This window comes from Actinomadura sp. RB99, assembly GCF_014706005.1.
In the GTDB taxonomy this organism is placed as follows: Bacteria; Actinomycetota; Actinomycetes; order Streptosporangiales; family Streptosporangiaceae; genus Spirillospora.
This window is the reverse complement of record NZ_JABMCA010000011.1, coordinates 1-115,343: the sequence shown is the minus strand read 5'-3', so window position 1 is coordinate 115,343 and position 115,343 is coordinate 1. Positions and strand designations below refer to the sequence as shown.

Sequence of the window (115,343 nt, the reverse complement as noted above, 5' to 3'; positions counted from 1 at the left end):
GTCATGCGGATGGGCGAGGAGGCGCGGGCACCCGTCGAGGTGATCCCGACCGGCGCGATCTCCCTCGACATCGCGCTCGGCATCGGCGGCCTGCCCCGCGGCCGGGTCGTCGAGGTGTACGGCCCCGAGGGCTCCGGCAAGACCTCCATCGCCCTGCACGCGGTGGCCAGCGTGCAGAAGAAGGGCGGCATCGCCGCGTTCGTCGACGCCGAGCACGCCCTCGACCCCGAGTACGCCGCCAAGCTCGGCGTCGACATCGACGCCCTGCTCGTCTCCCAGCCCGACACCGGCGAGCAGGCCCTGGAGATCACCGACATGCTGATCCGCTCCGGCGCGATCGACATCGTCGTCATCGACTCCGTCGCCGCGCTCGTCCCGCGCGCCGAGATCGAGGGCGAGATGGGCGACAGCCACGTCGGCCTCCAGGCCCGCCTCATGTCGCAGGCGCTGCGCAAGCTCACCGGCGCGATCAACCAGACCAAGACCACCGCCATCTTCATCAACCAGCTGCGCGAGAAGGTCGGCGTCATGTTCGGCTCGCCGGAGACCACCACCGGCGGCCGCGCGCTGAAGTTCTACGCCTCCGTCCGGCTCGACGTGCGCCGCATCGAGACCCTCAAGGACGGCACCGAGGCCGTCGGCAACCGGGTCCGCGTCAAGGTCGTCAAGAACAAGATGGCCCCGCCGTTCCGGGTCGCCGACTTCGACCTGCTCTACGGCCAGGGCATCAGCCGCGAGGGCGGCCTCATCGACCTCGGCGTGGAGCACGGCTTCGTCCGCAAGTCCGGCGCCTGGTACACCTACGACGGCGACCAGCTCGGCCAGGGCAAGGAGAACGCGCGCAACTTCCTCAAGGCCAACCCGGACATGGCCGACGGGATCGAGAAGAAGATCAAGGAGAAGCTCGGCATCGGGCCGAAGGTCGACAAGGAGGCCGAGCCGGCCGCCGTGCCGGTGGACGGCGCTCCCGCGCCCGCCGCCGCGCCCGCCGCGCCCGTCACGGCCGCCGCCACCGGCCGCGCCGCCGCCGGGAAGAAGGCCAAGGCGGGCAAGGCCGCGGGCGATTCCTGACGGCGAATCCCCCGTTCCGGGTGACTCTTGACGAAGAGTGAGCGATGATCTCGTATGCAGGGCGGCGGCGCCCCACCGCGCACCGGCGCGCCGATGCGCGGACCTTCCCCAACGGCGCCGTCGCTCTATTCATTGCCTTGCCCTTGGCGTCAGGCCGCTAGACGGCCTTCCTTCGGCGGGCAATGCGTGCGATCGCTGCATCGCTCCGACTCGCCCTGGGGGCTCGCTGCGCGATCGGATTCTCGCTTCGCTTGAATCCGGCTTCGCTCGCGATCGCGACGGCCGAGGTCGCCGCGTGGCCGGGCACAAACCCTGTCGCCGGTTGCGGCGGGCGGTCCCGGCCCGGGCGTGGGCGCGACGGTCGAGGTGGTCGAGGTGGTCGAGGCGGCCCAGGTCGCCGCGTGACCGGGCACAAAGCCTGGGCGGTTGCGGTCGGCGGTCCTCGTTCGGCAGTGCGGCGGTCGGAGTCGGCTCGTGGCCGGGCGAAAACCTTCGTCGGTTGCGGCGGGTGGTCCTGGTCCGATCATGGGCGCGACGGTCGAGGCGGTCGGTCGTCGCGTGGCCGAGCAGAAAGCCTGTCGCCGGTTGCGGTGGGCGAGCCTTCACTCGTCAGCGCGACGGGCGGGGGCGTTGCGGGGCGGGCATGCTCTGACAATGGTCGTGAACGATTCTTGGCGCTCGTGAGCGCGACGGGCGGGACGCCGCGTGAAGCGGCGCGCCGCCGGCGTCGAGCGCTTCCAGCCGGTCTTGATCGGGGCGGTCGAGGCGCGGGGCTGGGTGATGGGCCCGGCGGTGGTGCGACGGGGGTGGACGCGGCAGGTGAGCGGTCTGGAGGGGCAGGGCATGGACGGGCGTGGTGGGCGGCGCCGGGGCGGGGCGCGTGAGAAGGCGGAGTCCGCCCGGCGGGCGCCCGCGGACCCCGAGGCCGCGGCACGGGAGGTGTGCCTGCGGCTGCTGACGTCCTCGCCGCGCACCCGCGCGCAGCTCGCGGACGCCCTGCGGCGCAAGGACGTCCCCGACGACGTGGCCGAGAAGGTCCTCGGCCGGTTCACCGACGTCGGCCTCATCGACGACGAGGCGTTCGCCCGCGCCTGGGTGCAGTCCCGGCACGCCGGGCGCGGCCTGGCCAAGCGCGCGCTCGCCGCGGAGCTGCGCCGGCGCGGCGTCGCGGACGAGACCGTCAGCGACGCGGTCGAGGCCCTCGACCCGGGCCAGGAGGAGACGACCGCGCGGGCCCTGGTCGACCGCAAGCTGCCCGGCACCCGCGGCGTCGACCCCGCCAAGCGCATGCGCCGCCTCGTCGGGATGCTCGCCCGCAAGGGCTACCCGCCGGGCCTGTCCTACCGGGTCGTCAAGGAGGCCCTCGCCGACGAGGGCACCGACCCGGACGCCTTCCCCGACGAGCCGCCACCGCTCGACTGACTCTGCCCGATCTGTTCCGGTCGGTGGGCGACACGCCGGAGATGACGGAAGGGCTGACCGCGCGCCGCCCCCTCCCTGACTCCGGGGCCGGAAGATCGGGCAGGTGGCGCGGGGTGCGGGCGGTCGGATGGACCGGTAAGGGAGGACTCACGCCGACGTTCGGTTAGTCCGGAATGCCCGGCGTTTGCTTGCTCATTACCTCCATGCCGCTTACCGTTACGGCAGTGAGGAGTTACTCCGCGTCTCGCGGATTGCCATACGACCGAGCACGTTCCAGCAGCTGAGAGGCATACAGGACACGTTCGTCGACCGGAACCGGCCGTAACGCCCGGGCGCACCGCGCGGCCCGGCGGTGCCGTGTACCCGGCCGTCGGCCTGGCGCGAGTAAATCCTCGCTAGTCAGGGCCCCGATCCCGGGCGGGCCCGCGGCGAGGAAGGATCTGCCTCATGGAGAGCGTCCTGCTGGGTGCAGCGTTGCTGGTGACCCTGGTCGCTCTCGTCATCGTCATCCTGTGGCGTCCCGGCGTGCCCGGTAAGGCCGCCGCGGAGATGGCGCGCGCGCGGGGCGAGGCGGACGAGATCCGGGGACGGGCCAAGCAGGAGGCCCGCGAGGCGCGCGAGCGGGCCGAGGCGCAGGCGGAGCGGATCGCCGCGTCGGCGCGCGCGGACGCCGAGGAGGAGGCCCGGGCCCTCCGCGACGACCTGCGGACCGCCAGGGAGGACCTGGAGCGCCGGGAGACCCGGCTCGCGGAGCGGGAGCAGCGCCTGGACGGCGAGATGCGCCGGCTCCAGGAGTGGGCGGACCGGCTCGCCGAGACCAAGCGGACCCTGGAGGCGCGCAAGAAGGAGCTCGCCGAGGTCGAGGACGAGCGCCGCAAGGTGCTGGAGCGCGCGGCCGGACTGACCGCCGAGCAGGCCAAGGGCGAGCTGGTGGCGGCGATCGAGAACCAGGCCAAGCGGGAGGCCATCCCGATCACCCGGGAGATCGAGAACGCGGCGCGGGCGGAGGGCGACAAGCGCGCCCGCAAGATCGTGACGCTGGCGATCCAGCGGGTGGCCAGCGAGCAGACCGCCGAGTCGGTCGTGTCGGTCCTGCACCTGCCGAGCGACGAGATGAAGGGCCGGATCATCGGGCGCGAGGGCCGCAACATCCGCGCGTTCGAGACCACCACCGGGGTGAACCTCATCATCGACGACACGCCCGAGGCGGTGCTGCTGAGCTGCTTCGACCCGGTGCGCAGGGAGGTCGGCCGGCTGACCCTGGAGAAGCTCGTGCTGGACGGGCGGATCCACCCGCAGCGGATCGAGGAGGTCTACGAGCGCAGCCGCAGCGACGTCGAGCAGCGGTGCGTGCGGGCCGGCGAGGACGCGCTCGTGGAGGTCGGCATCGCCGACATGCACCCGGAGCTGATCGCGCTGCTCGGCCGGCTGCGGTACCGGACGTCCTACGGGCAGAACGTGCTGAAGCACCTCATCGAGTCCGCGCACATCGCCGGGATCATGGCGAGCGAGCTGCGGCTGCCGGCGGACGTCGCCAAGCGGTGCACGCTGCTGCACGACATCGGCAAGGCGCTCACGCACGAGGTGGAGGGCAGCCACGCGCTCATCGGGGCGGAGATAGCGCGCCGGTACGGCGAGGACGAGGACGTGGTGCACGCGATCGAGGCGCACCACAACGAGGTCGAGGTCCGCACGGTGGAGGCGGTGCTGACGCAGGCGGCGGACGCGGTGAGCGGCAGCCGCCCGGGGGCGCGCCGGGAGTCGCTGGAGGCCTACGTCAAGCGGCTCGAGCGGCTGGAGCAGATCGCCCGGGAGAAGCACGAGGGCGTGGAGAAGGTCTTCGCGATGCAGGCGGGCCGGGAGATCCGGGTGATGGTGAAGCCGGACTCGGTGGACGACATCCAGGCGCAGGTCATCGCGCGCGACATCGCCAAGCAGGTGGAGGACGAGCTCACCTATCCCGGGCAGATCCGGGTGACCGTGGTGCGCGAGTCCCGGGCGATCGAGTTCGCGCGCTGACCGGTGTGATCGTTCCCGTTGTGCGGGGGCGGGGAGATCGGTAGTTTTGCGCGATGCGCAATCGGTGGATGCGGTGGACGGCCGCGGGCGGCGCCTGCGCCGGCATCGTCGCGGCGGGCGCCGTCACGGTCTGGTACTCGGCGGGCGACGCCCAAGGGCGCACGGTGGCCGACACGTCCGCGAGCATGCGGATCAGCGCGGCCGACGCCGGTGACGCGTCCCGCTACTGGACGGCGAACCGGATGGCCGCGGCGACGCCCATCGACCGCCCGAACGGCGGCGCGTCCGGGCGGTCGCTGTCGGCGCAGTCGATCGTGCAGTCCAAGGCGTTCGCCGGGGTGCCGACGATCGGCGCGCTGTTCTTCAACAACGGCCAGGGCGACCACTTCTGCACCGCGAGCGTCGTGCAGAGCTCGTCGCAGCGGCTGCTGATCACGGCGGCGCACTGCCTGCACGGCGGCAAGGGCAAGCAGTACGCCACGAAGGTGGCGTTCGTTCCGAAGTACGACCGGGGGAAGCGGCCCTACGGCACGTGGACGGCCAAGATGCTGCTGGTCGACCAGCGCTGGATCACCAGCACCGACCCCGACCTGGACTTCGGGTTCATCGCGCTGAACGACCGGAGCGGCAAGACGATCCAGAAGGCGGTCGGCTACAACAAGCTCGCGATCAACCAGGGCGCCGGTAAGACGGTGAACGTGGCCGGCTACCCGAAGATCGCCTTCGACCCGCGCGACCGGCCCATCTACTGCCGGACGAAGACGGCGCAGCAGGCCAAGTTCCAGATCCGGATGGACTGCACGGGCTTCTACGGCGGCACGAGCGGCAGCCCGTGGCTGCTGAACTACAGCTACACGACGCAGAAGGGCGACATCAACGGCGTCATCGGCGGCTACCAGGGCGGCGGCTACACGGCGTCCCGGTCGTACTCGGCGTACTTCGACAGTGACGTCTACAACCTGCGCGCCGCCGCCGACAAGCGCGCCGTCTGACCCGCCCCCCGACGGTCCTGCCCCGTCCGCCGCGACCTGCCGGCGGACGGGACGGTGAAGGGGCTCAGGCCACCGTCAGGTCGATGGGGGCGACACCCCGCGGCTCGAACCCGAGGGTCTGGCCGTAGAACGCGAGCTCGGCCTCCAGGCACGCGATGACGGTGTCGGCGCGGCGGAAGCCGTGCGACTCGCCCTCGAACGTCAGGTAGGCGTACGGCATCTTCTTGTTGGCGAGCGCGACCGCGAACCGCTCGGACTGGTCCGGCGGCACCACCGGGTCGTTCAGGCCCTGCAGGAGCAGCACCGGGCAGGCCGTCCGGTCGGCCCGGTTGAGCGGCGAGCGCTCCTCGTAGGCCCGCTCGAAGCCGGGCAGCGGGCCGATCAGCCCGAACAGGTAGTGCGACTCGAAGTCGTGCGTGGCCGCGGCGAAGCTCTGCAGGTCGCTGATCCCGAAGTAGGACGTGGCGGCCTTGAACAGGTCGGTCTGGGTGGCGGCGGCGAGCGTCGTCCAGCCGCCCGCGGAGCCGCCCCGGATGGCCAGCCGCGCCGGGTCCGCTATGCCGCCGTCGACGAGCGCCTGAGCGGCGGCTATGGCGTCCTCGACGTCCACCACGCCCCATTGGCGGCGCAGCCGCTCGCGGTAGGCGCGCCCGTACCCGGTCGAACCGCCGTAGTTGACGTCGATGACGCCGATGCCGCGGCTGGTGAAGTAGCACCGTTCCAGGTCGAGGTCCTTGGAGACCCGGCCGGTCGGGCCGCCGTGCACGAACACCACGTAGGGCGGCAGCTCGCCCTCGGGCGCGGCGGCCTCCGGGTTGGTCGGCGGGAACACGTAGGCGTGGACGGGGCGCCCGAACGGGCCTTCGAGGCGCTCGGTGCGCGGCTTCGACAGGTACGCCACGTCGGGCAGCTCGGCGAGCTCCCGGCGGAGCCCCTCGACGCGGCCCGTGGTGGTGTCGACGCGCACCACCGACGTCGGCAGGTCGGGGCCGCCCGCGATGCCGACGATCGTGGTGCCGTCGGCCGACAGCTGCGGGTGCCAGTCCTCGTACGGCACCTCGACGTCGACCAGGTCGAGCGTCTCGGGGTCGTAGATGCCCAGCCGCATGTCGCCCTCGCCGTGCAGGACGGCGAGGCGCCCGTCGTCCAGCAGCGCGTACGGCATGCCGCCGAGCTGCCAGAGCGCCCCGGTGAACTCCTCCTCGGCCGGGTACAGCGCCTGCGGGGACTCGCCGTGCAGGCCGACCTGGTAGATGTTCCACCAGCCGGGCCAGTCGGAGATGACGTAGAGGGACTCGTCGTCGCGCCACAGCGGCGCGACGACCGACTCGGTGAGGCCGCCCTTGACGGTGCGCGGCGCGACCGTGGTGCCGTCCTCGATGGCCGCCACGCGCAGCTCGGTGCCGTCCCAGGGCATGCGGGGGTGGTTCCACTGCACCCAGGCGAGGTGCCCGCCGCTCGGGGACGGGGCCGGCGACGCGTAGAAGTGCGCGCCGGTCACCAGCTCGCGAATGGCCCCGGCGTCGTCGGCGGCGCTCCCGTCCAGGGGGACGGCGACGATCGCGCGGCGGATCCCAGCGGCGGTGCCCCCGCCCTCGGGCGGCTCGGCGATGTGCCCCTCGCACACGCACCAGATCTCGGTGCCGTCGGGGGAGAGCACGTAGTCGGCGTAGCGCAGCCCCGCCTGGACGGCGGGCTCCGGGGTGAGCGGGTACGGCTTGGGGTCGCCCTCGTCCAGCCGGTGGAGGCGCTGGTCCTCGTAGTTGGAGAACACCAGCGACACGCCCTCGGCGGTACGGACCGGCAGGTATGACCGCCCGCCGTACTCGTGGACGCGCGTGCGGGCGTCCCATGGAGCCTGGAGCACCTCGGTGCGATGCCCGCCCTTGAGATGGATGACCGTCGTCCGCCCGCCCTCCTCGGGTCGGGTCTCCTGCCACCACACGTCATCACCCGCGACGGTGGGGAAACTGAGGCGCAGCCGGGCGCGGGCCACATCGGCCGCGGAGATGGGGGAAGGCCAGGAGCCGTAGGGGAGGGTCACACGAGCGGTCATACCAGGAATCGTCCCGCATACGGGGATCGGTTGGGGCCATGACGGGCGCTTTGACTTCGGAAAGATATGTGCCGGTCACGGGTGATCGGCGCCCCTTCGCCGCGCGGGCGGTCCGGGGCCGGGAAAGCGGAGGGCGCCACCGGAGACCGGTGGCGCCCCGCGAGGCGGCCGGGAGCGGTCGGGCCCGCTCCCGGCGCAGGTCAGATCGCCGCGGACCCCATCTCGCCCGCGGTCACGTCCTTGACCGACATGCCGGGCGCCGGTGGTGTGCCGCCCCCCGCGCCGAGCGTCGTTCCGCCGGTCTTGCGGTTGCGGCGGCCGCGGCCCTCCAGCCACGTCGCGAACCGGCTCACCGCCATGTTGATCGCGATGTAGATGACCGCGATGACGATCCCGGCCTGGATCTTGTTGTTGTGGTAGTTCGCCGGGATCAGGTTGAAGCCCGCGTTGAGCAGCTCGCTGTAGGCGATGATGAACCCGAGCGCGGTGTCCTTGAGCAGGACGACGATCTGGCTCACGATCGCCGGCATCATCACCCGGATGGCCTGCGGCAGCAGCACCAGCCGCATGACGCCGTTCTTGCGCAGGCCGATGGAGTAGGCGGCCTCCGCCTGCCCCTTCGGGATGGACAGCACGCCCGCCCGCACGACCTCCGCGAGCACCGAGCCGTTGTACAGCACGAGGCCGAACACGACCGCGGCGAAGGCCGGCACGACGATGACGCCGGCGTTGATCTTCACGCCGAAGAGCGAGAAGAAGTCGTCCACCAGGAGCCGCTGGAGCGTGCCGAACTGCGAGTCGGCGATCGACGGGCTGATCTTGTTCGGCACGAAGAACGCCAGGAAGATCAGGATCAGCAGCGGGATCGCGCGGAAGAACTCGACCACCGCTCCCGCCGGGATCCGGATCCACCAGTGGTCCGACAGCCGGCCGAGGCCGAACACGATCCCGAACAGCATCGCCAGCACGGCGGCGACCGCGGCGGCCTTCAGCGTGTTGCCGAGGCCCGGCAGGATCAGCTCTTTCCACACCGTCCACTTCAGGAACGGGCTCCACAGCTCGCCCGCGAACTGGCCCTTCTCCTTGAAGCGCCAGACGAGGGCGGCGAAGATCGCCAGCAGGACGACCGCCGAGACGACGGTCATCACCCGGTTGCGCGCCTGCGCCCGCGGGCCGGGGGCGTCGAAGAGGACCGTCGCTTCCTTGCTCATCGCGCCACCGCCATCCGCTTGGCCAGCCAGCCGAAGAAGAACCCGGTCGGCAGGATCAGGATCATGAAGCCGACGGCCACCCCGATGAACAGCGGGATCGCGCCGCCGGTGAAGGTCGGCGCGTCCAGCAGCGTCTTGCTGACCAGCGCCGCCTCGGCGTAGCTGGCCGCGGCCGCCACCGTCGTGTTCTTGATCATCGCGATGAGGATGCTGCCCATCGGCGCGATCACCGAGCGGAACGCCTGCGGGAGGATGATCATCCGCAGCGACTGGGTGAAGGTCAGCCCGATCGACCGCGCCGCCTCGGCCTGGCCGAGCGGCACCGTGTTGATGCCCGAGCGCAGCGTCTCGCAGACGAACGCGCCGGTGTAGCCCGACAGGCCCAGGACCGCCCACCAGTAGTACGTCGTCGAGGAGTTCGACGAGAACGTCAGGTGCAGCGTGTCGTTGAGCCCCTGGGCGCACAGCAGCAGCACCAGGGTCAGGGGGGTGTTGCGGACGATGTTGACGTAGCCCGCGCCGAAGGACCGCAGCACCGGCACCGGGGAGACCCGGAAGCTCGCGAGGAGCGTGCCGATGATGAGGGACAGGACCGCCGACGCCGCGGCCAGGCGGATCGTCGCCCAGAACCCCTGGAGGATCTCGTCGAAGTGGTCGAAGAAGGCGCTGAAGTCAAACATTGCTTAGCTGTTCCATAGCGTTCCAGCCGGTCGAGTCCACGCCGGTGCCTCCCCGGGAGCGCGTCTCCGGGGAGGCACCGGCCGAGGGGGAGCCTCAGCCTGGGATCAGGCGCAGCCTTCCATCTGCGGGACGGTCGTGGCGAGCTTCAGGCCCGTGCCCGTGAAGTTCTTCTCCAGGTACGTCTTCGCGCTGCCGTCGGTGTACATCTTCTGGATGGCGGCGTTGACGGCCTCGCAGGTCTCCTTGTCGCCCTTCTTGATGCCGACGCCGTACTTCTCGTCGGTGAAGGGGTCGTTGATGACCTTGAACTGGCCGGGCTGCTGCGCGGCGAAGCCGGCGAGGATCAGGTCGTCGGTGCTGACCGCGTCCAGGGCGCCGGCCTTCAGCTTGCTCACGCAGTCGGAGTAGCTGTTGGCGTCGACCAGCGTGACGCCCTTGATGTTGAGCTTGCCGTCCGGCGGCGGCTCGGTGACGCGGCGGAACGAGTTCGACCCGGCGGCGCGGCACAGCTTCTTGCCCTTGAGGTCCTGGGCCTTCTTGATGCTGGTGTTGCTCGCCTTGACCATCGTGTCCTGGTGCGCGACGTAGTACGGACCACCGAAGGTGATCTGCTGCTTGCGCGCGTCGGTGATGGAGTAGGTCGCCACCACCAGGTCGACCTGGCCGCCGCCGAGGAACGACTCGCGGTTCGCGGAGGTCGTCTCCTTGAAGGTGATGCCGCTCTCGGGGACGCCGAGCTGCTTGGCGATGTACCGGGCGACGTCGACGTCGAAGCCGGCGAACGTGCCGTCCGGCTTCTTCAGCCCGAGCGAGGGCTGGTCGAACTTGATGCCGATCGTCAGCTTCTTGTCCTCTTTGGCCTTCTGGACGACCGTCTTGGCCTCGGTCTTCTCCTTGTCACTGCCGCAGGCCGACACGGCCAGCGACAGGGCCAGGCCCGCGCCGATCAGAGCGCCGAAACGCTTGAATCGCATTGCTCGTCACACCTCTGCTTCTCTGCCGGAGCCCCGCGGCTCAGTGCGTGAGGATCTTGGAAAGGAAGTCCTTCGCGCGGTCGGTGCGCGCGTTGGTGAAGAACTCGTCGGGAGTGTTCTCCTCCACGATCTGCCCGTCCGCCATGAACACGACCTTCTGCGCGGCCCGGCGGGCGAAGCCCATCTCGTGGGTCACCACGATCATCGTCATGCCCTCCCGGGCCAGGCCGGTCATGACGTCGAGCACCTCGTTGACCATCTCGGGGTCGAGCGCCGAGGTCGGCTCGTCGAAGAGCATCACCTTGGGCCGCATCGCGAGGGAGCGGGCGATCGCGGCGCGCTGCTGCTGCCCGCCCGAGAGCTGGGCGGGGTACTTGGCCGCCTGGTTCGCGATGCCGACGCGCTCCAGGAGCTCCATCGCGTGCTTCTCGGACTCCTGCTTGCCCTGCTTGCGGACCTTCACCGGGCCGAGCGTGACGTTCTCGAGGATCGTCTTGTGGGCGAACAGGTTGAACGACTGGAACACCATGCCCACGTCGGCGCGGAGCCGCGCCAGCTCCTTGCCCTCCTTGGGCAGTTCCTTGCCGTCGACGAGGATCCGGCCGCCGTCGATGGGCTCCAGCCGGTTGATCGACCGGCAGAGGGTCGACTTGCCGCCGCCCGAGGGGCCGATGACGACGACGACCTCGCCGCGGTCCACGGTGAGGTTGATGTCCTTGAGCACGTGCAGCTCGCCGAAGTGCTTGTGGACGTGCTCGACCACGACGAGCGGTCCCGTGCCGGTTGCGGCGGCCTGCGTGATGGCGTCCTCCGGCCCTTGCCCCTTGGTCAGGTCGGGCCCGCCTTCGCTGTCCGTCATGCGGTCGGACTCTACGTCATCCCATTGCGCCCGTTGGTTCCGTAGCGGTACCGATCCGATCACGACTGCGCAGTTCGGCGGGTAGATGACGCGTCGCAGAGTGATCATCCGTGCCCGGCGCGCACCCTCCGGCGCGTACGCTTGGGGACTGTCATGAGTGCGCCTATGGAGACGAGCCCCCGCACGTACGAGATCCGTACCTACGGGTGCCAGATGAACGTCCACGACTCCGAGCGGCTGTCCGGGCTGCTGGAGGCGGCCGGCTACGTGCGCGCGGGCGAGGCGGAGCCCGACGTGGTGGTGTTCAACACCTGCGCGGTGCGGGAGAACGCCGACAACCGGCTCTACGGGAACCTGGGCCATCTCCGGCCCGTCAAGGACGGTCACCCGGGCATGCAGATCGCCGTGGGCGGCTGCCTGGCGCAGAAGGACCGCGACACGATCGTCAAGCGCGCCCCCTGGGTGGACGTGGTGTTCGGGACCCACAACATCGGGTCGCTGCCCGCGCTGCTGGAGCGGTCGCGCGTGCAGAGCGAGGCGCAGGTCGAGATCGAAGAGTCGCTGGTGACCTTCCCCTCGACGCTGCCGACGCGCCGCGAGTCCCCCTACGCCGCGTGGGTGTCGATCTCGGTCGGCTGCAACAACACCTGCACGTTCTGCATCGTCCCGTCGCTGCGCGGCAAGGAGAGGGACCGCCGGCCCGGCGAGATCCTCGCCGAGGTCGAGGCGCTGGTGGGCGAGGGCGTGCTGGAGATCACGCTGCTGGGGCAGAACGTCAACGCCTACGGCTCGGGGTTCGGCGCCCTGGCGGCGGCGCCGGACGAGGTGCGCGCCATGACGGAGGGCGGCCAGTCCGCCTTCGCGGGCCTGCTGCGCGCATGCGGGAACGTCGACGGCCTGGAGCGGGTCCGGTTCACCTCGCCGCACCCCAAGGACTTCACCGACGACGTGATCGCGGCGATGGCCGAGACCCCCAACGTCATGCCGTCGCTGCACATGCCGCTGCAGTCCGGATCGGACGCGGTGCTGCGTGCGATGCGCCGGTCCTACCGGCAGGAGCGCTACCTGGGCATCATCGAGAAGGTGCGCGCCGCCATCCCGGACGCCGCGATCACGACGGACATCATCGTGGGCTTCCCGGGCGAGACCGAGGCGGACTTCGAGCAGACCCTGCACGTGGTGCGCGAGGCGCGGTTCTCCTCGGCGTTCACGTTCCAGTACTCCAAGCGGCCGGGGACGCCGGCGGCCACCATGGACGGGCAGCTGCCCAAGGAGGTCGTCCAGGAGCGGTACGAGCGGCTGGTCGCCCTCCAGGAGGAGATCTCCTGGGCGGAGAACAAGAAGCAGCTCGGCCGCACTCTCGAGGTCCTCGTGGCCGAGGGGGAGGGCCGCAAGGACGAGGAGACCCGCCGCCTGTCGGGCCGCGCGCCCGACAACCGCCTGGTCCATTTCCGGGCGCCGGACGAGCCCGTCCGTCCCGGCGACATGGTCACCGTGGAGGTGACCTACGCGGCGTCCCACCATCTGGTGGCCGACAAGCCGGTCCAGGGCGTCCGACGTACGCGGGCGGGCGACGCGTGGGAGGCGCGCCAGGGCGAGGGCCCGAAGGGCGTCTCGCTGGGCATGCCGACGATCGGCCGTCCGGCGCAGAGCCAGGCCGCCGCACCCGGCTGCGCCGCCCCGACGCCCGCATGACCGCTCGGGACCCGGAGCGCCGAGCCGCCGGGCGAGGCCGCTGGTCCGAGGGCGCGGGAACGCGGTGCTGATCTCGGCGGCGGTGTGCCCGCACCCGCCCATCCTGGTGCCCGACCTGGCGGCGGGGGCCGCGCCGGAACTGGACGATGTGCGCGCGGCCTGTGACGAGGCGGTCATCCGGCTCGGGGCGCAGGACGCGGACGCGCTGATCGTCGTGGGCGGTGCTCAGGACACGCGGACCTACGGCGCCGGCGCCTACGCCACGCTCCGCCCGTACGGGCTGGACTGGACGAGCCCGGTCGATCCGGCGGTCGGGTACGGCGGTGAGGCGCTGCCGCTGTCCCTCACCATCGGGTGCTGGCTGCTCCAGCGGCACGGCCTCGCGGCGGATGCGCGCTACGAGTCGGTCGCGTTCGACGCCGATCCGGACGCCTGCCTGCGCCTGGGCGCCGAACTCGCCGGTTCGGCGGAACGCGTCGCGCTCCTCGTGATGGGCGACGGGTCCGCGTGCAGGACCGAGAAGGCGCCCGGATACCTCGACGAGCGCGCTCAGGGCTATGACGAGGGCGTCGCGCATGCCCTCGGCAAGGCCGACGCCGCCGCGCTCGCCGCCCTGGATCCCGTCGTCTCCAGCGAACTCCAGGTGGCCGGGCGCGCGGCATGGCAGGTGCTCGCGGGCGCCGCCACGTCTAGCACCTCCACCAGCACGGCCGCCGGCCCGGCGAGCGCCCCGTCCGCCGGGGCCGCGTCGGCGGCGGCTCTGCTGGCGGACGAGGCGCCCTACGGAGTCGGCTACTTCGTGGCGAGCTGGTCCATGGAGAGCGGTAGGACGCGCTAGCGGGGCTCGTTCGGGCCCTGCTGGCCGCCGGTGCCGCCCTCGTCGCCGCGGTCGATGTAGTCGTCCGCCTTGTCCTGGACCTTGTCGACCTTGTCGGCGTACTTGCCGCCGGTCTTCTGGTCGAACATGTCGCCGCCCTTGTCCACGCCCTTCTTGGCCTGGTCGGAGTGCTGGCCCAGCATTTCCTTGACCTTGTCGACGAAGGACATCGCGATTCCCCCCGGATCCCTCGGCTCGGCGGCCCCCGGAGGCCTGGTAGCGGCCTCGCGCGGAGCCCGTACAAGCAGGGCCATACCCAATCTGTTGCCACAATTGCAGGCGTGACCTCTCCAGATGTGATCGCGGTCGTGGGGGCGACGGCCGCGGGAAAGTCCGATCTCGCCGTGGAACTGGCGCTCCGCCTCGGCGGGGAGGCCGTCAACGCCGACTCGATGCAGCTCTACCGCGGCATGGACATCGGCACGGCGAAGCTGACGCCGGCCGAGATGCGCGGGGTCCCGCACCACCTGCTGGACGTCTGGGACGTCACGGAGACGGCGAGCGTCGCCGAGTACCAGCGGCTCAGCGCCGACGCCATCGCCGAGATCCGCGGGCGCGGGCGCCTTCCCGTCCTGGTCGGCGGATCCGGCCTCTACGTGCGGGCCGCGCTGGACCGCCTGGAGTTCCCCGGGACCGACCCGGCCGTCAGGGCGCGCCTCGAAGGGGAGCTGGAACGCGAGGGGAGCGCCGCGCTGCACGCCCGCCTCCGCGAACGGGATCCCGCGGCGGCGGAGGCGATCCTGCCGAGCAACGGCCGCCGGATCGTCCGCGCCCTGGAGGTCATCGAGATCTCCGGCCGCCCGTTCACCGCCACCCTGCCCGAGCACGTCTACCGCTACGGCTCCGTCGTCCAGATCGGGCTGGGCGTCCCCCGCGAGACGCTGGACGAGCGGATCGCGCTGCGCGTGCGGCGGATGTGGGACGCGGGCCTGGTGGACGAGGTCCGGGCCCTGGAGAAGCGGGGGCTGCGCGACGGCCTGACCGCCGGCCGCGCCCTCGGCTACGCGCAGGTCCTGCGGTTCCTCGCCGGGGAGTGGACGGAGGAGCAGGCGATGGAGGAGACCGTCCGGACGACGCGCCGCTTCGCCCGCCGCCAGGAGTCGTGGTTCCGCCGCGACCCCCGCGTCCACTGGCTTCCCCACGACGCCCCCGACCTGGTCGAGCGGGCCCTCGGCCTGGTCGGATGAGCGGTCCGGGTTAGGCCATACGATCGAGAAATGCGGTTTGTTAAGGGGCACGGCACCGAGAACGACTTCGTGATCCTGCCCGACCCGGACGGCGCGCTGGATCTCACGCCGGAGGCGGTGGCGCGGCTGTGCGACCGGCGCGCCGGCATCGGGGCGGACGGCGTGCTGCGGGTCGTCCGGACGAAGGCGATGGACCTCGGCGGCGCCAGGGGGCTCGGCGGCGCTGAGGGGCTCGACGGCGCGGAGTGGTTCATGGACTACCGCAACGCCGACGGCAGCGTCGCCGAGATGTGCGGCAACGGCACCCGCGTGTTCGCCCGCTACCTCGTCGACGCCGGCCTGGCCGCCCCGGGCGAGTGGGACATCGCCACGCGGGCCGGGCTCAAGCGGGTGACGCTCGGGGCGTCCGGGGACGTCAGCGTCGACATGGGCGCCCCCGTCGCGCTCGGCTCCGGGGAGGCGTCCCTCGCGGGCGCCGTGTTCCGCGGCGAGCGCGTCTCCATGGGCAACCCGCACCTCGCGTGCCGCGTCGACCGGCCCGTCGCCGCGCTGGACCTGACGCGCGCCCCGGACTTCGATCCCGAGGTCTTCCCGGAGGGCGTGAACGTCGAGTTCTACCGTCCCGTCGGGGACCGGCACCTGGAGATGCGGGTGTACGAGCGCGGCTCGGGCGAGACCCGCTCCTGCGGCACCGGGACCGTGGCGGTGGCCGCGGCGGCCGCGGCCGGCACGGACGGGCCCAGCGAGTGGACCGTGGACGTGCCCGGCGGGCGGCTGACCGTCGTCCTCGACGGCGCGACCAGCCATCTGCGCGGCCCGGCCGTCTTGGTCGCCGAGGGGGAGACCCGGCCGGGCTGGATCTGACGAAGTCAGGTCTGACCAGGGCAGACGGTATTTCCGGCGCGGTCCCGGATCGATCGGGACAAGTGTCCCTCCGCAACGGGACCGTGCACCGCGTAATTTCTTTCTTGCACACCCTCTGGTGAATGGCCCGTATGGACCGGGATGGGAGCCCCGGCGCCGTACGGAGCCCGAGGGCCGGTGGCGACCTTCTTGGCGGGGGGCGGTCACCGGCCCTCCCACCAGGAGAGGTCCGGCGGGAACCGCGGACTCCGGTGCGAGGACTCAGGATCGGGCGCCGTTGACGGGCAGCCGGGCGCGGACCAGCGTCCCGCCCTTGGGCCCCGGCCCCACCGTGCAGGAACCGCCGAGTTCGGCCGCGCGCTCGCGCATGGACGACATCCCGATCCCCGAGCGCATCTGCGCGGGCAGCCCCACGCCGTCGTCGCCGACGGTCACGTGCAGATCGCCGTTCAGGTACAGCCGCACCACCGCCGAGTCCGCTCTGGCGTGCCGGTGCACGTTCGTCAGCGCCTCCTGGACGATCCGGTACGCGGCGACCTCGGCGGCGGCGGGGAGCCGCTCCAGGTCGCCCTCGACGTGGACGTCCACCCGCGGGCCGTCGCCCGTCGCGACGACGCCGCCGAGCGCCTGGATCGCGCCCGCGAGCCCGAGGTCGTCCAGCGCGGGCGGGCGCAGCCCGTAGACCAGCTCGCGGATGTCGCCGATGGTGCGGCCCATCATCGTCCGCAGGTTCTCCAGCAGCGCGTCGGCGGCCTCGGGGTCGGTCTTCAGGGTGATGCGCGCCGCGTCCACCGTCATGGCGAGGCTGGCGAGCGTCGGGCCGAGCCCGTCGTGCAGGTCGCGGCGCAGGCGGCGGCGCTCCTCCTCCCGGGTGCGCAGGATGCGCTCGCGGGAGCGCGCCACGTCCGCCGTGAGCCGGGCGGCGTTCGCCAGCTCGGCGAGGTTGCGGGCGAGGATGCCCGACATCCGGGCGTCCGGCGGCCGGGAGACGCCGAACAGCAGCCGGCCCACCGGCTCGCCGTGCCAGACCAGCGGGATCAGCTGCGGGCGGTCGCCGAGCACGCCGTCCTCCGCCGAGACCGTCCGGCCGTCGCGGTCCAGCACCTCGATCACGACGCCGGTGGCGTGCAGCGCCGAGCGGGCGACCTCCGCGGCGACGGCGAGCGCCGCGGCGGGGTCGACGGCCGTCTGCAGCCGGCGGTTCAGCCGGTCCGCGATCCGGTACGGGTCGCGCTCGCCGTGGATCAGCCCGTCCACGGCGCGCTGGAGCCGCCGCCGGACCGGCTCGAACACCGCGCCGGCCACGATCGCGCCCGCGAGGCCGGCCAGCGTCCCGTAGCCGTGCGCGAGCAGGCCCGCCGCGCCGACCAGCGCGAAGTACACGCCGGTGATCACCACGACCAGCCCGGCGTACACCAGCGTCCGGCTGACCACCAGGTCGATGTCGTACAGCCGGTAGCGGCGGATCGCGATCCCGATGCAGATCGGCACGGCCGCGATGCTGAGATCGCGCAGCGGGTCGCCGATCCGGCTGTTCTCCCCGACGAAGATGACGGCCTGCGCGATCACGCCGGGGTAGACGACCCACGCGATCTGCCGCCGCACGTCCGGCGACGACCGCGCGAACCGGACCACCAGCGACAGCAGGCCCCCGGCGAGCGTGCCGAGGATCAGGGCGCTGATCGGGACCGGGATCTTCTCGAACGGGTAGACGGACACGCCGTTGTGGAACCGCCGGGCGCCCGGGTCGAGCGTCAGGTGCGCGCACACGACCACCGGGACCAGCCAGGCCAGCCACAGCACGGGCCGGAACCAGCGGGTCACCACCCGGCCGTCCGGGAAGATCAGCGGCAGGACCAGGGTGAGCGCGTAGGTGTCGACGGCCCACAGCCACGTGGCGAGCCAGCGGAGGAACGCGGCCCCGGCCCAGCCGTGCAGCGTGAACCACGGCGCGAGGTTGAGGACCAGGACGTACACCGCCGCGCTGAACCCGGCCCCGAGCATCAGCCAGCCGACCCGGAGCCCGGACCGCTTGCGCAGCAGCGCGGCGGCCACCGGCGTCCAGAAGATCGCGATGACGATCTCCGGATGCCACCAGACGAGCCGCTCGCCGGCGGGCAGGAAGGTGCCGAGCAGGAGCGACGCGGTGACGGCCAGGACCGCCGCCAGGGCGAGCGGGACCGCCGCGCGTGCCGCGAGCCCGCGGCCGTGCTCGGCGGTCTCCATGGATGCCCCCCGAATCAAAAGTAATGGAATGTTAAAACGTCCGGCCCGTCCTGCTGCACTACCGGCGGCGTCCGCCTCAGGACAGCGGGTCCGCGAGGGCGGCCGGCGGCGTCGCGCGTGCCGTGATGGTAGCCGCGGAACCCGGCATACGGAACAGATGTCCCAGCTCAGGGCACTCTGGGCGAAGGCGGGTGGGAACGAGGGGGTACCGCCGGGAGCGGCGCGGCCGTCGGGCCACGGAAACGGGAACCGTCGGCGTTTCCCCCGCGCATCGCGTGATCGATCCATGACATTCTGTGATCGGCGCATGCGGCGGGAGGAGGGACATGGCGGCGTTCCTGCTGCGGCGGCTCGCGAACTACGCGGTGCTGGTCGTGGCGGCCACGAGCCTTGCCTACCTGCTCGCCGCCGCCGCGCTCGACCCCCGGTCGAACTTCGACGACCGCGCTCCCCGCCCGCCGGAGTCGGTCGTGGACGCGCGGCTCACCCGGCTCAACCTGAACGACCGCACGTCCCTGGCCGTGCGGTACGGCACCTGGGCCGCGGGCGTCCTGCACGGCGACTTCGGGCGCACGTGGGAGGGGCGGCCCGTCAACGCGGAACTGTGGCGGCGGCTCGGAGTGAGCCTGCGCCTGCTGTCCCCGGGCGCGTTCCTGGGGTCCGCCCTGGGCGTCCTGCTGGGCGCCTACGCGGCGATACGGCAGGGACGCGCGGCGGACCGCTTCATCACGTTCGGCTCGTACCTGCTGCTAGCCGTGCCGGTGTTCGTGCTGGCGGTGCTGCTGCAGATCGTCGCGGCCGAGGCCAACGACGCGCTGGGGATGCACCTGTTCGCCTGGGTGGGGGAGACCACGCCGGGAGCGGCCTACGGGACGTTCGGTGCGCTCGGCGGCCTGGCGGACCATGTACGGCACCTGCTCCTTCCCACCGTCACCATCGCCACCACGCAGGTCGCGTTCTACAGCCGCTACCAGCGCGGCCTCATGCTGGACGTCCTGCACGCCGACTTCGTGCGCACCGCCCGGGCGAAGGGGCTGCGCCGCCGCACGGCCCTGCTGAGGCACGGCCTGCGGACCGCGCTGATACCGATGACCACCTACTTCGCCTACTCGTTCGGGTTCCTCGTGCTGGGCGGCATGTTCTGCGAGCAGGCGTTCGGCTGGCACGGCATGGGCGAATGGCTGGTCGAGGCGATCTCGCGAGGCGACGTCAACGTGGTCGCGGCGATCAGCTGCCTCGCGGCGTGCGGGGTCCTGTCCGCCGGGCTGGCGTCGGACGTCCTGCACGGGGCCCTCGACCCCCGCGTCCGGACCGGGGCGGCCGCATGACCACCGGACTCGCCGCCCGCACCGCGCCCGAGCGGCCGGCCGCCGCCGCGCCGCCGCCTCCCGCCGGCCCGCCCTCGCTGCCGCGCCGGCTCGCCCGCAGCAGGCGGGCCGTCGCGGGGCTGGTCCTGCTCGCGGCCCTGTTCGCGGTCGCGTTCGGCGCGCCGCTGCTGTCCCGCTGGGGCTGGGACGACACCGACTTCACCGCGTTCCGGCAGGGACCGTCCGCGCGGCACTGGCTCGGCACCACGCAGAGCGGCCGGGACGTCCTCGCCCTCACCCTGCGCGGGACCCGGCGGTCGCTGGTCATCGGCCTGTCCGCGGCCGTGCTGTCGACCGGGCTGGCGGGGCTGGTCGGCGCCGTCGCCGGGTTCGCCGGCGGGCGGCTCGACCGGATCCTGATGTGGGGCACCGACCTGCTGCTGGTCCTGCCGTCGTTCCTGCTCGTCGCCGTGCTGGCGCCGGCGCTCGGCGGCGGCGCGCTGGTGCCGCTGCTCGCGGCGGTCCTGTGGATGGTCACCGCGCGGGCCGTGCGGGGCATGACGGCCTCGCTGCGCGAGCGCGAGTACGTGCTCGCCGCCCGGTTCCTCGGCGCGGGCCCGGTGCGGGTGATCGTCCGGCACGTGCTGCCGCACCTGGCGTCGCTGCTGGTGGTGGACGCGAGCGTGAACGTCAGCGTCGCGGTCATCGCCGAGAGCGGGCTGTCCTGCCTCGGGCTCGGCGTGCGCCCGCCGGACGTCTCGCTGGGCACGCTGGTCGCCGAGGGGCAGGGCGCCGCGACCGCCTACCCGTGGCCGTTCGCGGCGGCCGCGGCGATGCTCGTGCTGATCGTCCTCGCGGTGAACCTGCTCGGGGACGGGCTGCGCGACGTCCTGGACCCGGAGGCCGGGCCGCGGCGGGGCGGCCGATGACGGTCCTCGCGGTGCGGGACCTGACGGTCCGGTACTCCTCGGGCGTGCACGCGGTCCGCGGTGTGGGCTTCGACGTCGGCGCGGGCGAGGTCCTCGGCGTCGTCGGCGAGTCCGGCTCGGGCAAGACCGCGCTGGCGCTGGCGATGGTGGGGCTGCTGCCGCCGGACGCGCGCGTGACGGGCTCGGTCCGGCTGCGCGGCGAGGAGCTGGTCGGACGGTCCGACGCCGAGCTGTCCCGGGTCCGCGGCAAGGACCTCGCGATGGTGTTCCAGGATCCGCTGTCGGCGCTGACGCCCGTCCATCCGGTCGGCGACCAGATCGCCGAGGCCGTGCGCGTCCACTCGGGCGCCACGCGCGCGGCGGCGCGGGCGCGGGCCGTCGAACTGCTCGACCTCGTCGGCATCCCCGGGGCGGCGCGGCGGGCGCGCGCCCACCCGCACGAGTTCTCCGGCGGCATGCGGCAGCGCGTGATGATCGCGATGGCGATCGCCAACGACCCGGTCGCGATCGTCGCGGACGAGCCGACGACGGCGCTGGACGTGACCGTGCAGGCGCAGGTCCTGGACGTGCTGAAGGCGGCGAAGGAGGCCACCGGCGCCGCGATCGTGCTGATCACCCACGATCTCGGGGTCGTCGCCGGGTTCGCCGACCGGATCATGGTGATGTACGCGGGCCGGGCGGTGGAGTCCGGGCCGGTGGAGGAGGTCTACCGGCGCCCGCGGATGCCCTACACGATCGGGCTGCTGCAGTCGCTGCCTCGCATGGGGACCGGCGGCGCCCGTGCCGCGGCGATCGACGGGGCGCCGGCCCCGGCGGCGGCGGGCGGCGCGTGCGCGTTCCTTCCGCGGTGCCCCGTCGCGGTGGACGCGTGCCGCGACCGCGATCCGGAGCCGGTCCTGGTCGGGCCGTCGGGGCACACGGCCGCGTGCGTCAACACCGAGGCGACCGCCGATGCCGACGCGGTGTTCCCGCTGCCCGACGCGGTGCCGCGGCCCACCCGTCCGCCCCGGCGCGAGCGTCCCGTCGTCCTGGAGGTGGACGGCCTGGTCCGCCACCACCCGCTGTACCGGGGGACGCTGTTCAGGCGGCGCGCGGGCACCGTGCACGCGGTGGACGGCATCGGGTTCGACGTCCGGGAGGCCGAGACGCTCGCGCTCGTGGGGGAGTCGGGCTGCGGGAAGACGACGGCGCTGATGGAGATCCTGCGGCTGGCGCGCCCGCAGGGCGGCCGCGTCGCCGTGCTCGGCCAGGACACCGCCGCGCTGCGCCCGTCCCGCCGCAAGGCGCTGCGGCGCGACGTCCAGGTCGTCTTCCAGGACCCGTTCACGTCCCTCGATCCCCGGATGCGCGTCGCCGACATCATCGCGGAGCCGCTCGCCGTGCACGGCGAGCGCGCGCCGGACGGGCGCGTCCGGGAGCTGCTCGAACTGGTGGGGCTGGAACCGGTCCACGCCGGGCGGTACCCGCACGGGCTGTCGGGCGGGCAGCGGCAGCGCGTCGGCATCGCGCGGGCGCTGGCGCTGGAGCCGCGGCTCCTGCTGCTGGACGAGCCCGTGGCGGCGCTGGACGTGTCGGTGCAGGCGGGCGTCATGGACCTGCTCGAAGGGCTGCGCGCCCGGCTCGGCATCGCGTACCTGTTCGTGGCGCACGATCTGGCGGTCGTGCACCGCATCGCCGACCGCGTCGCCGTCATGTACATGGGGCGCATCGTGGAGATCGGCTCCGTGGACGAGGTGTACGGAAGGCCCGCCCACCCGTACACGCGCGCGCTGCTGGACGCGGTGCCGCTGCCCGATCCGCGCCTGGAACGCCGCCGGCGGCGCGTCCCCCTGCGCGGGGACCTGCCCGACCCCACGGCCCCGCCGACGGGATGCCGTTTCCGCTCGCGCTGCCCCCGGTACACGGCGCTGGGCGAGGCGGACGCCCGCCGGTGCGAAGAGCACGACCCCCTGCCCCGTCCCATGAGCACCGACCGAGAGAGCGACCAATGGGCCGCCTGCCATCATCCCCTCGTCGAGGCCGGAGCCGGCCTGTGAGGCGCCTGCTGGGCGCCCTGCTCCTCCTCGCCGCGACCACGGCCGCCGGCGGCTGCGGCGGTCCGGGGCCGGGGGAGGCGACGACCCGCGCGGCCGGGCGGCTGCCCGCGTCGGACGTCAACCCGACGCCGCGCGACCACGTCCGCAACGGCGGCACGCTCCGCTGGCCGCTCCCCGAGTTCCCCTCGCAGTGGAACTTCAACGACGTCAACGGGACGAAGGGGTCGGTCGAGCAGGTGATCCAGGGCGCGCTGCCGCACCTCATGCGCGCCGACGAGAAGGCCGTCCCGCATCCGGTGCCCGAGTACCTCCGCTCGGCCGAGCTGCGGCGCAGCGGACGCGGGCAGGTCGTCACCTACCGGCTCAACCCCGACGCGCACTGGTCCGACGGCCGGCCACTCAGTTATCGCGACTTCGAGGCGCAGGCGCGCGCGCTGTCGGGCCGCGACCCGCGCTACGAGGTCTCCACCGTCACCGGCTACAAGCAGATCGAGCGCGTCGAGCAAGGCGCGGACCCTCACACCGTCGAGGTGACCTTCGCGGGGACGTACGCGGACTGGCGCAGCCTGTTCAGCCCCCTCTATCCGGCGGTGGCCTACTCGACGCCCGCCGCGTTCAACACGGGCTGGATGGACCGCATGCCCGTCACGGCGGGCCCGTTCAAGCTCGGGAGGATCGACCAGACGGCCAAGACGGTCACGATGGTGCGCGACCCCGGATGGTGGGGCCCGCCCGCCAAGCTCGACCGGATCGTCTACCGGGCGATGGACACCAGCGCGATGCCGGGCGCGTTCGCCGCCAACGAGATCGACCTGATGGACGTCGGCCTGGACGCGGGCGCCCTGCACCGCGCCGAGGCCGTCCCGGGGGCCGCCGTGCGGAGGGCGGGCGGCCCCGACTGGCGGCACTTCACGTTCAACGCGGCCGGGCCGATCCTGTCCGACCTGCGGGTGCGTCGCGCCGTCATGCTCGGCATCGACCGCCGCGCCATCGCCCGCTCCGACCTGTCCGGGCTGGGCGTGCCGATCCAGACGCTCGGCAACCACTTCTACGTCAACACGCAGGACGGCTACCAGGACGACTCCGCGGACCTCGGCGGCTACGACCCGGTGGCCGCGCGGCGCATCCTGGACCATGCGGGCTGGACCCCCCACGGCCGGTACCGGAAGAAGGACGGCAGGACGCTCGCGCTGCGGTTCGTCATCCCGTCCGGCGTCCCGATCAGCGAGCAGGAGGGGGAGCTCACGCGCGCGCTACTGCGGCGCATCGGCGCCCGGGTCGACATCGACGCCGTCCCCGCCGACGACGTGTTCGACCACTACGTCACCCCCGGGAACTTCGACATCGTCCCGTTCTCCTGGCTGGGCACCTCGTTCCCGGTGTCGCCCATGAAGGCCGTGTTCGCGCGGCCACGCGGGGACCGCATCCAGCAGAACTATTCGCGCACGGGAACGGCCGCCATCGACGCGGCCATGGACCGCGCGATCGCGGAGGTCGATCCCGCGAGGATTCACGTCCTTGTGAACGAGGCGGACCGGCTCGTCTGGCAGCAGGCCGTCGTCCTGCCCCTGTACCAGCGTCCCCAGCTCGTCGCGGTCCGCGCCGACCTGGCCAACATCGGCGCCCGCGGCTTCTACGAGCCGGGCTACCAGGACATCGGCTTCACGAGCCCGGGCTGACCCTGGGCGCCCGGCTACGGGAAGGCGATCTCGACGCCCTTGCGGTCGCTGGTGTAGCGGGCGTTCCACACGTACATCTTCAGGTCGCCGGCGGACAGGCCGTCCTTCACCGGCAGATCGGTCGCGATCCGCACCAGGTACGTCGCGCCCGCGGGCATCATCTGGTCGCCGTTGTCGTCGACCGGCGCCTTCGACCCGCCGAGCCGGGCGGTGATCTCGCTGTGGTTGGGGAGGGTGCACAGGTCGTCGGGGATGCCCGGCTGCGGCATGCAGCGGTCCTGCGCGTCGGAGGGGACCTGCGACTTCGGCATGAACAGGTCCGCGGGGAAGTCCAGCAGGACGGGCCTGCGCTGGCTGTTGGTGAGGACGTAGTCGGCGTAGGCGTACGTCGTGCCGGACGGCGGCGCCTCGGTCGCGCCCAGCGGCTGCCGGTCCGTCCCGGCCTTCACCGCGGCGAGGCTGTAGCCGTAGCCCTCGGGGGTGGTGAAGTTGACGGGCGGCCCGGTCTTCGGCAGCGGCGCGGTGCTCTGCGCCCCGGTCTCGCCCTGGCTGGCGAGCGACGGCCGGCCGCCGCCGCCCGCGGTGCCGTCCGGGCGGAAGTAGACGATCCCGGCGGCGACGGCGGCGATGCCGACGATGCCCGTGAGGGCGCCGGCGAGGCCGAGCCGGCCCGCGCCGCTCTTCCTTCTTCGGCGGTGTGAGTGGTAGCTGTTCGACACGTTTCTCGTGCTCCCTCGGGCCCGTTTCGTGCCCAGTAAGCGGGTCCTGCCTGCAGGGGCCAGACACGATACAGGACGGCCGGAACGACGGCGGCCGGGCCTCCCTCACCGGGGAAGCGGCGGAACCACCTGGTCAGGGCCTTACGAAGTGCGTCCGACAAGGGCGTCGCGGCCGAGCCCGCGCAGCGAGGCGTCCAGCACCTGCGCGGTGTGCGCGACCGCGATGGGGGCGCCGCGGCGTTGCAGCGCGGTGGCGATCTGCATGGAGCAGCCGGGGTTGGCGGCGACGAGTAGTTCGGCTCCGGTGGCGTCCACGTTCACCGCCTTGCGGTCGCCCAATGCGGAGGCGGCCTCCGGCTGAAGCAGATTGTAGGTGCCGGCGGAGCCGCAGCAGAGGTCGGGTTCGGCTATCTCCCTGACGGTCAGCTCCGGGATCCCGGCCAGCAGGGCCCGCGGCTGGGCGCGGACGCCCTGCGCGTGGGACAGGTGGCACGCGTCGTGGTAGGCGAGGGTGACCGGAAGTGGCCGCCGTTCCGCGCGGGGCCCGAGTTCCACGAGGAACTCGGCGAGGTCCCTGGTCTTCGCCGACAGCGCCTCGGCGCGCGCCGCCCAGGCCGGGTCGCCTGCGAGCAGCGCCCGGTACTCCTTCATCGCCGAGCCGCAGCCCGCCGAGTTCACGACGATGACGTCGGCGGACTCGAAGGTCTCGACGGTCCGGCGGGCGAAGGCGCGGGCCTCGTCCTCGCGGCCGGAGTGCAGCGACAGCGCCCCGCAGCAGCCCTGGTTCGCGGGGATGACCACGTCGCAGCCCTCCAGAGCCAGCACGCGCGCGGTGGCCGCGTTGACGCCGGGGAAGAACTCGCCTTGGACGCAGCCCGTCAGCATTCCGACCGTCGCGCGGCGCTTCCCGCGCGCGGCGACGAACTCGGGAAGGCGCGGCGCCTTGCCCAGGGGCGGTGCGAGGCGCTCCATCGCCGCGATGGACGGCGAGATGCGTTCCAGCACGCCGCTGCGCCGCACTAGGCGGTCCAGACCCGACTTCTGGTAGGCGCGCAGCGGGCCGCGCAGCGCGCGGAGCCGACGCTTGTAGGGGAACAGGCGGAAGATGGCCTCGCGTATGGCCCGCTCCTTCAGCGAACGGGGATGCTCGCGTTCCACTTCCGCCCGGGTGGTCTCGATGAGCCGGTCGTACTGCACGCCCGACGGGCATGCCGTCACGCACGCCATGCATCCGAGGCACTGGTCGAAGTGCTGCACCATCGGCGCGTTGAGGGGTGCGCCCTCGAGGTGCTGCTGCATGAGGTGGATGCGGCCGCGCGGGGAGTCCATCTCCTCGCCCCACAGCACATAGGTGGGGCACGTCGGCAGGCAGAAACCGCAGTGCACGCAGTCGCCGAGAAGCTTCGGGAGGTCGTCCTGGGCGCTCATCTAGATTCCTCCCACGAAGCGGCCGGGGGACAGCCGGTGATCCGGATCGAACTGGTCCTTCACCCGGCGCATAAGGGAGAGAGCCGGCACGGGCCCCCACAGGTCGATCTCACCGCGCACTTCCTGCGGCGCATAGCGGACGACGGCGGCGCCCTTGTATCGGCCCAGGACGTCGCGCAGCGCGCCGAGCGCCGCGGCCACCTCCTCGGACGTGGTGCCGGAGGGGAGGCCGATCTGCCCGTGTCCGCTGCCGCTCCATGTCATCGCCACGCCGGGCCGTAGGCCGTCGACGAGGCCGACGAGTTCGCGGAGGGACGGCGGTGGTGCGGTGACGTCGATGAGGGTGGTGCCGTCCGGGTACAGGCCCCAGCCGTCCGGCGCGTTCTCGGTGATCTGGGCGTCGCCGCCGAGGAGCTTCACGAGCTGCCCAGCGCGCGCGGCGACACCGTCCGGGACGCCTTCCAGCAGCGCCGCGACCGTCCCGGGGCCGATGAATTCGAGGGCGCTCGGAGCCGTGGGGGAGTGCAGGACGGTCTGGAGGGCCTCGTGCGCCTCGTCCGGGCCGCCGACCCTGCGCGCGACCCACGCCGTGGCGGCCGGCACCGGATGCAGGCGGAACGTCGCCTCCACGATGAGCCCGAGGGTGCCGTACGAGCCGGAGAACAGCCGCCCCAGGTCGTATCCCGCGACGTTCTTGACGACCTTCCCGCCGGAACGCGCGATCTTCCCGTCCGCCCGGACGACCGTGAGCCCGATGACGAGGTCGCGCGGCGTGCCGAACAGCGTCCGGAGCGGGCCGGCGGCCGCGGTGGCGATCGTCCCGCCGACCGTGGAGCCGGGCAGCGGGACGTCCAGGGACAGCCGCTGCCCCTCCTCCGCGAGCCGCTCGGCCAGCGCCTCCAGCGGCAGCCCGGCCTCTGCGGTCGCGACGAGGTCGCCCGCAGCGTGCTCGACGAGCCTGTTCAGCCGGTGCGTGTCCACGAGCAGATCGCAGCGCTCCGGGGGCGTCCCCCAGTCCAGCCGCGTCTCGGCGCCGCGCGGGACCACGGACAGGCCCTGCTCGGCGGCGACGCGCATCACCTCCGCGGCCTCCGCGACGGACGCCGGCGCCGCCACCAGCGCGGGCTGCACGCCCAGCACGCCCTCCTCGGGCTCACCGGCGCGGACGTCGCCGCAGACCTTCGCCAGAGCCTCCAACGGCCGCATCAGAAGATGTCCGCCTTTCCCTCGTACGGGTGCGGGCCCTTGCGCACGCCCGGGACCTCGCCGCACAGCCGCGGCGTGGGGAACACCTTCCCCGGGTTGCACAGTCCAGCGGGATCGAACCCGCAGCGGACCATCTGCATCGTGTCCAGATCGGTGTCGGTGAACATCCGCGGCATGTAGCGGGACTTGTCGACACCGACGCCGTGCTCGCCGGTGATGGACCCGCCGTGCTCGATGCACAGGTCGAGGATCGCGCCCGACACCTCCTCGGCGCGCTCCGCGGCGCCCGGCTCGGCGTCGTCGAACAGCACCAGCGGATGCAGGTTGCCGTCCCCGGCGTGGAACACGTTCGCCACCCGCACGCCCGACTCGGCCGACAGCGCGTCGATCCGCGCCAGCACCCGCGGCAGCGCCGTGCGCGGGATCACGCCGTCCTGGACGAGGTAGGCGGGGCTGATCCGGCCGACGGCGGCGAACGCCGACTTGCGGCCCGTCCAGATCAGCGCGCGCTCCGCGTCGTCCGCGGCGATCCGGATCTCGAACGCGCCCGCGTCCCGGCACAGCCGCTCCACCTCGGCGAACTGCGCGGCGACCTCCGCGTCCGGGCCGTCCAGCTCCACGATCAGCACCGCGCCCGCGCCCGGCGGGTACTCGCAGCGCACCGCCGCCTCGGCCGCCTCGATCGACAGGGCGTCCATCATCTCGATCGCCGCCGGCACCATCCCGGCGCCGATGATCGCCGACACCGCCGTCCCGCCCGCCTCGATCGAGTCGAACGCCGCCAGCAGCGTCTGCACGGTCTCCGGCACCCGGGTCAGCCGCACCGTGATCCTGGTGGCGATGCCGAGCGTGCCCTCCGCCCCGACGAACACGCCGAGCAGGTCGTAGCCGGGGCCGTCCGCCGCCAGCTCCACCAGCTCGCCGTCCGGCGTCACGACCTCGCACGCGAGCACGTGGTGCGCGGTGAAGCCGTACTTCAGGCAGTGCGCGCCGCCGGAGTTCTCCGCCACGTTCCCGCCGACCGAGCAGATCTGCTGGCTCGACGGGTCGGGCGCGAAGTAGTACCCGTACGGGCGCACCGCGCGGGTCACGTCCAGGTTGATCACGCCGGGCTCCACCACGGCGCGCTGCCCCGGGATGTCGATCTCCAGGATCCGCCGCATCCGGGACGTGACGATCAGCACCCCGTCCGCGCGGGGGAGCGCGCCGCCCGACAGGCCCGTCCCGGACCCGCGCGCCACGTAGGGGACGCCCGCCTCCGCGCACGCGCGCACGATCGCCGCGATCTCCTCCGCGCTGTCGGGCAGCACGACGATCCCGGGCGTCGAACGGTGGTTGGTGAGGCCGTCGCATTCGTACGTGCGCAGCCGCACCGGGTCGGTGATCACCCGGTCGGGTCCGAGCAGCGCGTCCAGCTTCAGGGCCAGCGACGTGAGTACCGGTTCCATCCCCTCCACCATCCTCCGGGTCCCGTGCGGACGGCAAGATCGGACCGCCCCGCCGACGGCGGGACCGGGCCGACCCGCGCGGGGCGGCCCGGTCCCGTCATCACATCACGGGAACTGCTGGTAGGCGGGGGTGGTGAGGAACTCGGAGTACTCGTCGGCGAGCGTGACCTCCTTGAAGAGGGTCACGGCCTGCTCGTAGCGCGGCTCGTTGTAGGCGTCGCCGAGCTCGGCGCGGATCTTGGCCAGCTCCTCGTCCAGGAGCCGCTCCACCCACTCCTTGGTGATCTTCTGGCCCTCGGCGGTGGAGACGCCGTTGTAGATCCACTGCCACACCTGCGAGCGGGAGATCTCCGCGGTGGCGGCGTCCTCCATGAGGTTGTGGATGGCGACGGCGCCGGAGCCGTTGAGCCAGGTGGCCAGGTAGCGCAGGGCGACGTCGATGTTGTTGCGCAGGCCGGCCTCGGTGATGTCGCCCGGGGTGGCCTTGACGTTGAGCAGGTCGGCGGCGGTGACGCTGACGTCCACGCGGAGCCGGTCGCGCTGGTTGGGCTTGTCGCCCAGCACGCCGTCGAAGACCTCGCGGCAGACCGGGACGAGGTCGGGGTGGGCGACCCAGGAGCCGTCGAAGCCGTCGCCGGACTCGCGGGTCTTGTCGGCCCGGACCTTCTCCAGCGCGACCTTGTTGACCTCCTCGTCCTTGCGGGACGGGATGAACGCGGCCATGCCGCCGATGGCGTGCGCGCCGCGCTTGTGGCAGGTGCGGACCAGCAGCTCGGTGTAGGCGCGCATGAACGGCGCGGTCATCGTGATCGCGTTGCGCTCGGGCAGCACGAAGTCGGCGCCGCGGTCCCGGAACTTCTTGATCACCGAGAACAGGTAGTCCCAGCGGCCGGCGTTCAGGCCCGCGGAGTGGTCGCGCAGCTCGTAGAGGATCTCCTCCATCTCGAACGCGGCCGGGATCGTCTCGATCAGCACGGTGGCGCGGATGGTGCCGCGCGGGATCCCCAGGCGGTCCTGGGCGAGGTTGAAGGCGTCGTTCCACAGCCGCGCCTCGAGGTGGCCCTCCATCTTCGGCAGGTAGAAGTACGGGCCCTTGCCCTTGTCCAGCTGCCGGCGCGCGCTGTGGAAGAAGTAGAGGCCGAAGTCGAACAGCGAGCCCGACATCGGCTCGCCGTCGACGAGGAGGTGCTTCTCCTCCATGTGCCAGCCGCGCGGGCGGACCACGATGGTGGCGAGCTCCGCGTCGTCCTTGAGCGCGTAGGACTTGCCGGACTTGGCGTCGGTGAAGTCGATGGTGCGGTCGAGGGCGTCGCGCAGGTTCAGCTGCCCCTCGATCATGTTGTTCCACAGCGGGGTGTTGGCGTCCTCGAAGTCGGCCAGCCACACCTTCGCGCCCGAGTTGAGCGCGTTGATGGTCATCTTCCGGTCCGTCGGGCCGGTGATCTCGACGCGGCGGTCCTCCAGGCCCGGCGCCGGGTCGGCGACCCGCCAGGTCGCGTCCTCGCGGACGGACGCGGTCTCGGGCAGGAAGTCCAGCGTGCCGCCCTCGGACAGCCGGCGCTGCCGCTCCGCGCGGGCCGCCAGCAGCTCCTTGCGGCGGCCGCCCAGCTCACGCTGCAGTGCGGCGAGCAGGCCGAGCGCCTCGGGCGTCAGGATCTCCTCGTACCGCTCCCCGAGAGGCCCGTTGACCTCGACACCTTCCAGTTCGGCCATCTGCTCGCCCTTTCGTATCGTGAAATTCCACTTCTGTCTTACGGAGTAACGCTACTCGGCGGTACGGAGCCCGGTCAAAGCGGGGGCGCCCCGCCGGCCGTGCCGTTGACCTCCCCGCGCGCGCGGCGGGTACGCACCTGATAACCACGTGACCCCCGAGGACGGCCCGTGAGACGATCCCGGGGAAGACACAGCCGCGCCGCGGCGTTCTACCGAGGACATATGACTCTTCCTTTCTCTGCAGACCAGACCCACGAAGACCGGACCTACGACGAGTTCGAAGCCGAGCCCATGACCGGCGAGCTCGACCTCGAGGACCGGCGGGCACTGCGCCGCGTCGCGGGACTGTCCACCGAGCTCACCGACGTCACCGAGGTCGAGTACCGCGCCCTGCGGCTGGAGCGGGTCGTCCTCGTCGGCGTGTGGACGGAGGGCACCGCGGCCGACGCCGAGAACTCGCTGCGCGAACTGGCGCTGCTCGCCGAGACCGCGGGCTCCCAGGTGCTCGAGGGGCTCGTCCAGCGCCGGTCCCGGCCCGACCCGGCCACCTACATCGGCTCCGGCAAGGCCGCCGAGCTGCGCGACGTCGTCATCTCGACGGGCGCCGACACCGTCATCTGCGACGGCGAGCTGGCGCCCAGCCAGCTGCGGCACCTGGAGGAGACCGTCCAGGTCAAGGTCATCGACCGGACCGCGCTGATCCTCGACATCTTCGCCCAGCACGCCAAGAGCCGCGAGGGCAAGGCGCAGGTCGAGCTCGCGCAGCTCAACTACCTGCTGCCGCGCCTGCGCGGCTGGGGCGGCAACCTGTCCCGGCAGGTCGGCGGGCGCGCGGCCGGCGGCGTCGGCATCGGCGGCCGCGGCCCCGGCGAGACCAAGATCGAGCTGGACCGGCGGCGGATCCGCACCCGGATGGCCAAGCTGCGCCGGCAGATCGCCGAGATGTCCAAGGCCCGCGACACCAAGCGCGGCGAGCGGCGCCGCAACGAGGTGCCCGCCGTCGCCATCGCCGGGTACACCAACGCAGGCAAGTCGTCCCTGCTCAACCGGCTCACCGGCGCCGGGGTGCTGGTGGAGAACGCGCTGTTCGCCACCCTCGACCCCACCGTCCGGCGGGCCGAGACGCCGGGCGGCCGCGCCTACACCCTCGCCGACACCGTCGGGTTCGTCCGGCACCTGCCCCACCAGCTCGTCGAGGCGTTCCGCTCGACGCTGGAGGAGGTCACCGACGCCGGGCTGATCCTGCACGTCGTGGACGGCTCCGACGCCGACCCGGAGGCGCAGATCGACGCCGTCCGGGAGGTGCTCCGCGAGATCGGCGCCGACGCGATCCCCGAGATCATCGTCATCAACAAGGCGGACGCCGCCGACGACCTGGCCATCGCCCGCCTCCAGCGGCGCGAACCGCACAGCGTCGTCGTCTCCGCCCGCACCGGGTTCGGCATGGAGGACCTGCGGGAGGCCATCGAGGCCGACCTGCCGGGCCTGGAGGCCGAGCTGCGCGCGCTGGTGCCGTACGAGCGCGGCGACCTGGTCGCGCGGGTGCACGACCGCGGCGAGGTGCTCAAGCAGGAGCACGTCGCCGAGGGCACGCTGCTGCACGCGCGCGTCCCCGAGGACGTCGCGGGCGAGCTGTCCCGGTACGAGATCGCGGCGCAGATCGTCTGACCGCGCCGGCCTCCCGGCCGCGCACGCGTTCGCACGGGCCCGGGCCGTCCGAAAGGGCGGTCCGGGCCCGTCCGAATATCGTCCCCGGGCGGATCCTGGTCGCCGAACGGTGACAGCTTCCCCAATCGGCTTGACGGTTCAGTTGAAATCCGTACGGTCGAAGGGCTAGGGGGCGGGTGATGGCTGTCGATGGGCTGCGAACGCACACAACGAGGTGCACGGACGGGCGTGCGGGCCGTGTCCGGTCGACCGGCCGGGCCCGCTCAGAGCTTGTCGGGCGGGCCTTCAGTGCACTACCGTGACGAAACCGATATCTCCGGTCTCGTTGCCAGTGGTGGTCGCCCGATCACCCGACCCTCCAACGGTGAATCGCCGGCACCCAGTCGGCGTTTCGGATCGAGAGCAGGTGGCCCCATCGATGGCAGGTGCGAACACCGGACGGCGAGCAGGCGGCCCGTTCCGTCCCTCCCTGCTCCTTGCACACGGAGCGTCCGGTACCGCGCCCGGCGGCGCGTCGTCCCAAGCAGGTCGGTGACCCTATGACGGTACGGCTGTTGACGAACATCGGCAGGCTCTGGACGGGCACCGACGTCTGCAGCAACGCCGCCGTGCTGATCCACGACGACCGGATCGTCTGGGCCGGTCCCGCCTCGGACCTCCCGCAGAGCGTCCCGGGGATCATCGACGACATCGTCGACGTCGACCACGTGGAGAACCTCGGCGGCGGCCTGGTCACCCCCGGCCTCATCGACGCCCACTCCCACCCCGTCTACGCGGGCAACCGGTGGGCCGAGCTCGCGATGCGCACCAGCGGCTCCTCGCACTCGGCCATCGCGGCGGCGGGCGGCGGCGTCAACTCCACCGTCACCGTGACCCGCGGCACCGACCCGTGGACGCTGTGCAACGGCGTCCGGGAACGGCTGCGCCAGTGGATCCTCGCCGGGACCACCACCGTCGAGGCCAAGACCGGCTACCACCTCACCCGCGACGGGGAGCTCGCCGACATCCGGATGCTGCGGTCGCTGGAGGGCGAGCCGTCCATGCCGCGCATCCACGCGACGTTCCTGGCCGCCCACATCCTCCCGCCGGAGTTCTTCGGCCGCCGCCGCGACTACATCGAGGCCGTCCGCCTGTGGGCCGGCGACGCCGCCGTGGCCGGCGCCGACTCGATCGACGTCTACTGCGACGAGGGCCACTTCACCGCCGAGGAGGCCCGCGCCCTCCTGCTCACCGGCAAGCGCGCCGGGCTGAAGGCCCGCATGCACGCCTGCGCCAACGAGCGCATCGGCGCCGCGCAGGTCGCCGCCGAGGTCGGCTGCGCGTCCGCCGACCTGCTCACCCAGGCCAACGACGACGACATCAAGGCCCTCGCGCACGCCGGCGTCACCGCCACCGTCTGCCCCGGCAGCGCCCTCAACAGCAGCCGCGCCCCCGCGCCCGTCCGGCAGATGCTCGACCGCGGCGTCACCGTCGCGCTCGGCACCGACCACAACCCGGGCCAGTGCGGCATCACCTCGATGCCGCTCGTCATCGGCCTGTCCGTCGCGATGTTCGGGCTGAGCGTCACCGAGGCGCTGCGCGCCGCCACCCTCGGCGGAGCCGCCGCCCTGCGCGTCGGCGACCGCGGCTCCCTCGCCCCGGGCATGCTCGCCGACATCGTGCTGTGGGACGCCGACCACGAGGGCGCGTTCGCGTGGGCGTTCGGCCTGCGCGCCCTGCGGGTGTGGCGCGGCGGCGTCCCGGTCCAGCCCTGACGGCCGGGGGGTAATGTCCCGTTCATGGGCAGCGCCGTCGCGGTCGTCACGGATTCCACCGCCTACCTTCCGCCGGGGCTCGCCGAACGGCACGGGCTGACCGTCGTCCCCATGCAGATCTCCTTGGGCGGCCCCATGCGCGACGAAGGCGACATCGGCGGCGACGAGGCGGTCCGTGCGCTCCGTGACCGGCGGCCCGTCACCACGTCCCGCCCCTCACCCGGACGGTTCGCCCAGGCCTATGAGAGCGCGGCGGAGGCCGGTGCGGGAGCGGTGGTGTCCGTACACCTTTCCGCCGCCATGTCCGGGACGCTCGCGGCCGCCCGCCTCGCCGCCGCGGACGCGCCCGTTCCCGTCCACGTCGTCGACAGCGGCACCATCGGCATGGGACTCGGGCTCGCCGCCCTCTCCGCGGCCGCCGCCGCGATGGCGGGCGCGGACGCCGAGACGGCCGCGCGCGTCGCGTCGCGCCGTGCCGGGATGTCCCGGTCCCTGCTCTACGTCGACACGCTCGAGCACCTGCGCCGCGGCGGCCGGATCGGCGCCGCCGGGGCGCTGCTCGGCTCCGCGCTCATGGTCAAGCCCCTCCTGGACATCGCGGGCGGGCGGATCGTGCCGCTGGAGAAGGTCCGCACGTCCGCGCGGGCCCTGGCCCGGCTGGAGGAGATCGCCGTCGAGCAGGCGGGCTCCCGCCGGGTCGACCTCGGCGTCCAGCACCTCGCCGCCGCCGCCCGCGCCGACGCCCTCGCCGCCCGGCTGCGCGACCGCATCCCGCACGTCGAGGACGTCTACGTCGGCGAGGTCGGCCCCGTCATCGGCGCCCACGTCGGCCCCGGGATGCTCGGCGTGGTGATCGCCCCGCACCTCTGACCTGTTCGCCATAACCCCTGGTCAGGCGGGGTGCGTCGCGGGTTATCCACATTTTCCGCAGGCCCTGCTCGCGGGCGGGCGCCGCGCCTAGCGTCGGCGTCATGACAGCCAACGACCGCCTCCAGAGCCTCGCCGACCGGCTCAGACCGTCCGCGCAGCCGCCGTCCGCCCGCCTGCGCTCCGGACCCGAGAGGGCGAACGTCCGCGTCCTGGCCGTCATCGCGGTGATCGCCGCGCTCGTCGCCGGCGGCTACCTCTGGCTGGCCCGCCCCCGCCCCGACCCGGCCCCCTCCACCGCGGACGCCGCCGCGACCGAGGTCTCCGCCGCGGCCCCGTCCCCGGGACCGTCACCCGGCGCCGTCCCCGCCGGTGCCACGAACCCGGCGTCCGTGGTCGTCCACGTCCTCGGCAAGGTCAAGCACCCCGGGGTGGTCACCCTCCCGTCCGGGTCCCGCGTCGAAGAGGCCATCAAGGCCGCGGGCGGCGTGCGTCCCGGCGCCGGTACCGGCACCCTCAACCTCGCCCGCAAGCTCGTCGACGGCGAGCAGATCCCGGTCGGCGTCCGCCTTCCCTCGCCCGCGCCCGGCACCCCGCCACCGGGCCAGCCGCCACCCGGCTCCGCCGCGCCGGGCACGCCCGTCGACCTCAACACCGCCACCGCCGAACAGCTCGACCAGCTCCCCGGCGTCGGCCCCGTCCTCGCCCAGCGCATCGTCGACTACCGCACCCAGCACGGCGGCTTCCGCTCCGTCGACCAGCTCCAGGATGTCGACGGCATCGGCGCTCGCCGCTTCGCCGACCTGAAACCGATGGTGCGCGTATGACCCGCGACCTTCGCCTGGCCGCTCCCGCCCTCGCCACCTGGATCACCGCCGCCCTGACGATCGGCTTTCCACCCGCCCTCACCTGGACCGTGGCCGCCACCACGACCGCCACCGCCATCTACCTCCTCGCCACCCACCGCCCACCCCCGACCGCCCCTCCGGCACGACCTCCCCAGCCCGAGACCGGCCAGCACTCCGACAGCTTCCAACCGCGGACGTCACCGGAGACGGTGCGCAGAAGCGGGCTTCCGGCCGCTGAGGACTGGCCCTTGCCGTCGGACGCGGTGGTGCGATCGCGGCAGGCTGGGGGCAGCGTCGAGCTCTCCCGCGACATTGGCCACCAGCCGGAGAGCCGTGTGCGCGGGACAGCGCCAGTGTCGGCATTCAGGACTGAACGTTCGGCCGTCGAGAACCGGCCCTTGTCGTCGGACGCGGCGGGGAGAGGGGCGCCTTGGTCGGAGGAGGCCAATCGGTTCTCGTCTGGGAGCGGACAGGGGCGGAGCGGACAAGGGCAGGGTGGCGGAGAGCAGTGGACGCCGCCGGAACGAGGGTTCAGGCGCGGAGGGGCGGCCGCCGCCCGCGATCAGCCCTTGCTGGCGGATAGGGCGGTCGAGGGAGCGCGGCACACGGCTGCGGGACCTGCGGTCGAGCAGCGGGCGTTAGGGCGGTCGGCGGCCGATGAAGAGCGCTTGGGCCCAGCGCTCTTCCAGAGGGTCCGGAACTGGGCTGGCGCAGGCGGGGTTTCACACGTCCTCAACCGGCGGCTGCTGGGAATGGTGCTGGTCTGTATCGCCGCGTCCGCGACGGGTGTGGCGTTCCGTGCGACGGCTGTCGGTACCGGGCCGGTGCGGGCGCTCGCGCAGGTCGGAGGGGCAGCAGCGGCCGAGGCGGTGCTGACAGGGGACCCGCAGGCCAGGAAGGCCGGCGGGCGGCCCATGGTGATCGTCCGGGCGCGGGTCGAAGCGGTGGCGCGGGACCGGGTGCGCGTGCCGGTGCTGCTGATCGCGCACGACCCGCGGTGGCTCGGGCTGCTGCCGAGCCAGCGGGTGCGGCTGCGCGGCCGGTTCGAGAAGCCGCGCGGCGCCGAGCTGCTCGCCGCCGTGGTGATCGTGCGGGGCCCGCCCGCGCCGCTCGGCGGCCCGTCCGCCGTCCAGCGGGCCGCCGAATCCGTCCGGGCGCGGTTGCGCGCGGCGGTTGCCCGGCTCCCGCCCGACCAGCGGGGCGTCCTGCCCGGCATGGTCGACGGCGACACCTCCCGGCTCGATCCGGCCCTCGCCGAGGACTTCCGCACCGCGGGCCTGAGCCACCTGCTGGTCGTCTCCGGCGCCAACCTCGCGATCGTCATCGGCGCGGTGCTCTGGCTGTGCCGCGTCGCCGGGCTCGGGCGGAGGCGAGCCCCGCCGGTCGCGGCCGTCGCGGTGGCCGCGTTCGTACTGGTCGCGCGCCCGGACCCGAGTGTCCTGCGGGCCACGGTCATGGGCCTGGTGGCGCTCCTCGCGCTGTTCACCGGCCGGTCACGGCAGGGCGTGCCCGCGCTCTGCGCGGCGGTGCTCCTCCTCGTCCTGATCGACCCGGAGCTGGCGCGGTCGTACGGCTTCGCGCTGTCCGTGCTGGCGACAGCGGGCCTGCTCGTCCTGGCGCCGCCGTGGCGGGAGCGGCTCGCGCGCCGCCTGCCCGGCCCGCTCGCGGACGCCCTCGCCGTCGCGGCGGCCGCCGAGATCGCCGTCGCGCCCGTCCTGGTGATGCTCTCCGGAGAGGTCGGTGTGGTGTCCCTGTTCGCGAACCTGCTCGCCGCGCCGGCCGTGGCGCCCGCGACGCTGCTCGGCGCGCTCGGGACCGCGATCGCGCCCGTGTCCCTGCCGCTCGCCCGCCTGGCGGTCCGGCCCGCCGGCCTGGCCGTGGGCTGGATCAATTGGATCGCACGGACCGCCGCCGCGCTCCCGTACGCCACCATCCCGTGGACGGGCGGCGGCCTCGGCGCGGTGACGCTGCTGCTGGCCGGCGGGGTCGCCGTCCTGATCCTGCGTCACCCGGGGCTCCGCACGGCCGCCGTCGCGGCGATGGCCGGGGTTCTGATCGCCGTCGTCGTGCTGCGAATCACGGCCCCGGGCTGGCCGCCGCCGGGCTGGCAGATGGTCGCCTGCGACGTCGGTCAGGGCGACGCCCTCGCGCTCGCCGCCGGACCCGGCCGCGCCGTCGTGGTAGACAGCGGCCCCGCCCCCGCCCCGGTCGACCGCTGCCTCTCCGGCCTGCACGTGAAGGACGTTCCGCTGCTGGTCCTGACCCACCCGCACGCCGACCACATCGGCGGAACGTCCGGCGTCCGGCACGGGCGCACCGTCCACGAGGTGGTGAGGACGTCCCTGACCGACGGCGCCGAGAACCGCTTCATCGCCGGCCTTCCGTCCCGTCCCGCGCTCGCCGGACGGCAATGGCGCGTCGGCGACCTCACCCTCGTGATCATCGCCCCTCTGGCCACCGGCCCCGCCCTGTCACCGCAGGACGATGGCACCACGATCAACAACGCCAGCGTCGTCCTCGTGGCCCGCCGCCCGGGATTCAGCGCCCTGCTGGCCGGTGACGTCGAGACCGAAGCACAGCGCGTTCTGGAGACGAGCGTTCCCCGCGTCCAGGTGCTCAAGGTCCCGCACCACGGCTCGCGCAGCCAGGACCCGCGCTTCCTGGCCGCCGCCCATGCGGCGATCTCCTTGGTCTCGGTCGGACGGGACAACGACTACGGCCACCCGGCCCCCTCGACCCTCGGCCTCCTGCACCGCCTTCGCACCCAGGTCCACCGCACCGACCAGGACGGCGACATCGCCATAGTCCGCACCCGAACCGGCATCGCCGCCGTCCCCCACCACTGATCCGCCCGCCTGGCGGCGGGCGGTGATGCCCGGTGAGGGCGTCTGCTGGGAGGCCGGGACACGGGGAGCGGATTCGCGGAAGCGGCGGTGGCGGGGGAGCGGGAGGTGGCGCGGGGAGGGGGCGGGGCGTGGCATGCTGCAAGGGTGTCCGAGGCCATCATCCTGATCGTGGGAGACGAAGAGCTGCTCGTGGAGCGGGCGATCGGCGAGGTCGCCGCGTCCGTGCGGGCGAAGGACCCGGACGCCGAGGTCATCGACCTCGCGCCGGGCGGGCTGGAGCCCGGGCGGATCTCAGAGCTGACGTCGCCGTCGCTGTTCGGGGGCGGGAAGGTGCTCGTGATCCGGTCCGCACAGGACCTCGGCAAGGACCTCACCGCCGAGGTGCTCAAGTACGCCAAGGACCCGGCGGACGACGTGGTGCTCGTGGCCGTCCACCACGGCGGGGCCAAGGGCAAGGCCCTGGTGGACGGGCTGACGAAGCTGAAGGCGCGCAAGATCGCCTGCCCCAAGGTGACCAAGATGGGGGAGCGCGTCGACTTCGTGCGGACGGAGATCCGCCGGTCCGGCGGGAAGATCTCGCCGGACGCGGCGCGCGGGCTGCTGGACGCCGTCGGCAACGACCTGCGCGAGCTGGCGGCCGCGTGCAGCCAGCTCGTCGCCGACACCGGCGGGAAGGTCGACGACGCGGCCGTCGCGCGCTACTACCGGGGGCGCGCCGAGGTCAGCGGGTTCACCGTCGCGGACAAGGCGATCGAAGGGCAGCTCGCGGAGGCGCTGGAGCAGCTGCGGTGGGCGCTCGCGACCGGCGTGGCGCCCGTGCTGATCGTCAGCGCGCTCGCCCAGGGCGTGCGGGGGTTGGCGAAGGTCGGCGGCGCGCCCAGGGGCGCCCGTGGCGCCGCGCTGGCCAAGGACCTCGGGATGCCCCCGTGGAAGATCGAGCGCGTGCAGAAGCAGTTGCGCGGCTGGTCGGGCGACGGGGTGGCGCGCGCCCTCACCGCGGTGGCGGAGGCCGACGCGCAGGTGAAGGGCGGCGCGGCCGACCCCGCCTACGCGCTGGAGAAGACCGTCGCCGACATCGTCGCCGCCCGCAACTGACCGCCCTCCACGGCCCGCAGTTGACCGCCCGGCGTCACCCATGGGTAACTGCCCCGCCTCCCCGTAGGTGACCGTCCTGCCTCGCCCCTGGCGCCCCCTGCGCCGCCCGTGGGTGACCGCCCTCCGTCGCCCGTCGGACACGCCCTACGCCGCCTGCGGGTGACTGCCCCGCCTCTCCGTAGGTGACCGAACTGCGTCGCCCCTGGCGCCCCCTGCGTTGCCCGTCGCACACGCCCCACGCGCCTGCGGGTGACTTCTCCGCGTCGCCCCTGGGCGACCCCCTGCGTCGCCTGCGGCTGATCATTGTCCGCCGCCCACGGCTGACCGTCCGGCGTCACCCGTGGGTAACTGCCCCGCCTCGCCCGTAGGTGATCGCCCTGCGTCGCCTGCGGCTGATCGTCGTCCGTCGTCCGTTGCCCGTGTGTGACTGCCGTACGTCGTCCGTTTGATTGCCCTGCGTGGCCATCGACATGATCGCCCGTCCCCAGCCCGCGGCTGGCCGCTCTGCGCCGCCCCCAGTTGACTGCTGTCCGTCCTCCGTGGGTGACTGCCCTGGGGCGTCCGCGGGTGGTCGCCGTTCGTAGCGCGAGTGTGATCGACGTCCGGCGTTGTGAGGGATCGCTTTGCGCCGTCCGCGGATGACCGTCTTGCGTCGTCTCGCGTGGGTGACCGTTGTTCGGCGGGTGTTCGGTGGTGAGCGTGGCGCTGGGCGTGTGGCGTCAGGGCACAGCGGCTTGGAAGCGGGTTGGCGCTTGGCGGGTGAGTGGCGGCTCCGTTGAGTGGGTCAACGCCGCGAGGCGGTGCTGCGCGGGGCGGTGTGGCCGCTTGGTGCGGGGTGCGGGTCAGGGGGACTCGGCGGCGGTCTTGAGGCCGTTGGCCTCCATGGTGACGTAGCGGCGGGTCCGCGAACCCATGAGGAGGGCGATCAGCGGGGCGAGGGGGCCGGTCTGGTCGAGGGTGAGGCGGAGGGTGCTGCCGCCCGACGGGCGGGGGAGGACCTCGTGGCCGCCGGTCGTGGTGACGCCGGGGGACGAGGATCGCCAGGTGAAGTTCTCGTTCTCGGTGAACGTGGTGACCGTCCACACCGCGGCGGGCATTCCGGGCTGGTGGACGCGGGCGCGGGCGCCTTCGCGGAGAGGGGCGTCGAGGAGGTCGACGCGGTTCATCGAGGCGGTCAGGTCGGGCCAGCGCTCGACGTCCTTCAGCAGGTTCCAGACGGTCTCGGGGGCGGCGTCGATGTCGACGGCGATCTCGAAGTGCACGGTGGGCTCCCGGTGGTGGTCAGCGCGGTGCGGATCCTGGTCAGCAGGCCGGTGACGAGGGGGTCGGCGTCGCGGCCCGGCAGGTGGACGGCGTAGTAGGGGACGGCGGGCAGGTCGATGATCTCGCGGAGGACGACCCCCGGCGGCGGGACGACGCAGCCGTTCACGACGGCGAGACCGGCGCGCAGGGACACGAAGTGCAGCAGGAGCGGCCAGCCCTCCGCCTCGACGGCGGCCGTCCACGGCACGCCGGCGGCGCGGAGCGCGCGTTCGAGGGCGACGCGGTGCGGGCCGGCCGGCGGCGGGACGACCAGGGACGCGCCGGCGAGGTCGGCGAGGGCGAGGGACGGGCGGGCGGCGAGCGGATGGTCGTCCGGGATCGCGAGCGCCTGCGGGTACGCGGCCAGCGGGACGGTCGCGAGGTCGGCGGGCAGGACGTCCAGGACGGCGACGCCGAGGTCGGCGCGGCCGGTGCGGACGGCGGTGAGGGTGCGCGCGCGGTCGCCGTTGATCAGCCGGACGCCGTGCCGGACGGCGTCGCCGAGCAGGTAAAGGTAGGCGCCCTCGCCGGCGGCGAGGACGGGGAGCCGGGACGGCGCGGTGCCGTCGAGGTCGGCGAGGAACGCGGAGACGCGGGCGTCGAGGTCGCGGGCGAGGCGGGCGACGGCCTCGCCGGTGGGGGTGAGGGCGATGCGGCGGCCGTGCCGGGTGTAGAGGGGGCGGCCGAGCGTCTCGGCGAGCTTGCGGATCTTGACGTGCAGGGCCGGCTGGGAGATGTGCAGGTCCTCGGCGGCGCGGGTGAAGTTGAGGCGCTCGGCGAACGCGGCGAAGGAGGCGAGCGCGTCGGTGGACACGCGGCTCAGCTCCATAGACGAGAACTATAGACCGCCGAGCATTCGATAGTTCAGTTCTAGCGGTGGCGCGGCCAGGCTCAAGGCATGGAACCTCGTCTCGGCATCGATTTCGGCCGCGTGATCCAGGGCGTCTCGGCTCCGGGGACGGCGGACACGGCGTTCCTCGGCGGGTCCTTCGCGGAGGCGCTGGCATCGCCCGCGGCGGACGGCGTGTACGACGTGCTGCCGGGGCTCGTGGACGCGTTCGGCGGGCGCGCGTGGATCATCTCCAAGTGCGGCGACCGGGTCCGCGAGCGGACGCTGGCGTGGCTCGACCACCACGACTTCTACGGCAGGACCGGGCTGGCCAGGGGGAACGTGCGGTTCTGCCGGAAGCGGCCCGAGAAGGCGCTGCACTGCGCGGAGCTCGGGATCACCCACATGATCGACGACCGGCTTGACGTGCACCGGGCGATCCGCGACGTCGTCCCGTACCGGTACCTGTTCGGGCCGCAGAACGGCGAGGTCCCGGACTGGGTGCGGCACGTCCCGTCGTGGGCGGACGCCGCGGCGATCAGCGAAGATATTCCGGCGGGACGGCGTCGGCCAGCCACACGCCGTTCGCGCTGACGCGGAACTCGTGGCCGTCGGCGGCCATCCGCCCGGCCTCGACGACCAGCACGACAGGCCGCCCGCGGCGGGCGCCGACGTGCCGCGCCGTCTCGGTGTCGGGCGACAGGTGGACGGCGTGCCGGTCCATGCGCCGCAGGCCCTCGCGCCGGATCGCGGGGGCGGCGGCCTCGGTGGTGCCGTGGTACAGCAGCTCGGGCGGCGGGACGGCGGGGAGCCCGAGGTCGACGTCGATGCTGTGGCCCTGGACGGCCCGGATCCGGTCGCCGTCGAGGGCGTAGCGCCGCTTGTCGTTGACGGCGACGACGTGCTCGAGCTCGGCGCGGGTGAACGGGAAGCCGTGCCGGGCGGCGGCGTCGAGCAGGTCGGGGACGCTCGCCCAGCCGCCGGCGTCGAGGGTGAGGCCGATCCGCTCGGGGCGGTGCCGCAGGTGCTTGGCGAGGTACTTGGAGATCTTCACCGTACGGCGAGCGTCCATGGGTCCCCGACCGCCTTCCCGCCCGGGCATGCGTCAGGGCCGGTCGCGATGGACCGGCCCCGGGCGTGCGCGTCTACCTGAGCGCCGTGCTCACTTCGCCTGCAGGGCGGCGGCCTGCTTGGCGATCGCCGACTTGCGGTTGGCGGCCTGGTTCTTGTGGATGACGCCCTTGCTGACGGCCTTGTCCAGCTTGCGGGCGGCGGCGCGCTGCGCGGCGACGGCGGCCTCGATCTCGCCGGACTCCGCGGCCTCGCGGAACTTGCGGATCGCGGTCTTCAGCTCCGACTTGACGGCCTTGTTGCGCAGCCGCGCCTTCTCGTTCTGCTTGTTCCGCTTGATCTGGGACTTGATGTTAGCCACGTCGTAGTGCCTCAGCCTTGGTTGCGATCATGGCCTGCCGTCTCGGCAGGCGCGAACAGGATGTCTGACGGGGGCGGACGGTGCCCCCGGGGCACGACGCTACGCCACACGCAGTCGCACAGCCTACCAATCGGGCCCGTCCGCCGCGAACCGGCCGGGTCCGGCGGGCCCGGGGGGCGCCGCGGAGGCCGTGCACGGAGCATCAGGTCCGGCATGGGACTATGGATGTACAGATCCATTGTCCACCTGTGAGTTTGCGAACGGACCCCGGTGCCAGCGCCTGAGCCTGACAAGACCGATCCCGCGATCATCCGCAACTTCTGCATCATCGCGCACATCGACCATGGCAAGTCGACGCTCGCGGACCGCATGCTGCAGTTGACCGGTGTGGTCGAGGAGCGCCAGATGCGCGCCCAGTACCTCGACCGGATGGACATCGAGCGCGAGCGCGGCATCACGATCAAGAGCCAGGCGGTGCGGCTGCCGTGGAGCTCCGGCGGCACCGACTACGTGCTCAACCTGATCGACACCCCCGGCCACGTCGACTTCTCCTACGAGGTGTCGCGGTCGCTGGCGGCGTGCGAGGGCGCGGTGCTGCTGGTGGACGCGGCGCAGGGCATCGAGGCGCAGACGCTAGCGAACCTGTACCTGGCGCTCGAGGCGGACCTGCACCTGATCCCGGTGCTGAACAAGATCGACCTGCCCGCGGCGCAGCCGGAGAAGTACGCCGAGGAGCTGGCCGGGATCATCGGCTGCGACCCGTCCGACGTGCTGCGGGTGTCCGGCAAGACCGGCGAGGGCGTGCGCGAGCTGCTCGACAAGATCGTCGCGGACGTGCCGGCGCCGGTCGGCGACCCGGACGGCCCGGCCCGCGCGCTGATCTTCGACTCGGTGTACGACACCTACCGCGGCGTGGTCACCTACGTCCGGATCGTGGACGGCCACCTGTCGCGCCGCGAGAAGAGCCTGATGATGTCGACGGGCGCGGCGCACGACACGCTGGAGGTCGGCGTGATCTCCCCGGAGCCGAAGCCCGTCCAGGGGCTCGGCGTCGGCGAGGTCGGCTACCTGATCACCGGGGTGAAGGACGTCCGGCAGGCGCGGGTCGGCGACACGGTGACCGTCGCGGGCCGCCCGGCGCCGGACGCGCTCGGCGGCTACCAGGACCCGAAGCCGATGGTGTTCTCGGGCCTGTACCCGGTGGACGGCGACGAGTACCCCGAGCTGCGCGACGCCCTCGACAAGCTGCGGCTGAACGACGCGGCGCTGATCTACGAGCCGGAGACGTCGGCGGCGCTCGGCTTCGGGTTCCGCTGCGGGTTCCTCGGGCTGCTGCACATGGAGATCGTCCGGGAGCGGCTGGAGCGCGAGTTCGGCCTGTCGCTGATCTCGACGGCGCCGAACGTCGTCTACCGGGTGGTCATGGAGGACGGGTCGGAGCACACCGTCACCAACCCCAGCGAGTTCCCCGAGGGCAAGATCGGCGCGGTGTACGAGCCGGTGGTGAAGGCGACGCTGCTGTCGCCGTCCGACCACATCGGCGCGATCATGGAGCTGTGCCAGGGGCGCCGCGGGGTGCTGCTCGGCATGGACTACCTGTCGGAGGACCGGGTCGAGATCCGCTACACGCTGCCCCTCGCCGAGATCATCTTCGACTTCTTCGACCAGCTGAAGTCGCGGACCCGCGGGTACGCCTCGCTGGACTACGAGCCGAGCGGCGAGCAGGAGTCCGACCTGGTGAAGGTCGACATCCTGCTGCAGGGCGAGTCGGTGGACGCCTTCAGCCAGATCGTCCACAAGGACAAGTCCCGCGAGTACGGCCTGATGATGACGGCCAAGCTCAAGGAGCTGATCCCGCGGCAGCAGTACGAGGTGCCCATCCAGGCCGCGATCGGGGCGCGCATCATCGCGCGCGAGAACATCCGCGCCATCCGCAAGGACGTCCTCGCCAAGTGCTACGGCGGCGACATCTCCCGCAAGCGCAAGCTGCTGGAGAAGCAGAAGGAGGGCAAGAAGCGGATGAAGACGATCGGGCGGGTGGACGTCCCGCAGGAGGCGTTCGTCGCCGCGCTGTCCACCGGCGGCGAGTCCACCGACAAGGGACGCAAGTAGCGACCCCCGCGGCCGGGCGGCGCTCCGCCCGGCCGGGTTCTCCGGCGACCGGCTACGTGCCGACCGGCTACGTGACGACCGCTACTTCACGATCGGCTACTTGACGATCGGCCAGGCGACGACGACCGGGACCTCCCGGAACTCGCCGCGGTTGGCGGCGCGCGCCGCGTAGACGAGGAAGAACAGCACGACCGCGGTGAACACCAGCGGCACCCAGATCAGGACGTCGACGGCGAGCGCGAGCAGGCCGCCGACGATCCAGACGGCGATCGCCGCGATGCCCATGTTCAGGCCCTGCGCGGCGTGCCGGCGGACGAACGGCGACCGCGCCTTGCCGAGGTAGACGATGGCGGGCGCGATGGCGCCGACGAGGAACTGGCCGAGGTAGGCCATCAGCGACCAGGTCTTGTCGTCGTCGCTGACGGGACCGAAATGGCCGGGCATCTGCGCGGTGCCGCGCCCCTGGGCCGGCTGCTGCCAGCCCTGGCCCGGGCCGTCCTGCGGCGGCTGCTGCCACGCGCCACCGGGCTGCGGGGGCTGCTGCGGCTGCTGCCAGGCCGATCCGGGCTGCTGCCAGGGGCTCTGCTGCTGGGGCGGCTGCTGCCATCCAGGCTGCTGTCCCTGGCCGGGCGACGGGGGAGGCCCGTAGGCCATGGCGGGTGTCCTCTCCGGGTTCGCTGAGCGAGCTTTGGCGAATAGTACGACTCCTAGGACGCATCCGGAGTTCGCCCGGTTTCCCGTCTTTCCTGCCCCCGCCGCCCGGCGGACGGCCCGTAACGGCCGGCGCCGGCCGTCAGGGACGCCAGAGGACGCCCGACGGGCTCTGCGGCGTGAGCGCGACCGAGCCCTTCCACGTCAGGAACGAGCTCTCCGGCAGGTACGACGAGTCCAGGAAGAAGCCACGGTTGACGGCGGTGACGGTGGCGGGCGCGCCGTTGTCGCCGAGCCCGGTGGGACGCCGGATCGCCTCGACGCTCGCGATGTCGGACGGCCGCGTGCCCTCGGGCAGCTCGACCGTCGTCGCGACCGGCCCGTCCCGGTCGATCGACCAGGTCGGCTGGTCGTGGTCGGACCGGTACAGCCGCGACGGGTCGGACTTCAGCCGCACCCCGAGCGCGACGCCCGGCACGGACCCGGTCCCGGTGGCGGCGCCGGTGGTCTTGGCGAACTCGGCGAACAGGTACGTGCGCTGGTCGCCGACCGCCGTCGTCGCGGGGTCGGACGGGTTCTCGATCTTGCCTTCGCGGAGCATCTCCTGCGCCATGACCCGGTAGGTCCACGGCTGCTGGTCCATCACGTACTCGCGGGTGCGGTCCTGCGGGCGCGTGGCGGTGACGTCCGGCATGAAGCGCAGCGGCGAGTCCGGCGTGACGGCGTCGCACATGTTGTTGTTCACCGTGCACGTCTGGAGGACCGGGTGATCGGCCTCGTACTTGCCCGTGAACTGCAACGTGGCGTGGTTGGGCGCCTGGTAGACGCCGGTGCCGTCCACGCGGTTCCCCTTGGCGTCGACCTCGACGCGGTAGATCCACTCGATGTCGGTGGTGCGTCCCCAGCGGGCCATGAGGGCGGGCGTGTCCGTCCCGCCGTCCTCGTTGCTCCAGACGACCGAGTATTCGAGGATCTGGTGGCCGTGGGTGGTGGCGGGCCTGGTCTCGTGCCACGCGATCAGCGGGGTGTCGGTCGTGGCGTTCTGGTACGCGTCGCCGGTCACCGCGAGGGTCCGTCCCACCACGACGGGCGCGTAGCGCAGGACGAGCTGGTCGGCGGCGGGCATCCGGACGCCGGTGCGGGCGAGCCGCACCCGCTGCGCGGCGGGGGCGCTGCCCTTGGCGAACCGCAGGGTGACCTTGTGCCGGCCCCGGCCGACGCGGCCGAGGGCGAGGCTGCGGGGCGTCGGGTCGGATGACGGGACGACGAGGTCGGTGACGTGCCGGCCGTCCACCGCGATGGACACCACGGCGGACTCGGCGCCCTTCTTCGCCCACGACACCCCGGGCGCGGACGCGGTGAAGCCGATCAGGGCCTCCCCGGCGCGGCCGGCGGTGAAGGCGAACGAGCGGGCGGGACCGCCCCGCTGGACGTTGATCGTCCGCGCGGCGGCGGTGTCGGCGGAGGGAGCGGTGTCGGCGGAGGGAGCGGCTTCGGCGGGGGCGGCGAGGGCGAGGGGAGCGGCGGCGAGGGCGGCGGCGGACAGGGCGAGGGCTGTGTGACGCGCACGGCTTCTCATGATCGGGAAACCTAGGGCGGCCGGATTGCGCGCCGGTGACGGGCCGGTCCCCGGTGGATGTCGGGATCGTTGCCGCAAGGACGATCTTCGGAACGCCCCCGCGCGCCCCCGGCTCCGGGCGGTACGGCTCAGGCGCCGGTCCAGAGCGGGGCGAACGGCGCCGGATGCTGCATCGACACGGCCGCGAACCGCTCCTCCCCGTCGGCGGACCGCCGGGCGGGGCGCGGCGACCGGCCGTCGGGCCCGTACAGGGTGAGGCCCAGCCCGGGCAGCCGCACGGCCCGCCCGCGCCGCACCACCTCGTGGCCCAGCTCGGCGAGGAGCGCGGTCACGTCGTCGGCGGGCTCGTCCAGCAGGTCGATCCCGTCGAGCCGGAACCGCATCTCCGGGTTCCCGCTCCAGCCGGGCCGCCGCGTCCCGCAGATCTCCGCGACCCGCTCGGCCCCCGTCTCGGACCGGTCCGTCGACAGCGACAGCACCCCGCGCCCGACCTGCACGCTGCGGTGGTCGGCCCACCCGCACAGGAACTGCGCCCTCGGCGGCGGCGTGCCGCACCGCTCCGCGACGGCGTCGAGCGTCGCCCAGGCGTCCGACGCCGGGGTGCTGAACAGCAGGTGGGCGTCCGGGAGCAGCGCGCCGCGGCCCGGCTCCAGCGTGATCACGAACGGGGCGACGCGGCCCGGGAACCGCGCCGGGTCCGCCTCCCGGAGCGTGACCAGGCCCTCCCACTCGACCGGGTCGTCCACCGCGAACCAGGTGATCGCGGCCTCCGCGCCGAGGTCGCCGAAGGTCGCGTCGGTGAGCCGCTCGGCGATCACGGCGCGCATCCCCTCGGCGGTCTCGGCGAGCCTGCGCCGCCACCACGGCGGCTCGGGATCGGAGCGCCCGCCGGTCTGCCAGAGGGTGCCGGGGCCGTCGAACTCGGTGCGCCGCTCCGCGCCCTTGTCGTCCACGACGACGTAGTGCCATCCGCCGGGGCCGCCGCGCAGCAGCACGCGCGCGGGCACACGCCCCCAGTCCACCGGCCCCTCGTTCCGCATTCGGACGACCCTATCCGCCCAAGAGGGGCGGCACGCATCATTGCGGCCCGTGCCGCCCGCGTTCCGCCCGGCTCGACCAAGATCGTCCCGCCCGGGCGGCGATCGCGGCCGGCGGTTTCGCCGCGACACGGCCGGCGCTCCTCGATCCGGGCCCGGATGTCGGTACCGTCGGGGGGCAGTGCGTCGACGGTACCGGAGGTTCGAGCGTGACCCACTCCGAGCAGGTCCTGCGTTCCCCGGAGGAGCGCGAGACCGTGAACGGCGCCGTGCGCGCGCTGCGCTCGGCCGCGCCCCTGGGCTGGGAGCGGCTCGGCTTCGAGTTCCGCGCCACCGTCGGCATCGACAGCGCTTCCTTCGAGGTGGAGGACGCCGCGGGCGAGCGCCGCAAGGCCACGCCGCCCGGCCAGGCCGTCGGCAAGATGGACGAGCTGCGCCGCGTGATGTACCGGCGCGGCAAGGGCGCGTGGTTCACCGCCCGGCTGGAGATCGAGCGCTCGGGCCGGTTCAGTGCCGAGTTCGACTACGACGGCGAGCCCGAGTTCACGCCGCCGCTGACGCCGTCCGCCTACGCGCTGGACCTCGACCGCTTCCCCCGCACCGACGCGCACATCCCCGCCTGGCTCCGCCGCAAGCTCGACCAGGCCTGACCATCCCGCCGCGGGCGGCAGACTGTAGGGGTGCCCTCTACGCTGCCCGACGGTGATCCCGTACCCGCCGACGGCGCGCTGCCCGGCAGCGCGCTGGAGGGCCTGGGCACGCGGCCGTTCGCGTTCTACGTGCACGTGCCCTTCTGCGTGACCCGGTGCGGGTACTGCGACTTCAACACCTACACGGCCACCGAGCTCGGACCGGGCGCGAGCCGCGACTCCTACGCCGACACCGCCGTCGCCGAGGTCCGCATGGCCCGCAGGGTGCTCGGCGACGCGGACCTCCCGGTCCAGACGGTCTTCGTGGGCGGCGGCACCCCGACCCTCCTCACGCCCGACGATCTCGGACGCGTCCTGGCGGCCATCGACGCCGAGTTCGGCCTCGCTCCGGGCGCCGAGGTCACCACCGAGGCCAATCCCGAGTCGGTGGACGAGTCCTACGTGGCGAAGCTCCGCGAGGTCGGTTTCACGCGCGTCTCCTACGGCATGCAGAGCGCGCGCGAGCACGTCTTGGCCGTCCTGGAGCGGACCCATACGCCGGGCCGCGTCCCCCAGGTCGTCGAGTGGACGCGCAAGGCGGGCTTCGAGCACATCAACCTCGACCTCATCTACGGGACGCCGGGGGAGACCGACGACGACTGGCGCGCGTCCCTGGAGGCCGCCCTCGCCTGCGAACCCGACCACGTGTCCGCGTACGCGCTCATCGTCGAGGAGGGCACCCGCCTGGCGGCGCAGGTGCGGCGCGGCGAGCTCACCGCCCCCGACGACGACGCCATGGCCGACCGCTACCTGATCGCCGACGACCTCCTGCGCGCGCACGGCCTGCACTGGTACGAGATCTCGAACTGGGCCTCGTCCCCGGAGGCCGCCTGCCGCCACAACCTCCTGTACTGGACGGGCGCGGACTGGTGGGGCGTCGGCCCCGGCGCCCACAGCCACGTCGGCGGCACCCGCTGGTGGAACGTCAAGCACCCCGCCGCGTACGCCGCCCGCCTCGCCGAGGGCACCACGCCCGCGTACGCGCGCGAGATCCTCGACGACGACGACCGCCGCATCGAGCGGATCATGCTCGAACTCCGCCTCGCGGACGGCTGCCCCGCCGACCTCCTCGACGACGCCGCCGTCCGCCGCGCCATCGCCGACGGCCTCGTCGACCCGGCGGCGTACGAGCGCGGCCGCGCCGTCCTCACCCGCCGAGGCCGCCTCCTGGCCGATGCCGTAACCCGCGACCTGACCTGACCCACCCGCCCCCAACCGGAACCTCGGCCCCGCACACGGCCAAGCACACGGAACGGCGTCCCCCGCGGTTCGAACCCCACTCCCGGCAGTTCGAACCCCGCCCCCGCCAGTTCGAACCCCATCTAGGGCAGATCGAACCTCAGCCCTGCCATTTCGACCTCCACCCCCGGCAGATCGAACCTCAGCTCCGGCAGTTCGAACCCCAGCCCCGGCCACGGGCAGGCACGCGGAGCGAGTGCAGCGAGCGCAGCGGGCCTGCCCGACGGTTGACAGGCTGTTTCGCGCGGAGCGCCAGCGGAGCGGGAAACAGCCTGTCAACCGTGACGGGGGTTCCAGGGGGTCGCCCCCCTGGACTAACACAGCCCCCTGGGCTAACACGTCACGAAGTCGATGAGCTCCTCGACGCGGCCGAGGAGGGCCGGTTCGAGGTCGGTGTAGGTGGTGACGGAGCCGAGGATGCGCTTCCAGGCCGCGCCCGTCTCGCAGTCCCAGCCGAGGGCCTCGACGACGCCCTCCTTCCACGGGACGCCGCGGGGGACGCGGGGCCAGGCGGGGATGCCGACGGCGGCGGGTTTGACGGCCTCCCAGATGTCGATGAAGGGGTGGCCGGTCACGAGGACGTGCGGGGACGACACCCGCGCGGCGATCCGGCTCTCCTTGGAGCCCTCCACGAGGTGGTCGACCAGCACGCCGAGGCGGCGGCCCTCGTCCGGCGCGAACTCCTCGACGATCGCGGGCAGGTCGTCCACGCCCTCGAGGTACTCGACGACGACGCCCTCGACGCGCAGGTCGTGCCCCCAGATCTTCTCGACGAGCTCGGCGTCGTGGACGCCCTCCACGTAGATGCGGCTCTCCTTGGCGACGCGGGCGCGCAGCCCCTGGACCGCGATCGACCCGGACGCCGAGCGGGCCGGGGCGGCGGGCGCCGCGGCGGGCCGGACGAGGGTGACCGGCTTGCCGTCGATCAGGAAGCCGGCCTTGGTGAGGGGGAACACCCGGCGCTTGCCGAACCGGTCCTCCAGCGTGACGCCGAACTTGTCGCAGCCGACCACGGCGCCGCAGAAGCCGCTGTCGGGATCCTCGGCGACCAGGCCCGGCTCGGCCGGCACCTCCGGGATCCGCCCCTTGCGGGGGCGGCGCCAGTCGCCGGCGAGCACGTCGTCTCCGTAGTTCTTGCTCCGCACGGTTCCGCACACTAACGGCCGGGATAAGATCACGCAGCCGCGCGCGGCCCGGCGGCGGGCCGCGGCCCCCGGAACGTCCCCTCCGGGCCGTACACTTGGCACTCGGAACTACGGAGTGCCAGCAAGGCCCCGTCGGCGGTATATCTGGACGTGAGGACCTGTGGAAGGTGCAGAAGGAGGTGACCGGGTGCTGGACGACCGGAAACTCGCGGTGCTGCGCGCCATAGTCGAGGACTATGTCTCCACGAACGAGCCGGTGGGCTCCAAGGCCCTGGTGGACCGGCACAACCTCGGCGTCTCTTCCGCGACGATTCGCAACGACATGGCGGTGCTGGAGGAGCAGGGGTACATCGCCCAGCCGCACACCAGCGCGGGGCGGGTCCCCACCGACAAGGGATACCGGCTGTTCGTCGACCGGCTGTCCACGATCAAGCCGCTGTCGGTCGCCGAGCGCCGCGCGATCGAGACGTTCCTGTCCGGCGCCTACGACCTCGACGACATCGTCGGCCGCACCGTCCGGCTGCTCGCGCAGCTGACCCGGCAGGTCGCGGTCGTGCAGTACCCGTCGCTGACCCGCTCGTCGGTGCGGCACGTGGAGCTGGTCCCGGTCGCCGAGGGCCGGCTGCTGCTGGTGCTGATCACCAACACCGGGCGGGTCGAGCAGCGCGTCATCGAGACGGGGAAGATCTCCGAGGAATCCGTGGGGCACCTGCGGGCGTTGCTCAATACGTGCCTGGACGGGCTGGGCTTCGGCGACGTGCCGTCCGCCGTGGCGGACCTGCCGGACAAGGTGGGCCCGGACGAGCGGCCGGTCGCGGCCGCGGTCCTGTCCGTCCTGCTGGAGACCCTCGTCGAGAACCACGAGGAGAAGATCGTCTTCGCCGGCGCGGCGAACCTGGCCGCCGTCGACTTCTCGCAGAGCCTGCGGGAGGTGCTGGTGGCGCTGGAGGAGCAGGTGGTCCTCATGCGGCTGCTCGGCGAGACCGGCGACTCCTCTACTCTTACGGTGCGGATCGGCACCGAGAACCCCGATGAGGGGCTCCGTTCGACCTCGGTCGTCGCAGCCGACTACGGCGTCGGCGACCTCACGCTGGCCCGGCTGGGTGTGCTCGGGCCGACACGCATGGATTACCCCGGCACGATGGGAGCGGTACGGGCAGTGGCACGCTACGTGGGACAGATCCTGGCGGGGTCGTAAGTGGCCAACGACTACTACGCGACCCTCGGCGTCCGCCGGGACGCCAGCGCCGACGAGGTCAAGAAGGCGTACCGGCGGCTCGCGCGCGAGCTGCACCCGGACGTCAACCCGGACCCGGAGACGCAGGAGAAGTTCAAGGAGATCACCCAGGCCTACGAGGTGCTCTCCGATCCGAAGAAGCGCGAGATGTACGACCTCGGCGCGGATCCGTTCGCGCCGGGCGGCGGCGCGGGCGCGGGCGCCGGGGGCTTCGGCGGCGCCGGGTTCCCGTTCAGCGACATCATGGACGCGTTCTTCGGCACCGCGACCTCCCGCGGTCCCCGTTCGCGCGCGCGCCGGGGCCGCAACGCGACGCTGCGCGTCGAGCTGGACCTGGCGGAGACCGCCTTCGGCACGACCCGCGAGCTGTCCATCGACACCGCGGTCGCCTGCACGACCTGCGAGGGGACGGGCTGCGCGCCCGGCACCCACCCGGAGACCTGCGAGACCTGCCACGGCCGCGGCGAGGTCCAGCAGGTGCAGCGCTCCTTCCTCGGGCAGGTCATGACGGCCCGGCCGTGCCCCGCCTGCGGCGGGTTCGGCTCGGTGATCCGGCACCCGTGCACCGAGTGCTCCGGCGACGGCCGGGTCCGCACCCGGCGCACCGTCAAGGTCAAGATCCCGGCGGGCGTGGAGAACGGCATCCACATCCAGCTCGCCGGCGAGGGCGAGGTCGGCCCCGGCGGCGGCCCGCCCGGCGACCTGTTCCTGGAGATCGCCGAGAAGCCGCACCCGATCTTCGAGCGGGAGGGCGACGACCTGCACTGCACGGTCGAGATCCCGATGACCGCCGCCGCGCTCGGCACCAGCGTCACGATCGAGACGCTGGACGCCGCCGAGGAGGTCGACATCAAGCCCGGCACGCAGTCCGGGCAGGTGATCACGCTCTACAACCGGGGCGTGCGGCACCTCAACGAGAGCGGCCGCGGCGACCTGATGATCCACGTGAACGTGGAGACGCCCGGCAAGCTCGACGAGGAGCAGGAGGAGCTGCTGCGCCGGCTCGCCGCGCTGCGCGGCGAGGAGCGCCCGCCCGGCAAGTTCGCGCCGGGGCAGCGCGGCATGTTCTCCCGCCTCAGGGACGTTTTCAACCAGCACTGAAGAGCCACCGTGGCGGGCTACCGCGAGGGCCGCGACGGCACGCCGCCGGCTCCGGGCGGGCCCGCCGCCGGCGGCCCGGGGGGAGGGCGATGAGTCCGCCGGTGTTCCTCGCCGACCCGGCGCGGCTGCGCGCCGACCGGGTCGTCCTGGACGGCGCCGAGGGGCGGCACGCCGCGACCGTGCGGCGGCTGCGGCCCGGTGAACGGGTCGACCTGACCGACGGCGCCGGGATGCTCGCCGAGTGCGTGGTCGCGGCGGCCGACCGGGCGTCCCTGACCCTGGACGTGCTGTCCCGCCGCACGGATCCGGCGCCCGCGCCGCGCCTCGTGGTCGTCCAGGCGCTGCCGAAGGGCGACCGGGGCGAGCTGGCCGTGGAGACCATGACGGAGGCCGGCGTCGACGAGATCGTCCCGTGGGCGGCGGCCCGGTGCGTGACCCAGTGGCGCCCGGAGCGCCGCGAGAAGGCCCTCGGGCGGTGGCGCAACGCCGCCCGGGAGGCGGCGAAGCAGGCGCGCCGCAGCCGCCTGCCGGAGGTGCCGGACCTGGCGTCCACCGCCGACGTCGCCGACCGGATCGCCGCCGCGTCGCTCGCGCTCGTCCTGCACGAGGACGCCCAGGAGCCGCTCAGCGCCGTCGAGCCGCCCAAGGACGGGGACATCGTCCTGGTGGTCGGCCCCGAGGGCGGGATCGCCGACGAGGAGCTGGAGCGGTTCGCCGCGGCGGGCGGGCGCCCCACCCGACTCGGCCCGACGGTGCTGCGGACCTCGACGGCCGGGGTGGCCGCCGCGTCCGTGCTGCTGGCCGCCACCGGCCGCTGGTGACCCGCCCCCGGCGAGACCGGGAGACGGGCCGATGGTTAACGCAGGCCGTGGCCAGGACGGGCCGGGGCCAGGACCTGTCTCGAAGTGGGCCGGGCCTCGGGCTAGGGCGCGGAGGCGCCGGTGCCCTGGTCGGTGGTGACGGCGGGAGCGCTGCTGGTGGGCGTCGTCGGCTGCTCGGTCGGCTGCGTGGGCGTCGACGGCGGCGGAGTCGTCGGGGTCTCCGTCGGCGTCGGGCTCGTGGTGGGGCTGCCGCTCGGGCACGGCGAGGCGGACGCCTTGCCGTGCTGCGCCGCCGCCTGGGACGGGGACGTCTTCGTGCCGCCCGCCCCGGGGGACTTGCACGGCGCGGGGCTGGACGAGGTCGAGGGGGACGTCGCCGTCGACGCGGAGGCCGACCCGGACACGCCGGGCTGCGACGGCGTCGGCGAGCCGGGGAGCACCGGGCGGCCCTGCGAGTCGACGCGGTCGCCGGTGTGGTCGCCGTGGTCGTCGCCGGACGGGCCGTTGCTTCCGACCGAGTGCTGGATGAGGTCGATCGTCTGCGGCGCGGTCACGCCGAGGCCGGCGATCGCCACGGCCGCGGCCACGGCGAGCGCGGGCCGCGCCCAGGTGAGGGCGAACCGGTCCAGCCCGTACCAGGCGGTGCCGAACCGTTCCAGGCCGAACCAGCGCCGGCGGCGCGGATCGGCTATCCGGGCCCGGATGCGCTCCAGGCCGTCGTCGGCGGGTGTGACCGAGTCCGCCTCCGCGTGCAGGGCGCGGCGCAGGATCTCGCCGTGCTCGTCGTGGGGGTCGGTGGTCATGAGAACTGCTCCAGGACGTTGCGTAGCGCGGTCATGCCGCGCGCCGTATGGCTCTTCACGGCGCCTCGGGAGATCCCCATCGCGTTGGCGATCTCCGCTTCGGACAGATCGGCGTAGTAGCGGAGGACGAGCGCCTCCCGCTGGCGTGCGGGGAGCCGGGAGAGCGCGTCGATCACCGCCGAGCGTTCGAGCTCGCCGATCGCCCCGGCCTCCGCGCTCGGCGCGTCCGGCAGCCCCTTCGGGGCGTACTTCTCGACGACGGCGCGGTGCCGCAGCACCGATCGCGACCGGTTGACCACGGACTGGCGCAGGTACGACAGGGCCTTGTCGGGGTCGCGCAGTCGGCGCCAGCCGCCGTGCATCGCCACGAACGCGTCCTGGACGACCTCCTCGGCCGTTCCCGAATCGCGCACGAGCATGGCGGCGAGACGCACGAGCGAGCGGTAGTTGGCGCTGTAGAGCGCGGTCACCGCTTGATCGGCGTCCCAGGCGACGGCCACGGCCCCCGCCGTTCCCCTGGCCACGAGGGTCTCGGTCACGTCAGTGGGACGCGCACCCTGGCCGCTGGGTTTACGAAAGGGCATTTTCCTGAGGACCTCGGTCACCTATCCGCCGCCTTCACCGTCCCCCGGCCGCCTTTCGGACGGACCTTTCGGACCGGCATCGAACCGGGTGTCCCCCACCCGCGCGAAGACGCGGCAACGCCCACGGACCGGGGGGTACGCCCTGAGTTGACAACCTTAACCAGTGGCCGGTCGGAATGCGGCTCGACAACCGGAGATCGACGCCGGAAACCTTAGCGATCATGGGGCGCCGCGGACCATCCCCGCAGCGGTCTCGATAGGATCTCGGGGCGCGGTTCCGGCCGCCGTGAGGGGAGACAGATGACCGACTGCCTGTTCTGCAAGATCGTTTCCGGGGACGTGCCCGCCAAGGTCGTCCGGGACTCCGAGCGCGTGCTGGCGTTCCGCGACATCAACCCGCAGGCGCCCACGCACGTGCTGGTCATCCCCAAGGACCATCACCCGACGGCCGCCGAGCTCGCCGCCGCCGACCCGGAGCTGCTGGCCGAGGTCGTGGGCGAGGCCCACCGGGTCGCCGTGGACGAGGGCGTCGACGGCACCGGCTACCGCATCGTCTTCAACACCGGTGCGCAGGCCGGCCAGACGGTCTTCCACGTGCACGCGCACGTGCTCGGCGGGCGTGGCCTGAACTGGCCGCCCGGCTGACCGGCCCCGGACCGGCCGGCCGGTCCGGGCGCCCGTACCGGCCCGGGCGACGCGAGATCGGGTGCGGGTAAAAGCGGCGGCGTTCCGTCGGGGCCGCCCAGTACCATGGAAACGCAACCCAGGACACCCGGAGCGAACAGAAGGCAGGTCGGAGAGGCCGCAAGGCCCGGCTGATGGTCGAATCAACTCACACGAGGTCAACTCGGACGGGGCGTGACGACGGCGCACGCTCCCAGATAAAGATCGTGGTGCCGGACGACCATTCGATGGTGAGCCTTCTCGGTTCCCGGGACGAGCTCCTGCACGCGGTCGAGCGCGCCTTCGGCGACGCCGTCGACGTGCACGTCCGCGGCAACGAGATCACGGTCACCGGTCCGGAGAGCGAGACCGAGCTCGCGTCCCGGCTGTTCACCGAGATGCTGGAGCTGCTCAAGAACGGCGCCCAGCTCACCCCGGACGCCGTCGAGCGCAGCCTCGCGATGCTGCGCGGCGAGGGCGGCGAGCGCCCGGCGGAGGTCCTCACCCTGGACGTGCTGTCCAGCCGGGGCCGCACCATCCGCCCGAAGACGCTGAACCAGCGCCGCTACGTCGACGCGATCGACAAGCACACGATCGTGTTCGGCATCGGCCCGGCGGGCACCGGCAAGACGTACCTGGCGATGGCCAAGGCCGTCCGCGCGCTGCAGGACAAGAAGGTCAACCGGATCATCCTGACGCGCCCGGCCGTCGAGGCGGGCGAGCGGCTCGGCTTCCTGCCCGGCACGCTCTACGAGAAGATCGACCCCTACCTGCGGCCGCTCTACGACGCGCTGCACGACATGGTCGACCCCGACTCGATCCCGCGCCTGATGGCCGCCGGCACCATCGAGGTCGCGCCCCTCGCCTACATGCGGGGCCGCACCCTGAACGACTCGTTCATCATCCTCGACGAGGCGCAGAACACCTCGCCCGAGCAGATGAAGATGTTCCTCACCCGGCTCGGGTTCGGGTCGAAGGTCGTGGTGACCGGCGACGTCACCCAGGTCGACCTGCCGAACGGGCAGCTGAGCGGCCTCCGCGTCGTCCAGGACATCCTGGAGGGCGTCGAGGACATCCACTTCTCCCGGCTGGACAGCCGCGACGTCGTCCGCCACAAGCTGGTGACCGACATCGTCGACGCCTACAACCGGTACGACGAGTCACGGGTGCCGGAGTTCAAGCAGGGCGCCAACGGCCGCGGCGCGCCGCGCAAGCGGGGGCGGCAGTGAGCATCGAGGTGCTGAACGAGTCGGGCGCCGCGGTCGACGAGAAGGGCATCGCCGCCCTCGCCCGGCACGTCCTCGACGGCCTGCGCGTCCACCCCCTCGCCGAGCTGTCGATCCTGTTCGTCGACGAGGCCGCGATGACCGAGCTGCACGAGAAGTGGATGGACGAGCCCGGCCCCACGGACGTGCTGTCGTTCCCCATGGACGAGCTGCGCCCCGGCCACATGTCCGGCGGCACGGACGAGGACGGCGAGGCCGACCCGAGCCTGCTCGGCGACGTCGTGCTGTGCCCGTCGGTCGCCGAGAAGCAGGCGAAGGACGCCGGGCACTCCACCGAGGACGAGCTGGAACTGCTGTGCACGCACGGCATCCTGCACCTCCTCGGCTACGACCACGCCGAGCCGGAGGAGCACAAGGAGATGTTCGGCCTGCAGGCCGGCCTGCTCGCCTCCTGGCGGGAGGAACGCGGCCGCTGATGAGCACCGCGCAGGGGTGGCTGACCGCCCTGGCGGTGGGCCTGGTCCTGATGGCGGGCCTGCTGGCCGGCGCCGAGACCGCGCTCGCCCGCGTCTCCCGGGTCACCGTCGAGGAACTCGTCCGCGAGAACCGGCGCGGCGCCGGCAAGCTCGCCGAGGTCGTCGCCGACCCCGCCCGCTACGTGAACATGGTCCTGCTGCTGCGGATCGGCTGCGAGCTGGTCGCCACCGTCATCGTCGCGGACCTGTCCATCTCCTGGCTCGACGAGACCTGGCGCGCCTACGTCGTCGCCGCCGCGATCATGATCGTGGTCAGCTACGTCGTGATCGGGGTGGGGCCGCGCACGCTCGGCATCCAGCACGCCGGCCGCATCGCGCTCGCCGGCGCCGCGGTGATCCACCCCGTCACCCGCGTGCTCGGGCCGCTGCCCCGGCTGCTGATCGCGCTCGGCAACGCCCTCACCCCCGGCCGCGGCTTCCGCGAGGGCCCCTTCGCGTCCGAGGCCGAACTGCGCGACCTCGTCGACCTCGCCGAGCAGCGCAGCCTGATCGAACCGGACGAGCGGCAGATGATCCACTCGGTGTTCGAGCTGGGCGACACCCTCGTCCGCGAGGTCATGGTGCCCCGCACCGACATCGTGTTCATCGAGCGCGGCAAGACCCTCCGGCAGGCGATGTCGCTGGCGCTGCGCAGCGGCTTCTCCCGCATCCCCGTCGTCGGCGAGAACGAGGACGACGTCGTCGGCATCGCCTACCTGAAGGACGTCGTCCGCCGCAGCCAGGAGAACCCCGCCGGCGAGGCGGTCGAGACCGTCGGCTCGATCATGCGGGACGCGACGTACGTCCCGGACAGCAAGCCGATCGACGAGCTGCTCCGCGAGATGCAGGCCCGCCAGATCCACCTCGCCGTGGTCATCGACGAGTACGGCGGCACCGCCGGCCTCGTCACCATCGAGGACATCCTGGAGGAGATCGTCGGGGAGATCACCGACGAGTACGACCGCGAGATCCCGCCCGTGACCTGGCTCGACGACGGCGCCGCCCGCGTCACCGCCCGGCTCCCCGTCGAGGACCTCGCCGAGCTGTTCGACGTCGAGCTGGACGCCGAGGAGGTCGAGACGGTCGGCGGCCTGCTCGCGCACGCCCTCGGCCGCGTCCCGATCGAAGGCTCCACCGCCGAGGTCGGCCCCGCCGACGGCGACGCCCCCGTCCTGTCCCTCAAGGCCGAGACCATCGCCGGCCGCCGCAACCGCGTAGGCACCGTCCTGGTACGCAGGCTCGGTTAGCCCAGGGGGGCGACCCCCTGGAACCCCCGTCACGACGGACGGGCTGTTTCCCCGCTCCGCTGGCGCTCCGCGCGAAACAGCCTCCCGACCGTCGCCGGGCATGCCCGCTGCGCTCGCTGGCGCTCGCTCCGCGTGCCTGCCCGTGGCCTGTGGCTGAGGCCCAACCCGCCGGGCCGGTGCGTCGAGGCGCGGTCTGGTGTTGCTCGGGGTGTCCTGGTGCGGGCCGGGCTTCGGCCTGCGGGAGTGGTTCACCCTGCCGAGCCTGTGGGGCGGGCTTGGCTTGTCGGGGTGGGGTCAGAGGGTGGTGCGGAGGTCGCCGTTGGGGGCGGCTACCAGGACGGGGGCCTTGGGGCCCAGGTCGCGGACGGCGGCCACGTCGGCGGCGTCGGCGGTCTCGGCGGCGGTGACGACCGCGGCGGCCTCGAGGTCCTCGGCGCCGCTGGAGACGGCCATCGCGACCGCGACCTTGAGGGCCGACAGCTTCAGCGACGGCAGGTCCACGCTCGTGGCGGAGTAGGTGCGGCCCGTCTCGTCCCGGACGGCGGCGCCCTCGGCGGCGCCCGCGCGCGCCCGGGCGGACCGGGCGAGGGTGATGATCTTCGCGTCCTCGGGGTTCAGCTCGCTCACGACCACAGCGTACGGCCTGCGGGCGGACGGCAAGTCACCGGCAAGCGGGCGGCAACCGGGGCGGGCCAGCCTGGCGGCGTCGGATCACACCGTTCGGGGGAGAGGCCATGTCCCGCCTGCTCTACCGCCTCGGCAAGGCTGCGGCCTTGCGGCCGTGGCGGTCCATCGTCGTCTGGCTGGTCCTCGTCGGCGCGATGGCCGGTCTCGCGGGCGTCGCCGGGGGCGCGCTGCACGACGACTACACGCAGTCCGGAAGCGGCTCGCAGAAGGCGAGGGACCTGCTGGAGAAGCGGTTCCCCGCGCTGTCGGGCGCGGACGCGCGGGTGGTCGTGCACGGGAGGTCCGGCCGGGTCGATCTGGGGGCGCTGGCCGTCGCGGGAGCGCGGCTCCGCACGCTCCCGCACGTCAGCGCGGTGGATCCGGCGCTGCCGAGCCCGGACGGGCGGACCGCGCTGCTCACCGTGCGGTACTCGGTGCAGGTCACCGAGCTGGCGCCGAAGGAGACCGTGGACCGGCTGAGGTCGGCGACGCGGAACCTGGACGCGGCCGGGTACCGGGTCGAGTTCGGCGGGCAGGTGCCGGAGAACGTGACGGCGCCCGGCGGCGTCGCCGAGGGCGTCGGGATCGTGGCCGCGCTGGTGGTGCTGTTCGTGGCGTTCGGGTCGGTGGTGGCGGCCGGGCTGCCGCTCGCGGTGGCGCTGGCCGGGCTCGGCGCCGGCGTGTCCGGGGTCACGCTGCTCGCCGCGTTCACCGACGTGTCGACGACCGCGCCCACGCTGGCGGTCATGGTGGGGCTGGGCGTCGGGATCGACTACGCGCTGTTCATCCTCACCCGGCACCGGGAGGGGCTGGCGGAGGGCTTGGACGTGCCCGAGGCGGCGGGACGCGCGATCGCGACCGCCGGGCAGTCGGTGATCTTCGCGGGGTTCACGGTGCTGCTGGCGCTGTGCGGGCTGGTGCTGTCGCGGAACCCCGTCTACATGACGATGGGGTTCGCGACCGGCCTCGTCGTGGCGTTCACCGTGCTGAGCGCCGTCACGCTGCTGCCCGCGGTGCTGGGCCTGGCCGGACGCCGGGTGCTGCGCCGCCGCGACCGGGCGGCCGGCGCGACGGTCCACGCCGACTCGCCGCGGGTGCGGCGCTGGGCGGAGCACGTCGGGCGGCGCCCGTGGCCGTGGCTGCTCGCCGGGACGGTCCTGATGATCACGCTGGCGGCGCCCGCGCTCGGGATGCGCACCTGGCCGAGCGACGCCAGCAGCGAACCGGAGTCCAACACCGTCCGGCGGGCGTACGACCTGGTCGCCGAGGGGTTCGGTCCCGGCGCCAACGGCCCGCTGATCGTCGCCGTCGACCTGCGGAAGACGGACGCGGGCACGCTGCCCGCCCTGCGGGACCGGCTTGCCCGCACCGAGGGGGTGGTGAGCGTGACGCCGCCGCAGGTGTCTCCGGGGCGGGACGCCGCCGTCCTGGTCGTCACGCCGAGGTACGGGCCGCAGGACGAGCGCGCGCCCGCCGTCGTCGACCGGATCCGGGCGCGCGAACTGCCGCCGGGCGCGGAGATCACCGGGCTCACCGCCGCGTACGTGGACCTGTCGCGCTCGCTGTCGGACCGGCTCTGGCCGATGATCGGCGCGGTCGTCGCCACCTCGTTCGTGATGCTGATGATCGTCTTCCGGTCGCTGGTCGCGCCGCTGAAGGCGGCCGCGATGAACCTGCTGTCGATCGGCGCCGCCTACGGCGTGCTGACGGCGGTGTTCCAGTGGGGCTGGGGAGCGGGCCCGCTCGGGCTCCCGCACGGCGTCCCGGTGTCGTCGCTGATCCTGCTGCCGATGTTCGCGGTGCTGTTCGGGGTGTCGATGGACTACGAGGTGTTCCTGCTGTCCCGGGTGCGGGAGGAGTGGCTGCGGCACGGCGACGCGCGCGGCTCGGTGTCGTCCGGGCTGGCCGCCACAGGCCGGGTGATCAGCAGCGCCGCGCTGATCATGGTCGCGGTCTTCCTCGGCTTCGCCGCCGACCCCGGCCTGGTCATCAAGCAGATGGGGGTGGGGCTCGCGGTCGCGGTCGCGCTGGACGCGACGGTCGTCCGGCTCGTGCTGGTGCCCGCCGCGATGGCGCTGCTCGGACGGGCGAACTGGTGGCTGCCGAAGCCGCTCGCCCGCGCCCTGCCGGAGATCGACTTGCACGGCGCCGCGGAGCCCGCGAGCGCCGGGCGCGAGCGGGAGCCCAGCGCGGCGCGCTGACCCCGCCAGGGGCGGCGGTCGCAGCGGGCGGGTAGGCGGACGGCGGCGATTCGGCCCGGTTAGTCTGATCGGGCCATGACCACCGCCGTCCGCGTCCTCGGGGCGTTCGCCGTGCACGTGGCGGGCGCCCCCGCCGACCTGGGCGGCCCCCGCCGGCGCTCGGTGCTGGCGCGGCTCGCCGCCGCGCACGGACGGATGGTCCCGGCGGACCGGCTCGTCGAGGACCTCTGGGCCGGCACCGCCCCGCCGCACGCCGCCGCCGGGCTCCAGTCGTTCGTGTCGCACCTGCGGCGCGCCCTCGAACCCGGCCGCCCGCCCCGCACGCCCGCGCGCGTCCTGGTCACCGAGCCGCCCGGATACGCCCTGCGGCTGCCGGACGACGCCGTCGACGCCTGGCGGTTCGACGCGCTGATCGACGGGGCCGCGCGGCGGCTGGCGGCGGGCGACCCGTCCGGGGCGCGCCGCGACGCCGAGGCGGCGCTCGCCGAATGGCGCGGGCCCGCCTACGCCGAGTTCGCCGCGCTGCCCTGGGCCGCCGCGGAGGCCGCCCGGCTGGACGAGCGGCGCCGCCTCGCCGTCGAGCGCCGCGCCGAGGCGATGCTCGCGCTCGGCGCCGCCGCCGAGGCCGTCCCGGACCTGGAGGCGCACGCCGCCGCCCACCCGCTGCGCGAGGAGGCGTGGCGGCTGCTGGCCCTCGCCCTCTACCGGACGGGACGGCAGGGCGACGCGCTCGCCGCGCTCCGCCGCGCCCGCGCCGCCCTCACCGAGGAACTCGGCGTCGATCCCGGCCCGGCTCTGCGCGACCTTGAGGCCGGCATCCTCGCCCAGGCCCCGGACCTCGGCGGCGGCGTGGAACGGTCCGTTCCGTCCGTGGTCCGGGCGGCGCCCGCGGAACCGTCCGGCGCCGCCTTCGTCGGACGGGAACGGGAACTGGCCGTGCTGGACGAGGCCGCCCGCGCGGCCGAGGCCGGACACGGCACCACCGTCCTCATCAGCGGCGACGCCGGCATGGGTAAGACCGCGCTCAGCGAGCGGCTCGCCCGCCTTCTCGCCGGACGGGGCTGGACGTGCGCGTGGGGACGCGCGCCGGAGACCGGGGGAGCGCCCGCCGCCTGGCCCTGGGCCGAACTGCTGCGCGACCTCGCCGCCACCGCCCCGCCCCCCGCCGGACTGGCCGCCCGCCTCGCCCCGTTCCTGGACGACGCCGCCACCGGGCACGGCGGCGAGACCGGGCACGCCGACGCCGGAGCCGGCCGGTTCCGCCTGCACCTCGCCGCCGGCGACTACCTCGCCGGGCTCGCCGACGGCACGCCGCTCCTGCTCGTCGTCGAGGACCTGCACTGGGCCGACGAGGAGACCCTCGCGCTGCTCACCCGGCTCGCCGGACGGATCCGCGACCGCCGCGTCCTGCTCGCCGCGACGTTCCGGCACACCGAGGTCCCCGGCCCGCTCGCCGCCGCGCTCGCCGCGCTGGCCCGGCAGGAACCAGCCCGGATCGAGCTGTCCGGGCTGTCGGTCGCCGAGGTCGCCGCGCTGGTCCGCGCGGTCTGCGACACCCGGCTCGGCGACACGGAGCTGTCCGCCATCGCCGAACGGACCGGCGGGAACCCGTTCTTCACCCGCGAGACGGCCCGGCTCCTGGCCGCCGAGGGGCTGCCCTCCGCGACCCGCCGGGTGCCCGCCGGCGTCGGCGACGTGCTGCGCCGCCGCATCGCCCGGCTCCCCGAACCGGCCCGCGCCGTCCTGCGGGACGCCGCCGTCGCCGGCCGCGACGCCCGCCTCGACGTGCTCGCCGACCTGTCCGGCGACGAGGACGCCGTGATCGACGCCGTCGAGTCCGCCCTCGCCGCCGGCCTGGTGACCGAGCCCGCCCCCGGACGGCTGCGGTTCGCGCACGCCCTCGTCCGCGACACCCTCTACACCGGCCTGTCGGGCGCCCGCCGCACCCGCCTGCACGGCCGCGTCGCCGCCTCCCTCGAACGGCACCGCCCCGACGAGGTCGCCGCCATCGCGCACCACTACCTGGAGTCCGGCACGGCGCCCGACCGGGCCGTCCGGTACGCGCGGCTCGCGGCGGAGGCCGCCGAGGCCCGCTACGCCCACCGCGTCGCCGCCGACCTGTGGGTCCGCGCCGCCGAGACCCTGCGCGCCCTGGGCGACGGCGCCGCCCGCGAGCGGCTGGAGACCGAGACGGCCGCGATCCGCGCCACCGCGCTGGCCGGGCAGGTCGTCGACGCCCGGGACCGGCGCCGCCGCGCCATCGCCGACGCCCGCGTGCTCGGCGACGTCCGCCTCCTCGCCCGCCTCATCGTCGCCTTCGACGTGCCGACCCTCTGGACCAGCCGCGAGTACGGGATCCTGGACCGCGAGGTCATCGACGCGACCGAGCACGCCCTGGCCGGCCCGCCTGGCGACGACCCCGCCCTCCGCGCCCGCCTCCTGACGACCCTGGCGATCGAGCTGGAGGGCGAGCAGGACGACCGGGGCGCCGCGGCGGCCCGCGAGGCCGTCGAGACCGCCCGCGGCCTCGGCGATCCCGCCCTGCTCGCCGCCGCGCTCAACGGCGGCTACCTCAACGGCTACCGCTCCGCCGACGGCCTGCACGACCGCCGCCGCATCGCCACCGAACTGCTCCACCTCGCCACCGAGCACGACCTGCCCGGCTACCTCGTCCTCGCCCACCTGCAACTCCAGCAGACCGAGGTCGCCTCCCTCGACCTCGCCGCCGCCCGCCGCCACCTGGACGAGGGCCGCCGCCTCGCCGACCGGTACGGCCTCCCGCTCCTCGCCATGATCGCCGAGTGGTACGGCGGCCTCGCGCACGCGTTCCGCGCCCGCTACGACGAGGCCGAACGCGTCTACACCCAGGTCGGCGGCGCCATCGGCCGGACCGGCATCTGGAGCAGCGAGCGCGGCATGATGCTCGTCGGCGCGTTCTGCCTCCGGTACGTCCAGGGCCGCGCGGGCGACCTGGTCGCCGAGACCGGCTGGCTGCGCGAGCAGTGGCCGCACGTCGCCGCGACCGCCGACATCCACGCCCTGGCGCTCGCCGCCGCCGGCCGCGCCGACGAGGCCCGCCGCGCCGTCCCGGCCGACGCCGGACCCGTCCGCCGCGACTACTTCTACGACCTCGTCATGGCGATCCGCGGACGCCGCGCCATCGCGCTCGGCGAACCCGACCTCGCCGCCCGCGCCTACGAGGCGCTGCTCCCCTACGAGGGGCACGTCACCGGCGGCGCCACCGCCGTCGCCACCATCGGCCCCGTGGCCGAGGTCCTCGCCGACCTCGCCCGCTTCCTCGGCCTCCCCGAAGCCACCGCCACCGCCCACGACCGCAAGGCCGCCGAGGTCGTGGAATTGCTCACCCAGGGAGGGTGATTTCTGTGTTTTCCCAGGGGGCGACCTCCTGGAACCCCCGTCACGACCGGCAGGGTGTTTCGCCGCTCCGCTAGCGCTCCGCGGCGAAACAGCCTGCCGGTCGGCGGGCGGGCCCGCTGCGCTCGCTGCACTCGCTCCGCGTGCCCGCCCGTGCCGGCGGCTGGGGCTCAAAATCGCCGGTGGTCGGGCTCAAACCGGCCGGTGTTCGGGGTTCGGACCGGCCGGTGGTCGGGGGCCGGACTTGCCGGTGGCCGGGGGTCAACCGGCTGGTGATTGGGGTTCGGACCTGCCCGCCTGCCGCCTTGTTCGGGGCTCGGATCAGCAGTGGTCGGGGCCGGGCCTGCCGGTGGCCGGGGGCGACCGGCTGGTGGCTGGGGCTTGAACCGGCCGGTGGCTGGGGTTCGGGCCTGCTGGTGGCTGGGATTCGAGCATGCCGGTGGTCGGGGGCGAGCCGTTGCGGGCGGGGGCGACTCCCCGGGGAGCATGGGCGGGGCGGTGGGGCCGGGGTGGTCCCGGGGTGGGCGACAATTGGGGGGTGACGAGCAGCGGAGACGTGATGGGCGCGGCCGCGCCCGAGGGGTACCGGGCGGGGTTCGCCTGCTTCATCGGGCGGCCCAACGTGGGGAAGTCGACCCTGATGAACGCGCTGGTCGGCACCAAGGTGGCGATCACCAGCAGCCGGCCGCAGACGACCCGGCGGGCGATCCGCGGGATCGTGCACCGGCCGGACGCGCAGCTCGTCGTGGTCGACACGCCGGGCCTGCACAAGCCCCGCACGCTGCTGGGGGAGCGGCTGGACAGCCTCGTCCGGTCCACGCTGACCGAGGTGGACGTGATCGGGTTCTGCGTCCCGGCGGACCAGCCCGTCGGCCCCGGCGACAAGTACATCGCGCGGGAGCTGGCGGCGGTGAAGCGGACGCCGGTGGTGGCGATCGTCACCAAGACCGACCTCGCCGCGCCCGAGCAGGTCGCCGAGCAGCTCCTCGCGGTGGGGCGGCTCGGCGAGTTCGCCGACATCGTGCCGTGCTCGGCGGCGGACGGCTTCCAGGTCGGCCTCGTCGGCGACCTGCTGATCTCGCGGCTGCCCGAGGGCATGCCGCTGTACCCGGAGGGCGACCTCACCGACGAGCCCGAGCAGGTCCTCATCGGCGAGCTGATCCGCGAGGCGGCGCTGGAGGGCGTCCGCGACGAGCTGCCGCACTCGATCGCCGTCGTCGTGGACGAGATGAACCCGCGCGAGGGCCGCGACGACCTGATCGACGTCTACGCGCACCTGTTCGTAGAGCGGCCCAGCCAGAAGGGCATCATCATCGGGCACAAGGGCGCCCGGCTGCGCGAGGTGGGCGCGGCGGCGCGGCGGCAGATCGAGGCGCTGCTCGGCACGAAGGTCTTCCTCGACCTGCGGGTCAGCGTGCTCAAGGACTGGCAGCGCGACCCGAAGCAGCTGCGGCGGCTGGGCTTCTACGACTGACCGGTGCGGCGCTCACTCCTGTTCCGGCTGCGGCGACGGGCGGACGGACCCGCCGGAGGGCCGCTGATCGGACTGCGGCTCCTCGGCGTCGCGAGCACGGACCTGTGCCTCCTCGGAGCCCTGCGCCTCCGCGGTGCCGTGCTCTTCCACCGGAGGCCGGCCCCATGCCTGCGGCTCCTCGTGGCTCCGGCCCCACGCCTGCGCTTCCTGCGGCGTCCGGCCCCATGCCTGGGCCTCCTCGGGCCACGCGGCGCCCTGCTCGGCCCAGTACCGCTGCTGATCCGCGTACTGCTGCGCCGCCGCGTACTGCTGCGCGTCGTACTCCTGCCCTTCGCCGCCCCTGCCCGCGAGCCGGTCGGAGATGGGGCGGACGAGGCTGAAGACGGCCAGCAGCAGGCTCATCGCGACCGCCAGGAACCAGCCGTACCGGAGGCTGACCTGGTAGGTGAGGTTCAGCCCGTAGTTCGGCATCCGGTCGGGCACGCCGCCGAGCCGCAGCACGAAGATGCCGCACGTGACCAGCGACAGCACGGCCGGGACAGCGGCGAGCGCGCCGATCCGCGGGTCCCGGGCGACCAGGTTCCAGAACGCCATCACGATCGCCACGACCGCCAGCACGGGGACCGCGAGGACGAGGTTGTCGGCGTCGATGCCGGCCACGCTGCCCTGGTCGCGGACGAGGGACCGGCCGAACAGGTCGAGGACGGTCTGGGCGTGCGCCCACGGCAGGAACGCCGACACCACCAGGACGGCGGAGGCGGCGATCACGGCGAGGTCCCAGCCGGCGCGGCGCGGCGGCGCGGGCGGCTCCGGCGGCGGGCCGGGCTCGGCGGGCACCGCGTCCGGCGGCGCCCCCTCGGGCGGCAGGAAGGACGGCCGCGGCCGCGCGCGGCCGGCGTCGGAACCCAGGTCACCGGTCATGGACCCAGCGTAAACGGAGCGGCCGGGTTCGCCGGGACGGCCACGGCGGCGGCGCCGGGTCGGTACTTTGGAGCGGAGTCCGTTTTGGGAGGAGAGCCCCGGTGTTGCTCGTTTTCGGGCTGACGGTCGTCTTCCGGACCGTCGGCGAAGGCACGTTCCACTGCCCGCAGTGCGGTGGCGACCGCGCCTACCGGAGGCGGGCCGCGCGGCGCTGGTTCAGCCCGTTCTTCGTGCCGCTGATCCCGCTGTGGCGGCTCGGGCACGCGGTGGAGTGCCGCTCGTGCCGCGGCCGGTTCCCGGTGTCGGTGCTGCGGGCGCCGACCGCGCAGCAGATGGCGGCGGCGCTGCCCGCCGGCATGCGCGCTGCCGCGGCGCTGGTGCTGCGCTCGGGCGCGCCGGAGGACGACGCGGCCCGCGCCCGCGCGATCGAGACCGTCACCCGCTACGGGGAGCCGGACTACGACGACGACGCCATCGACGCCGACCTGGTGGTGGCGCCGGTGTTCCTGGGCCAGGAGGTCGAGCGGGCGGGTGCCCATCTCGCCGTGGAGGCGAAGGAGTGGTTCCTCGCCGAGGCCGTCCGCATCGCGCTGGCGGACGGCCCGCTCGACGAGGGGGAGCGGCAGGCGCTGCACGCCGTCGCCGAGCTGCTCGGCATGTCCCGCGCGTACGCGCTGGGCGTGATCGTCACCACCGAGGGGGCGTCCCGCTGACATGGGGCCCGCCGATGCCCGGCCCGATCCCGGCACCGCCCTGGTGCGGCCGCCGGGGCCGCGGCTCGCCGAGGGGATCGTCACGCACATCGGGCGCCGGCCGGTCGACACGGCGCTCGCCGCGCGGCAGCACGAGGCGTACGTCGCGGCGCTGCGGGCGTCCGGGCGGCGGGTGCGGGCGGTGCCGCCGGCCGACGACCATCCGGACGCGGTGTTCGTCGAGGACACGGTGGTGGTCTGCGGCGACCTGGCGGTGCTCGGCAGGTCGGGGGAGCCGCGCCGGCGCGGCGAGACGTCCGGCACCGAGCAGGCGGTGCGCGAGCTGGGGCTGCGGGTGGAGCGGATCAAGGCGCCGGGCACCCTGGACGGCGGGGACGTGCTGCGCGTCGGCGACACCGTGTACGTGGGGCGCGGCGCCCGCACCAACGAGGAGGGCATCTGCCAGCTCGCCCACCTGCTGGGCGGGCGGCGGGTGGTGCCCGTCGACACGCGGGGCTGCCTGCACCTGAAGTCGGCGATGACGGCGCTGCCCGACGGCAGCCTCGTCGGGGTGCCGGAGATGGTGGACACCTCGGTGCTGCCGTTCATCCGGGTCGTCCCGGAGCCGGCGGGCGCGCACGTGGTGCCGCTCGGCCCCGACCATGTGCTGATGTCGGCGTCCGCGCCGCGCACGGCCGCGCGGTTCGCCGCGGACGGGCTGCGGGTGACCAGCGTCGACATCAGCGAGTTCGAGGCCCTGGAGGGCTGCGTGACCTGCCTGTCCGTGCTCGTCCCGTGACGGGGCGGCCGGGAATGCGCGGTGGGCCGGACGCCGTTGGAGGAGACGGCAGAGGCCCCTGGTGTCTCAGTATGCGGACGTTGGTTTCCGTAACTGGGACGTCGTCTGTTACGTTGGCAGGCGTGTTGCGTGAGCTGCTCCTTCTTAGCGGCCGCAGCGGGGGCCTGTAACAAGGTCGGCTCCCTCGCTGCGGGACTTCGTTATGGACGTCGGCCGTGAGGTTCGAGCAGAGGGATCACATCGGATGTATCCGCGACAGCAGTCTTCCGGCATGCCGTTCGAGCGCTACCGGCCGTTCACCCCGGTCAAGCTGACGGACCGGACCTGGCCCGACAAGGTCATCACCGAGGCGCCCCGCTGGTGCGCGGTCGACCTGCGGGACGGCAACCAGGCACTGATCGACCCGATGGACGCGCACCGCAAGCTCAAGATGTTCGAGCTGCTGGTACGGATGGGCTACAAGGAGATCGAGGTCGGCTTCCCGGCGGCGAGCCAGACCGACTACGACTTCGTCCGGCAGATCATCGAGGAGGGCCGGATCCCCGACGACGTCGTGATCCAGGTCCTGACGCAGGCCCGCCCCGAGCTGATCGAGAAGACCTTCGAGGCGGTGCGCGGCGCCAAGCAGGCGATCGTCCACCTGTACAACTCGACCAGCACGCTGCAGCGCCGCGTGGTGTTCGGGCAGGACAAGGACGGCATCACCGCCATCGCGGTCGAGGGCGCGAAGCTGTGCGCCAAGCTCGCCGAGGACATGGGCGACACCGAGATCTACTTCGAGTACTCGCCGGAGTCGTTCACCGGCACCGAGCTGGAGTACGCGGTCGAGGTCTGCAACGCCGTCAACGACGTGTGGAAGCCGACGCCGGACCGGAAGGTCATCGTCAACCTGCCGGCGACGGTGGAGATGGCGACCCCGAACATCTACGCCGACCAGATCGAGTGGATGAACCGGAACCTGGCCTACCGGGACTCGGTCGTCCTGTCGCTGCACCCGCACAACGACCGCGGCACCGCCGTCGCCGCCGCCGAGCTCGGCTACATGGCGGGCGCCGACCGCATCGAGGGGTGCCTGTTCGGCAACGGCGAGCGCACCGGCAACGTGTGCCTGGTCACCCTGGGCCTGAACCTGTTCACCCAGGGCGTCGACCCGCAGATCGACTTCTCCGACATCGACGAGATCCGCCGGACGGTCGAGTACTGCAACCAGCTGCCCGTGCACGAGCGGCACCCCTACGGCGGCGACCTGGTCTACACCGCCTTCTCCGGCTCCCATCAGGACGCCATCAACAAGGGCTTCGACCACCTCAAGCGCGACGCCGAGGCCGCCGGGGTCCCGGTGGACGACCACCGCTGGGAGGTCCCGTACCTGCCGATCGACCCGCACGACGTCGGCCGCACCTACGAGGCCGTCATCCGGGTCAACAGCCAGTCCGGCAAGGGCGGCGTCGCCTACATCATGAAGACCGAGCACTCGCTGGAGCTGCCGCGCCGGCTGCAGATCGAGTTCTCCCGGGTGGTGCAGGAGCACACCGACGACCAGGGCGGCGAGGTCACGCCCGAGCGGATGTGGGAGATCTTCGAGGCGGAGTTCCTCGCCAACGGGCCGCGCGTCGGGCTGCTGGCGCACCGCGCCACGTCCCGCGTGGACGAGAAGGACGTGCTCAGCTGCGACGTCCGGGTGGACGGCGAGATCCGCGAGATCGAGGGCGTCGGGAACGGCCCGGTGTCGGCGTTCGAGGACGCGCTCTCGTCCGTCGGGGTCGGCGTGCGGGTGCTGGACTACGCCGAGCACGCGATGAGCGCGGGCGGCGACGCGCGCGCCGCCGCGTACGTCGAGTGCGACGTCAACGGCACGACGGTGTGGGGCGTCGGCATCGACGGCAACATCGTCACCGCCTCCCTGAAGGCCATGCTCTCCGCGGTGAACCGGGTCTCCAGGGCCTGATCTCCTTCGGCGCCTCGCCGTGCCCCGGCCGTGACGACCTCACGCGCCGGGGCACGGCCATGTCGGACCGCGGTAGCCGGTCCGCAAGGAACGCAAGCGGTTTGCAAGCCGACGTCGTATAGTTGCGGCATGACACGTCGACTGGCCGAGGTCGCCAAGAAGGTCGGGGTCAGCGAGGCCACCGTCAGCCGCGTCCTGAACGACAAGCCGGGCGTCTCCGACGCGACCCGCGCCGCCGTCCTGACCGCGCTGGACGTGCTGGGCTACGAGCGCCCGACCCAGCTGCGCGGCGAGCGGGCCCGGCTGGTCGGCCTGGTGCTGCCGGAGCTCGGCAACCCGATCTTCCCCGCGCTGGCCGAGGTGGTCGGCGGCGCGCTCGCCCAGCGCGGGTTCACGCCGGTGCTGTGTACGCTGACGCCGGGCGGCCTGTCGGAGGCCGACTACGTGGAGATGCTGCTGCAGCAGCAGGCGTCCGGGGTGATCTTCGCGGGCGGGCTGTACGCCGAGGCGGACGCCCCGCACGACCACTACCACCGGCTGCTGGACGTGCGGCTGCCCGTCGTGCTGGTCAACGCGGCCAGCGAGAAGCTCAGCTTCCCGCAGGCGTCGACGGACGACGCCGTCGCCGCCGAGCAGGCGTTCGCGCACCTGCTGTCGCTCGGCCACGAGCGCATCGGCATGGTCCTCGGGCCGGAGGACCACGTGCCGTCCAACCGCAAGCTCTCCGCCGCCCGCGCCGCGGCCGAGCGCGCCGGCGTCGACCTGCCCGGCGCGTGGGTGCGGCGCAGCATGTTCTCCCTGGAGGGCGGCCAGGCGGTCACCGGACGGCTGATCCGCGACGGCGTCACCGGCGTCATCTGCGCCAGCGACCCCCTCGCGCTCGGGGTCATCCGCGCCGTGCGGCGGCTCGGCATGGCGGTGCCCGACGATGTTTCGGTCGTGGGCTATGACGACTCGGCGTTCATGAATTGCGTGAACCCGCCGCTCACCACCGTCCGGCAGCCTATCGAGTCGATCGGGCGCGCCGCCGTGACGCTGCTGGTGAGCCAGGTGGAGGGCGGGCCGGTCGCGGCCGAGGAACTGCTCTACGAGCCGGAGCTGGTCGTGCGCGCCTCCACCGCGCGGGTCAGGACCGTGCCCGCCTGATCCGCGCCCCCATCCGGACCGTCCGAAAGCCGCCCGTACGCCGGGCGGCTTTCGTCGTTCTGCACCCGCTTTCGGGCTGAATCCCGCCTCTTGTTGAGTTCTTGCGAATATTCATTCATCTATTGCACTGTGATGTTGGTCTCTGTATGTTCCTCGCAATCGGCCGACCCAACGGCCCAGGAGGGAACCCCCATGAGATCCCGGATTCTCGCCACCGCGCTCGCCGCGGCCCTCGGCGCCACCGTCGCCGGCTGCGGCGGGGACGGCTCCGGTGGCAAGGACACCGCGCCCCTGGACGCCGGCACCAAGGTGTCGATCACGGTCGGCTGCATGCCGGCCAAGAGCCAGGCCGCGCAGCGCAAGGAGTGGCTGGAGGACGTCGCCGCCTTCCAGAAGCTGCATCCCAACATCACGGTCGTCGGCAAGGACGCCTTCCCCTGCATCGACCCGAACACCTTCCAGGCGAAGCTGGCGGGCGGGCAGATGGAGGACGTCTACTACGTCTACTTCACCGACGTGCGCGGCATCATCGCCAACGGCCAGGCCGCCGACATCACCCCGTACATCGGGCAGTCCAAGCAGTACCCGAGCGTCGACCCGGCCGTGGAGAAGGTCTTCAAGGACGGCGGCAAGGTCTACGGCCTGCCCCGGCAGAACTACTCGATGGGCCTGTTCTACAACCGGACCCTGTTCAAGAAGGCCGGCCTCGATCCCGACCGGCCGCCGGCGACGTGGGCGGAGGTCCGCGAGGACGCCAAGAAGATCAGCGCCCTCGGCGGCGGGACCGTGGGGTACGCCGAGTTCAGCGCCAAGAACCAGGGCGGCTGGCACTTCGCCACCTCGATCTACAGCCAGGGCGGCGACATGGTCACCGCCGACGGCAGGAAGACGGCGTTCAACGGCCCGCAGGGCAAGGCCGTCCTGCAGAACCTCAAGGACATGCGCTGGACCGACGACTCGATGGGCAGCAAGCAGCTGCTCGTCGACGCCGACGTGCAGCGGATGATGGCGGCCGGGAAGCTCGGCATGTACCTCGGCGCCCCCGACAACGCGACCGCGCTGGTCGACCAGTTCAAGGGCAGGTACGACGACTACGGGATGGCGCCGATCCCCGGCTCGGCCGGCACGCTGATGGGCGGCGACGGCTACCTGTTCAGCCCCAAGGCGTCACCGGAGAAGATCAAGGCCGGGCTGATGTGGCTCGACTACTACGCGCTCACCCCCGGCCAGGGCCAGCTGAACTACGCGCGCGCCGCGAAGGACGGCCGTCCCGTCGGCATCCCGCAGCCGAAGCTGTTCGGCCAGAACGCGACGGGGGAGAAGGACCGGCAGCTGCGCGCGGACGCCGCGAACCTGCCCGTCGCGAACTTCAAACCGTACGAGGACGCCTACGCCAGGGTGCCCGGGAAGCTGGAGCCGCCGCAGGCCCAGCAGCTCTACACGATCCTCGACTCGGTCGTCCAGGCCGTGCTGACCAGGCGCGACGCGAACATCGACCAGCTCCTCGCGGACGCGCAGAAGAAGGCCGACGCCGCGCTGGCGCGGTCGGGGAACTGACGCCCGCACCTCCGGGGCGCCGGCCCGCGCACCGCACGAACGGACGCGCACCGTACTGGACGCACCGCATCGGTGCACCGCGCCGGCGCCCCGGACCCGCCGTCCCACACCTGGAGTGACAGATGACCACAGCGCGGACGCTCGTCCGCCCCGCCGCCGCCCGGTCGAGGCGGCGCCCCTCGCGCACCCGGCGCACCGTGAAGCGCAACCTGACCGCGTACGGGTTCCTGTGCGGGGCGCTGATCTGCTTCGCGTTCTTCTCCTGGTATCCGATCGTCCGCGAGGTGCTGCTCAGCTTCCAGAAGACGAACTTCGTCGGCGAGGCACGCTGGGTCGGGTTCGACAACTTCCGCACCGTGCTCGCCGACCCCGGATTCGTGGACGCGTGGGTCAACACGGCGGAGTTCACGCTGCTCGCGCTGGTCGTCGGGTACGTCGTCCCGTTCGCCATCGCGATCGTGCTGAACGAGCTGAAGCACGCCCGCGCCTACCTGCGGTTCGTCGTGTACCTGCCGGTGATGCTGCCCCCGGCGGTCGCGGTGCTGCTGTTCAAGTGGTTCTACGACCCGGGGCCCGGCCTGTTCAACCAGATCCTGCACGCCGCCCGCCTGCCCGGGCTGAGCTGGCTCGACTCGACGAGCACCGCGCTGGTCTCGCTGGTGATCGTGTCGACGTGGATGAACCTCGGCAGCGGGACGCTCATCTACCTGGCGGCGCTCCAGTCCATCCCCGGCGAGCTGTACGAGGCGGCGGAGCTGGACGGCGCCGGGCTGTTCCGCCGGATCCGGCACATCACGATCCCGCAGACCCGGCTGATCCTGCTGGTGATGCTGCTCCTGCAGATCATCGCGACGATGCAGGTGTTCATCGAGCCGTACCTGCTGACCGGCGGCGGCCCCGAGGGCTCCACCGTCACCGTCGCGTACCTGATGTACCAGTACGCGTTCAACTTCACCAACTTCGGCGGCGGCGGCGCGCTCGGCCTGATGCTGATGCTCGTCCTGATGCTGTTCTCCGCCGTCTACTTGCGCGTCTCGCGCGAGGAGGCGAGGTAGCCGTGGCGGAGACCCGCACCCTCGTCTCGCCGCACACGCTCGGCACCCGGCGCGGCAAGGCGATCTACTGGACGACCCTCGTCTCGATCGTCGTGGTCTTCACGTTCGTGTTCGTGTTCCCGCTGTACTGGATGGTCACCGGCGCGATGAAGTCGCCGGACGAGCTGGCCGACGTCCCGCCGGGCGTCTTCCCGCACCACTTCGACCTGTCCGGGTACCGGGAGGCGTGGCGGCAGCTCGACCTCGGCCTGTACCTGCGCAACACGCTCGTCTACGCGTTCGGCGCCTGGCTGTTCACGATGGGCGTCGACGTCACCGCCGCGTACGCGCTGTCGAAGCTGCGGCCGATGTTCGGCCGGGCCGTGCTCGGGCTGATGCTGGCGACGCTGATGGTCCCGCCGATGGTGATCCTGCTGCCCGCCTACCTGACCGTGAAGGACCTGCCGCTCCTGCACGTCGACCTGCTGAACACCCCGTGGGCGATCTGGCTGCCGGCCGCCGCGAACGCGTTCAACATCTTCCTGCTCAAGCGGTTCTTCGACTCGATCCCCACCGAGCTGCTCCAGGCGGCGGAGGTGGACGGCGCCTCGCCCGCGCGCATCCTCTGGTCGGTGGTGCTGCCGGTGTCGCGGCCGATCCTCGGCGTCGTGTCGATCTTCACGATCGTCAACGTGTGGCGCGACTTCGTCTGGCCGCTGCTGGTGCTGCCCGACTCGCAGCGCAAGACGATCAGCGTCGCGATCTCGTCGCTGGCGGTGCAGGTGCCGCAGAACGTGCTGATCGGCTCGCTGGTGATCGCCAGCGTGCCCACCATCGTCGTCTTCTTCGTCTTCCAGCGGCACATCATGGCCGGCCTCACGGCGGGCGGCCTGAAGGGCTGACCCCCGCCCGGCCGTCCCCCTCCGTTAACGAGCAAGGAGTACTCGCATGCCCGAATCATGGTGGCGTGGCGCGGTGATCTACCAGGTGTACCCGCGCAGCTTCGCCGACGGGAACGGCGACGGCGTCGGCGACCTCGCCGGGCTGCGCGACCGGCTGCCCTACCTCGCCGGGCTCGGCGTCGACGCGCTGTGGCTGAACCCGTGGTACCCGTCCCCGATGGCGGACGGCGGCTACGACGTCGCCGACTACCGGGACGTCGAGGCGGTGTTCGGCACGCTCGCCGAGGCCGAGGCGTTCATCGGCGAGGCGCACGGAGCGGGCCTGCGGGTCATCCTGGACGTGGTGCCCAACCACGCCTCGGACCAGTCGGCCTGGTTCCGGGAGGCGCTGGCCGCCGGGCCCGGCTCGCCCGAGCGGGAGCGTTTCTGGTTCCGTCCCGGACGCGGCGACGGGCCGCCCAACGACTGGCGGTCCATCTTCGGCGGCCCCGCCTGGACCCGCGTCCCGGACGGCGAGTGGTACCTGCACCTGTTCGCCCCGGAGCAGCCCGACTTCAACTGGAACAGCCCCGACGTCGTCCGCGAGTTCCACGATGTGCTGCGGTTCTGGTACGACCGCGGCGTGGACGGCATCCGGATCGACTCGGCGGCGCTGCTGGTCAAGGACCCGGACGCCGAACCGGACGGCAGCGACCCCTACACCGACCGCGACGGCGTCCACGACATCTACCGGGGCTGGCGGAAGGTCACCGACGAGTACCCCGGCCGGATGCTCGTCGGCGAGGTGTGGCTGCCCGACCAGGAGCGCTTCGCCCGCTACCTGCGGCCCGACGAGATGCACACCGCGTTCAACTTCGACTTCCTGAACTGCGCGTTCGAGCCGCACGCGCTCCGCAAGGTGATCGACACGACGCTCGCCACGCACGTCCCGCTCGGCGCGTCCCCGACCTGGGTGCTGGCGAACCACGACGTCGTCCGGCCCGTCACCCGCTACGGCCGCGCCGACACCTCGTTCGACCTCCAGGACCGCCGGCACGGTGCGCCCACCGACCGGGCGCTCGGGGTGCGGCGGGCGCGCGCGGCGGCGCTGCTGGCGATGGCGCTGCCCGGCGCCGTCTACATCTACCAGGGCGAGGAGCTCGGGCTGCCCGAGGTCGAGGACCTCCCGGACGAGCTGCGCCAGGACCCGATCTGGCACCGGTCCGGGCACACCGACCCGGGCCGCGACGGGTGCCGCGTGCCGCTGCCGTGGTCGGGTGACCGGCCGCCGTTCGGGTTCGGCGGCGACCCGTGGCTGCCGCAGCCCGCCGACTGGAAGGACCTGACCGTCGAGGCGCAGGAGCCCGACCCGGGGTCGATGCTGAACCTCTACCGCGCCGCGCTCGCGCTCCGCCGCGAGCACCTCGGCGACGGCGGGATGGCGTGGCTGCCGTCGGAGGAGAACGTGCTCGCCTTCACCCGCGACTCGGGCCTGACCTGCGCGGTCAACCTCGGCCCGGCTCCCGTGCCGGTCCCGTCCGGCGAGGTCCTGCTGGCGAGCGGCCCTCTGCCGGACGGCCTCCTGCCGCCCGACACCGCCGTCTGGACCCGCTGACCCGCTCCGCCGGGCCGGGGCGCGGGAACGCGGGTGCCGGGGTGCGGGGTGCGGGGGCGCGGGGTGCCGGGGCGCGGGGTGCCGGGCGGCACCCGCGTTCCCGGCCGCCCGCGCGCTCCGCGCGGATCCGGCGGCGTCAGCCCGGCTGCTGGCGGCCCAGGACGTGGTGGACGAGCTCGCGGAGCGGTCCGCTGAGCTGGGCCTCGCCGACGGTGGCGTGCCGGTCGTCGATGTCGATGTCGTAGACGAACTGGTCGGGGATCCGGCCCGGCGGCGGCACCGACCCCAGATCGACCCGGCCGACCAGCCGGGCGAGCATCGGATCGGTCGCACTGTCGGCCTCGCCCCGCCGCCGGATCCCGGCGAACCCGCCACTGCGGACGACCGTCACCTTCACCGCACCGTCACCCTCACCGCACGTCACCGTCCCACGCCGTCCCGCGCCGTCCTCCGGCCGCACCTCTTCCGGCGACCGGTTCGCCCTCATCGTGTGACGCCTACCCCTTTCCAGGCGTCGCTCACCGCGGTGGTCTCCGCGGCGTTCGCGCCGTAGAGCCGGGTCGCGGTCTGCACCGTCGCCGCCGCGAACCCCGCGAAGTCGATCGCGCTCGCCAGCGACCCGCCGGTAAGGGTCTCGTACCAGACGCGCCCGGCCTTCTCCCATGCGTGCCCGCCGATCGCCGAGGCCGCGAGGTAGAACGCGCGGTTCGGGATGCCGGAGTTGGTGTGGACGCCGCCGTTGTCCTCGTAGGTGTGGACGTAGCCGCTCATGTCGGCGGGCTGCGGGTCCTTGCCGAGCTGCGGGTCGTCGTAGGCGGTGCCGGGCGCCTTCATCGAGCGCAGCGCCACGCCGTGCACGCCGGCCGCGAGCAGCCCCTGCCCGATGAGCCAGTCGGCCTGGTCGGCGGTCTGGCCGAGGTGCCACTGCTTGATCAGGGAGCCGAAGACGTCGGAGACCGACTCGTTGAGCGCGCCGGACTGCCCCGAGTAGTCGAGGTTGGCGGTGTACTGCGTGACGCCGTGGGTCAGCTCGTGGCCGGTGACGTCGAGGGGGCCGGTGAAATCGGTGAAGATCGTCCCGTCGCCGTCGCCGTACACCATCTGCTCGCCGTTCCAGAAGGCGTTGTCGTACCGTTCGCCGTAGTGGACGGTCGAGATCATCTTGAGGCCGGCGCCGTCGATGGAGTTGCGGCCGTAGGCGGCCTCGTAGAACCCGAAGGTCGCGCCCAGCCAGTCGTAGGCCTGGTCGCAGGTCTTGTCGCCGGTGGCCGCGGCGCCCTCGGCGCGGACGGTCCTGCCGGGCAGCTTCTCCTTGTGCCCGGCGTCGGAGATCATCCGGTTCGGGGCGGCGGGACCGGCGGGGGCCGGCGCGGCGGCGGGGGTCGCCAGGCGGCGTTCGGTGGCGTGGGCGGAGGTGAGGGCCAGGGTGGCGCGGGCCCGCGCGCGCAGCGCCGGGTCGTCGGCGTTGCGCGCGATGCGCTCCAGCATGTGCGGCGGCACGATGTGGCATCTCATGCGTCCAACGCTGACAGCTCCTCGTGGGGCAGGCCACACCTTTGGCCGTCACCGCGCGGCCGAAACCGGTCACAAAGCGTGACCGGATCCCGGACGGACGGTGAATCCAGGGGCTTTGTGAAGATCCTGCGGAGATGCCGAGGCGGTGCAACGAGGCACCCGGGCGCGTGCGCGAGAATGAACGGGTGACCCTCTACCGCGACGAAGGCATCGTCCTGCGCACCCAGAAGCTGGGCGAGGCCGACCGCATCGTGACGGTGCTGACCCGGCGCAGCGGCCGGATCCGCGCCGCGGCGAAGGGGGTCCGCAAGACCAAGTCCCGTTTCGGCGCGCGGCTGGAGCCGTTCACGCACGTCGACCTCCAGCTGTACGAGCGCCGCTCGCTCGACCTGATCACCCAGGCCGAGACGCTGCGCCCGTACGGGGAGGCGCTGGTCACCGACTATCCCCGCTACACCGCGGGGACGGCGATGCTGGAGACCGCCGACAAGCTGGCCGGCGAGGAGGGCGAGCCCGCGCTGCGGCAGTTCCTGCTGCTGGTCGGCGGGCTGCGCACGCTCGCCGAGCGCGGCCACGACCCGCGGCTCGTCCTGGACGCCTTCCTGCTGCGCTCGCTGTCGGTCGCCGGGTGGGCCCCGGCGCTGGACGAGTGCTGCCGGTGCGGCACCCGCGGCGGGCTGCGCGGGTTCGCGATCGCGGCGGGCGGCGCGGTCTGCGCGAACTGCCGGCAGCCGGGCGCCGCGACGCCGGCGCCGCCGACGTTCGCGCTGATGCTGGCCCTGCTGCGCGGCGACTGGGAGTACGCCGACGCCAGCGAGCCGCGCCACCGGGTGGAGAGCAGCGGCCTCGTCGCCGCCTACCTGCAGTGGCATCTGGAACACGGGATCCGCTCGCTGCGGCACGTCGAGCGCGAGGGCGCCGGCGACCCGCCGGACGGCGCGGGCCGCAGCGACGACACCAACAGGGAGAGAGTGTGAGAAGGGCCGTTCTGCCCCCGGAACCGCATCGGGACGGCGCGACGCCGCCGCCGATCCCCGCGGATCTGGTGCCGAAGCACGTCGCCATCGTCATGGACGGCAACGGCCGCTGGGCCAAGGAGCGCGGGCTGCCGCGCACCGAGGGGCACAAGCGCGGCGAGGACTCGCTCTTCGACGTGATCATGGGCGCGATCGAGCTGGGCGTGCCGTACCTGTCGGCGTACGCGTTCTCCACCGAGAACTGGCGCCGCTCGCCGGACGAGGTCCGCTTCCTCATGGGCTTCAACCGGGACGTGATCCGCCGCCGCCGCGACCAGCTGCACTCCATGGGCGTGCGGGTCCGCTGGGCGGGCCGCCGACCCCGGCTGTGGCGCAGCGTCATCAAGGAGCTGGAGACGGCCGAGGAGATGACGCGCGACAACGACGTGCTGACCCTGCAGTTCTGCGTGAACTACGGCGGCCGCGCCGAGATCGCCGACGCCGCGGCCGCGATCGCCCGGGACGTCCGGGACGGCCGGCTGAACCCCGACAAGATCACCGAGAAGGTGTTCGCCCGCTACCTCGACGAGCCGGGCATCCCGGACGTCGACCTGTTCCTGCGGTCGTCGGGGGAGCAGCGCACCTCCAACTTCCTGCTCTGGCAGTCGGCGTACGCGGAGATGGTCTTCCTCGACACGCTGTGGCCCGACTTCGACCGCCGGCACCTCTGGCACGCCTGCGAGGTGTACGCCAGCCGGGACCGCCGGTACGGCGGTGCGCTCCCCAACCCGGTGGAGCCCACCGCCGCGACCGGCTGACGCGGGGCCCGGGTCAGACGAGCGCCGCGTCGAGGGTGATCGTGGTGCCCTTGAGGGCCTGGCTGACCGGGCAGTTCTCCTTGGCGTCCTGCGCGGCCTTCTCGAAGGCGTCGGCGGACAGGCCCGGGACGCTCGCCCGGACGGTCAGGTGGATCCCGGTGATGCCCTCGCCGGGCTGGAAGGTGACCTCGGCCTTGGTGTCCACCTTCTCCGGCGGGTTCCCGGCGCCGGCGAGGCCGTGCGAGAGCGCCATCGAGTAGCAGGTCGAGTGGGCCGCGGCGATCAGCTCCTCCGGGCTCGTGCGGCCGTTCGGCTCCTCGCTGCGCGAAGCCCACGTCACGTCGAACGTGCCGACCTTGGAGGAGTCCAGCGAGACCGTGCCCTGGCCGCTGAGGAGCGGCCCTTCCCAATGCGCGTTGGCGGTGCGTGTCGTAGCCATGATCCGATTGTCTCCCACGCCGATCGGGCGAGCGCCGAGGCCCCCGTACCGCCAGGCGGTACGGGGGCCTTCCTCACGCGCCGAGGGGGTCAGCTCACGTTCACCGCGGACCAGGCGGCCGCGACGGCGTTGTACTGGGCGCTGCCCGTGCCGTACAGGTCCTTGGCCGCGTTCAGGGTCGCCGTGCGGGCGGCCTTGTAGTCGGTCGAGGACGTCATGTAGGTGGTGAGGGCGCGGTACCAGATCTTCGTGGCGGCGTCGCGTCCGACGCCGGCGACGGTGGAGCCGTTGGACGTCGGGCTGTCGTAGGACACGCCGTTGATCGTCTTGGCGCCGCTGCCCTCCGACAGCAGGTAGTAGAAGTGGTTGGCGACGCCCGACGAGTAGTGGACGTCGAGGTTCTTGGTGGTGGACGACCAGGCGTCCGGCGACTTGCCGTCCTTGCTGGGCTTGTCCATGAAGCGGAGCGCCGCCTTGCCGAAGCCCGGCAGGACGACCTTCTCGCCGACGAGGTAGTCGCCGAGGTCGGCGGAGTTGTTCGCGTAGAACTCGACGGCGGCGGCCATGATGTCGGACGTCGCCTCGTTCAGCCCGCCGGACTCGCCGGAGTAGGTGAGGTTCGCGGTCGCGGACGTGACGCCGTGGGTCATCTCGTGGGCGGTGACGTCCAGGGCGGTGAGCGGGCCGAGCTGGGTGCCGTCGCCGTCGCCGTACGTCATGCAGAAGCAGGAGTCGTCCCAGAACGCGTTGGCGTAGCCGTTGTCGTAGTGGACGCGGTTGAACGAGCCCTTGCCGTCCCCGTTGATGCCGAGGCGGCCGAACACGTTCTTGTAGAAGTCCCAGGTCTCGTTGGTGCCGAACTGGGCGTCCACGGCGACGGTCGACCGGTCGGACGTCGTCCCGTTCCCCCAGTGGTTGTCGGCGTCGGTGAAGACCGTCGCCGGGGCCCGGTAGAGGCAGAACGACAGGAAGCAGAGGTCCGTCTGGTTCTGCGCGTCGCCGGTGTAGGTGCCGCCGCGGGTGGGGTCCTTCAGCTGGTAGGTGCTGCCGGACTTGGTGGTCTCCAGCGGGACGGTCCCGGTGTAGAGGGAGCGGCCGTCGCCGGCGTCGGTCCGGATCGTCTCCTCGCGCAGCAGGACCTTGCCGGTGGCCGCGTCGACGGTGGTGAGGAGGCGGCTGGGCGTCCCGTCGGCCTGCTTGCCGGCGGTCTGGATGCGCCAGGCGAGGCGAGGCCGATGGTCGGCGGTGCGCGCCTCGACGACGAGCTGCGCGGCGCCCCGCGTCTTGTGGCCCTTGGTCAGGGCCTTCCGGGTGGCCGTCTTGGCGGGGAGTTCGGGGCTGGCGTCGGCCGGCGCCTTGGCGAGGGTCAGGCTGCTGCCGCGCCACGTCCCGTCGGCGGACTGGTGGACGACGAGGTCGCCGCCCAGGACCGGGAGCCCGTCGTAGGTCCGGGTCATCCGGGTGTGGGACGTGCCGTCGCGGTCCACCGCGACCCCGACGACCGTGAACGACTGGCCGCCGCCGTCGCGGGTCTGCGCGCCGTGCGCGGGCAGCGCCTTGAGCGCGTGCGCGGCGGCGGTCCGCGGGTCGGGGGGAGGCGGGGCCTGCCGTGCGGACGCCGGCAGCGCGGTGCCGGCCGTCGCGAGCAGGGCCGCCGACGCCAGGAGCGCGGTCCGCCGGCTGGTGATCGCCCGTCTTGTCATGAACGCCCTCTCGTGCGGAGCGCCATGGCCCCCCGAGAGGCCCGCCGTCGGGCCCGCCGTGGCAATGGGACATTTATGACATACGAGGATTTAGATGTACTTGTTACAAACAGCCAAAAGACCGATACGGAGCGTGTGAACTACGCGCCTTGCGCCGCGCCCGCGGAACCGGGCGCCGGACGGGCCGGACGAAAGCGCGCCCGGGAACGCGCCAGAGAGCGCGACCCGGTCAGCGGGACGCGGACCGGCAGTCCGCGCACGTCCCGAACACCTCGACGGTGTGCGTGATCTCGGCGAACCCGTGCTCGGCGGCGATCGCGTCCGCCCAGCGCTCCACGGCCGGGCCCTCGACCTCGACCGTCCGGCCGCACGCGCGGCAGACCAGATGGTGGTGGTGCTGCTCGGTCCGGCAGGCGCGGTACACCGCCTCGCCCTCGTCGGTGCGCAGCACGTCGACCTCGCCGGAGTCGCTGAGCGCCTGCAGCGCCCGGTACACCGTCGTCAGGCCGATCTTGGAGCCGTCCGCGCGGAGGTCGGCGTAGATGTCCTGGGCGCTGCGGAAGCCCTCGCAGCCGGCCAGCACCTGCCGCACCGCGTCGCGGCGGGCCGTCGTCATCCCCTGATCACCTCCGCCTCGGCGTCCATCCGCGGCCGCTCGCCCGGCCCGGCCGCGCCCGGAAGGACGGCCCCGGCCCGGCGGGCGCGCCTGCGGCGCACCACGGTCCCCCCGGCGGCCGCCGCCAGGAACAGCGCCAGCGCCAGCAGCACGATCGAGGGACCCGGGGGAAGATCGTACTCGAAGGAGCCCGCGAGACCCGACACCGCCGACAGTACACCGACCCCCATCGCCAGCAGCATCGTGCTCCGGAAGCCCCGCGTGACCTGCTGCGCCGCCGCCACCGGCACGATCATCAGCGCGCTCACCAGCAGCAGCCCGATCGCCCGCATCGCGATCACCACGGTCACCGCGGCGGTCACCGCGATCAGCACGCTGAGGAACCGGACGGGCAGCCCCGCCGCCCGCGCCACGTCCTCGTCCTGGCACAGCAGGAACAGCTCCCGGCCGAACACCGCGACGATCCCGAGCACGACGACCGCGAGCGCCGCGACCACGTACAGGTCGGAGGCCGACACGCTGCTGATCGACCCGAACAGGTACGACTGCAGGCTCGCCCCGCCGCCCTGCACGTTGGTGAGGATCACGCCGCCCGCCAGCCCGCCGTAGAACAGCAGCGCCAGCGCCACGTCCGCGCCGCTGCGGCTGCGGGCGCGCAGCACCTCGATCGCCACCGCGCCGAGCACCGCCACCACCAGCGCGCCCAGCACGGGCGACGACCCGGTGAGCAGCCCGAGCCCGATGCCGGTCAGCGCGATGTGCCCGACGCCGTCGCCGAGCAGCGACAGCCGCCGCTGCACGATGAACGTCCCCACCGCCGGGGCCGTCAGGCCGATCAGCACCGCCATCACCAGCGCGATGCGCATGAAGTCGAACTGCAGCATCTCCGTCACGCCGCACTCCCCGCCGTGCTCCCCGTCCCGCCGCCCGCCATGGTCCGCGCGCTCTCGCGCGCCACCCGGCCGTGCTCCAGCTCGACCGTGCGGGTGATGAGCGGCTCCATCGGGCCGAGCTCGTGCGCGACCAGCACCACCGTCCGGCCCGCCTCCGCCAGGCCGCGCAGCGTCGCCGCGAGCGCCGCCTGGCTCGCCGCGTCCACGCCCGCGGTCGGCTCGTCCATCACGAACGCGTCCGGCTCGCCGGCCAGCGCGCGGGCGATCAGCACCCGCTGCTGCTGCCCGCCGGACAGCAGGTGCGCCGAGTCGCGGGCCCGGTCGGCGAGGCCGACGGCCTCCAGCGCGCGGTCCACCGCGGCGCGGTCGGCGGCCCGGTCGGTGACCAGCGCGGGCAGCCAGCGCGACCGCCGCGCGATCCGCCCGGACGCCACGACCTCGCGGACCGTCGACGGGACGCCGCCGCCCATCGGCAGCCGCTGCGGGACGTACCCGACGCGCCGCCAGTCGCGGAACCGGGCGGGCGGCTCACCGTAGATCTCGGTCCGCCCAGCGGCCAGCGGGACGAGCCCGAGCAGCGCCTTGACCAGCGTGGACTTGCCCGCCCCGTTCGGTCCGAGGATCGCCAGCACGTCGCCCGCGCCGACCCGCAGGTCGACGCCGGACAGCACCTCGCGGCCGTCCCGCCGGACGACGCCGCCGGTCATCGCGAAGGGCGGCGCCGCCCCGCCGCGGTCCGTCGCGGGCACTCGGTCGGTCATGAGCACTCCAGGGCGGGCCGCAGGGTCCGCAGGTTCCGGTCCATGATGGACGTGTAGTCGTCGGAGGAGCCCTTCTCGACGCCCTCCACCGGGTCGAGCACGGCCGTCCGGACGCCCGCCTCCCGGGCCAGCGAGTCGGCGACCTTCGAGCTGACGAGCCGCTCGGTGAAGATCGTCGTCGCGCCCGTCGAGCGGACCTCGCGGGTCAGCGCGGCCAGCCGCTTCGGCGACGGCTCCATCGACGGGTCGATGCCCGCGACCGACACCTGCCGCAGCCCGTACCGCTCGGCGAGGTAGCCGAACGCGGCGTGCGCGGTGACGATGTCGCGGCGGGCGCAGTCCTTCAGGCCGTCGCGGTACCGCCGGTCGAGGCCGGACAGCTCGGCCGCGACGCCCGCGGCGCGCTGCCGGTAGGCGGCCGCGTGCGCGCCGTCGGCCCGGGCGAGCCGGTCGCCGAGGGCGGTCGCGATAGTGGCCATGCGGACGGGGTCGAGCCAGACGTGCGGGTCGTAGCCGACGTCGGCGTGCCCCCGGTCGCCGTCGTGCTCCTCGATCTCGCTCTCGTCGCCGGACGGCGGCGGGAGCGTCGCCACCAGGCCGGCGGCGTCCAGCGACCGGCCCTTGGCGTGCTGGCGGACCGCGTCGTCGACGGCGGGCTGGACGCCCTTCACGTAGACGGCGAGGTCGGCCTTCTCGACCTGGGCGACCTGCCGGGCCGTCAGCTCCAGGTCGTGCGGCTCGGCGCCGGGCTTGGTCAGCGTGCGGACGTACACATCGTCGCCGCCGACGCGCTCGGCGAGCCAGGCGGCGGGGTAGAAGGACGCGACGACGGACGTCCTGCCGGGCGGGACGTCCGCGACCGCGCTGCCGCAGCCCGCCAGCGCCGCGCCGAGCCCGGCGGCGGCGAGGGCCGCGGCGGGGACGGCGCGGAAGCGGACGCGGGTACGGGGCATCCTCCGATTATGGACGAAGATGAAAACGGTTGTCAAAACCGCCCAATACCCCGTCCCAGGGCGAAACCGACCAGCACCAGCAGCGCCGCGATCCGCAGCACCCGGCCCGGCGCCTCCAGCTCCGGCCAGTTCAGGAACGCGAACCAGGCCAGCGCCGCCGCGAGCACCAGCAGCCCCGCCGCCGCCACCCAGCCCGTCCCCGCCATGCCGACCACCAGCAGCGCGAACACCGCGACGAGCAGCACCGCGCGCGGCAGCCGGTGCAGGAACACCACCGGCGCCGCGCTCCACCGCTCGACCGCCGCCCGCACGCCGCCCGCCGGCCGGTCCCGTCCGCTCCGAGTCTCCACGGGGCCAACGTACTGCGAGGATGGGCGGATGATCGCGATAACCCGGTACCGCGTGCCCGCCGCGGACGCCGACGGCTTCGCCGACCGCATGACCGCGGTGCTCACCGCGCTGTCCCGGAGCACCGGATTCCGGTCCGGGCGGCTCGCCAGGACCGTCGACGAGCCCGGCCTGTGGGCGCTGGTCACCGAATGGGACGGCGCCGGCCACTACCGCCGCGCCCTCGGCTCCTACGAGGTGCGGCTGGAGTTCATGCCGCTGGCCGCGCTCGCCGTGGACGAACCCGGCGCCTACGAGATCGTCAGCTCCGCCTGACCGCGGTCCTCGCCCGGCCGGGCCCACCGAGCGGCGGCAGGCCCGATCGGTACCGGGCCGATCGGGGGCCCGTCCGAGCGGCGGCCGGTCCGGTCGAGGGCCGGTCCGGTCGAGGGTCAAGCCGACCGGCGGCCCGCTGATCGGTGATCAACGAAGCGGGCAATACCGGGGCAAGAAGCGGCCGGACCCGGTTTCGGCCCCGCCCCGCAAGGTCATCTTCGCCTGGTCGTGATCATGCCGACGGCCCGCGGGGGAGACGGCCCCGCCGGGGCCCGGCCCGCCTCGGGGGAGAAGTGATGCGCCGTGTCGTCTCGCAGACCGCTGTCGTCCTGCTCAGCACGGCCACCGGGACGGCCGCCGTCGCGGGCGTCGGCGCCCTCCACGCGGCGTCCCCCGCGCGGTCCTCAGCCCACGAGGCCACCACGCTGATCCTCGGCCCGCCCCGCAACGCGCCCCGAAGTGCGCCCCGTGGCGCGGCCAGGGGAGCGCCCGCCGAGGCGACGCCGCGCTCGGTCGGCTACCGCGGCGTGCGTGTTCCCGTCCCCGCGGGCTGGGCGGTCGTCCGGCTCGACGAGGACCCGTCCGCCTGCGTCCGCTACGACCGGCACGCCGTCTACCTGGGCCGTCCCGGCCCGCAGCCGGACTGCCCGGCGCGTGTCGTCGGCCGTACCGAGTCCGTGCACGTCCAGCCGCTGGACGACGTCGCGGCGTCCCGCACGGTCGTGCACGCGGACAAGCTCGGCTCGTTCACGGTCAAGCCGTCCGTCGGGCACGAGACGAGCCTGGCGCTGCCGGAGGCCGGGATGGGCATCACCGGCGTGTACGGGACCGATCCGGCGGCGCTCCAGCGGATCCTGCGCGGCACCCGGGTGACCGCGAAGCCCCACGGGCACGGAACGCCCCCTGCGCAACCCCAACCGCAGCCTCAACCCCATGCGCAGCAGCAACCGCCTGCGCACGCGCAGCCGCAGCAGCCGAAGGAACCGCCGAAGCCCGCCACGCCGCCCTCCGGGCCGGCCGCCCGGCGCAGCGCCCCGGCGGACCCGCCGGACCGGCTGGACTACGCGTCAGGCAAGGGCTTCGACACGTGCACCGCCCCGTCGCTCTCCACGATGAAGGCGTGGCGATCGTCGTTCGACGTCACCAACATCTACATCGGCGGCGCCGCGCGCGGCTGCGAGCAGCCGAACCTCACCGCCGCGTGGGTGAAGAAGGTCCGCAAGATGGGGTACCGGATCCTGCCCACGTACGTCGGCCTCCAGCCGCCGTGCGGGACGCGCCCGCAGAAGTTCACCACGAGGAACGCCGCGTCCCAGGGCAAGAAGACCGCCGCGGACGCCGTGGCGAAGGCCAAGGCGCTCGGCATCCCCGCCGACAAGCCCATCTACCTCGACCTTGAGGCCTACAAGAGCAGGAACGCCACCTGCAAGGCGGCCGTGCTGCGCTTCGTGAACGCCTGGATCGAGAAGGTCAGGCAGAAGCACTACAAGCCGTGCCTCTACGGCAGCGCGAGCTCGGGCGTCCGCGACGTCGGGGCCGCCGAGGGGATCGCCAAGCCCGTCGGCATCTGGTTCGCCAACTGGGACGGCAAGGCCCGCGTGTACGGCGACCGGTTCCTGCCGGACGACTGGTGGCCGCCGCACCGCCGCATCAAGCAGTACCGGGGCGCCCACAAGGAGCGGCACGGCGGCGTCACCCTCAACATCGACAGCAGCATCGCCGACGGCCGCGCCTACTGACCTCCGGCGCGCGCCGCCTACTGACCTCCCGCGCGCGCGACCGGCTCCGGCCTCCCGATCCCCGCGGCCGGACCGTCCGACACGCTCCGCGGCGGTGCCGTCCGGGGACCCTTTCCGGTGCCCTAAGCTGGGGAATGCTCTGAGGCGCCGGGGAGACCGCGCCTCACCGCTCTCACAGCGCACCATCACCGGGGATCACCATCGCCGCCGTCCCGCCGTCCGCGCCGGGGCCGGGGCGTTCGCACTGACCCGCCGACCGCCAGCCGGATGGAGAGAACACTCATGGCACGCCGTTCCGATGTGCTGGACACGATCGTCAACCTCGCCAAGCGGCGGGGCCTGGTCTACCCGTCGAGCGAGATCTACGGCGGGCTCCGCGCCTCCTGGGACTACGGGCCGCTCGGGGTCGAGCTGAAGAACAACGTCAAGCGCCAGTGGTGGAAGTCCATGGTGCAGGGCCGCGACGACGTCGTCGGCCTGGACTCGTGCGTCATCCTGGCGCGCGAGGTCTGGGAGGCCAGCGGCCACGTCCAGGCGTTCGTCGACCCGCTCACCGAGTGCCAGTCCTGCCACAAGCGCTTCCGGGCCGACCACCTGGAGGAGGCCTACGAGGAGAAGCACGGCAGGCCGCCCGCGAACGGGCTCGCCGACATCACCTGCCCCAACTGCGGGGTGAAGGGCTCGTTCACCGAGCCGAAGATGTTCAACGGCCTGCTCAAGACCTACCTCGGCCCCGTCGAGGACGAGTCGGGCCTGGCCTACCTGCGCCCCGAGACCGCGCAGGGCATCTTCATCAACTACCTGAACGTCCAGCAGTCCGCGCGCCGCAAGGTGCCGTTCGGCATCGGGCAGATCGGCAAGTCGTTCCGCAACGAGATCACCCCGGGCAACTTCATCTTCCGGACCCGCGAGTTCGAGCAGATGGAGATGGAGTTCTTCGTCAAGCCCGGCAGCGACGAGGAATGGCACCAGTACTGGATCGACGAGCGCCTGCAGTGGTACGTCGACCTCGGCATCCGCAAGGAGAACCTGCGGCTGTACGAGCACCCGGCGGAGAAGCTGTCGCACTACTCCAAGCGCACCGTCGACGTGGAGTACAAGTTCGACTTCGTCGGCAGCGAGTGGGGCGAGCTGGAGGGCATCGCCAACCGCACCGACTACGACCTGTCGACGCACTCCAAGGCGTCCGGCGCGGACCTGTCGTTCTTCGACCAGGAGTCCGGCGAGCGCTTCACCCCGTACGTGATCGAGCCCGCGGCCGGCGTCGACCGCTGCACGCTCACGTTCATGATGGACGCCTACGCCGAGGACGAGGCGCCCAACGCCAAGGGCAAGCTGGAGAAGCGGACCGTGATGCGGCTCGACCGGCGCCTCGCCCCGGTCAAGGTCGCGGTGCTGCCGCTGTCGCGCAACGCCGACCTGTCGCCGAAGGCCCGCGACCTGGCGGCGCAGCTGCGCCGCAACTGGAACGTCGACTTCGACGACGCGGGCGCGATCGGCCGCCGCTACCGCCGGCAGGACGAGATCGGCACGCCGTTCTGCGTCACCGTCGACTTCGACACCCTCGAGGACGACGCGGTGACCGTCCGGGAGCGCGACTCGATGAGCCAGGAGCGGATCGCGATCGGCCAGGTCGAGTCGTTCCTGGCCGCGCAGCTCGTCGGCTGCTGATCCGGCTCTGCACGCGCTCGGGCTTGGGCTCGGGTTCGCACCGGCCGGGCTCGCCATGGACGCGGTCGCGGGCCGCCCCCTTCGCCGGGGGCGGCCCGCTTCCTTTTCGGGAGCGATCATTCACGGGAGCACGTCGTGAGGGAGCGCACCCCTCGGGAGATCAGCTGGTGACGTACAGGGTCTGGTTGTAGGTGCCGGACCCGGCGGTGGTCTCGCCCTGCAGCTGGTAGGTCGCGGTGACGGTGGCGGTGGACGGGCAGAGGAAGTTGCTGCCGGACTGCTTGTTCACCGTGGCGCCGTTCACGCCGACCTGCGCCTGGGCGTTGCTGGTGACCGGGCGGTTCGGGTTGTCGGGGTTGTAGCCGTTGGCGGTGAGGTTGCCGCCGAAGATGCAGGTGATGCCGCCGAACAGGTCGACCACGGCCTTGACGCTGAAGTTGGCGATCGTGACCGCCGCGTCGCGGTTCGCGCTGTGGCCGGAGTCGTAGACGACGCTGCCGCCGGTCCACGGCAGCTTCTGCGCGGTGATGGACACGGAGGCGGTGCCGGTGCAGCTGCTGAAGTTCGCGCTGCCGATGCTCAGGCCCGTGCCGTCGGAGTTGATCGATCCCGTCATCGTCGACTGGCTGCACGAGCCGCTGCCGATCGACGTGGAGACGGTCGCGTTGCCGAGTAGCGAGGCCTGCACGTTGCCGGAGTAGGGGGCGGCGGTGGCCGATCCCTTCCGGATGGTGGTGCCAGCGGCCGACGCCGGGGCGATTCCCGCGGCGAGGACGGCCAGCGCGGCGGTCCCGACGATCGCGGTCTGTCTGATTCGTGCCACCGGAAACTCCTCTGTCCGGTTCGGGGTGGGTAACGCGAAAGTAATTCGCCTTTCCTGGCCCGGCAATGGGCGCGCGGCGAAGCCGCCGTGGCCGGATTGGGACACCAGCCAGTGTCTGCTGGTAACGCCGGGCGGGCGAGGGCCGGGTAGGGGGCTGTGGCGCGGGGCCTGGTTGACGGAGTCCCGACTCCGTGCTTTCTCGCTTTGTTGCGGTCCAATGCGCCCGGTCGCGAAGTGGCCTAGATTGGGCGGACCATGGCCGCCCCGGCGGCCCGCGACGGCCGAGGGACGGAGGAGGGCCATGCGCGAAGCGCGCCGCTCGCCCGCCGCCGTCCGCTGGCTGCTCGCCCTCACGCTCGGACTGCTCGGCCTCGCCGGCGCACCGGCGGCGGGCGCCTTGAGCCCCGGTGCCCTCAGCACGGGTGCGCTGAGCACGGGCGAGCTGAGCACGGGCGCGCTCGCCGGGCCGCCCGCAGCCGCCGTCGGCGCCGTCGCCACCGCCACAGCAACCGGTCGCACCGCCACCGCTCGCGCCGCGACCGAACGGGCGTCCTCGCCCCGCCCGGCGCACGCCGTCCCCGAGCCGGCGCGGCACCACACCGGGCCGTCCGCACCGGTCACCCCGGGCGCGTTCGCGCCCGCCGGTCCGGACGTCCGCCCGGCGCTCGTCCGGACCGTCCGGCCCGCAGCCGGCTTCACCGAGCCCGTCGTCGCCGCGACGGGCGCGCCGCGGGGACGCGCCCCTCCCACCACACGGATCTGACGTTCCGTCCAGCGGCGCCGCGCCCTGCGAAGCGGCGGCGCCATCGCTCCGTGTGGAGGTTTCCCCTTGACTCGCGCCAACGCGGTGCGGGCGGTCCTGGCGTTCGCCGTGCTCGCCGCATCGCTGTACCTCGCCCTGTCCGAACCCGCCCGGCTGGGCCTCGACCTGCGCGGCGGGACCCAGATCGTCCTCGAGACCCGGGACTCGCCGTCGGTGAAGGCCGGCCGCGAGGCCACCGACCGCGCCCGCCAGGTCCTGCACCGCCGCGTCGACGCGCTCGGCGTCGCCGAGGCGTCCATCACCCGCTCCGGCGACCGCCGGCTGATCGTCGAACTGCCCGACGTCCAGGACCCGTCGCACGCGGCGGCGCTGCTCGGCCGGACCGCGCAGCTCACCGCCCACCCCGTCCGCGCCGCGGGCGGCGCGGCCGGCGCGGGCGAGAAGGAGATCCCGGACGAGAACGGCCGCCCCGTCCTCATCGGGCCCGCCCTGCTCACCGGCGACGGCATCGGCTCGGCCGGCGCGTCGTTCGACCCCGAGGGCCTCGGCGGCTGGGACGTCGGCATCAAGTTCCGCGGAGGCGGCGGGGCGGCCTGGGAGAAGGCGACCGCCCGGGCCGCCTGCGCCACCGGCGACGAGCGCCGCGTCGCGTTCGTCCTGGACGGCAAGGTCATCTCGTCCCCGCAGGTCGGCGCCGACGTCGCCTGCGGCACCGGGATCACCGGCGGGTCCACCCGGATCACCGGGAACTTCGGCGCCGAGGAGGCCAAGGACCTCGCCGCGCTCGTGCAGGGCGGCGCGCTGCCCGTCCCGGTGAAGGTCGTCGAGCAGCGGGTCGTCGGCCCCACCCTCGGCGAGGAGGCGATCAGGGCCAGCGCCTGGGCCGCCGTCATCGGCGTCGCGCTGACCGGCCTGTTCATCGCCGCCGTCTACCGGCTCGCCGGCCTCCTCGCCACCGTCGCGCTGGCCGGCTACGCCCTGATCTCCCACGCCGCGCTCGTCGCCGCCGGTGCGACCCTCACCCTGCCCGGCCTCGCCGGGTTCGTCCTGGCGATCGGCATGGCGATCGACGCGAACGTGCTGGCGTTCGAACGCGCCCGCGAGGAACGCGCCGCCGCGCCCGGCCGGTCCCCGCGCAACGCCCTCGCCATCGGGTTCACCAAGGCGTGGTCGGCGATCGCCGACTCCGCCGCCACCACGCTGCTCGCCGGCGGCCTGCTGTTCTTCCTCGCGTCCGGGCCGGTCAAGGGGTTCGGCGTCACCCTGTGCATCGGCGTGCTGGCCTCGCTGGTGTCGGCGATGCTGCTCAGCCGCGTCCTCACCGACGCGGCCCTGGCCCGCCTGCCCCGCCTCGCCCGCTCCAGGGCGGGCGGCCTCGACGCCGGCGGCCGGATCCGGCACTGGCTGGAGGACCGCCGGCCCGACCTCATGCGGCGCCGCACGCTCTGGCTCGCGATCTCGGGGGTCGTCGTCGCCCTCGCCGTCGCCGGGATCGCCGTCCGCGGCCTGAACTACGGCGTCGAGTTCACCGGCGGGCGCGCCGTCGAGTACACGACGAACCGTCCCGTCGACATCGGCGACGCCCGCTCCGCCGTGGCCCGCGCCGGGTTCCCGCAGGCCACCGTCCAGACGTCCGGCAAGGACGGCATCGCCGTCCGCACCGCCGGCCTCACCGACGCGCAGGAGAAGCGCGTCCGGGACGCGCTCGCGCGGCAGGGCGGCGGCGCGACCAAGCAGCGGGACGAGCTGATCGGCCCCAGCCTCGGCGGCGAGATGCGCACCAAGGCCCTGATCGCGCTCGGGGTGGCCCTGCTGGTGCAGCTCGGCTACCTGACGTTCCGGTTCCGCTGGACGTTCGCGGCGGGGTCCGTGCTGGCGATGCTGCACGACGTCGTGATCGTCACGGGCCTGTTCGCCTGGCTCGGCAAGCCCGTCGACGGCGTCTTCCTCGCCGCGCTGCTCACCATCATCGGCTACTCGGTGAACGACTCCGTGGTGGTGTTCGACCGCGTCCGGGAACTGTGGACGGCCGAACCCCGGGCCCCCTTCGCCGAGGTCGCGAACCGGGGGGCGCTGCAGACCGTGCCCCGCACCGTCAACACCGGCATGGGAGCCCTGTTCATCCTGGCCGCCCTCGCCGTGCTCGGCGGCGACACGCTGACCGACTTCGCGATCGCGCTCCTCGCGGGCATCCTCGTCGGCACGTACTCCAGCGTCTTCACCGCCACGCCGCTCGCGATCGTCCTCGAACGCTTCGCGGGCCCGGCGCCGCGCCCGCGCACCACGGCGCCCCGAACCCACCGGTCCCCGGGCGACTCCGGCGCCGTCGTCTGACCGGTCCCGGCGTGCCGCCGCTTCCACGGCGGCACGCCGGGCCGTTCACCTGCCCAGCACGGACCTCTTCAGCGTCCCCTTGTCCGCCCGGAGGAGGCAGATCACCTTCTGGACGCCGAAGTACCAGGCCTTGGCCGAGGGCCCCACGAAGTCGGTCCTGACGCCGGCGGGCCGGGCGTGGCCCGCGAACGCCTTCGCCGCCCGCCTGCGGCACCCGCGTGCGGCGTTCTCGTCGATGATCTTCTTGCCGGGGTAGGCCCAGGAGACGCCGGAGGTGGCGAGCCCCTCCCACGGCAGGTCGAACGCGGCATAGACCTGCACCTTGTGCGGCTCGGTGCACGCGACGGCGCGGGCCGCCGCGTCCGCGCCCTTCCAGTCGGCGAAGCAGTCGCCGGCCTCGAACTCCTGCAGTGTCTTCCTGGCCGGGTCGAGGGTGGTCGCCAGCGGCGCCGCCAGCGACCCGGCGCCGCCGTAGCGCATCACGCACGTCACATGCCGGTCCCCGGCCCTCCAGGCCGCCTGGTCCGGCTTGTCGAGGTAGACGTCGAGGTCCTCGTAGTACCGGCTCTTCACAAGGAACGCGAGCCGGTCCGTGCACACCTTGGTCGCCTCGCCCGCCAACTTCTTGTCGCCGGGATACTCGGCGTCGTCCGGCAGCGCCGCCTGCGCGACGACCTCGCCGTCATGCGGCCGCGTGCACGGCAGCGCCGTGACGGCCACGTCGGTCGCGCTCTTCCGGAACCCGGCGAAGCAGTCGCCGGCCTGGAGCCGGGAGAGGACGGTCGCACGGCCCTTGCCGCCGTCGCCGGAGGCCCCGTCGCCCGGTGAGAGCAGCATCGCCGCGACGACGGCACCGACGGCGATCCACACCACCGAAGCGGCGATACCGCCGACCGCCATTCCCCGGCCCTTCTCGCCGCGCCGCCCCGTCTGCACGAACGCCGTGACGGCGAACCCCACCGCCAAGGGCGCCAGCCCGACGACGCCGGCGACAAGCGACCCCTTGGCCCACCCGTTCGTCCGCCGCCGGAGCACCGTTTGCGGCGTCTCCGGCGCCGGGGACTCTCCGGCCCCTTCGGCCCGATGCGCCGCACGCTCCGCGGAGGTCTCGCCGAGCGCCGCGTCAGGCGGAGCCCACTCGCTTCCTGCCCCGCCGCTCACCGGAGGCCGGGGGTCGTCGTCGTCCGCGCTCACTTCGGCATCAGCGATCGTTTCAGGGGAGCGCCCGCGGCCTTGAACATGCACACGATCCTGCGGTCGCCCATCTGCCAGCCCTCCTTCGCGGGGTAGCCGAACCACGGCAGGACGTGCTGGGGCGGATCACCCTTGAAGATCTTGGCGGCGCGCTTGGCGCACTGCACCGTGGCCTTCTCCTCGATCGTCCGTTCGGTCGGGTACTTGCCGCCGCCGCGCATGTCGTACGTGGCGTAGACCTGGTACCGGTGCTTCTTCTTGCAGTCGACGAGGTTCAGGAGCGCGCCGTCCTTCCAGTCGTCGATGCAGTCGCCGGCGACCAGCTGCGTGTAGGTCCGCGTTCCCCATTCCGCGCTGGTCAGCGGCGCGGTGAGCTTCTCGGAGCCGGTATAGCGGAGGACGCAGGTGACGTCGTGGCGGCCCTTCGTCCAGGTGCCGCGGCGGGGGCGGTCGATGTGCAGTTCGAGATCGTCGGCGTAGCGGTTGTTCATCAGGAACTCGGTCTTGTCCTTGCACTCCTTCGTCGCCTGGGTGACGAGTTCCGCGTCGCCCGGGTACGGGACGTCGGGCAGCGTGACGACGGCGCCGATCTCGCCCTCGTGGGGCTGGGTGCACGGCGTCTTGGTCACGTAGACGCTGTTGAGGTCCTCTTCGAGCCCGGTGAAGCAGTCGCCGGCGAGCAGGGCCGTGACGCGCGGCTTGCCGCCCTTGGCGGCCGGGGCCTCGTCGCCGCCGCCGGCGGCCTTGTCCAGGACGCCCGTGGCCAGGACGAGGGCGGCGGCGGTGATCCAGGCGGCGGACGCGGCGAGGCCGACGGCGGCGAGGGCACGGCCCTTCTCTCCACGGCGTCCCGCCTGGACGAACGCCGCGATGGCGAAGCCGATGGCGAAGACGACGAGGCCGAAGAGCCCGGTGACCAGCGCGACGATCGCGAACGGATTCGTGCGGCGGCGGCCGGGCGCGGGCGGCGGACCGGGCGGCCCGAGCGGGCCCGGTGGGATCGCTGGGCCGGGCAGGGGCGGTGCGGGGGCGGCGGCGTGCTCCGGCGGCGGGGGAGGCGCGGCGGCGCCGGTGTCCGGCGGGGTCCAGGCGTCCGCGGCGGACGGTTCTCCGGGGGTCTCCTCGACGTCGTCAGCGTCCGGTGGCATTGTCACAGCGGGAAGGTACGCGACCAAGGTCACAAATCGGGCTTTCCTGGCGGCCGTCGCCAAGTTGTGATCATGGCGCTCGGGCACCGTTCACCCCCCGATGATCTCCCCCTCGCCCGCCGGACATCCGGCCCTGATGATCTTCTGCCGATCGGTCCGACCCGGCGGAAGGTGCCTCGTGTCTCGAATGTCCCGACGGCTGGCCGGGGGCGCGCTCGCCCTCGCCGCCCTCACGGCGGGGACGGTGCCCGCCGCGCACGCCGGGCAGCCCGCCCCCGTCGACGTGCAACTGCTGTCCATCACCGACCTCCACGGCTACCTGCAGCCCTCCAACGACGCCGCGAACGGGCAGGTGACGCTGCCGGACGGGACGGTCCTGAAGGTCGGCGGCGCCGCCTACAACGCCGCGCACCTGGAGCGGCTGCGGGAGGGCAGGCGGAACTCGATCCTGTTCTCGGTCGGCGACAACTTCAGCGGCTGGCCGTTCGAGGTCGACGCGTTCCGGGACGAGCCGACGATCGAGGTGCTCAACAAGCTCGGCGTCCGGTTCTCCACGGTCGGCAACCACGAGCTCGACGTCTCCGCCGCGTTCCTCAAGGACCACATGATGAAGGGCCGCTGCTTCGGGGAGGTGGACGTCGACAGCTGCTTCACCGACTCGACGGGACACCGGTTCCGAGGCGCCGACTTCCCCTTCTACACCGGCAACATCGTCGGCGCGAAGACCGGGAAGCCGATCCTGAAGCCGTACAACATCGAGTGGGTGCGCGGGGACGGCGGCCGGAGGATCCCCGTCGGGTTCATCGACCTGACCGTCCCGGACACCCCGACCGGCTCCACGTCCTACCAGCCTGACCTGCGGTCGCTGCCGCTGCTGGAGACGGCGAACCGGTACGCGGCGGAACTGAGGCGGCGCGGCGTGAAGGCGATCGTGGCGAACGTCCACGACGGCGGCTCGGCGGACGGCGCGGGCTTCGACGGCTGCAAGGACCCGCACGGCCCCGTCATCGACTTCGCGAAGCAGGCGTCCCCGGACATCGACGCGATCTTCACCGGGCACTGGCACGCCGGCTTCGACTGCACGATCGCCGACCCGGCGGGGGACCCCCGCCCGGTGATCGAGGGCCTGAACCACGGCCGGCTGATCAGCGAGATCGACCTGCGGCTGGACGGCCGGGGCGAGGTGGTCCGGAGCGCGACCAGGGCCGTCAACCACCCGGTGACCCGCGACATCGCGCCCGACCCGGCGGTGCAGAAGATCGCCGACTACTGGACGGCGCGCGGGAACGCGCTGGCCGCGCGGCCGCTGGCGCGGCAGGCCGGCGACTTCACCCGGGCGCAGAACGGCGCCGGCGAGAGCACGATGGGCGACCTCGCCGCCGACGTCCAGTACTGGGCGGCCGGGACGTCCCGCAAGGGCCGCGCCGATCTCGCGCTCGTCGCGACCAAGCCCGTCACCGGCTCGAACGCGGTCGCGCGGGACCTGCCGTACGCGAAGGGGACCGTCGCCGGCGACGCCGACGGGCGGGTGACGTTCGGCGAGGCGTGGAACGCCTACGGGTACGGCAACCCGATCCTCACCGTCACGGTGACCGGTGAGCAGATCCATCAGGCGCTGGAGCAGCAGTGGCAGGGCGCGAAGTTCGCGCCGTTCGCCGTGTCGGGGAACGTCCGCTACTCCTACGACGCGTCCCGGCCGGCCGGCGACCGCGTGGACCCGGCGGACGTCACGATCGGCGGGAAGCCGCTCGACCCGTCCGGGAGGTACCGGCTGGCGGCGCTCGCCTACACGCTGATCGGCGCGGACGGCTACACCGCGTTCACCGGGTTCACCGGCGCGTACCGCAACGACCTGCCCGACCACGAGGCGTTCGTGGCGTACCTCAAGGCGCACCCGACGATCACGCCCGCGCCGCTGAACCGGGTCGCCCCGGCCGCGAGCTGAACCGCGGCGGCGAGCCGACCCGCGGGCGCCGTGCCGGACCGCGGGCGGCGAGCCGACCCGCGACGGAAAGCGCCGTGGCCGGGGGCGTCCCCGGCCACGGCTCGGTCCCTGTCAGGCCGGCTCAGGCCAGCGGCGGCTGCTCCTGCTCGCCCTCCGCGTTGATCACCTGCATCACCGCGTTGATGAGCGCGAGGTGGGTGAACGCCTGCGGGAAGTTGCCGAGATGCCGCCCGGTGTGCGGGTCGATCTCCTCGGCGTACAGCTGCAGCGGGCTCGCGTACGACAGCAGCTTCTCGCACAGCGCCCGTGCCCGCTCCAGCTCACCGATCATCACCAGCGTGCTGACCAGCCAGAACGAGCAGATGGTGAAGGTGCCCTCCTCCGACTCGAACCCGTCGTCGGTCTCGGTCGCCCGGTACCGCAGGACGAGGTCGTCCTCGGACAGCTCGTCCGCGATGGCGAGCACCGTCTCCCGGACCCGCTTGTCGTCCGCCGGCAGGAACCCGAGCAGCGGGATCAGCAGCGCCGACGCGTCCAGCGCGGTCGCCCCGTAGTGCGCGGTGAACACCCCGCGCTCGTCGAGCGCGTTCGCCAGCACGTCGGCGTGGATCTCGTCGGCGGCGGCCTGCCAGCGCTCCGCCCGCTCCTTGTCGCCGCGGACCCGGGCCAGCCGCGCGCCCCGGTCGGCGGCGACCCAGCAGAACACCTTGGACGAGGTGAAGTGCTGCGGCTCGCCGCGCACCTCCCACATCCCGCAGTCGGGGGTGCGCCAGTTGGCGAGCGCGTCCTCCACCTGCTTGACGACGATCTTCCAGAGCCGGTCGTCGAGCCGGTCGCGCTTGCGCACGAACAGGTAGATCGACCCGATGATCGCGCCCCACACGTCGTGCTGGGCCTGCATGTACGCCTCGTTGCCGATGCGCACGGGGCGGGCGTTGTCGTAGCCGGTCAGGTGCTCGAGCGTGGACTCGGGCAGCTCCTCCCGGCCGTCCAGCCCGTACATGATCTGCAGCTTGCCCTCGGCGGCCTCGGCGACGTCGGTGATGAAGTAGAAGAAGTCGTTGGCCTCCCAGTCGTACCCGAGGGTGTAGAAGGCCCACAGCGCCATGGTGGAGTCGCGGATCCAGGTGTAGCGGTAGTCCCAGTTCCGGTCGCCGCCCGGCGTCTCCGGCAGCGACGTCGTCGCCGCCGCCGCGACCGCGCCCGACGGCGCGAACGTCAGCCCCTTGAGGGTGAGGGCGCTGCGCTGCAGGTGGCTGCGCCACGGGTGGTCGGGGAACCGGCCGCGGTCCAGCCAGTGCTGCCAGTGGTGGACGGTCCAGACGAGCCGCTCCTGCGCCTCCTCCCACGACGACGGCGCCGCGTGCTCGCTCCACGACAGCGCGACGAACCGGGACTCGCCCTGCTTCAGCAGCGTCCGGGCCGTGGCGAGCGACCCCTCGAAGCCCACGTTCATGTCGGTGGTCAGGCGCAGCCCGACGCCGTTCCCGCGCGCGACGGCCTCGTGGTACCCCGAGCCGGTGTGCTCCCAGCGGGCCGGGGTCTGGCCGTAGTCGAAGACCGGCATGCAGTCGAGCCGCGCCTGGACCTGGCCGTTCACGCACCGCACCATCCGCAGCAGGACGTGGTCGGCGTCGTAGTCGGTGGGGGCGCGGCGGTGCGTGTGGGACCGCTCCGTCTCGTGGTGCCACGGCCCCATGAGCAGCGCGTCGGTGACCACGAGCCAGCCCCCGTGCACCCACCAGGTGGTCTCCATCACCATCGTGCCGGGGATGTAGCGCTGCGCGGCGGGCACCTCCACGCCCGCGGGGCCGACCCGGAAGTACCCGGCGTCCCGGTCCAGGATCGACCCGAACACGCTGGGCGAGTCCATCTTCGGCAGGCACATCCACTCGATGTTCCCGCTCGGCGCGACGAGCGCGGTCGTCTCGCAGTCGGACAGGAACCCGAAATCGGCGATCGGGGCGAACGGGTCTCCTGCCCGGCCGCCGGCGACCTTCGGCCTCACAGCCTCACCTCCTTGATCCATCATTCCCTCTCCAGAGCAATGGGTGCGCCAGGAGCGCGGGATGTTTCCCCGGCGCCGGGCGCGCGGTGTGCGGCCTCATGGGCGGCGTGGCCCTCCCGGTACTGGAATAGACCACTTGGAATAGACCATTAAACGGCCTCTGAGCTGCGGAAACGTCGCTCCGCGCATGGGGTGCCGGGAGACCGGGTCATCCGCGGGTACAGTCCCGGCAAACAGGGCAGCGGACCCGCCGCCTGGGAGAACGCGACGGCGCGCGCTCTCCGGCGCGGGGGTCCGGAACTGTCACTGGGTGGAACCGGAGCGAGAAGGAGCTCCCCGTGCCGAAGTTCGTGTACGACTTCACCGAGGGAAACAAGGACCTCAAGGATCTGCTGGGCGGCAAGGGCGCCAACCTGGCCGAGATGACCAACCTCGGCCTGCCCGTGCCCCCCGGGTTCACGATCACCGCGGAGGCCTGCCGGCATTACCTTGAGCACGGGACCCTGCCCGAGGGACTGGCGGAGGAGGTGAACGCCCACCTCGCCGCCCTGGAGAAGGCGATGGGCAAGAAGCTCGGCCAGCCCGAGGACCCGCTGCTGGTCAGCGTGCGCTCGGGGGCCAAGTTCAGCATGCCCGGGATGATGGAGACCGTCCTGAACGTCGGTCTCAACGACGAGTCCGTGCACGGCCTCGCCGCCCAGGCCGGCGACGAGCGGTTCGCGTGGGACTCCTACCGCCGGCTGATCCAGATGTTCGGCAAGACGGTCCTGGACGTGGACGGCGACCTGTTCGAGGACGCCGTCGAGGACGTCAAGCGGGCCCGCGGCACCGAGGACGACGTGGACCTCACCGCCGACGACTTCAAGGAGCTGGTGGACCGGTTCAAGACGATCGTCCGCGAGCGGGCCGGGCGGGAGTTCCCGACCGACCCGCGCGAGCAGATGGACCTCGCCACCCAGGCGGTGTTCGAGTCCTGGAACGCCCCCCGCGCGATCCTGTACCGCCGCCAGGAGCGCATCCCCGTCGACCTCGGCACCGCCGTCAACATCTGCTCGATGGTCTTCGGCAACATGGGGATGGACTCGGGGACCGGCGTCGCCTTCACCCGCGACCCCGCGTCCGGGCACCAGGGCATCTACGGCGACTACCTGCAGAACGCGCAGGGCGAGGACGTCGTCGCCGGCATCCGCAACACCGTCCCGCTGACGGAGCTGGAGCGGATCGACAAGGCGTCCTACGACCGGCTTCTCGAGATCATGGAGACGCTCGAGAACCACTACCGCGACATGTGCGACATCGAGTTCACGATCGAGCGCGGGAAGCTGTGGATGCTGCAGACCCGGGTCGGCAAGCGGACCGCCGCCGCCGCGTTCCGGATCGCCTGCCAGCTGCTCGACCAGGGGCTCATCGACGCCGACGAGGCGGCCCGCCGGGTGACCGGCGACCAGCTCGCGCAGCTGATGTTCCCCCGGTTCGCCAGCAGGGTCGACGGCGTCAAGAAGATCACCAAGGGGATGAACGCCTCGCCCGGCGCCGCCGTCGGCAAGGCCGTGTTCACCTCCGAGCGGGCCGTCGAGTGGGCCGAGCGGGGCGAGGACGTCATCCTCGTCCGCCGCGAGACCAACCCCGACGACCTGTCCGGCATGGTCGCCGCCAAGGGCGTGCTGACCTCGCGCGGCGGCAAGACCTCGCACGCCGCCGTCGTCGCCCGCGGCATGGGCAAGACCTGCGTGTGCGGCGCCGAGGAGCTCGACGTCGACGTCAAGGCCGGGTCGTTCACCGCGCCCGGCGGCGTCACCGTCCGCGAGGGCGACGTCATCTCGATCGACGGGTCGTCCGGCGACGTCTACCTCGGCGAGGTCCCGGTCGAGGACTCCCCGGTCGTCCGGTACTTCGAGGGCGAGCTGTCCGCCGCGGACGGCGACGAGCTGGTCGTCGCGGTGGACCGCGTCATGGAGCACGCCGACGCGAAGGCGGCGATGGCGGTGCGCGCCAACGCCGACAACCCCGAGGACGCCGCGCGGGCCCGCCGGTTCGGCGCGCGGGGGATCGGGCTGTGCCGCACCGAGCACATGTTCCTCGGCGACCGGCGGCGGCTCGTCGAGGAACTGATCCTCGCCGAGGGCGGCGAGGAGCGGCAGGCCGCGCTGGACGCCCTGGAGCCGCTGCAGAAGCAGGACTTCGAGGGCATCTTCGCGGCCATGGACGGGCTGCCGGTCACGATCCGGCTCATCGACCCGCCGCTGCACGAGTTCCTCCCCGACCTCACCGAGCTGTCGGTCAGGGTCGCCCTCGCCGGCGACGGCGCCGACCCCAGGGACCGGAGACTGCTCGAGGCAGTCACCCGACTGCACGAGCAGAACCCTATGTTGGGGTTGCGCGGCGTGCGGCTGGGTTTGGTGATTCCGGGGCTCTTCGCGATGCAGGTGCGCGCGATCGCCGAGGCCGCCGCGGCCCGCCGGGCCGCCGGCGGGGACCCCCGCCCGGAGATCATGATCCCGCTCGTCGGCGCGGTGCAGGAGCTGGAGGCCGTCCGCGACGAGGCGCGCGGCATCCTCGACGAGGTGCGCGAGTCCACCGGCGTGGACGTCCCGGCGCTGGTCGGCACCATGATCGAGCTGCCGCGGGCGGCGCTGACCGCCGGGCAGATCGCCGAGGCCGCCGAGTTCTTCTCCTTCGGCACCAACGACCTCACCCAGACGACGTGGGGATTCTCCCGCGACGACGTCGAGGCGGCGTTCTTCTCCCGCTACCTCGAACTCGGGATCTTCGGGGTGTCGCCGTTCGAGACCCTCGACCGGGAGGGCGTCGGACGGCTCGTCCGGATCGCCGCCGAGGAGGGCCGCAAGGCCCGTCCGGGGATCAAGCTCGGCATCTGCGGCGAGCACGGCGGCGACCCCGACTCGGTGCACTTCTGCCACGAGGTCGGCCTGGACTACGTGTCCTGCTCGCCGTTCCGGGTACCGGTGGCGCGGCTCGAGGCGGGCCGCGCCGCGATCGAGGCGGCCGGTGCCGGAGGCAGCGACAGCCGCTGATCCCGTCCGGGCGGCCGTCCCCGCGCGGGGACGGCCGCCCGGAACCGGGCGTCCGGAACGGGAAATGTGGGGCGTGCAACACGCCGGACCTGCGAACCTCCGGCGCCCGCCGGGCCATCTCACTAACGTGTCCAGAGCGATGACGTTGGAAGTCGAGTTGCCGGACCACGACCCGGACGAGCCCGAGGAGACCGGTGAGCGCCCGCGCGGCCGCAAGAGGCGCGGACGGCGCCCGCGGCCGCTCTGGTTCACCGTCCCGGTGACCGTGCTGTGCAGCCTCCTCGCCATCGCCGTGCTGACCCCGCTGACCGTCGGCGCCCGCGTCTGGTACCAGGCCCGGCAGGACGAGCGGCCCCGCTCGGACGCGATCATCGTGCTCGGCGCCGCGCAGTACAACGGGGTGCCGTCCCCGACGCTGCGGTGGCGCCTGCAGCACGCCCTCGACCTGTACCGCGACAAGGTCGCGCCCGCGATCGTCACCGTCGGCGGCCGGGCGCCCGGCGACAACTACACCGAGGCCGAGTCCGGGCGCCGGTGGCTGATCGAGAAGGGCGGCGTGCCCGCGTCCAAGGTCGTCGCGGTGCCGGACGGGCGCGACACGCTGCAGAGCATGAAGGCGGTCGGGAAGGTCTACAAGGCGCGGCACTGGACGTCCGGCGTGATCGTCACGGACCCGCCGCACGCGCTGCGCTCCAAGCGGATGGCCGAGGACAGCGGCATCAAGGCGGCCGCGTCGCCGACCCGCAGCGGCCCGAGCGTGCAGACCCGCGACACCCAGTTCCACTACATCGTGCGGGAGACCGGCGGGTACCTGTCGTACGTGCTGCTCGGCAAGAGCGTGAAGACGCCGAGCGAGACCATCAAGATCATCCACGGTGATCCGACCGCGACGGTGTCGCCCGGCGCGCCGCCCGGCGGGACCCCCGGGGGCACGCCGACCCGCTGAGCCGCCGCGCCGCCACGGGACCGGGCGCCGCCCGCGCGGGGCGCCGCCGAAACCCGGGGACCCTCCGCCCGCTTACTTTCCCTTTGCCCGCTTACCCTGGAAGCACATGACCCAGAATCCGTTACGCACCGGACGCTCGGAAGGGTCCGGATACTCCGGCACCGACAGGCTGCGCTGGGCGCCCGAGCCCCCCAAGCGCCGCGACCGCACGGCCTTCGAACGCGACCGCGCCCGGGTGCTGCACAGCGCCGCGCTCCGCCGGCTCGCCGCCAAGACCCAGGTCGCCTCGCCGGGCGCGGACGCCGCCGCCGACACCGTGCAGAGCCTGCGCACCCGGCTCACCCACTCGCTGGAGTGCGCCCAGGTCGGGCGGGAGCTCGGCAAGTCCCTCGGCTGCGACCCCGACCTGGTCGAGGCGGCGTGCCTGTCGCACGACATCGGGCACCCGCCGTTCGGCCACAACGGCGAGTCCGCGCTGGACGTCGTCGCCCGCGACTGCGGCGGCTTCGAGGGCAACGCGCAGAGCCTGCGCGTCCTGACCCGGCTGGAGCCGAAGTCGTTCGCCCCGGAGGGCCCGCCCCTGCACGGCCGCAGCGTCGGCCTCAACCTGACCCGCGCGGCCCTCGACGCGGCGATGAAGTACCCGTGGACGCAGGAGGACGCCGTCAACGGCAAGTTCGGCGTGTACGCCGACGACATGGCCGTCGCCCGCTGGGTCCGCGAGGACGCCCCGCCCGGCCGGACCTGCTTCGAGGCCCAGGTCATGGACTGGAGCGACGACGTCGCCTACTCCGTCCACGACCTGGAGGACGCGCTCGTCGCCGGGCACGTCGACTTCGCGCTGCTCGCCGACCCCGCCGAGCGCCGCCTCGTCGCCGCCACCGCCGCCAAGCTGTACTGCGCCGACGCCGACATGAACGAGCTGGAGGAGCGGTTCGCCGCGCTGCTCGCCGAGCCGTACTGGCCGGACCGCTACGACGGCACGCCGCGCAGCCTCGCCGCGCTCAAGAACCTCACGAGCACGCTGATCGGGCGGTTCTGCCTGGCCGCCGAGTCCGCCACCCGCGCCGCCCACGGCGACCGGCCGCTGACCCGGTACGCCGCCGAGCTGATCGTGCCGCGCGCGCAGCGGCTGGAGAACGCGCTGCTCAAGGGCATCACGGCGCACTACGTGTGGATCAGCCACGAGGAGGTCAGGGCCCGCCAGCGCACCCTGATCACCGAGCTGGCGGAGATGATGCTCGCCGGCGCGCCCGCCTCCCTCGACCCCGGGTTCCGCGAGGCGTTCGTGGACGCCGACGACGACGCGGCCCGGCTGCGCGCCGTCGTCGACCAGATCGCCTCCCTCACCGACCTGTCGGCGATCGCGCGGCACCGCCTCCTCGGCGGCCGCCCGCACTAGCCGCACCGCAGCCGTCCGCACAGGGCGGGCACGGGCGCGTGCATTCCGCCCCGACGCGCCGAACGATGGCCCTTGTCTCGTTACGGAGGCCGCTGTAGGGATAGCTACAAGTCATCTACAGGAGGTCGCCATGCCCGAGGAGACGTTCGTCATCGTCGGTGCCGGCCTTGCCGGAGCCAAGGCGGCGGAGACGCTCCGCGAGGAGGGCTTCGCGGGCCGCGTGCTGCTGATCGGCGAGGAGATCGAGCGGCCGTACGAGCGCCCGCCGCTGTCCAAGGGGTTCCTGCTCGACAAGGAGCCCCGCGAGAAGGCGCACGTCCACGAGGCGGACTGGTACGACAAGCACGACGTCGAACTGCGCGTCGGCGTCTCGGTCACGGCGATCGACCGGGCCGCCCACGAGGTGCGGCTGTCGACCAAGGAGCCCATCCGCTACACCCGGCTGCTCCTCGCGACCGGCGCGTCCCCCCGCCGCCTGGAGGTCCCCGGCTCCAAGCTCCAGGGCATCCACTACCTGCGCACCATGGCCGACTCGGCGGCGCTGAAGCAGGCGCTCGCGCACGGCGGCCGGCGCGTCGTCGTCGCCGGGGCCGGCTGGATCGGGCTGGAGACGGCCGCCGCCGCCCGCGCCTACGGCAACGAGGTCACGATCATCGAACCGGAGCCGGCGCCGCTGCACGCCGCGCTCGGTCCCGAACTCGGCCGCCTGTTCGCCGACCTGCACCACGAGCACGGCGTCGACGTCCGGCTCGACCAGGGCGTCGCGGGGTTCTGGGGCGCCGGGCAGGTGTCGGCCGTGGTCACCTCCGGCGGCGCCGAGGTGCCCGCGGACGTGGTCGTCGTCGGCATCGGCGTCCGGCCGAACGCGCGGCTCGCCGAGAAGGCGGGCCTGGAGGTCTCCGACGGGATCCTCGTCGACCAGTCGCTGCGCACCTCCGACCCCGACGTCTACGCCGCGGGCGACGTCGCCAACGCCTACAACCCGCTGCTCGGCCGCCGGATCCGGGTGGAGCACTGGGCGAACGCGCTGAACGGCGGGCCCGCCGCGGCGCGCGCCATGCTCGGCCGGGACGTCGTGTACGACCGCGTCCCGTACTTCTTCAGCGACCAGTACGACCTCGGCATGGAGATGTCGGGCGTCGCCGCGCCGGGGGAGTACGACGAGGTCGTCTACCGCGGCGACGTCGCCGCCCGCGAGTTCATCGCGTTCTGGCTGCACGAGGGCCGGGTCGTCGGCGGGATGAACGTCAACGTGTGGGACGTGACCGGGGACGTCCAGGCGCTGATCCGCTCCGGGCGCCCGGTCGACCGGGCCCGGCTGGCCGACCCGGCGGTGCCGCTCGCCGACCTCGCGGCCTGATCCTCCGCCTCCGATCCTTGTCACCGATCGGCCGTATCGAGCCGGAGCGTAAGGCACGTACAGTCGGCTGGGTGGTGACGGAGGAGATCGCCGCGCCGGTGCGGGCGCGCCTGGCGGTGACGGTGGCGTTCGTGGCGCACGGCCTGCTCGGCGCGGCATGGGTGGCGCGGATTCCGCAGATCAAGGAGCATCTCGGGCTCGGCGCGGGCACGATGGGCGTCGCGCTGCTCGGCGCGCCGGTCGGCGTGGTCGCGGCGGTCCGGTTCGCCGGCCGGATCGTGCACCGCTGGGGCAGCCGCGCCACGACGATCGCCGCCGGGGCGGCGGGCGCGCTGTCGCTCGTCCCGCTGGGGCTGTCGTGGAACCTCGGATCGCTGATCTGCTCCCTGGTGCTGATGGGCGGCTCGCTCGGCCTGATGGACGTGGCGATGAACGCCCAGGGCGTCGCCGTCGAGCGCGGCTACGGGCGCCCGCTGATGTCCGGCCTGCACGGCGCGTACAGCATCGGGACGCTGCTGTCGGCGCTGGTCGGATCCGCGGCGGCGCACGCGGGCGTCCCGGTGGCGGTGCATCTGACGATCGCGGCGGCGGTGCTGGTGCTGCTGCTCCTGGTCGGCTGCCGCGACCTTCTGGACCGTTCCATCGATGCGCTCCCGGACCCGGTGGCCCCCGCCCTCGACGGCGCCTCCGGAGCGCCGGACGGGGCGGGCTCCAAGCGGCGCGGGTCCGCGGCCGCCCGCGCCGCCCGCTGGCCGCTGATCATGCTCGGCGTCATCGGGCTCTGCTCGTTCGTCGGCGAGGGCGCCATGGCCGACTGGAGCGCCATCTACCTGCGGGAGAGCCTCGGCACGGGACCCGGCGCGGCCGGGCTCGGCTACGCCGGATGCGCGATCGCGATGACCGCCGGCCGGCTCGCCGGCGACCGCGTCGTCGCCCGCTTCGGCCCCGTCACCGTGCTCCGGACCGGCTCGCTGGTCGCGGCGGCCGGGCTCGCCCTCGGGCTGCTGCTCGCGCACCCGGTGGCCGCCGTGTCCGGTTTCACGCTCTTCGGCCTCGGCGTCGCCGTCGTGGCGCCCGTCACGTTCAGCGCCGCCGGGAACGTCCCCGGCGTCCCGGCCGCCGCCGGGATCTCCCGGGTCACCGGCGTCGGCTACCTCGGCCTGCTCGGTGGCCCGCCCGTCATCGGATTCGTCGCGCAGGGCGTCGGGCTCGCGTGGGCGCTGGCCGTCCCGGCCGCGCTCGCGGGGCTGATCGTCCTGCTGGCCCCGGCCACCGCCACCGCCGAGCGCTGAGCGCCCCACCCCGCGCCCAGGCCGGTGCGGCCACGGATGGGGGCAGGCCGATTTGGCCGGGTTGTGACGTCGTTATATGTACCGTTCAGGTAAGGTCTGGGCGAGTGAGCACCATGCAGCGGTCGAGACCGGCGAAAACGGTCTCGTCCGCACCCGCGTACCGGGCGTTCCTCCGCGAGCTGCTCAGCTTCGGACTCGTCGGGTTCGTCGGCACCCTCATCATGATCTTCGGCGCCAACCTGATGCGCGCCTGGCTCGGCGGCAGCCCCGTGACCAGCGTCGCCGTACCGACCGTCGTGTCCACGCTGAGCTCCTACCTGCTCAACCGCTACTGGACGTTCCGGCACCGCGACAGCGACGGCTCCGGCCGCGAGTTCGCGATCTTCTTCGCGCTGAACGGCGTCGGCCTCGGGATCCAGATCCTGTGCACCGGCTTCACCTACTACTCGCTCGGGCTGCACGGCGGCATCGCCTACAACCTCGGCCTCCTCGCGGGCGTGGTGCTCGGCTCGGCGTTCCGCTACTGGTCGTACAAGAAGTGGGTCTTCACCACGGCGGCCGCCTGAGCCGGACCCGATCACCGTCGCCGCACTCGGCTCCGTCCCCGCCGAGGTCAACGGGAAGCCGGGCTCGCTCGCTCCGCAACCCTGCGGGGCGGCCGAGGGGCGATGTTCTGGACGTGTGAGGCGTCGCGGTCCGCCCCGTCCTGAGCCCGAGAAGCCAGCCGCCGGCTGGTGGGCGACTTGTTCCGCCGTCAGCCGGCGGCGGTGCGGCGCATCGCGCCGTCCAGTTCGAGGGGCGAGACGCTGCCGGCGGTCGCGTCCAGATCGCCGTCCCGCAGGAACGCCTCGGCCGCCCGCAGCACCGCCGTGTAGGCCGCGCCCGCCAGCGCCGTTCCCACGCTGACGCGCCGAACGCCCGCCTCCGCCAGCATCGCCACCGTCGGGCCGCCCGCGAAGAACGACCCCGCGTTGACCGGGATCGGGACCGCGGCCGTCAGCGTCCGCAGCAGGCCGAGGTCCAGAAGTCCCGGGACGAACAGGCAGTCCGCGCCCGCCTCCGCGTACCGGCCCGCCCGCGCGATCACCTCGTCCAGCCGCCCCGCCGGGTCGCCGACCTGGTGGAAGAAGACATCGGTGCGCGCGTTCACCACCAGGTCGGGCACGCCCGCACCCGCCGCGGCCGCACGGGCCGCGGCGATCCGCTCCGCCTGCGCGCCGGGCGGGTGCAGCGGGCTGCCCGCCGGACCCGGCGAATCCTCCAGGTTGATCCCGGCCGCGCCCGCGCCCACCACTACCTCGACCGTCGCCGCCACATCGCCTGCGCCGGGACCGTACCCGCCCTCGACGTCCGCGGAGACCGGAACGCCGACCGCGCCCGCGATGCGGTGCACCGCCGCCGCCATCGCGTCGCGGCCGACATGCTCGCCGTCCGGCCTGCCGAGCGCCCAGGAGACCGCCGCGCTGGACGTCCCGATCGCGGGCGCCCCGGCCCGCTCGATCATCGCCGCGCTGCACGCGTCCCAGGCGTTCGGCAGGACCAGCAGCCCCTCGTGGTACGAGCGGAACAGCCGCGCCTTCTCATTGACCGTCGTGTCTCGGGTCGCCGTCATGCCGCCGAACCTAGGTCGGCGGACCGGCCCAGCAGAAGAGCCAATTCCAGCCCATCCGGCTGAGCCGGTCCATCCCGGCGCTGAGCGGGCCTCTCTCGGTTCAGCGCCCCGCCGGGACGATCTTCTCCGTCTGCGCGAGGGCCTCCGCGAGGATGCCCGTCAGGTCCTGGCCCGTGCCCTGCGAGAAGATCACCTCGTCCACGCCCTGCTCGGCGAGCCGCCCGACCGTGTCGACCGCCGCGCCGACCGACGGCGTCCCGGTGAAGAAGGTCAGCGACGTCTTCTCGATCTCGGCGTAGTCGCGGCCCTCCCGCTCGCAGTGCTCGCGCAGCACCTCCAGCTTCCGGGGCAGCTCGTCGCCGTCGAAGATGTTGCAGGCGTCCGCGTACTTCGCGACGAACCGCAGCGTCTTCTTCTCGCCCGTGCCGCCGATCAGGATCCGCGGATGCGGCCGCCGCAGCGACTGCGGCGAGTTCAGCGGACGCTCCAGTTGGTAGTGCTCGCCCTGGAACGCCGACTCGTCGCCGTCCCACATCTGGTGCGCGATCCGCAGCGTCTCCTCCAGCCGCTCGAACCGCTCCGCCGTCGGCGGGAACCGCACGCCGAGCCCGCGCGACTCCTCCTCGTTCCAGGCCGCGCCGATGCCGAGCCAGGCCCGCCCGCCGGACAGGACGTCCAGCGTCGTCACCGTCTTCACCAGGATGCCGGGGTGCCGGTACGTCACGCCGGTGACCAGCGTGCCGAGCGTGATCCGCTCCGTCAGCGCCGCCGCGTAGGCGAGCGCCGTGTAGCCCTCCAGCATCGGGTCGTCCGCCGGGCCCACCATGTTGATCTGGAAGAAGTGGTCCATCACCCACAGCGAGTGCAGACCGCCCTGGTCCGCCTCCTTCGCGATGCGGGCGAACGTCGGGCCGATCTGCTCCGGCCCGCCGGGAAAGGTGAAGCTGGGCACCTGGAGTCCGATGCGCATAGCGGTTTCCTCGCGTTCGTCGATTGCTCATGCCGGCGTGATGCCTGCCAATGACTCTGCGACCTGGAGCGCGCTCCAGGTCAAGTCCGGTGTTCGCTGCATACCCAACCGGCATGAGGGCAGTCGCGGCCTCCCGCTCTGCGGTTCCTCTGCCTGTGACCCGGCACTTGTGATGATCAGGCCCCCGGTGAGCCTCCCGGCCAGGTGACACAGCGCCATCCCCGGGCATCGAGGAGAACCCGGAACGGGACGGCATGCGGCAGCGGCGAGCCCCACACCGCCGAGCCGAGCCCGCACAGCACGCTCACCCCTGCGGTGAGGCTCGCCACATGCCCGACAACGGCGACCGAGCCGCCGCCCCGGTGCGCGCCCGCGATCGTCTCGAACGCCTCCGCGATCCGCGCGACCACCGCACGGCCCGTCTCGCCGTCGCCGACCCGTGCGTCCAGATTCCCGTCCACTACCCATGAGCGCAGCACCGCCGCAGTCCGCGCCCGTGTCGCCGGATCCGTTCTGCCTTCCAGACCGCCGATCCCCACCTCAACAAGCTCGGGCATCGCAGTGACCGCCACGCCTTGGGCACGGGTGATCGCCTCCGCCGTCTGCCACGCGCGCTCGGCCGTGCTCGCGTAGACGTGTTCGACCGGTGTCAGTGCGCGTGCCATCGCGGCGGCCTGCACGCGCCCGCGCGCCGTCAGCGGCGCGTTCGGCAACGCTCCGGCGAGGCCCGCGACGACGTTCTCAGACTCCGCATGCCGAAGGCATATCAGTTCCAGGACGCCGTCCATGGGGGAATGGTATTCGGGTTTGGATTAAGTGTGGATGGGATCGGTGGCCGGGGCGGGGAGTGTGGGGTGAGGGGTGCCGTAGGGACTTATTGCCAGTGTGCTGTGGTCGGAACCAGGGCGCGGGTGCCGCGGGGCTCGGGTTGCAGAGCCTTTGGTCTTGGAGGTGATTGGCGGTATTTAAGGTGCGGCTTCGGGTGATCGCTGAATTTTAGTTCAGGTGTTCTTTGTGGATGTTCGGGAGATGGGGAGATGGGAGATGGAGGGTGTTCGGGAGACGGAGCGATGGGGTGTTGGGGCGGTGGCGCGAGACGGGTTCTTGGATGGGGAGATGGGGTGTTCGGGTGGTGGGGTGGCGCTTGCGTACGGGGCCGCCCCTCCAAAGTCAAGGGCGCCTTCGGCGTCGCTTCGCGATGGACTTCGTCCACCCTTGACTTTGGAGCCTCTGCGGCCCCTAGGCAGGTGATGGGGGCAGGCTCCGCCTGCCCCGCCCCCGGGTCGCGCCACCCCACCACCCCCCTCCGTAAGCTACGAATCTCCCTTGCGAGAGGCGCGAAGAGCAGCAACAGGCCACGTGGTCCGGCCGCCTTTCCCACCCGAAAAATACCGAGAAGAATGTGGCCCGAACGGCCTTGAACGGCCTCGAATGTCGGTCACACAGGGTACTATTTACGTATGCAATCAGTGACGGTCGACCTTGAGGCCGCGTCCACCATGGAACTGGTGAACGCGCTCTCAACCATCGCCACTGAACTCGCATCGCGAGAAGCCCCCGAATCAGCGGCCGCGTGCCTGGAACTCACCGAAACCCTGGTGGCCGCGTCCGATCTGCAGGAAAGCGTCCTCGCTGGATTCATCGGCCGAGTCGACGCCGCCGGAGAGCAGGCCCGGTGGGGATTTCCCTCCACCCAGGCGTGGCTGCGGTCGCGGCTGGGCATGCGCGACAGTCGAGCCAGGGAGCGCCTCACTCTCGCGCGGCAGCGCCACCGCCTGCCGGAGGTTTGCGCACAGTTGGCGGCCGGGGAACTGTCCTACGGCTACGCCGCCACCGTCGCCGACTCGGTCGCGCGCCTCGACGACACCGACTGCGCCGAGGCCGAGACAATCCTCCTCGGGTTCGTCGAGCAGGGCTTCTCGGCCGGGAAGGTAGCCGCGTTCGGCCGCCGCATCCGCGACCTCATCGCCGAACGCGACGACACCGAAGAAGCACCGGATGAGGACACCAAGCGCGGCTACGACAAGTCGTGGATCACGACCACGCGTTCGCTGGACGGCGGCCGGTACGTCAAGGGCTGGCTGAACCCCGAGGACGCCGCGATCTGGGACGGCGCCCTGGCGCCGCTGGCCAAGCCGGCCGGGCCGGACGACCGTCGTGACCTCGCCGAGCGGACGGCGGCGGCGCTGTCGAGCGTGTTCTCGGGCGGGCACAAGGCGTCCAAGGTCACCGTGGTCTGTGACCTGGAGACGCTGACCGGAGGCAACGCCCCGGCCCGCCTGCCCGACGGCACCCCGATCCCCGCCGCCCAGGCCCGCCGCATCGCACTGGCCGCCGGAGTGTCACCCCTCCTCCTTGGACGCGGCAACACCCCGCTCTACCTTGGCCACCGGGAACGGTTCGCTTCCGCAGCACAGCGGCAGGTGCTGGAGACGCTGTACTCCTCGTGCGCGGTGCGAGGCTGCGAAGTGCCCGGGACGCTGTGCGAAGTGGACCACGTGCACGGCTGGGCGCTCGGGCGATCGCCCACCGACATCGACCAACTCGCACTCACCTGCGGATGGCACAACCGCTTCAAACACACCAACCCCGACCAGATCCAGATCACCAAAGATCAGGACGGGCGATACGTCTACCGGCTACTCCCACCACCCGACGCCAGAGGACCAGCAGCCGGGGCCGGGCCACCAGGCAGCATCGGCCCACCCGATAGCCCTGCGCTCGACTGGGCCGCATAACCACCCACCACTGCAACACCGCTCCCAGCCGTGCCCTGTGCCGGCCCGCCCGCATCCACACCGATGACGGGCGGCCCCGGCACGCCCACACCACAGGCGACCGTCCCACACCGGTGGCGCATGCCCACCGGACGGCCCGTCGGAGACCGCCCAACCGGCCACTCCGCCGCCCACCAGACCGGCCCGCCCACACCGCCCCTGGACTGGACCGCGTCACCACCCACCCTCGGCAACACCACACCCGGCTACGCCCTGCGCCGGTCCGCCCGCATCCACACCGATGACGGCGGCCCCGGCGTGCCCGCACCACAGGCGACCTTTCCGCACCGGCTGCGCCTGTCCTGTCCAGACGGTGCTTAGCGGAGGCCCCGGCCCACCCGTTCACTACGCCGCCCAGCAACACCGACCGACACCGCCCCGGACCAGAACCGCAAAACCCACCCCGCCCCGGCGCGACCCCCACCCCGGCCACGCCTTGCGCCGGTCTGTCCGCATCCACCGCCACGGCGGGTGAGCCAGCCTGCCCATGACAATGCGATGCCGACACGACAGCGCGATACCGATGCAATGGCCAACGCCGCCGCCTGGGTGAACGCAGCGCATTCCCTTTCAGACCGCAACGCCAGAGCACGCCAACACCGCATGGAAGACGGCTCTTCCTGCTTACCCTTCGAACCCTTTGCTCCCCCTTCGCACCACACAGCAGGGGATTTCGTCCCTGACGGAGGGGGGTGGTGGGGTGGCGCGACCCGGGGGCGGGGCAGGCGGAGCCTGCCCCCAACACCTGCCCAGGGGCCGCAGAGGCTCCAAAGTCAAGGGTGGACGAAGTCCATCGCGAAGCGACGCCG

95 protein-coding genes (1 of these 95 running past the window's edge) are annotated in these 115,343 nt (G+C 73.1%); 55 read left to right on the top strand and 40 right to left on the bottom strand.

The window, feature by feature from the left end; genetic code table 11:
* The 4 genes from recA to amrb99_RS13240 all read left to right on the top strand — a co-directional run.
* Positions 1-1,071, top strand: the 3' portion of a protein-coding gene (gene recA, locus amrb99_RS13255; protein ID WP_190856228.1) for a recombinase RecA. 75 nt of this gene lie to the left of the window's left edge; 1,071 of the gene's 1,146 nt are visible here — the last part of the coding sequence; its start codon lies beyond the left edge, outside the window; its stop codon occupies positions 1,069-1,071.
* A gap of 705 nt (positions 1,072-1,776) precedes the next feature.
* Positions 1,777-2,493, top strand: a complete 717-nt coding sequence (locus amrb99_RS13250; RefSeq protein ID WP_347256658.1) for a regulatory protein RecX — start codon at positions 1,777-1,779, stop codon at positions 2,491-2,493.
* A 447-nt stretch (positions 2,494-2,940) separates the two neighbouring features.
* Positions 2,941-4,512 (top strand): ribonuclease Y, encoded by a 1,572-nt coding sequence (gene rny / locus amrb99_RS13245; protein ID WP_190856227.1) that lies wholly within the window; start codon positions 2,941-2,943, stop codon positions 4,510-4,512.
* Positions 4,513-4,565: 53 nt separating this feature from the next.
* Entirely contained in the window at positions 4,566-5,504 is a 939-nt protein-coding gene (locus amrb99_RS13240) for a trypsin-like serine protease (protein WP_190856226.1), read from the top strand.
* A gap of 64 nt (positions 5,505-5,568) precedes the next feature.
* Here the strand turns inward: amrb99_RS13240 and amrb99_RS13235 are convergent, their stop codons facing one another.
* The 5 genes from amrb99_RS13235 to amrb99_RS13215 all read right to left on the bottom strand — a co-directional run bounded on the left by amrb99_RS13235 (position 5,569) and on the right by amrb99_RS13215 (position 11,189).
* A complete protein-coding gene (locus amrb99_RS13235; protein WP_190856225.1) occupies positions 5,569-7,560 on the bottom strand; it encodes a prolyl oligopeptidase family serine peptidase in 1,992 nt (663 codons plus the stop codon).
* Between the two features lie 200 nt (positions 7,561-7,760).
* Positions 7,761-8,771: an amino acid ABC transporter permease gene (locus tag amrb99_RS13230; protein WP_190856224.1), complete on the bottom strand. Its 1,011-nt coding sequence runs from the start codon at positions 8,769-8,771 to the stop codon at positions 7,761-7,763.
* On the bottom strand, positions 8,768-9,451 hold the full coding sequence (locus amrb99_RS13225) for an amino acid ABC transporter permease (protein WP_190856223.1): 684 nt from the start codon (positions 9,449-9,451) through the stop codon (positions 8,768-8,770). The genes amrb99_RS13230 and amrb99_RS13225 overlap by 4 nt, the downstream gene beginning before the upstream one ends.
* A gap of 105 nt (positions 9,452-9,556) precedes the next feature.
* Positions 9,557-10,426, bottom strand: a complete 870-nt coding sequence (locus amrb99_RS13220) for a glutamate ABC transporter substrate-binding protein (RefSeq protein ID WP_190856222.1) — start codon at positions 10,424-10,426, stop codon at positions 9,557-9,559.
* A gap of 40 nt (positions 10,427-10,466) precedes the next feature.
* Complete coding sequence (locus tag amrb99_RS13215; protein WP_307799460.1) at positions 10,467-11,189, bottom strand: amino acid ABC transporter ATP-binding protein; 723 nt, start codon at positions 11,187-11,189, stop codon at positions 10,467-10,469.
* 261 nt (positions 11,190-11,450) lie between these two features.
* Between amrb99_RS13215 and miaB the strand changes: the two genes are divergently transcribed.
* Together miaB and amrb99_RS13205 are read left to right on the top strand one after the other, a co-directional pair.
* Positions 11,451-12,980, top strand: a complete 1,530-nt coding sequence (gene miaB, locus amrb99_RS13210; RefSeq protein WP_241755513.1) for a tRNA (N6-isopentenyl adenosine(37)-C2)-methylthiotransferase MiaB — start codon at positions 11,451-11,453, stop codon at positions 12,978-12,980.
* A gap of 64 nt (positions 12,981-13,044) precedes the next feature.
* On the top strand, positions 13,045-13,818 hold the full coding sequence (locus tag amrb99_RS13205) for a hypothetical protein (RefSeq protein ID WP_190856219.1): 774 nt from the start codon (positions 13,045-13,047) through the stop codon (positions 13,816-13,818).
* Here amrb99_RS13205 and amrb99_RS13200 read toward each other — a convergent pair.
* Positions 13,815-14,027 carry an antitoxin gene (locus amrb99_RS13200; RefSeq protein ID WP_190856218.1) on the bottom strand — a complete coding sequence of 71 codons (213 nt, stop codon included), beginning with the start codon at positions 14,025-14,027 and terminating at the stop codon, positions 13,815-13,817. The genes amrb99_RS13205 and amrb99_RS13200 overlap by 4 nt on opposite strands.
* A 126-nt stretch (positions 14,028-14,153) precedes the next feature.
* Here amrb99_RS13200 and miaA point away from each other — a divergent pair, with 126 nt between their 5' ends.
* Both miaA and dapF read left to right on the top strand, forming a co-directional pair.
* Positions 14,154-15,044 carry a tRNA (adenosine(37)-N6)-dimethylallyltransferase MiaA gene (gene miaA, locus amrb99_RS13195; protein WP_190856287.1) on the top strand — a complete coding sequence of 297 codons (891 nt, stop codon included), beginning with the start codon at positions 14,154-14,156 and terminating at the stop codon, positions 15,042-15,044.
* A 30-nt stretch (positions 15,045-15,074) separates the two neighbouring features.
* Positions 15,075-15,908 (top strand): diaminopimelate epimerase, encoded by an 834-nt coding sequence (gene dapF, locus amrb99_RS13190; protein ID WP_190856217.1) that lies wholly within the window; start codon positions 15,075-15,077, stop codon positions 15,906-15,908.
* 261 nt (positions 15,909-16,169) lie between these two features.
* Here dapF and amrb99_RS13185 read toward each other — a convergent pair whose 3' ends face one another.
* A complete protein-coding gene (locus tag amrb99_RS13185; protein ID WP_190856216.1) occupies positions 16,170-18,134 on the bottom strand; it encodes a sensor histidine kinase in 1,965 nt (654 codons plus the stop codon).
* A 326-nt stretch (positions 18,135-18,460) separates the two neighbouring features.
* On the opposite strand from amrb99_RS13185, the gene amrb99_RS13180 reads away from it, so the two are divergent.
* The 4 genes from amrb99_RS13180 to amrb99_RS13165 are packed head-to-tail and all read left to right on the top strand — an operon-like array spanning position 18,461 to position 24,085.
* Positions 18,461-19,462 (top strand): ABC transporter permease, encoded by a 1,002-nt coding sequence (locus amrb99_RS13180; protein ID WP_190856215.1) that lies wholly within the window; start codon positions 18,461-18,463, stop codon positions 19,460-19,462.
* A complete protein-coding gene (locus tag amrb99_RS13175) occupies positions 19,459-20,370 on the top strand; it encodes an ABC transporter permease (protein WP_190856214.1) in 912 nt (303 codons plus the stop codon). The genes amrb99_RS13180 and amrb99_RS13175 overlap by 4 nt, the downstream gene beginning before the upstream one ends.
* Positions 20,367-22,406, top strand: a complete 2,040-nt coding sequence (locus amrb99_RS13170) for an ABC transporter ATP-binding protein (protein ID WP_190856213.1) — start codon at positions 20,367-20,369, stop codon at positions 22,404-22,406. Before amrb99_RS13175 ends, amrb99_RS13170 begins: the two co-directional genes overlap by 4 nt.
* Entirely contained in the window at positions 22,403-24,085 is a 1,683-nt protein-coding gene (locus amrb99_RS13165) for an ABC transporter family substrate-binding protein (protein ID WP_347256657.1), read from the top strand. Before amrb99_RS13170 ends, amrb99_RS13165 begins: the two co-directional genes overlap by 4 nt.
* Positions 24,086-24,099: 14 nt before the next feature.
* Here the strand turns inward: amrb99_RS13165 and amrb99_RS13160 are convergent, their stop codons facing one another.
* The 5 genes from amrb99_RS13160 to aceB form a co-directional block, all read right to left on the bottom strand.
* Positions 24,100-24,804, bottom strand: a complete 705-nt coding sequence (locus amrb99_RS13160) for a hypothetical protein (protein ID WP_190856211.1) — start codon at positions 24,802-24,804, stop codon at positions 24,100-24,102.
* Between the two features lie 141 nt (positions 24,805-24,945).
* The gene (locus amrb99_RS13155; RefSeq protein ID WP_190856210.1) at positions 24,946-26,232 is read right to left on the bottom strand and encodes a heterodisulfide reductase-related iron-sulfur binding cluster; all 1,287 of its coding nucleotides are present in this window, start codon (positions 26,230-26,232) and stop codon (positions 24,946-24,948) included.
* Positions 26,233-27,438, bottom strand: a complete 1,206-nt coding sequence (locus amrb99_RS13150) for an FAD-binding oxidoreductase (protein ID WP_190856209.1) — start codon at positions 27,436-27,438, stop codon at positions 26,233-26,235.
* Positions 27,438-28,886 carry an FAD-linked oxidase C-terminal domain-containing protein gene (locus amrb99_RS13145; RefSeq protein ID WP_190856208.1) on the bottom strand — a complete coding sequence of 483 codons (1,449 nt, stop codon included), beginning with the start codon at positions 28,884-28,886 and terminating at the stop codon, positions 27,438-27,440. The genes amrb99_RS13150 and amrb99_RS13145 overlap by 1 nt, the downstream gene beginning before the upstream one ends.
* A gap of 105 nt (positions 28,887-28,991) precedes the next feature.
* Positions 28,992-30,599 (bottom strand): malate synthase A, encoded by a 1,608-nt coding sequence (gene aceB, locus amrb99_RS13140; RefSeq protein WP_190856207.1) that lies wholly within the window; start codon positions 30,597-30,599, stop codon positions 28,992-28,994.
* A 291-nt stretch (positions 30,600-30,890) separates the two neighbouring features.
* Between aceB and hflX the strand changes: the two genes are divergently transcribed.
* The 6 genes from hflX to holA all read left to right on the top strand — a co-directional run bounded on the left by hflX (position 30,891) and on the right by holA (position 39,677).
* Positions 30,891-32,267, top strand: a complete 1,377-nt coding sequence (hflX, locus tag amrb99_RS13135; protein WP_190856286.1) for a GTPase HflX — start codon at positions 30,891-30,893, stop codon at positions 32,265-32,267.
* Positions 32,268-32,806: 539 nt separating this feature from the next.
* The gene (hutI, locus tag amrb99_RS13130) at positions 32,807-34,021 is read left to right on the top strand and encodes an imidazolonepropionase (protein ID WP_173099701.1); all 1,215 of its coding nucleotides are present in this window, start codon (positions 32,807-32,809) and stop codon (positions 34,019-34,021) included.
* Between the two features lie 24 nt (positions 34,022-34,045).
* Positions 34,046-34,891 (top strand): DegV family protein, encoded by an 846-nt coding sequence (locus amrb99_RS13125; RefSeq protein WP_190856206.1) that lies wholly within the window; start codon positions 34,046-34,048, stop codon positions 34,889-34,891.
* Positions 34,892-34,992: 101 nt separating this feature from the next.
* On the top strand, positions 34,993-35,715 hold the full coding sequence (locus amrb99_RS13120; RefSeq protein ID WP_190856205.1) for a ComEA family DNA-binding protein: 723 nt from the start codon (positions 34,993-34,995) through the stop codon (positions 35,713-35,715).
* 773 nt (positions 35,716-36,488) lie between these two features.
* On the top strand, positions 36,489-38,582 hold the full coding sequence (locus tag amrb99_RS13115) for a ComEC/Rec2 family competence protein (RefSeq protein WP_190856204.1): 2,094 nt from the start codon (positions 36,489-36,491) through the stop codon (positions 38,580-38,582).
* 144 nt (positions 38,583-38,726) lie between these two features.
* Complete coding sequence (gene holA, locus amrb99_RS13110) at positions 38,727-39,677, top strand: DNA polymerase III subunit delta (protein ID WP_347256656.1); 951 nt, start codon at positions 38,727-38,729, stop codon at positions 39,675-39,677.
* 842 nt (positions 39,678-40,519) lie between these two features.
* Here holA and amrb99_RS13105 read toward each other — a convergent pair.
* Positions 40,520-40,939, bottom strand: coding sequence for an SRPBCC family protein (locus amrb99_RS13105; RefSeq protein WP_190856203.1), 420 nt, complete (start codon positions 40,937-40,939; stop codon positions 40,520-40,522).
* Complete coding sequence (locus amrb99_RS13100; protein WP_190856202.1) at positions 40,879-41,808, bottom strand: LysR family transcriptional regulator; 930 nt, start codon at positions 41,806-41,808, stop codon at positions 40,879-40,881. Before amrb99_RS13100 ends, amrb99_RS13105 begins: the two co-directional genes overlap by 61 nt.
* 69 nt (positions 41,809-41,877) lie before the next feature.
* Between amrb99_RS13100 and amrb99_RS13095 the strand changes: the two genes are divergently transcribed.
* Positions 41,878-42,402 (top strand): hypothetical protein, encoded by a 525-nt coding sequence (locus amrb99_RS13095; protein WP_190856201.1) that lies wholly within the window; start codon positions 41,878-41,880, stop codon positions 42,400-42,402.
* Here amrb99_RS13095 and amrb99_RS13090 read toward each other — a convergent pair.
* Positions 42,347-42,880: an RNA 2'-phosphotransferase gene (locus amrb99_RS13090; RefSeq protein WP_190856200.1), complete on the bottom strand. Its 534-nt coding sequence runs from the start codon at positions 42,878-42,880 to the stop codon at positions 42,347-42,349. The two genes, amrb99_RS13095 and amrb99_RS13090, sit on opposite strands and share 56 nt — an antisense overlap.
* Before the next feature lie 90 nt (positions 42,881-42,970).
* A complete protein-coding gene (gene rpsT, locus amrb99_RS13085; RefSeq protein ID WP_190856199.1) occupies positions 42,971-43,240 on the bottom strand; it encodes a 30S ribosomal protein S20 in 270 nt (89 codons plus the stop codon).
* 270 nt (positions 43,241-43,510) lie between these two features.
* Here rpsT and lepA point away from each other — a divergent pair, with 270 nt between their 5' ends.
* Positions 43,511-45,352 carry a translation elongation factor 4 gene (lepA, locus tag amrb99_RS13080; protein WP_190856198.1) on the top strand — a complete coding sequence of 614 codons (1,842 nt, stop codon included), beginning with the start codon at positions 43,511-43,513 and terminating at the stop codon, positions 45,350-45,352.
* Positions 45,353-45,448: 96 nt separating this feature from the next.
* Here the strand turns inward: lepA and amrb99_RS13075 are convergent, their stop codons facing one another.
* The 3 genes from amrb99_RS13075 to amrb99_RS13065 all read right to left on the bottom strand — a co-directional run bounded on the left by amrb99_RS13075 (position 45,449) and on the right by amrb99_RS13065 (position 48,622).
* Positions 45,449-46,006, bottom strand: a complete 558-nt coding sequence (locus tag amrb99_RS13075) for a DUF4870 domain-containing protein (protein ID WP_190856197.1) — start codon at positions 46,004-46,006, stop codon at positions 45,449-45,451.
* A 139-nt stretch (positions 46,007-46,145) separates the two neighbouring features.
* Positions 46,146-47,582 carry a hypothetical protein gene (locus amrb99_RS13070; protein WP_190856196.1) on the bottom strand — a complete coding sequence of 479 codons (1,437 nt, stop codon included), beginning with the start codon at positions 47,580-47,582 and terminating at the stop codon, positions 46,146-46,148.
* A 128-nt stretch (positions 47,583-47,710) separates the two neighbouring features.
* On the bottom strand, positions 47,711-48,622 hold the full coding sequence (locus amrb99_RS13065; RefSeq protein ID WP_190856195.1) for a hypothetical protein: 912 nt from the start codon (positions 48,620-48,622) through the stop codon (positions 47,711-47,713).
* Between the two features lie 206 nt (positions 48,623-48,828).
* On the opposite strand from amrb99_RS13065, the gene amrb99_RS13060 reads away from it, so the two are divergent.
* Positions 48,829-49,269, top strand: coding sequence for a hypothetical protein (locus amrb99_RS13060; protein WP_190856194.1), 441 nt, complete (start codon positions 48,829-48,831; stop codon positions 49,267-49,269).
* Positions 49,270-49,299: 30 nt separating this feature from the next.
* Positions 49,300-50,508, top strand: a complete 1,209-nt coding sequence (gene hemW / locus amrb99_RS13055) for a radical SAM family heme chaperone HemW (protein WP_190856193.1) — start codon at positions 49,300-49,302, stop codon at positions 50,506-50,508.
* 371 nt (positions 50,509-50,879) lie between these two features.
* On the opposite strand, the gene amrb99_RS13050 is transcribed toward hemW, so the two are convergent.
* Positions 50,880-51,692 carry a DUF3097 family protein gene (locus amrb99_RS13050; protein ID WP_190856192.1) on the bottom strand — a complete coding sequence of 271 codons (813 nt, stop codon included), beginning with the start codon at positions 51,690-51,692 and terminating at the stop codon, positions 50,880-50,882.
* Positions 51,693-51,879: 187 nt separating this feature from the next.
* Here amrb99_RS13050 and hrcA point away from each other — a divergent pair, with 187 nt between their 5' ends.
* The 3 genes from hrcA (at position 51,880) to amrb99_RS13035 (ending at position 54,851) form a co-directional block, all read left to right on the top strand.
* The gene (gene hrcA, locus amrb99_RS13045) at positions 51,880-52,890 is read left to right on the top strand and encodes a heat-inducible transcriptional repressor HrcA (protein ID WP_190856191.1); all 1,011 of its coding nucleotides are present in this window, start codon (positions 51,880-51,882) and stop codon (positions 52,888-52,890) included.
* The gene (dnaJ, locus tag amrb99_RS13040; RefSeq protein ID WP_151596929.1) at positions 52,891-54,030 is read left to right on the top strand and encodes a molecular chaperone DnaJ; all 1,140 of its coding nucleotides are present in this window, start codon (positions 52,891-52,893) and stop codon (positions 54,028-54,030) included.
* 89 nt (positions 54,031-54,119) lie between these two features.
* Positions 54,120-54,851 carry a 16S rRNA (uracil(1498)-N(3))-methyltransferase gene (locus amrb99_RS13035; RefSeq protein WP_190856190.1) on the top strand — a complete coding sequence of 244 codons (732 nt, stop codon included), beginning with the start codon at positions 54,120-54,122 and terminating at the stop codon, positions 54,849-54,851.
* A 101-nt stretch (positions 54,852-54,952) separates the two neighbouring features.
* Here the strand turns inward: amrb99_RS13035 and amrb99_RS13030 are convergent, their stop codons facing one another.
* Positions 54,953-55,654, bottom strand: coding sequence for a hypothetical protein (locus amrb99_RS13030; protein ID WP_190856189.1), 702 nt, complete (start codon positions 55,652-55,654; stop codon positions 54,953-54,955).
* The gene (locus tag amrb99_RS13025) at positions 55,651-56,193 is read right to left on the bottom strand and encodes a SigE family RNA polymerase sigma factor (protein ID WP_225991330.1); all 543 of its coding nucleotides are present in this window, start codon (positions 56,191-56,193) and stop codon (positions 55,651-55,653) included. The genes amrb99_RS13030 and amrb99_RS13025 overlap by 4 nt, the downstream gene beginning before the upstream one ends.
* Positions 56,194-56,538: 345 nt before the next feature.
* Here amrb99_RS13025 and amrb99_RS13020 point away from each other — a divergent pair, with 345 nt between their 5' ends.
* The 4 genes from amrb99_RS13020 (at position 56,539) to amrb99_RS13005 (ending at position 59,889) form a co-directional block, all read left to right on the top strand.
* Positions 56,539-56,883: a histidine triad nucleotide-binding protein gene (locus tag amrb99_RS13020; protein ID WP_190856188.1), complete on the top strand. Its 345-nt coding sequence runs from the start codon at positions 56,539-56,541 to the stop codon at positions 56,881-56,883.
* Between the two features lie 173 nt (positions 56,884-57,056).
* Entirely contained in the window at positions 57,057-58,130 is a 1,074-nt protein-coding gene (locus amrb99_RS13015; RefSeq protein ID WP_190856187.1) for a PhoH family protein, read from the top strand.
* Entirely contained in the window at positions 58,127-58,603 is a 477-nt protein-coding gene (ybeY, locus tag amrb99_RS13010; RefSeq protein ID WP_190856186.1) for an rRNA maturation RNase YbeY, read from the top strand. Before amrb99_RS13015 ends, ybeY begins: the two co-directional genes overlap by 4 nt.
* The gene (locus amrb99_RS13005; protein WP_190856185.1) at positions 58,603-59,889 is read left to right on the top strand and encodes a hemolysin family protein; all 1,287 of its coding nucleotides are present in this window, start codon (positions 58,603-58,605) and stop codon (positions 59,887-59,889) included. Before ybeY ends, amrb99_RS13005 begins: the two co-directional genes overlap by 1 nt.
* A 294-nt stretch (positions 59,890-60,183) precedes the next feature.
* On the opposite strand, the gene amrb99_RS13000 is transcribed toward amrb99_RS13005, so the two are convergent.
* The gene (locus amrb99_RS13000) at positions 60,184-60,516 is read right to left on the bottom strand and encodes a cytidine deaminase (protein ID WP_190856184.1); all 333 of its coding nucleotides are present in this window, start codon (positions 60,514-60,516) and stop codon (positions 60,184-60,186) included.
* Positions 60,517-60,623: 107 nt separating this feature from the next.
* Here amrb99_RS13000 and amrb99_RS12995 point away from each other — a divergent pair, with 107 nt between their 5' ends.
* The 3 genes from amrb99_RS12995 (at position 60,624) to era (ending at position 67,605) form a co-directional block, all read left to right on the top strand.
* The gene (locus amrb99_RS12995; protein ID WP_190856183.1) at positions 60,624-62,756 is read left to right on the top strand and encodes an MMPL family transporter; all 2,133 of its coding nucleotides are present in this window, start codon (positions 60,624-60,626) and stop codon (positions 62,754-62,756) included.
* A gap of 75 nt (positions 62,757-62,831) precedes the next feature.
* Complete coding sequence (locus tag amrb99_RS52340; RefSeq protein ID WP_190856182.1) at positions 62,832-66,134, top strand: BTAD domain-containing putative transcriptional regulator; 3,303 nt, start codon at positions 62,832-62,834, stop codon at positions 66,132-66,134.
* A gap of 556 nt (positions 66,135-66,690) precedes the next feature.
* Complete coding sequence (gene era, locus amrb99_RS12985) at positions 66,691-67,605, top strand: GTPase Era (protein WP_190856283.1); 915 nt, start codon at positions 66,691-66,693, stop codon at positions 67,603-67,605.
* Positions 67,606-67,617: 12 nt separating this feature from the next.
* Here the strand turns inward: era and amrb99_RS12980 are convergent, their stop codons facing one another.
* Positions 67,618-68,526, bottom strand: coding sequence for a hypothetical protein (locus tag amrb99_RS12980; RefSeq protein ID WP_190856181.1), 909 nt, complete (start codon positions 68,524-68,526; stop codon positions 67,618-67,620).
* 101 nt (positions 68,527-68,627) lie between these two features.
* Here amrb99_RS12980 and amrb99_RS12975 point away from each other — a divergent pair, with 101 nt between their 5' ends.
* The 8 genes from amrb99_RS12975 to amrb99_RS12940 all read left to right on the top strand — a co-directional run bounded on the left by amrb99_RS12975 (position 68,628) and on the right by amrb99_RS12940 (position 78,198).
* A complete protein-coding gene (locus amrb99_RS12975) occupies positions 68,628-69,239 on the top strand; it encodes a TerB family tellurite resistance protein (RefSeq protein WP_190856180.1) in 612 nt (203 codons plus the stop codon).
* A 1-nt stretch (position 69,240) separates the two neighbouring features.
* The gene (gene ddaH, locus amrb99_RS12970; RefSeq protein WP_190856179.1) at positions 69,241-70,017 is read left to right on the top strand and encodes a dimethylargininase; all 777 of its coding nucleotides are present in this window, start codon (positions 69,241-69,243) and stop codon (positions 70,015-70,017) included.
* Positions 70,018-70,261: 244 nt separating this feature from the next.
* Complete coding sequence (gene leuA / locus amrb99_RS12965) at positions 70,262-71,965, top strand: 2-isopropylmalate synthase (protein WP_190856178.1); 1,704 nt, start codon at positions 70,262-70,264, stop codon at positions 71,963-71,965.
* 129 nt (positions 71,966-72,094) lie between these two features.
* Positions 72,095-73,111 carry a LacI family DNA-binding transcriptional regulator gene (locus amrb99_RS12960; protein WP_190856177.1) on the top strand — a complete coding sequence of 339 codons (1,017 nt, stop codon included), beginning with the start codon at positions 72,095-72,097 and terminating at the stop codon, positions 73,109-73,111.
* Positions 73,112-73,303: 192 nt separating this feature from the next.
* Positions 73,304-74,668 carry an extracellular solute-binding protein gene (locus amrb99_RS12955; protein WP_190856176.1) on the top strand — a complete coding sequence of 455 codons (1,365 nt, stop codon included), beginning with the start codon at positions 73,304-73,306 and terminating at the stop codon, positions 74,666-74,668.
* 122 nt (positions 74,669-74,790) lie between these two features.
* Entirely contained in the window at positions 74,791-75,723 is a 933-nt protein-coding gene (locus amrb99_RS12950) for a sugar ABC transporter permease (protein ID WP_190856175.1), read from the top strand.
* A 2-nt stretch (positions 75,724-75,725) separates the two neighbouring features.
* Positions 75,726-76,604 (top strand): ABC transporter permease subunit, encoded by an 879-nt coding sequence (locus amrb99_RS50980; RefSeq protein ID WP_190856174.1) that lies wholly within the window; start codon positions 75,726-75,728, stop codon positions 76,602-76,604.
* A gap of 46 nt (positions 76,605-76,650) precedes the next feature.
* A complete protein-coding gene (locus amrb99_RS12940; protein WP_190856173.1) occupies positions 76,651-78,198 on the top strand; it encodes a glycoside hydrolase family 13 protein in 1,548 nt (515 codons plus the stop codon).
* 136 nt (positions 78,199-78,334) lie between these two features.
* Here the strand turns inward: amrb99_RS12940 and amrb99_RS12935 are convergent, their stop codons facing one another.
* Both amrb99_RS12935 and amrb99_RS12930 read right to left on the bottom strand, forming a co-directional pair.
* Positions 78,335-78,685 carry a protealysin inhibitor emfourin gene (locus amrb99_RS12935; RefSeq protein WP_241755512.1) on the bottom strand — a complete coding sequence of 117 codons (351 nt, stop codon included), beginning with the start codon at positions 78,683-78,685 and terminating at the stop codon, positions 78,335-78,337.
* Positions 78,682-79,713 carry a M4 family metallopeptidase gene (locus amrb99_RS12930; protein ID WP_190856172.1) on the bottom strand — a complete coding sequence of 344 codons (1,032 nt, stop codon included), beginning with the start codon at positions 79,711-79,713 and terminating at the stop codon, positions 78,682-78,684. The genes amrb99_RS12935 and amrb99_RS12930 overlap by 4 nt, the downstream gene beginning before the upstream one ends.
* 185 nt (positions 79,714-79,898) lie before the next feature.
* Here amrb99_RS12930 and recO point away from each other — a divergent pair, with 185 nt between their 5' ends.
* Entirely contained in the window at positions 79,899-80,690 is a 792-nt protein-coding gene (recO, locus tag amrb99_RS12925) for a DNA repair protein RecO (RefSeq protein ID WP_307800355.1), read from the top strand.
* Positions 80,687-81,487, top strand: coding sequence for an isoprenyl transferase (locus amrb99_RS12920; RefSeq protein WP_190856171.1), 801 nt, complete (start codon positions 80,687-80,689; stop codon positions 81,485-81,487). The genes recO and amrb99_RS12920 overlap by 4 nt, the downstream gene beginning before the upstream one ends.
* Before the next feature lie 13 nt (positions 81,488-81,500).
* Here the strand turns inward: amrb99_RS12920 and amrb99_RS12915 are convergent, their stop codons facing one another.
* From amrb99_RS12915 to amrb99_RS12885, 7 genes are all read right to left on the bottom strand, one after another.
* Positions 81,501-81,926 carry an OsmC family protein gene (locus tag amrb99_RS12915; RefSeq protein WP_190856170.1) on the bottom strand — a complete coding sequence of 142 codons (426 nt, stop codon included), beginning with the start codon at positions 81,924-81,926 and terminating at the stop codon, positions 81,501-81,503.
* 89 nt (positions 81,927-82,015) lie between these two features.
* Positions 82,016-83,629, bottom strand: a complete 1,614-nt coding sequence (locus tag amrb99_RS12910) for a M4 family metallopeptidase (RefSeq protein ID WP_190856169.1) — start codon at positions 83,627-83,629, stop codon at positions 82,016-82,018.
* 229 nt (positions 83,630-83,858) lie between these two features.
* Positions 83,859-84,245 (bottom strand): transcriptional repressor, encoded by a 387-nt coding sequence (locus tag amrb99_RS12905; protein ID WP_151539109.1) that lies wholly within the window; start codon positions 84,243-84,245, stop codon positions 83,859-83,861.
* Positions 84,242-85,138 carry a metal ABC transporter permease gene (locus amrb99_RS12900; protein WP_190856168.1) on the bottom strand — a complete coding sequence of 299 codons (897 nt, stop codon included), beginning with the start codon at positions 85,136-85,138 and terminating at the stop codon, positions 84,242-84,244. The genes amrb99_RS12905 and amrb99_RS12900 overlap by 4 nt, the downstream gene beginning before the upstream one ends.
* Complete coding sequence (locus amrb99_RS12895) at positions 85,135-85,845, bottom strand: metal ABC transporter ATP-binding protein (RefSeq protein WP_190856281.1); 711 nt, start codon at positions 85,843-85,845, stop codon at positions 85,135-85,137. Before amrb99_RS12895 ends, amrb99_RS12900 begins: the two co-directional genes overlap by 4 nt.
* Before the next feature lie 50 nt (positions 85,846-85,895).
* Complete coding sequence (locus amrb99_RS12890) at positions 85,896-86,852, bottom strand: metal ABC transporter substrate-binding protein (protein ID WP_190856167.1); 957 nt, start codon at positions 86,850-86,852, stop codon at positions 85,896-85,898.
* A gap of 32 nt (positions 86,853-86,884) precedes the next feature.
* Positions 86,885-87,202: a DUF6703 family protein gene (locus amrb99_RS12885; protein WP_190856166.1), complete on the bottom strand. Its 318-nt coding sequence runs from the start codon at positions 87,200-87,202 to the stop codon at positions 86,885-86,887.
* A 28-nt stretch (positions 87,203-87,230) separates the two neighbouring features.
* Here amrb99_RS12885 and amrb99_RS12880 point away from each other — a divergent pair, with 28 nt between their 5' ends.
* From amrb99_RS12880 to amrb99_RS12870, 3 genes are all read left to right on the top strand, one after another.
* Positions 87,231-87,515 carry an antibiotic biosynthesis monooxygenase family protein gene (locus tag amrb99_RS12880; protein ID WP_190856165.1) on the top strand — a complete coding sequence of 95 codons (285 nt, stop codon included), beginning with the start codon at positions 87,231-87,233 and terminating at the stop codon, positions 87,513-87,515.
* A 296-nt stretch (positions 87,516-87,811) separates the two neighbouring features.
* Positions 87,812-89,254, top strand: coding sequence for a glycoside hydrolase domain-containing protein (locus amrb99_RS12875; protein ID WP_190856164.1), 1,443 nt, complete (start codon positions 87,812-87,814; stop codon positions 89,252-89,254).
* Between the two features lie 282 nt (positions 89,255-89,536).
* Entirely contained in the window at positions 89,537-90,925 is a 1,389-nt protein-coding gene (locus amrb99_RS12870) for a glycine--tRNA ligase (RefSeq protein ID WP_190856163.1), read from the top strand.
* Between the two features lie 160 nt (positions 90,926-91,085).
* On the opposite strand, the gene amrb99_RS12865 is transcribed toward amrb99_RS12870, so the two are convergent.
* Positions 91,086-91,748 (bottom strand): hypothetical protein, encoded by a 663-nt coding sequence (locus tag amrb99_RS12865; protein ID WP_190856162.1) that lies wholly within the window; start codon positions 91,746-91,748, stop codon positions 91,086-91,088.
* Between the two features lie 301 nt (positions 91,749-92,049).
* On the opposite strand from amrb99_RS12865, the gene amrb99_RS12860 reads away from it, so the two are divergent.
* The gene (locus amrb99_RS12860; RefSeq protein WP_190856161.1) at positions 92,050-92,511 is read left to right on the top strand and encodes a hypothetical protein; all 462 of its coding nucleotides are present in this window, start codon (positions 92,050-92,052) and stop codon (positions 92,509-92,511) included.
* Positions 92,512-92,577: 66 nt separating this feature from the next.
* The gene (gene secD, locus amrb99_RS12855; protein WP_190856160.1) at positions 92,578-94,845 is read left to right on the top strand and encodes a protein translocase subunit SecD; all 2,268 of its coding nucleotides are present in this window, start codon (positions 92,578-92,580) and stop codon (positions 94,843-94,845) included.
* Positions 94,846-94,890: 45 nt separating this feature from the next.
* Here secD and amrb99_RS12850 read toward each other — a convergent pair whose 3' ends face one another.
* On the bottom strand, positions 94,891-95,880 hold the full coding sequence (locus amrb99_RS12850; RefSeq protein WP_190856159.1) for a DUF4190 domain-containing protein: 990 nt from the start codon (positions 95,878-95,880) through the stop codon (positions 94,891-94,893).
* Positions 95,881-96,035: 155 nt separating this feature from the next.
* Complete coding sequence (locus amrb99_RS12845) at positions 96,036-97,187, bottom strand: DUF4190 domain-containing protein (RefSeq protein WP_241755517.1); 1,152 nt, start codon at positions 97,185-97,187, stop codon at positions 96,036-96,038.
* Between the two features lie 187 nt (positions 97,188-97,374).
* Here amrb99_RS12845 and amrb99_RS12840 point away from each other — a divergent pair, with 187 nt between their 5' ends.
* Entirely contained in the window at positions 97,375-99,132 is a 1,758-nt protein-coding gene (locus amrb99_RS12840; RefSeq protein ID WP_190856157.1) for a bifunctional UDP-sugar hydrolase/5'-nucleotidase, read from the top strand.
* 121 nt (positions 99,133-99,253) lie between these two features.
* On the opposite strand, the gene amrb99_RS12835 is transcribed toward amrb99_RS12840, so the two are convergent.
* Positions 99,254-101,140 (bottom strand): glycoside hydrolase family 15 protein, encoded by a 1,887-nt coding sequence (locus amrb99_RS12835; protein WP_347256655.1) that lies wholly within the window; start codon positions 101,138-101,140, stop codon positions 99,254-99,256.
* A 338-nt stretch (positions 101,141-101,478) separates the two neighbouring features.
* Here amrb99_RS12835 and ppdK point away from each other — a divergent pair, with 338 nt between their 5' ends.
* From ppdK to amrb99_RS12805, 6 genes are all read left to right on the top strand, one after another.
* Positions 101,479-104,175: a pyruvate, phosphate dikinase gene (ppdK, locus tag amrb99_RS12830; protein ID WP_190856156.1), complete on the top strand. Its 2,697-nt coding sequence runs from the start codon at positions 101,479-101,481 to the stop codon at positions 104,173-104,175.
* Between the two features lie 139 nt (positions 104,176-104,314).
* On the top strand, positions 104,315-105,121 hold the full coding sequence (locus amrb99_RS12825) for a YdcF family protein (RefSeq protein WP_190856155.1): 807 nt from the start codon (positions 104,315-104,317) through the stop codon (positions 105,119-105,121).
* 106 nt (positions 105,122-105,227) lie between these two features.
* Entirely contained in the window at positions 105,228-106,523 is a 1,296-nt protein-coding gene (locus tag amrb99_RS12820) for a deoxyguanosinetriphosphate triphosphohydrolase (protein ID WP_190856154.1), read from the top strand.
* A gap of 130 nt (positions 106,524-106,653) precedes the next feature.
* Positions 106,654-107,883 (top strand): FAD-dependent oxidoreductase, encoded by a 1,230-nt coding sequence (locus amrb99_RS12815; protein ID WP_190856153.1) that lies wholly within the window; start codon positions 106,654-106,656, stop codon positions 107,881-107,883.
* 71 nt (positions 107,884-107,954) lie between these two features.
* Positions 107,955-109,175 carry an MFS transporter gene (locus tag amrb99_RS12810; RefSeq protein ID WP_190856152.1) on the top strand — a complete coding sequence of 407 codons (1,221 nt, stop codon included), beginning with the start codon at positions 107,955-107,957 and terminating at the stop codon, positions 109,173-109,175.
* Between the two features lie 113 nt (positions 109,176-109,288).
* Positions 109,289-109,741 (top strand): GtrA family protein, encoded by a 453-nt coding sequence (locus amrb99_RS12805; RefSeq protein WP_194736767.1) that lies wholly within the window; start codon positions 109,289-109,291, stop codon positions 109,739-109,741.
* A 188-nt stretch (positions 109,742-109,929) separates the two neighbouring features.
* Here amrb99_RS12805 and amrb99_RS12800 read toward each other — a convergent pair whose 3' ends face one another.
* The 3 genes from amrb99_RS12800 to amrb99_RS12790 form a co-directional block, all read right to left on the bottom strand.
* Entirely contained in the window at positions 109,930-110,787 is an 858-nt protein-coding gene (locus amrb99_RS12800; RefSeq protein WP_190856150.1) for an isocitrate lyase/phosphoenolpyruvate mutase family protein, read from the bottom strand.
* A gap of 100 nt (positions 110,788-110,887) precedes the next feature.
* Positions 110,888-111,757: an LLM class F420-dependent oxidoreductase gene (locus amrb99_RS12795; protein ID WP_190856149.1), complete on the bottom strand. Its 870-nt coding sequence runs from the start codon at positions 111,755-111,757 to the stop codon at positions 110,888-110,890.
* Between the two features lie 176 nt (positions 111,758-111,933).
* On the bottom strand, positions 111,934-112,545 hold the full coding sequence (locus amrb99_RS12790) for a histidine phosphatase family protein (protein ID WP_206699931.1): 612 nt from the start codon (positions 112,543-112,545) through the stop codon (positions 111,934-111,936).
* 672 nt (positions 112,546-113,217) lie between these two features.
* Here amrb99_RS12790 and amrb99_RS12785 point away from each other — a divergent pair.
* The gene (locus amrb99_RS12785) at positions 113,218-114,495 is read left to right on the top strand and encodes an HNH endonuclease signature motif containing protein (protein ID WP_190856148.1); all 1,278 of its coding nucleotides are present in this window, start codon (positions 113,218-113,220) and stop codon (positions 114,493-114,495) included.
* Positions 114,496-115,343: the final 848 nt, after the last annotated feature.

Coding starts and splice junctions, on each gene's coding strand:
- rny (WP_190856227.1), top strand. CDS start 2,941: ATGGAGAGCGTCCTGCTGGGTGCAGCGTTGCTGGTGACCCTGGTCGCT.
- amrb99_RS13240 (WP_190856226.1), top strand. CDS start 4,566: ATGCGCAATCGGTGGATGCGGTGGACGGCCGCGGGCGGCGCCTGCGCC.
- amrb99_RS13235 (WP_190856225.1), bottom strand. CDS start 7,560: ATGACCGCTCGTGTGACCCTCCCCTACGGCTCCTGGCCTTCCCCCATC.
- amrb99_RS13230 (WP_190856224.1), bottom strand. CDS start 8,771: ATGAGCAAGGAAGCGACGGTCCTCTTCGACGCCCCCGGCCCGCGGGCG.
- amrb99_RS13225 (WP_190856223.1), bottom strand. CDS start 9,451: ATGTTTGACTTCAGCGCCTTCTTCGACCACTTCGACGAGATCCTCCAG.
- amrb99_RS13220 (WP_190856222.1), bottom strand. CDS start 10,426: ATGCGATTCAAGCGTTTCGGCGCTCTGATCGGCGCGGGCCTGGCCCTG.
- miaB (WP_241755513.1), top strand. CDS start 11,451: ATGGAGACGAGCCCCCGCACGTACGAGATCCGTACCTACGGGTGCCAG.
- amrb99_RS13200 (WP_190856218.1), bottom strand. CDS start 14,027: ATGTCCTTCGTCGACAAGGTCAAGGAAATGCTGGGCCAGCACTCCGAC.
- dapF (WP_190856217.1), top strand. CDS start 15,075: ATGCGGTTTGTTAAGGGGCACGGCACCGAGAACGACTTCGTGATCCTG.
- amrb99_RS13185 (WP_190856216.1), bottom strand. CDS start 18,134: ATGGAGACCGCCGAGCACGGCCGCGGGCTCGCGGCACGCGCGGCGGTC.
- amrb99_RS13180 (WP_190856215.1), top strand. CDS start 18,461: ATGGCGGCGTTCCTGCTGCGGCGGCTCGCGAACTACGCGGTGCTGGTC.
- amrb99_RS13175 (WP_190856214.1), top strand. CDS start 19,459: ATGACCACCGGACTCGCCGCCCGCACCGCGCCCGAGCGGCCGGCCGCC.
- amrb99_RS13170 (WP_190856213.1), top strand. CDS start 20,367: ATGACGGTCCTCGCGGTGCGGGACCTGACGGTCCGGTACTCCTCGGGC.
- amrb99_RS13155 (WP_190856210.1), bottom strand. CDS start 26,232: ATGAGCGCCCAGGACGACCTCCCGAAGCTTCTCGGCGACTGCGTGCAC.
- amrb99_RS13150 (WP_190856209.1), bottom strand. CDS start 27,438: ATGCGGCCGTTGGAGGCTCTGGCGAAGGTCTGCGGCGACGTCCGCGCC.
- amrb99_RS13145 (WP_190856208.1), bottom strand. CDS start 28,886: ATGGAACCGGTACTCACGTCGCTGGCCCTGAAGCTGGACGCGCTGCTC.
- aceB (WP_190856207.1), bottom strand. CDS start 30,599: ATGGCCGAACTGGAAGGTGTCGAGGTCAACGGGCCTCTCGGGGAGCGG.
- hflX (WP_190856286.1), top strand. CDS start 30,891: ATGACCGGCGAGCTCGACCTCGAGGACCGGCGGGCACTGCGCCGCGTC.
- hutI (WP_173099701.1), top strand. CDS start 32,807: ATGACGGTACGGCTGTTGACGAACATCGGCAGGCTCTGGACGGGCACC.
- amrb99_RS13125 (WP_190856206.1), top strand. CDS start 34,046: ATGGGCAGCGCCGTCGCGGTCGTCACGGATTCCACCGCCTACCTTCCG.
- amrb99_RS13120 (WP_190856205.1), top strand. CDS start 34,993: ATGACAGCCAACGACCGCCTCCAGAGCCTCGCCGACCGGCTCAGACCG.
- amrb99_RS13115 (WP_190856204.1), top strand. CDS start 36,489: ATGGTGCTGGTCTGTATCGCCGCGTCCGCGACGGGTGTGGCGTTCCGT.
- amrb99_RS13100 (WP_190856202.1), bottom strand. CDS start 41,808: ATGGAGCTGAGCCGCGTGTCCACCGACGCGCTCGCCTCCTTCGCCGCG.
- amrb99_RS13095 (WP_190856201.1), top strand. CDS start 41,878: ATGGAACCTCGTCTCGGCATCGATTTCGGCCGCGTGATCCAGGGCGTC.
- amrb99_RS13090 (WP_190856200.1), bottom strand. CDS start 42,880: ATGGACGCTCGCCGTACGGTGAAGATCTCCAAGTACCTCGCCAAGCAC.
- amrb99_RS13075 (WP_190856197.1), bottom strand. CDS start 46,006: ATGGCCTACGGGCCTCCCCCGTCGCCCGGCCAGGGACAGCAGCCTGGA.
- amrb99_RS13070 (WP_190856196.1), bottom strand. CDS start 47,582: ATGAGAAGCCGTGCGCGTCACACAGCCCTCGCCCTGTCCGCCGCCGCC.
- amrb99_RS13065 (WP_190856195.1), bottom strand. CDS start 48,622: ATGCGGAACGAGGGGCCGGTGGACTGGGGGCGTGTGCCCGCGCGCGTG.
- amrb99_RS13035 (WP_190856190.1), top strand. CDS start 54,120: ATGAGTCCGCCGGTGTTCCTCGCCGACCCGGCGCGGCTGCGCGCCGAC.
- amrb99_RS13030 (WP_190856189.1), bottom strand. CDS start 55,654: ATGACCACCGACCCCCACGACGAGCACGGCGAGATCCTGCGCCGCGCC.
- amrb99_RS13020 (WP_190856188.1), top strand. CDS start 56,539: ATGACCGACTGCCTGTTCTGCAAGATCGTTTCCGGGGACGTGCCCGCC.
- amrb99_RS13015 (WP_190856187.1), top strand. CDS start 57,057: ATGGTCGAATCAACTCACACGAGGTCAACTCGGACGGGGCGTGACGAC.
- amrb99_RS13005 (WP_190856185.1), top strand. CDS start 58,603: ATGAGCACCGCGCAGGGGTGGCTGACCGCCCTGGCGGTGGGCCTGGTC.
- amrb99_RS12995 (WP_190856183.1), top strand. CDS start 60,624: ATGTCCCGCCTGCTCTACCGCCTCGGCAAGGCTGCGGCCTTGCGGCCG.
- amrb99_RS52340 (WP_190856182.1), top strand. CDS start 62,832: ATGACCACCGCCGTCCGCGTCCTCGGGGCGTTCGCCGTGCACGTGGCG.
- era (WP_190856283.1), top strand. CDS start 66,691: ATGGGCGCGGCCGCGCCCGAGGGGTACCGGGCGGGGTTCGCCTGCTTC.
- amrb99_RS12980 (WP_190856181.1), bottom strand. CDS start 68,526: ATGACCGGTGACCTGGGTTCCGACGCCGGCCGCGCGCGGCCGCGGCCG.
- ddaH (WP_190856179.1), top strand. CDS start 69,241: ATGGGGCCCGCCGATGCCCGGCCCGATCCCGGCACCGCCCTGGTGCGG.
- leuA (WP_190856178.1), top strand. CDS start 70,262: ATGTATCCGCGACAGCAGTCTTCCGGCATGCCGTTCGAGCGCTACCGG.
- amrb99_RS12960 (WP_190856177.1), top strand. CDS start 72,095: ATGACACGTCGACTGGCCGAGGTCGCCAAGAAGGTCGGGGTCAGCGAG.
- amrb99_RS12955 (WP_190856176.1), top strand. CDS start 73,304: ATGAGATCCCGGATTCTCGCCACCGCGCTCGCCGCGGCCCTCGGCGCC.
- amrb99_RS12950 (WP_190856175.1), top strand. CDS start 74,791: ATGACCACAGCGCGGACGCTCGTCCGCCCCGCCGCCGCCCGGTCGAGG.
- amrb99_RS12940 (WP_190856173.1), top strand. CDS start 76,651: ATGCCCGAATCATGGTGGCGTGGCGCGGTGATCTACCAGGTGTACCCG.
- amrb99_RS12935 (WP_241755512.1), bottom strand. CDS start 78,685: ATGAGGGCGAACCGGTCGCCGGAAGAGGTGCGGCCGGAGGACGGCGCG.
- amrb99_RS12930 (WP_190856172.1), bottom strand. CDS start 79,713: ATGAGATGCCACATCGTGCCGCCGCACATGCTGGAGCGCATCGCGCGC.
- amrb99_RS12915 (WP_190856170.1), bottom strand. CDS start 81,926: ATGGCTACGACACGCACCGCCAACGCGCATTGGGAAGGGCCGCTCCTC.
- amrb99_RS12910 (WP_190856169.1), bottom strand. CDS start 83,629: ATGACAAGACGGGCGATCACCAGCCGGCGGACCGCGCTCCTGGCGTCG.
- amrb99_RS12905 (WP_151539109.1), bottom strand. CDS start 84,245: ATGACGACGGCCCGCCGCGACGCGGTGCGGCAGGTGCTGGCCGGCTGC.
- amrb99_RS12895 (WP_190856281.1), bottom strand. CDS start 85,845: ATGACCGGCGGCGTCGTCCGGCGGGACGGCCGCGAGGTGCTGTCCGGC.
- amrb99_RS12890 (WP_190856167.1), bottom strand. CDS start 86,852: ATGCCCCGTACCCGCGTCCGCTTCCGCGCCGTCCCCGCCGCGGCCCTC.
- amrb99_RS12880 (WP_190856165.1), top strand. CDS start 87,231: ATGATCGCGATAACCCGGTACCGCGTGCCCGCCGCGGACGCCGACGGC.
- amrb99_RS12875 (WP_190856164.1), top strand. CDS start 87,812: ATGCGCCGTGTCGTCTCGCAGACCGCTGTCGTCCTGCTCAGCACGGCC.
- amrb99_RS12870 (WP_190856163.1), top strand. CDS start 89,537: ATGGCACGCCGTTCCGATGTGCTGGACACGATCGTCAACCTCGCCAAG.
- amrb99_RS12860 (WP_190856161.1), top strand. CDS start 92,050: ATGCGCGAAGCGCGCCGCTCGCCCGCCGCCGTCCGCTGGCTGCTCGCC.
- amrb99_RS12845 (WP_241755517.1), bottom strand. CDS start 97,187: ATGCCACCGGACGCTGACGACGTCGAGGAGACCCCCGGAGAACCGTCC.
- amrb99_RS12840 (WP_190856157.1), top strand. CDS start 97,375: ATGTCCCGACGGCTGGCCGGGGGCGCGCTCGCCCTCGCCGCCCTCACG.
- amrb99_RS12825 (WP_190856155.1), top strand. CDS start 104,315: ATGACGTTGGAAGTCGAGTTGCCGGACCACGACCCGGACGAGCCCGAG.
- amrb99_RS12820 (WP_190856154.1), top strand. CDS start 105,228: ATGACCCAGAATCCGTTACGCACCGGACGCTCGGAAGGGTCCGGATAC.
- amrb99_RS12815 (WP_190856153.1), top strand. CDS start 106,654: ATGCCCGAGGAGACGTTCGTCATCGTCGGTGCCGGCCTTGCCGGAGCC.
- amrb99_RS12805 (WP_194736767.1), top strand. CDS start 109,289: ATGCAGCGGTCGAGACCGGCGAAAACGGTCTCGTCCGCACCCGCGTAC.
- amrb99_RS12800 (WP_190856150.1), bottom strand. CDS start 110,787: ATGACGGCGACCCGAGACACGACGGTCAATGAGAAGGCGCGGCTGTTC.
- amrb99_RS12795 (WP_190856149.1), bottom strand. CDS start 111,757: ATGCGCATCGGACTCCAGGTGCCCAGCTTCACCTTTCCCGGCGGGCCG.
- amrb99_RS12790 (WP_206699931.1), bottom strand. CDS start 112,545: ATGGACGGCGTCCTGGAACTGATATGCCTTCGGCATGCGGAGTCTGAG.
- amrb99_RS12785 (WP_190856148.1), top strand. CDS start 113,218: ATGCAATCAGTGACGGTCGACCTTGAGGCCGCGTCCACCATGGAACTG.